Annotated in this window: 106 protein-coding genes, 2 tRNA genes and 1 pseudogene (2 of these 109 cut by a window edge); 66 read left to right on the top strand and 43 right to left on the bottom strand. The window is 72.4% G+C overall.

All coding sequences use genetic code 11. The features are described from left to right. The 3 genes in view from ACXJKB_RS05840 to ACXJKB_RS05850 are tightly spaced (each overlapping or abutting the next) and all read right to left on the bottom strand, a layout consistent with a single transcriptional unit that may run on beyond the window. On the bottom strand, positions 1-238 hold the beginning of the coding sequence (locus tag ACXJKB_RS05840) for a PP2C family protein-serine/threonine phosphatase (RefSeq protein WP_457186565.1). Its footprint begins 1,004 nt before the window's first position; only the first 238 of its 1,242 coding nucleotides appear in the window; its start codon is at positions 236-238; its stop codon lies beyond the left edge, outside the window. Continuing rightward, complete coding sequence (locus ACXJKB_RS05845) at positions 238-720, bottom strand: FHA domain-containing protein FhaB/FipA (RefSeq protein ID WP_457186307.1); 483 nt, start codon at positions 718-720, stop codon at positions 238-240. The genes ACXJKB_RS05840 and ACXJKB_RS05845 overlap by 1 nt, the downstream gene beginning before the upstream one ends. Continuing rightward, entirely contained in the window at positions 713-1,429 is a 717-nt protein-coding gene (locus ACXJKB_RS05850; protein WP_457186309.1) for an FhaA domain-containing protein, read from the bottom strand. The genes ACXJKB_RS05845 and ACXJKB_RS05850 overlap by 8 nt, the downstream gene beginning before the upstream one ends. Before the next feature lie 165 nt (positions 1,430-1,594). Between ACXJKB_RS05850 and ACXJKB_RS05855 the strand changes: the two genes are divergently transcribed. Then, positions 1,595-1,677: transfer RNA gene (locus tag ACXJKB_RS05855), tRNA-Leu, on the top strand. A gap of 262 nt (positions 1,678-1,939) precedes the next feature. Here the strand turns inward: ACXJKB_RS05855 and ACXJKB_RS05860 are convergent. Further along, on the bottom strand, positions 1,940-3,574 hold the full coding sequence (locus ACXJKB_RS05860; RefSeq protein WP_457186311.1) for a DUF4082 domain-containing protein: 1,635 nt from the start codon (positions 3,572-3,574) through the stop codon (positions 1,940-1,942). Between the two features lie 714 nt (positions 3,575-4,288). Between ACXJKB_RS05860 and ACXJKB_RS05865 the strand changes: the two genes are divergently transcribed. The 5 genes from ACXJKB_RS05865 to ACXJKB_RS05885 all read left to right on the top strand — a co-directional run bounded on the left by ACXJKB_RS05865 (position 4,289) and on the right by ACXJKB_RS05885 (position 9,542). Continuing rightward, a complete protein-coding gene (locus ACXJKB_RS05865; protein WP_457186313.1) occupies positions 4,289-7,054 on the top strand; it encodes a cation-translocating P-type ATPase in 2,766 nt (921 codons plus the stop codon). A 62-nt stretch (positions 7,055-7,116) separates the two neighbouring features. After that, entirely contained in the window at positions 7,117-7,752 is a 636-nt protein-coding gene (locus tag ACXJKB_RS05870) for a nitroreductase family protein (RefSeq protein WP_457186315.1), read from the top strand. Next, positions 7,749-8,225, top strand: coding sequence for a glutathione peroxidase (locus tag ACXJKB_RS05875; RefSeq protein ID WP_457186317.1), 477 nt, complete (start codon positions 7,749-7,751; stop codon positions 8,223-8,225). Before ACXJKB_RS05870 ends, ACXJKB_RS05875 begins: the two co-directional genes overlap by 4 nt. Beyond that, positions 8,222-9,235 (top strand): right-handed parallel beta-helix repeat-containing protein, encoded by a 1,014-nt coding sequence (locus tag ACXJKB_RS05880; protein WP_457186319.1) that lies wholly within the window; start codon positions 8,222-8,224, stop codon positions 9,233-9,235. Before ACXJKB_RS05875 ends, ACXJKB_RS05880 begins: the two co-directional genes overlap by 4 nt. A gap of 7 nt (positions 9,236-9,242) precedes the next feature. Further along, positions 9,243-9,542 (top strand): hypothetical protein, encoded by a 300-nt coding sequence (locus ACXJKB_RS05885; protein ID WP_457186321.1) that lies wholly within the window; start codon positions 9,243-9,245, stop codon positions 9,540-9,542. Here the strand turns inward: ACXJKB_RS05885 and ACXJKB_RS05890 are convergent. The 4 genes from ACXJKB_RS05890 to ACXJKB_RS05905 all read right to left on the bottom strand — a co-directional run bounded on the left by ACXJKB_RS05890 (position 9,539) and on the right by ACXJKB_RS05905 (position 12,083). Then, positions 9,539-10,804 carry a glutathionylspermidine synthase family protein gene (locus ACXJKB_RS05890; RefSeq protein ID WP_457186323.1) on the bottom strand — a complete coding sequence of 422 codons (1,266 nt, stop codon included), beginning with the start codon at positions 10,802-10,804 and terminating at the stop codon, positions 9,539-9,541. The two genes, ACXJKB_RS05885 and ACXJKB_RS05890, sit on opposite strands and share 4 nt — an antisense overlap. Before the next feature lie 19 nt (positions 10,805-10,823). After that, positions 10,824-11,282, bottom strand: coding sequence for a DUF350 domain-containing protein (locus tag ACXJKB_RS05895; RefSeq protein WP_457186325.1), 459 nt, complete (start codon positions 11,280-11,282; stop codon positions 10,824-10,826). A gap of 71 nt (positions 11,283-11,353) precedes the next feature. Next, entirely contained in the window at positions 11,354-11,740 is a 387-nt protein-coding gene (locus ACXJKB_RS05900; protein ID WP_457186327.1) for a hypothetical protein, read from the bottom strand. A 61-nt stretch (positions 11,741-11,801) separates the two neighbouring features. Then, positions 11,802-12,083, bottom strand: coding sequence for a GNAT family N-acetyltransferase (locus ACXJKB_RS05905; protein ID WP_457186329.1), 282 nt, complete (start codon positions 12,081-12,083; stop codon positions 11,802-11,804). A gap of 60 nt (positions 12,084-12,143) precedes the next feature. On the opposite strand from ACXJKB_RS05905, the gene ACXJKB_RS05910 reads away from it, so the two are divergent. Continuing rightward, positions 12,144-13,523, top strand: coding sequence for a malic enzyme-like NAD(P)-binding protein (locus ACXJKB_RS05910; protein ID WP_457186332.1), 1,380 nt, complete (start codon positions 12,144-12,146; stop codon positions 13,521-13,523). 61 nt (positions 13,524-13,584) lie between these two features. Here the strand turns inward: ACXJKB_RS05910 and ACXJKB_RS05915 are convergent, their stop codons facing one another. Next, entirely contained in the window at positions 13,585-15,750 is a 2,166-nt protein-coding gene (locus ACXJKB_RS05915; RefSeq protein WP_457186334.1) for an MMPL family transporter, read from the bottom strand. A gap of 113 nt (positions 15,751-15,863) precedes the next feature. Here ACXJKB_RS05915 and ACXJKB_RS05920 point away from each other — a divergent pair, with 113 nt between their 5' ends. Next, the gene (locus ACXJKB_RS05920; protein WP_457186336.1) at positions 15,864-16,352 is read left to right on the top strand and encodes a MarR family winged helix-turn-helix transcriptional regulator; all 489 of its coding nucleotides are present in this window, start codon (positions 15,864-15,866) and stop codon (positions 16,350-16,352) included. 163 nt (positions 16,353-16,515) lie between these two features. Here the strand turns inward: ACXJKB_RS05920 and ppgK are convergent, their stop codons facing one another. Continuing rightward, positions 16,516-17,271 (bottom strand): polyphosphate--glucose phosphotransferase, encoded by a 756-nt coding sequence (gene ppgK, locus ACXJKB_RS05925; protein WP_457186338.1) that lies wholly within the window; start codon positions 17,269-17,271, stop codon positions 16,516-16,518. 152 nt (positions 17,272-17,423) lie between these two features. On the opposite strand from ppgK, the gene ACXJKB_RS05930 reads away from it, so the two are divergent. Then, a complete protein-coding gene (locus ACXJKB_RS05930) occupies positions 17,424-18,890 on the top strand; it encodes a fatty acid desaturase (protein WP_457186340.1) in 1,467 nt (488 codons plus the stop codon). 3 nt (positions 18,891-18,893) lie between these two features. Here ACXJKB_RS05930 and ACXJKB_RS05935 read toward each other — a convergent pair whose 3' ends face one another. From ACXJKB_RS05935 to ACXJKB_RS05950, 4 genes are all read right to left on the bottom strand, one after another. Further along, positions 18,894-20,666, bottom strand: coding sequence for a SelB domain-containing protein (locus ACXJKB_RS05935; protein ID WP_457186342.1), 1,773 nt, complete (start codon positions 20,664-20,666; stop codon positions 18,894-18,896). Next, on the bottom strand, positions 20,666-22,006 hold the full coding sequence (gene selA, locus ACXJKB_RS05940; protein ID WP_457186344.1) for an L-seryl-tRNA(Sec) selenium transferase: 1,341 nt from the start codon (positions 22,004-22,006) through the stop codon (positions 20,666-20,668). Before selA ends, ACXJKB_RS05935 begins: the two co-directional genes overlap by 1 nt. A 66-nt stretch (positions 22,007-22,072) precedes the next feature. Continuing rightward, positions 22,073-22,167: transfer RNA gene (locus ACXJKB_RS05945), tRNA-Sec, on the bottom strand. Positions 22,168-22,177: 10 nt separating this feature from the next. Further along, a complete protein-coding gene (locus tag ACXJKB_RS05950; protein WP_457186346.1) occupies positions 22,178-22,603 on the bottom strand; it encodes a rhodanese-like domain-containing protein in 426 nt (141 codons plus the stop codon). An 84-nt stretch (positions 22,604-22,687) separates the two neighbouring features. Here ACXJKB_RS05950 and selD point away from each other — a divergent pair, with 84 nt between their 5' ends. From selD to ACXJKB_RS06015, 13 genes are all read left to right on the top strand, one after another. Beyond that, positions 22,688-23,710 carry a selenide, water dikinase SelD gene (gene selD, locus ACXJKB_RS05955; protein WP_457186348.1) on the top strand — a complete coding sequence of 341 codons (1,023 nt, stop codon included), beginning with the start codon at positions 22,688-22,690 and terminating at the stop codon, positions 23,708-23,710. Positions 23,711-23,790: 80 nt separating this feature from the next. Beyond that, positions 23,791-27,162: a formate dehydrogenase gene (fdh, locus tag ACXJKB_RS05960; protein ID WP_457186350.1), complete on the top strand. Its 3,372-nt coding sequence runs from the start codon at positions 23,791-23,793 to the stop codon at positions 27,160-27,162. Beyond that, complete coding sequence (locus tag ACXJKB_RS05965; RefSeq protein WP_457186352.1) at positions 27,159-28,070, top strand: 4Fe-4S dicluster domain-containing protein; 912 nt, start codon at positions 27,159-27,161, stop codon at positions 28,068-28,070. Before fdh ends, ACXJKB_RS05965 begins: the two co-directional genes overlap by 4 nt. Then, entirely contained in the window at positions 28,067-29,110 is a 1,044-nt protein-coding gene (gene nrfD, locus ACXJKB_RS05970; protein ID WP_457186354.1) for an NrfD/PsrC family molybdoenzyme membrane anchor subunit, read from the top strand. Before ACXJKB_RS05965 ends, nrfD begins: the two co-directional genes overlap by 4 nt. 84 nt (positions 29,111-29,194) lie before the next feature. After that, the gene (locus ACXJKB_RS05975) at positions 29,195-29,758 is read left to right on the top strand and encodes a TetR family transcriptional regulator (RefSeq protein ID WP_457186356.1); all 564 of its coding nucleotides are present in this window, start codon (positions 29,195-29,197) and stop codon (positions 29,756-29,758) included. Between the two features lie 36 nt (positions 29,759-29,794). Beyond that, a complete protein-coding gene (locus ACXJKB_RS05980) occupies positions 29,795-31,183 on the top strand; it encodes an MFS transporter (protein ID WP_457186358.1) in 1,389 nt (462 codons plus the stop codon). A gap of 9 nt (positions 31,184-31,192) precedes the next feature. After that, a complete protein-coding gene (locus tag ACXJKB_RS05985; RefSeq protein WP_457186360.1) occupies positions 31,193-32,401 on the top strand; it encodes a M15 family metallopeptidase in 1,209 nt (402 codons plus the stop codon). A gap of 106 nt (positions 32,402-32,507) precedes the next feature. Then, positions 32,508-33,485 carry an NADPH:quinone oxidoreductase family protein gene (locus ACXJKB_RS05990; protein WP_457186362.1) on the top strand — a complete coding sequence of 326 codons (978 nt, stop codon included), beginning with the start codon at positions 32,508-32,510 and terminating at the stop codon, positions 33,483-33,485. A 30-nt stretch (positions 33,486-33,515) separates the two neighbouring features. Further along, positions 33,516-35,471, top strand: coding sequence for a M13 family metallopeptidase (locus tag ACXJKB_RS05995; protein ID WP_457186364.1), 1,956 nt, complete (start codon positions 33,516-33,518; stop codon positions 35,469-35,471). Between the two features lie 70 nt (positions 35,472-35,541). Then, entirely contained in the window at positions 35,542-36,000 is a 459-nt protein-coding gene (locus ACXJKB_RS06000; protein ID WP_457186366.1) for a universal stress protein, read from the top strand. A 50-nt stretch (positions 36,001-36,050) separates the two neighbouring features. After that, a complete protein-coding gene (locus tag ACXJKB_RS06005; RefSeq protein ID WP_457186368.1) occupies positions 36,051-36,851 on the top strand; it encodes a 2-phosphosulfolactate phosphatase in 801 nt (266 codons plus the stop codon). Between the two features lie 104 nt (positions 36,852-36,955). Next, entirely contained in the window at positions 36,956-37,963 is a 1,008-nt protein-coding gene (locus ACXJKB_RS06010) for an SGNH/GDSL hydrolase family protein (RefSeq protein ID WP_457186370.1), read from the top strand. A 205-nt stretch (positions 37,964-38,168) separates the two neighbouring features. Beyond that, positions 38,169-40,328 (top strand): RecQ family ATP-dependent DNA helicase, encoded by a 2,160-nt coding sequence (locus ACXJKB_RS06015; RefSeq protein ID WP_457186372.1) that lies wholly within the window; start codon positions 38,169-38,171, stop codon positions 40,326-40,328. 109 nt (positions 40,329-40,437) lie between these two features. Here the strand turns inward: ACXJKB_RS06015 and ACXJKB_RS06020 are convergent, their stop codons facing one another. The 4 genes from ACXJKB_RS06020 to ACXJKB_RS06035 form a co-directional block, all read right to left on the bottom strand. Beyond that, the gene (locus ACXJKB_RS06020; protein ID WP_457186374.1) at positions 40,438-41,670 is read right to left on the bottom strand and encodes an RNA polymerase sigma factor; all 1,233 of its coding nucleotides are present in this window, start codon (positions 41,668-41,670) and stop codon (positions 40,438-40,440) included. Beyond that, positions 41,667-42,035: a YciI family protein gene (locus ACXJKB_RS06025; RefSeq protein ID WP_457186376.1), complete on the bottom strand. Its 369-nt coding sequence runs from the start codon at positions 42,033-42,035 to the stop codon at positions 41,667-41,669. The genes ACXJKB_RS06020 and ACXJKB_RS06025 overlap by 4 nt, the downstream gene beginning before the upstream one ends. Positions 42,036-42,213: 178 nt before the next feature. After that, positions 42,214-43,788 carry a DHA2 family efflux MFS transporter permease subunit gene (locus ACXJKB_RS06030; protein WP_457186378.1) on the bottom strand — a complete coding sequence of 525 codons (1,575 nt, stop codon included), beginning with the start codon at positions 43,786-43,788 and terminating at the stop codon, positions 42,214-42,216. 64 nt (positions 43,789-43,852) lie between these two features. Then, positions 43,853-45,085: a dipeptidase gene (locus tag ACXJKB_RS06035; protein ID WP_457186380.1), complete on the bottom strand. Its 1,233-nt coding sequence runs from the start codon at positions 45,083-45,085 to the stop codon at positions 43,853-43,855. 171 nt (positions 45,086-45,256) lie between these two features. Here ACXJKB_RS06035 and ACXJKB_RS06040 point away from each other — a divergent pair, with 171 nt between their 5' ends. Together ACXJKB_RS06040 and ACXJKB_RS06045 are read left to right on the top strand one after the other, a co-directional pair. Further along, positions 45,257-47,950 (top strand): DEAD/DEAH box helicase, encoded by a 2,694-nt coding sequence (locus tag ACXJKB_RS06040; RefSeq protein ID WP_457186382.1) that lies wholly within the window; start codon positions 45,257-45,259, stop codon positions 47,948-47,950. After that, positions 47,947-48,666 carry an SWIM zinc finger family protein gene (locus tag ACXJKB_RS06045; protein WP_457186384.1) on the top strand — a complete coding sequence of 240 codons (720 nt, stop codon included), beginning with the start codon at positions 47,947-47,949 and terminating at the stop codon, positions 48,664-48,666. The genes ACXJKB_RS06040 and ACXJKB_RS06045 overlap by 4 nt, the downstream gene beginning before the upstream one ends. 10 nt (positions 48,667-48,676) lie before the next feature. Here ACXJKB_RS06045 and ACXJKB_RS06050 read toward each other — a convergent pair whose 3' ends face one another. Further along, positions 48,677-49,228 (bottom strand): SACE_7040 family transcriptional regulator, encoded by a 552-nt coding sequence (locus tag ACXJKB_RS06050; protein ID WP_457186386.1) that lies wholly within the window; start codon positions 49,226-49,228, stop codon positions 48,677-48,679. Positions 49,229-49,589: 361 nt separating this feature from the next. On the opposite strand from ACXJKB_RS06050, the gene ACXJKB_RS06055 reads away from it, so the two are divergent. The 8 genes from ACXJKB_RS06055 (at position 49,590) to ACXJKB_RS06090 (ending at position 59,661) form a co-directional block, all read left to right on the top strand. After that, positions 49,590-50,291 carry a response regulator transcription factor gene (locus tag ACXJKB_RS06055; protein WP_457186388.1) on the top strand — a complete coding sequence of 234 codons (702 nt, stop codon included), beginning with the start codon at positions 49,590-49,592 and terminating at the stop codon, positions 50,289-50,291. A 48-nt stretch (positions 50,292-50,339) separates the two neighbouring features. Continuing rightward, a complete protein-coding gene (locus ACXJKB_RS06060) occupies positions 50,340-51,512 on the top strand; it encodes a sensor histidine kinase (protein ID WP_457186390.1) in 1,173 nt (390 codons plus the stop codon). 43 nt (positions 51,513-51,555) lie between these two features. Next, on the top strand, positions 51,556-53,145 hold the full coding sequence (locus ACXJKB_RS06065) for a carboxyl transferase domain-containing protein (protein ID WP_457186392.1): 1,590 nt from the start codon (positions 51,556-51,558) through the stop codon (positions 53,143-53,145). A gap of 121 nt (positions 53,146-53,266) precedes the next feature. After that, entirely contained in the window at positions 53,267-55,195 is a 1,929-nt protein-coding gene (locus tag ACXJKB_RS06070; RefSeq protein ID WP_457186394.1) for an ATP-binding protein, read from the top strand. Next, positions 55,192-56,124 carry a hydroxymethylglutaryl-CoA lyase gene (locus ACXJKB_RS06075; protein WP_457186396.1) on the top strand — a complete coding sequence of 311 codons (933 nt, stop codon included), beginning with the start codon at positions 55,192-55,194 and terminating at the stop codon, positions 56,122-56,124. Before ACXJKB_RS06070 ends, ACXJKB_RS06075 begins: the two co-directional genes overlap by 4 nt. Before the next feature lie 80 nt (positions 56,125-56,204). Next, positions 56,205-57,293 carry a hypothetical protein gene (locus ACXJKB_RS06080; protein ID WP_457186398.1) on the top strand — a complete coding sequence of 363 codons (1,089 nt, stop codon included), beginning with the start codon at positions 56,205-56,207 and terminating at the stop codon, positions 57,291-57,293. Then, entirely contained in the window at positions 57,290-58,471 is a 1,182-nt protein-coding gene (locus ACXJKB_RS06085; RefSeq protein WP_457186400.1) for a hypothetical protein, read from the top strand. The genes ACXJKB_RS06080 and ACXJKB_RS06085 overlap by 4 nt, the downstream gene beginning before the upstream one ends. After that, positions 58,468-59,661, top strand: coding sequence for a hypothetical protein (locus tag ACXJKB_RS06090; protein ID WP_457186402.1), 1,194 nt, complete (start codon positions 58,468-58,470; stop codon positions 59,659-59,661). The genes ACXJKB_RS06085 and ACXJKB_RS06090 overlap by 4 nt, the downstream gene beginning before the upstream one ends. A 34-nt stretch (positions 59,662-59,695) precedes the next feature. Here the strand turns inward: ACXJKB_RS06090 and ACXJKB_RS06095 are convergent, their stop codons facing one another. Continuing rightward, entirely contained in the window at positions 59,696-60,373 is a 678-nt protein-coding gene (locus ACXJKB_RS06095) for an EcsC family protein (protein WP_457186404.1), read from the bottom strand. Between the two features lie 110 nt (positions 60,374-60,483). Here ACXJKB_RS06095 and aat point away from each other — a divergent pair, with 110 nt between their 5' ends. The 3 genes from aat (at position 60,484) to ACXJKB_RS06110 (ending at position 62,206) form a co-directional block, all read left to right on the top strand. Continuing rightward, the gene (gene aat / locus ACXJKB_RS06100; protein WP_457186406.1) at positions 60,484-61,170 is read left to right on the top strand and encodes a leucyl/phenylalanyl-tRNA--protein transferase; all 687 of its coding nucleotides are present in this window, start codon (positions 60,484-60,486) and stop codon (positions 61,168-61,170) included. A gap of 75 nt (positions 61,171-61,245) precedes the next feature. After that, a complete protein-coding gene (locus ACXJKB_RS06105; protein WP_457186408.1) occupies positions 61,246-61,734 on the top strand; it encodes a hypothetical protein in 489 nt (162 codons plus the stop codon). 79 nt (positions 61,735-61,813) lie between these two features. Continuing rightward, positions 61,814-62,206, top strand: a complete 393-nt coding sequence (locus ACXJKB_RS06110; protein WP_300053908.1) for a ClpX C4-type zinc finger protein — start codon at positions 61,814-61,816, stop codon at positions 62,204-62,206. 105 nt (positions 62,207-62,311) lie between these two features. On the opposite strand, the gene ACXJKB_RS06115 is transcribed toward ACXJKB_RS06110, so the two are convergent. Continuing rightward, entirely contained in the window at positions 62,312-63,193 is an 882-nt protein-coding gene (locus ACXJKB_RS06115; RefSeq protein WP_457186410.1) for an Fpg/Nei family DNA glycosylase, read from the bottom strand. 46 nt (positions 63,194-63,239) lie between these two features. Here ACXJKB_RS06115 and ACXJKB_RS06120 point away from each other — a divergent pair, with 46 nt between their 5' ends. Continuing rightward, positions 63,240-63,503 (top strand): hypothetical protein, encoded by a 264-nt coding sequence (locus ACXJKB_RS06120; protein WP_457186412.1) that lies wholly within the window; start codon positions 63,240-63,242, stop codon positions 63,501-63,503. A 15-nt stretch (positions 63,504-63,518) separates the two neighbouring features. On the opposite strand, the gene zwf is transcribed toward ACXJKB_RS06120, so the two are convergent. Then, on the bottom strand, positions 63,519-65,024 hold the full coding sequence (gene zwf, locus ACXJKB_RS06125; protein ID WP_457186414.1) for a glucose-6-phosphate dehydrogenase: 1,506 nt from the start codon (positions 65,022-65,024) through the stop codon (positions 63,519-63,521). A gap of 85 nt (positions 65,025-65,109) precedes the next feature. Between zwf and ACXJKB_RS06130 the strand changes: the two genes are divergently transcribed. After that, entirely contained in the window at positions 65,110-66,312 is a 1,203-nt protein-coding gene (locus tag ACXJKB_RS06130; protein ID WP_457186416.1) for an ATP-binding protein, read from the top strand. A 4-nt stretch (positions 66,313-66,316) separates the two neighbouring features. Here ACXJKB_RS06130 and ACXJKB_RS06135 read toward each other — a convergent pair whose 3' ends face one another. Continuing rightward, a complete protein-coding gene (locus ACXJKB_RS06135) occupies positions 66,317-67,732 on the bottom strand; it encodes a dihydrolipoyl dehydrogenase family protein (RefSeq protein ID WP_457186418.1) in 1,416 nt (471 codons plus the stop codon). 191 nt (positions 67,733-67,923) lie between these two features. Between ACXJKB_RS06135 and ACXJKB_RS06140 the strand changes: the two genes are divergently transcribed. After that, positions 67,924-68,901, top strand: coding sequence for a TerC family protein (locus tag ACXJKB_RS06140; protein WP_457186420.1), 978 nt, complete (start codon positions 67,924-67,926; stop codon positions 68,899-68,901). A gap of 30 nt (positions 68,902-68,931) precedes the next feature. Here ACXJKB_RS06140 and ACXJKB_RS06145 read toward each other — a convergent pair whose 3' ends face one another. Then, entirely contained in the window at positions 68,932-69,555 is a 624-nt protein-coding gene (locus ACXJKB_RS06145; RefSeq protein ID WP_457186422.1) for a LysE family translocator, read from the bottom strand. Between the two features lie 230 nt (positions 69,556-69,785). On the opposite strand from ACXJKB_RS06145, the gene ACXJKB_RS06150 reads away from it, so the two are divergent. From ACXJKB_RS06150 to ACXJKB_RS06165, 4 genes are all read left to right on the top strand, one after another. Continuing rightward, positions 69,786-70,250, top strand: coding sequence for a DUF2087 domain-containing protein (locus ACXJKB_RS06150; protein WP_457186424.1), 465 nt, complete (start codon positions 69,786-69,788; stop codon positions 70,248-70,250). Positions 70,251-70,267: 17 nt separating this feature from the next. Next, positions 70,268-70,609 carry a UBP-type zinc finger domain-containing protein gene (locus tag ACXJKB_RS06155; RefSeq protein WP_457186426.1) on the top strand — a complete coding sequence of 114 codons (342 nt, stop codon included), beginning with the start codon at positions 70,268-70,270 and terminating at the stop codon, positions 70,607-70,609. Positions 70,610-70,705: 96 nt separating this feature from the next. Then, a complete protein-coding gene (locus ACXJKB_RS06160) occupies positions 70,706-71,488 on the top strand; it encodes a glycerophosphodiester phosphodiesterase family protein (RefSeq protein WP_457186428.1) in 783 nt (260 codons plus the stop codon). Between the two features lie 53 nt (positions 71,489-71,541). Continuing rightward, positions 71,542-72,471, top strand: coding sequence for a DUF5926 family protein (locus ACXJKB_RS06165; RefSeq protein WP_457186430.1), 930 nt, complete (start codon positions 71,542-71,544; stop codon positions 72,469-72,471). A gap of 141 nt (positions 72,472-72,612) precedes the next feature. Here ACXJKB_RS06165 and ACXJKB_RS06170 read toward each other — a convergent pair whose 3' ends face one another. The 7 genes from ACXJKB_RS06170 to ACXJKB_RS06200 all read right to left on the bottom strand — a co-directional run bounded on the left by ACXJKB_RS06170 (position 72,613) and on the right by ACXJKB_RS06200 (position 78,764). Further along, positions 72,613-73,353 carry a hypothetical protein gene (locus ACXJKB_RS06170; RefSeq protein ID WP_457186432.1) on the bottom strand — a complete coding sequence of 247 codons (741 nt, stop codon included), beginning with the start codon at positions 73,351-73,353 and terminating at the stop codon, positions 72,613-72,615. Positions 73,354-73,369: 16 nt separating this feature from the next. Next, a complete protein-coding gene (locus ACXJKB_RS06175) occupies positions 73,370-74,404 on the bottom strand; it encodes an adenylate/guanylate cyclase domain-containing protein (protein ID WP_457186434.1) in 1,035 nt (344 codons plus the stop codon). A gap of 4 nt (positions 74,405-74,408) precedes the next feature. Continuing rightward, positions 74,409-74,783, bottom strand: coding sequence for a cyclic nucleotide-binding domain-containing protein (locus tag ACXJKB_RS06180; RefSeq protein ID WP_457186436.1), 375 nt, complete (start codon positions 74,781-74,783; stop codon positions 74,409-74,411). An 89-nt stretch (positions 74,784-74,872) separates the two neighbouring features. Next, positions 74,873-76,099: an arginine deiminase gene (locus ACXJKB_RS06185; RefSeq protein ID WP_457186438.1), complete on the bottom strand. Its 1,227-nt coding sequence runs from the start codon at positions 76,097-76,099 to the stop codon at positions 74,873-74,875. Positions 76,100-76,161: 62 nt separating this feature from the next. Then, positions 76,162-77,277: a GNAT family N-acetyltransferase gene (locus ACXJKB_RS06190; RefSeq protein ID WP_457186440.1), complete on the bottom strand. Its 1,116-nt coding sequence runs from the start codon at positions 77,275-77,277 to the stop codon at positions 76,162-76,164. A gap of 11 nt (positions 77,278-77,288) precedes the next feature. Then, entirely contained in the window at positions 77,289-77,894 is a 606-nt protein-coding gene (locus ACXJKB_RS06195) for a TMEM165/GDT1 family protein (protein ID WP_457186442.1), read from the bottom strand. 33 nt (positions 77,895-77,927) lie between these two features. Then, positions 77,928-78,764, bottom strand: a complete 837-nt coding sequence (locus tag ACXJKB_RS06200) for a prephenate dehydratase (protein ID WP_457186444.1) — start codon at positions 78,762-78,764, stop codon at positions 77,928-77,930. A 69-nt stretch (positions 78,765-78,833) separates the two neighbouring features. Between ACXJKB_RS06200 and ACXJKB_RS06205 the strand changes: the two genes are divergently transcribed. From ACXJKB_RS06205 to ACXJKB_RS06235, 7 genes are all read left to right on the top strand, one after another. Beyond that, on the top strand, positions 78,834-79,226 hold the full coding sequence (locus ACXJKB_RS06205; protein ID WP_299930552.1) for a DUF4446 family protein: 393 nt from the start codon (positions 78,834-78,836) through the stop codon (positions 79,224-79,226). 94 nt (positions 79,227-79,320) lie between these two features. Beyond that, a complete protein-coding gene (locus ACXJKB_RS06210) occupies positions 79,321-79,413 on the top strand; it encodes a potassium-transporting ATPase subunit F (RefSeq protein WP_457186446.1) in 93 nt (30 codons plus the stop codon). Then, positions 79,410-81,068: a potassium-transporting ATPase subunit KdpA gene (gene kdpA, locus ACXJKB_RS06215; RefSeq protein WP_457186448.1), complete on the top strand. Its 1,659-nt coding sequence runs from the start codon at positions 79,410-79,412 to the stop codon at positions 81,066-81,068. The genes ACXJKB_RS06210 and kdpA overlap by 4 nt, the downstream gene beginning before the upstream one ends. Continuing rightward, positions 81,065-83,137 carry a potassium-transporting ATPase subunit KdpB gene (gene kdpB / locus ACXJKB_RS06220; RefSeq protein WP_457186450.1) on the top strand — a complete coding sequence of 691 codons (2,073 nt, stop codon included), beginning with the start codon at positions 81,065-81,067 and terminating at the stop codon, positions 83,135-83,137. Before kdpA ends, kdpB begins: the two co-directional genes overlap by 4 nt. A gap of 14 nt (positions 83,138-83,151) precedes the next feature. After that, positions 83,152-83,739, top strand: coding sequence for a potassium-transporting ATPase subunit KdpC (kdpC, locus tag ACXJKB_RS06225; protein ID WP_457186452.1), 588 nt, complete (start codon positions 83,152-83,154; stop codon positions 83,737-83,739). A gap of 4 nt (positions 83,740-83,743) precedes the next feature. Next, positions 83,744-86,248 (top strand): DUF4118 domain-containing protein, encoded by a 2,505-nt coding sequence (locus ACXJKB_RS06230; protein WP_457186454.1) that lies wholly within the window; start codon positions 83,744-83,746, stop codon positions 86,246-86,248. Beyond that, complete coding sequence (locus tag ACXJKB_RS06235) at positions 86,248-86,928, top strand: response regulator (RefSeq protein WP_457186456.1); 681 nt, start codon at positions 86,248-86,250, stop codon at positions 86,926-86,928. Before ACXJKB_RS06230 ends, ACXJKB_RS06235 begins: the two co-directional genes overlap by 1 nt. A gap of 4 nt (positions 86,929-86,932) precedes the next feature. On the opposite strand, the gene ACXJKB_RS06240 is transcribed toward ACXJKB_RS06235, so the two are convergent. After that, on the bottom strand, positions 86,933-88,507 hold the full coding sequence (locus ACXJKB_RS06240; protein ID WP_457186458.1) for a YegS/Rv2252/BmrU family lipid kinase: 1,575 nt from the start codon (positions 88,505-88,507) through the stop codon (positions 86,933-86,935). A gap of 59 nt (positions 88,508-88,566) precedes the next feature. Between ACXJKB_RS06240 and serS the strand changes: the two genes are divergently transcribed. The 6 genes from serS to ACXJKB_RS06270 are packed head-to-tail and all read left to right on the top strand — an operon-like array spanning position 88,567 to position 92,941. After that, positions 88,567-89,835, top strand: coding sequence for a serine--tRNA ligase (serS, locus tag ACXJKB_RS06245; RefSeq protein WP_457186460.1), 1,269 nt, complete (start codon positions 88,567-88,569; stop codon positions 89,833-89,835). Then, complete coding sequence (locus ACXJKB_RS06250) at positions 89,828-90,664, top strand: HAD family hydrolase (RefSeq protein ID WP_457186462.1); 837 nt, start codon at positions 89,828-89,830, stop codon at positions 90,662-90,664. Before serS ends, ACXJKB_RS06250 begins: the two co-directional genes overlap by 8 nt. Before the next feature lie 2 nt (positions 90,665-90,666). Continuing rightward, on the top strand, positions 90,667-90,987 hold the full coding sequence (locus ACXJKB_RS06255) for a DUF1905 domain-containing protein (RefSeq protein ID WP_457186464.1): 321 nt from the start codon (positions 90,667-90,669) through the stop codon (positions 90,985-90,987). Beyond that, entirely contained in the window at positions 90,984-91,790 is an 807-nt protein-coding gene (locus ACXJKB_RS06260) for an HAD family hydrolase (RefSeq protein WP_457186466.1), read from the top strand. Before ACXJKB_RS06255 ends, ACXJKB_RS06260 begins: the two co-directional genes overlap by 4 nt. 10 nt (positions 91,791-91,800) lie before the next feature. Beyond that, positions 91,801-92,376 carry a hypothetical protein gene (locus tag ACXJKB_RS06265; RefSeq protein ID WP_457186468.1) on the top strand — a complete coding sequence of 192 codons (576 nt, stop codon included), beginning with the start codon at positions 91,801-91,803 and terminating at the stop codon, positions 92,374-92,376. Between the two features lies 1 nt (position 92,377). Further along, positions 92,378-92,941, top strand: a complete 564-nt coding sequence (locus ACXJKB_RS06270; RefSeq protein WP_457186470.1) for a hypothetical protein — start codon at positions 92,378-92,380, stop codon at positions 92,939-92,941. A 4-nt stretch (positions 92,942-92,945) separates the two neighbouring features. On the opposite strand, the gene ACXJKB_RS06275 is transcribed toward ACXJKB_RS06270, so the two are convergent. The 4 genes from ACXJKB_RS06275 to mobA form a co-directional block, all read right to left on the bottom strand. Continuing rightward, the gene (locus ACXJKB_RS06275; RefSeq protein WP_457186472.1) at positions 92,946-93,599 is read right to left on the bottom strand and encodes a bacterial proteasome activator family protein; all 654 of its coding nucleotides are present in this window, start codon (positions 93,597-93,599) and stop codon (positions 92,946-92,948) included. A gap of 186 nt (positions 93,600-93,785) precedes the next feature. Next, a complete protein-coding gene (locus ACXJKB_RS06280; RefSeq protein ID WP_457186474.1) occupies positions 93,786-94,754 on the bottom strand; it encodes an NAD(P)H-quinone oxidoreductase in 969 nt (322 codons plus the stop codon). 4 nt (positions 94,755-94,758) lie between these two features. After that, entirely contained in the window at positions 94,759-95,082 is a 324-nt protein-coding gene (locus ACXJKB_RS06285; protein WP_191193917.1) for a DUF6457 domain-containing protein, read from the bottom strand. A 47-nt stretch (positions 95,083-95,129) separates the two neighbouring features. Continuing rightward, positions 95,130-95,708: a molybdenum cofactor guanylyltransferase gene (gene mobA / locus ACXJKB_RS06290; protein ID WP_457186476.1), complete on the bottom strand. Its 579-nt coding sequence runs from the start codon at positions 95,706-95,708 to the stop codon at positions 95,130-95,132. A 67-nt stretch (positions 95,709-95,775) separates the two neighbouring features. Here mobA and ACXJKB_RS06295 point away from each other — a divergent pair, with 67 nt between their 5' ends. The 5 genes from ACXJKB_RS06295 (at position 95,776) to ACXJKB_RS06315 (ending at position 99,932) form a co-directional block, all read left to right on the top strand. Next, positions 95,776-96,558 (top strand): carbon-nitrogen hydrolase family protein, encoded by a 783-nt coding sequence (locus ACXJKB_RS06295; RefSeq protein WP_457186478.1) that lies wholly within the window; start codon positions 95,776-95,778, stop codon positions 96,556-96,558. Between the two features lie 11 nt (positions 96,559-96,569). Further along, positions 96,570-97,940, top strand: a complete 1,371-nt coding sequence (locus ACXJKB_RS06300) for a hypothetical protein (protein ID WP_457186480.1) — start codon at positions 96,570-96,572, stop codon at positions 97,938-97,940. Between the two features lie 62 nt (positions 97,941-98,002). Continuing rightward, positions 98,003-98,230 carry a biotin/lipoyl-binding carrier protein gene (locus ACXJKB_RS06305; RefSeq protein ID WP_457186482.1) on the top strand — a complete coding sequence of 76 codons (228 nt, stop codon included), beginning with the start codon at positions 98,003-98,005 and terminating at the stop codon, positions 98,228-98,230. Between the two features lie 36 nt (positions 98,231-98,266). Then, on the top strand, positions 98,267-98,911 hold the full coding sequence (locus ACXJKB_RS06310) for a Pr6Pr family membrane protein (RefSeq protein WP_457186484.1): 645 nt from the start codon (positions 98,267-98,269) through the stop codon (positions 98,909-98,911). A gap of 10 nt (positions 98,912-98,921) precedes the next feature. Further along, positions 98,922-99,932 carry an aldo/keto reductase family protein gene (locus tag ACXJKB_RS06315; RefSeq protein ID WP_457186486.1) on the top strand — a complete coding sequence of 337 codons (1,011 nt, stop codon included), beginning with the start codon at positions 98,922-98,924 and terminating at the stop codon, positions 99,930-99,932. A 145-nt stretch (positions 99,933-100,077) separates the two neighbouring features. Here the strand turns inward: ACXJKB_RS06315 and ACXJKB_RS06320 are convergent, their stop codons facing one another. Continuing rightward, positions 100,078-101,346, bottom strand: coding sequence for an MFS transporter (locus tag ACXJKB_RS06320; protein WP_457186488.1), 1,269 nt, complete (start codon positions 101,344-101,346; stop codon positions 100,078-100,080). Positions 101,347-101,395: 49 nt separating this feature from the next. After that, entirely contained in the window at positions 101,396-101,887 is a 492-nt protein-coding gene (locus tag ACXJKB_RS06325) for a DUF2231 domain-containing protein (protein ID WP_457186490.1), read from the bottom strand. A gap of 128 nt (positions 101,888-102,015) precedes the next feature. Between ACXJKB_RS06325 and ACXJKB_RS06330 the strand changes: the two genes are divergently transcribed. Both ACXJKB_RS06330 and ACXJKB_RS06335 read left to right on the top strand, forming a co-directional pair. Then, on the top strand, positions 102,016-102,681 hold the full coding sequence (locus ACXJKB_RS06330; RefSeq protein WP_457186492.1) for a response regulator transcription factor: 666 nt from the start codon (positions 102,016-102,018) through the stop codon (positions 102,679-102,681). Beyond that, positions 102,681-104,120 carry a sensor histidine kinase gene (locus tag ACXJKB_RS06335; protein WP_457186494.1) on the top strand — a complete coding sequence of 480 codons (1,440 nt, stop codon included), beginning with the start codon at positions 102,681-102,683 and terminating at the stop codon, positions 104,118-104,120. The genes ACXJKB_RS06330 and ACXJKB_RS06335 overlap by 1 nt, the downstream gene beginning before the upstream one ends. Positions 104,121-104,122: 2 nt before the next feature. Here the strand turns inward: ACXJKB_RS06335 and ACXJKB_RS06340 are convergent, their stop codons facing one another. Beyond that, positions 104,123-104,875 carry an ABC transporter permease gene (locus tag ACXJKB_RS06340; RefSeq protein ID WP_457186496.1) on the bottom strand — a complete coding sequence of 251 codons (753 nt, stop codon included), beginning with the start codon at positions 104,873-104,875 and terminating at the stop codon, positions 104,123-104,125. 54 nt (positions 104,876-104,929) lie between these two features. Between ACXJKB_RS06340 and ACXJKB_RS06345 the strand changes: the two genes are divergently transcribed. Further along, entirely contained in the window at positions 104,930-105,262 is a 333-nt protein-coding gene (locus ACXJKB_RS06345; protein ID WP_457186567.1) for an ArsR/SmtB family transcription factor, read from the top strand. A 27-nt stretch (positions 105,263-105,289) separates the two neighbouring features. Here ACXJKB_RS06345 and ACXJKB_RS06350 read toward each other — a convergent pair whose 3' ends face one another. Beyond that, positions 105,290-105,916, bottom strand: coding sequence for a vitamin K epoxide reductase family protein (locus tag ACXJKB_RS06350; protein WP_457186498.1), 627 nt, complete (start codon positions 105,914-105,916; stop codon positions 105,290-105,292). 130 nt (positions 105,917-106,046) lie between these two features. Here ACXJKB_RS06350 and ACXJKB_RS06355 point away from each other — a divergent pair, with 130 nt between their 5' ends. From ACXJKB_RS06355 to chrA, 3 genes are all read left to right on the top strand, one after another. After that, positions 106,047-106,946, top strand: a complete 900-nt coding sequence (locus ACXJKB_RS06355; RefSeq protein ID WP_457186500.1) for a cation diffusion facilitator family transporter — start codon at positions 106,047-106,049, stop codon at positions 106,944-106,946. Positions 106,947-107,016: 70 nt separating this feature from the next. Next, entirely contained in the window at positions 107,017-107,673 is a 657-nt protein-coding gene (locus ACXJKB_RS06360) for a hypothetical protein (RefSeq protein ID WP_457186502.1), read from the top strand. Positions 107,674-107,729: 56 nt separating this feature from the next. After that, positions 107,730-109,094 carry a chromate efflux transporter gene (gene chrA, locus ACXJKB_RS06365; RefSeq protein ID WP_457186504.1) on the top strand — a complete coding sequence of 455 codons (1,365 nt, stop codon included), beginning with the start codon at positions 107,730-107,732 and terminating at the stop codon, positions 109,092-109,094. A 6-nt stretch (positions 109,095-109,100) separates the two neighbouring features. Here the strand turns inward: chrA and ACXJKB_RS06370 are convergent, their stop codons facing one another. The 3 genes and pseudogenes from ACXJKB_RS06370 to ACXJKB_RS06380 form a co-directional block, all read right to left on the bottom strand. Continuing rightward, positions 109,101-109,871: an HAD-IIA family hydrolase gene (locus ACXJKB_RS06370; protein ID WP_457186569.1), complete on the bottom strand. Its 771-nt coding sequence runs from the start codon at positions 109,869-109,871 to the stop codon at positions 109,101-109,103. A gap of 113 nt (positions 109,872-109,984) precedes the next feature. Continuing rightward, complete coding sequence (locus tag ACXJKB_RS06375) at positions 109,985-112,498, bottom strand: MMPL family transporter (protein ID WP_457186506.1); 2,514 nt, start codon at positions 112,496-112,498, stop codon at positions 109,985-109,987. Positions 112,499-113,039: 541 nt separating this feature from the next. Continuing rightward, positions 113,040-113,050: pseudogene (locus tag ACXJKB_RS06380) on the bottom strand (helix-turn-helix domain-containing protein) (its annotated part continues 139 nt past the right edge of the window); the annotation flags it as partial.

Below are 113,050 nucleotides of genomic sequence, written 5' to 3' on the forward strand. Positions count from 1 at the left end.
CGGCGATCCGGTCGTCGGCACGGTGCACGGCACCGGCCACCTGGCCGAGGATGTCGTCGTCCGGCTCCTGGTCGAGCTTGCGCAGCGCCTGCACGGCGGTGCTCGAGGCGAGGTCGCCACGGACCGCGCCGCCGACGCCGTCGCAGACCGTCAGCAGCCACGGACCGGCGTAGCCGCTGTCCTGGTTCTCGCGGCGCACCCGGCCGACGTCGGAGATCGCGGAGTAGTGGAGGTACATCACTTCCGCAGCTCCAGGATCGTCTTGCCGACGCGGACCTGGACACCGAGGCCGATGGTGGTGGGCTGGGTGATGCGGACGGGACCGACGTAGGTGCCGTTGGTCGAGCCGAGGTCCTCGACGAACCACTCGTCGCCGCTCACCGCGACGCGCGCGTGGCGGGTGGAGACGTAGTCGTCGTCGAGCTTGATCGCCGCGTCGCTGCCGCGGCCGATGAGGAGCGGGGCGTCGGCGAGCTCGGCACGGGTGCCGGGGTTCTCACCCTCGACGACGAGGAGATGGGTGGGCGCACCGCGGCGCGGCTTCCTGCTGGCCTTCGCGGCCTTGCCCTTGCGGGCAGGAGCGGGCGCGCCGTTGCGCGCCGTCTCGGGGACCCGCGCGCCGAACATGTCGGAGCGGATCACCGAGATCGCGGACAGCACGAAGATCCACAGGATGGCCAGGAACGCCATGCGAATCAGGAAGAGGGTCAGCTCAGACATTCCAGCCCCCGGCCTCGTCGCGTCCGCCGTCGATGCGGACCGTCATCTCGGTGTGTCCGATGCGGATCGTCGACCCGTCGCGCAGGCGGGCGCGAGCCACCTTCGACCCGTCGACGAGGATCCCGTTGGTCGAACCGAGGTCGACCGCCTCGACGCCGTCGATGCTCACCTCGAGCTCGAGGTGGCGCCGGCTCACGCCGGGGTCGTTGATCCGCAGGTCGGCCTCGGTGCCCCGGCCGACCACCAGGCCGGGCGGGCGCAGCGGGTGGCGGGTGCCGTTGACCTCGAGGGTGGCGTGGGAGGAGCGGGTGCGGGTCCGCGAGTCGTTGTCGGTGACGCTCGCCTGCGCCTTGGACCTGATCCGGAAGCGGCCGGTGGTCAGGTCGTCGGCGGACTCGAAGGCGATGCTGATGGGCCCCGTGAAGACGTAGCCCTGCGCGTCGGCGTGGTCCTGCAGCTGGTCGACGAGGTCCTGCTCGAGCGCGCGGCCGAGGCCGACGATGCGCTCGAGGTCGGTGGCGGACAGCTCGACGTGGAAGTCGTTGGGCACCAGTCGGCGCTGCCGGCTCAGCACCTGCGCGTTGTTGTCGCACTCGCGCTGCAGCGCAGCGGCGATCTCGACGGGCTGCACGGCACTGCGGAAGGCCCGCGCGAAGACGCCGGAGATCACGGTCTCGAGCCGCTGCTCGAAGCGCTGCAGGGGGTTCATCGTCAGGCCTCCTCTCGTCGAACCGTCGTGGTGGGCAGGCATCAACGACCGCCCGACCGGTGCGGCCGAGCGTACCGGCCGGGTGCTGCTCCGCCACGGTGGCGCCCCGGCGTCCGGCCGATTGGGAGGGCCTGTCGGGGGTGGGGTAGCCTGAGCCCGCTTCTTGCGCGAGTGGCGGAACGGCAGACGCGCTGCGTTCAGGTCGCAGTGTCCGAAAGGGCGTGGGGGTTCAAATCCCCCCTCGCGCACACAGCGATCAGGGCCCCCGACCAGACGGTCGGGGGCCTTGTGCGTTTCGGCGGACCGTCAGACTCACTGGCGATGTCGTGACTTTCGACGGCGGCGCCCAGCGGTCGGATCGATGAACGCGCTGACGTCTTCATGGCGCCGTGGTTGGGGGTCCTCTCCTCGCTCGAACATGGCGCATGACGAACGGCCCCCACGCCGAAGCGTGGGGGCCGCTCATCGCGAGCTTCCGTGGACCTAGGTCACGGACACGGCACGCGGGGACTACTGGTAGGTGATTGTTGCGGGAGAGCCGGTGGCCGTGACGTTGCCCGTGACCGCAGAGCCTCGGGGCGCCAGGATGTGCCCGGCCTGGAACTCGCCTGCAAAGGTGTTGTTCCGGACGGTGGGCAATTCGGCGATCCCCTTGTTCTCGAAGAACACGCCGTAGGACGAGAGCTGACCGTTCTTCCGAACGCCGACGAAGTAGTTGTCCTCGATCAGGTAGGCGCTGATCCGCACGTTGCCGGTCTGCCACTGCACGAAGAACGGGGCGGTGTTACCGGTCTCGAAGCGGTTGTGCCGGATGGTGACGTTCGCCCCGGCGGTCGCCATGATCCCGTCAGTGTGGGCGGCCTCCCAGCCGGGGTCGCCCATCGGGAAGTCGTGAAGGTAGGAGTCAACAACCGTGGTGTCACCGTCCACGCGCATCCCGTGGACGGTGTGGTGGATGTTGACGCGCTGCACGAGGTTGCGAGCCTGGCCTGACTGATAGAAGCCGGAGAGCACCCCGATGCTCGGCTGGAAGGTTGTTCCTCCCGCTCCGCCGCCGATCTCGGTGTCGGTAAGGGTCGAACCGGTGCCCAGCTCCACGCACCAGTCCCGCTCGCCCGTGCAGCGGATCCGCGAGTTCTTGATGGTCACACCGTTGTAGCTGTTGTGCACGGCGCCGTTGATGTCCAGACCGTCCAGGACGGCATTGTTCTGAGTGACCACGACCCTCACGCCATCCCAACGCCACCCGGTCCCCTGCGTGCGCTGACCGGGAACCGTGACCATCGTGGTTCCTGCTGGCACGCCTGTGTTCGACGCGGTCGGCCATCCGGTGGGGGCAGGTGTCGGCGTCGGCGTCGGCGTCGGCGTCGGGGTCGGCGTCGGCGTCGGGGTGGGCGTCGGCGTCGGGGTGGGTGTCGGCGTCGGTGTCGGCGTCGGGGTGGGTGTCGGGGTGGGTGTCGGGGTGGGTGTCGGCGTGGGTGTCGGCGTGGGCGTCGGCGTGGGCGTCGGCGTGGGCGTCGGGGTGGCCGTTGCGCTCGTGGGAGCGAAGAGGACGTCGATGAAGTAGTGCGAGCCTCGCCACGTCTGAGTCGGTCGACCCGTGCCGGACGTGAAGGTGCCGCGGAGGGCGGTCAGGCCGCGGGCGGACAGCGTCTTGCCGTTGTCGAAGACGTTCGTCTCCGTCGCGTAGTGCCCGTTGGCAGCTCGATACGAGACGGTGTACCTCTCGCCGGCTCGGATTCGAGCGGGCGTGCTCAGCGTCGCGGTCTTCCAGCCGTCAGTCGACGTTGCCGGGAAGGCCACCGAAGCGATTCGACGCCCGGCGGCGTTCCACACGGCGCCGGTGGTGGCCGGGCGATTGGCTCCGGCGGCGTAGTACTGGACCCCGCGCAAGCGGCCGGCAGTGGCACTGCGGAACTCCAGGCCGAGGGTGACGCTCTGCGCGTCCTCGGAAGACGGCACCACGGGAACCGTCGAGTCGGACCAGATGCCGTACGAAGACGCGGGGGCCTGGTCATCCGAGGCTGGGGCCGCGTAGGCAAGGACGTGGGGCAAGACAGCGAACGACGCGGCCAAGATGCCGGACAGTAGCGCTAGCGCCATCACGGGACGCGTTAAGCGCGCGTCAGTGAGGTGGGACTTCATGGGGGTGATCTCCAGATGCTCTCGGGGTGTCTAGGGGGTCCTTTTTCGACTGCCCCCCAGGACGAGACGCTGCGAAAGCGCATCACCTCGTCCTCAGAACTCGAGCCCGGCAGGGCCACGAGTTCCGGCTGTCACCCCTCCCAGAACGACGGCGCACAAGCACTCGTATCGCTTTGGGGGTCTAGACAGGTACCGGTGGAACCTAACACCACACTCCGGGAATCCTTGACCAGATCTAGGGAAATGCGACCGATATACCCTATTTGTGTCGTGTTTGGCATGCACGGCCGATGGGTTGCTTCCGGCCGCTGCCCCAATCGGAGAGCTCGCCGGGATAGGAGCTGCGCCGTCCACGTGGGCTCCGAATGAAGGCGCTGCGTGCCGGACTGCAACCGCGTTCCACTCGTTGCTTACATCGCAGCCGCGGTGCGCTGCTCGGGTCGGTGGCGGTCGGCGAATGCCTTGTCTCGCATCGGGGCCGAATCAATGCCCACCGCGACGGGTAGCTGCACAGCCGGCAGACCGTCGAGCCTCAGATGGTGACTTCGGATCAGATCAGGGCCCCCGACCAGACGGTCGGGGGCCCTGTGCGTTCCCCGGACCACCGACGGAAACTACTCCGCTCTGGGTGAGGCGCCCCTCCCTGTCGACGCCTACGTTCGAGCCACGGAATCGGCGCGGCAACGTCCGACGTAGACGACAGGAGAGTCGCTGATGACGACGGAGCATGCAGTCCCTGGTGCCGCGAGCCCGACGGTCGATCCGGTCAGCGCCGACGCGGCACAGGTCGCCCAGGCGTTCGGAGTCGCGCCCGAGACCGGCCTGTCCGCGCAGGAGGCGAAGGCGCGGCTGGAGTCGATGGGCGCCAACCGTCTCTCGGAGACCGCCAAGGAGTCCGGCCTGAAGGCCTTCCTGCGGCAGTACCAGGACTTCATGCAGGTGATCCTCCTGGTGGCGGCCGTCGTCAACCAGCTCGTCACGCAGGAGACCGGGACCACGGTGCTGCTGGCCGGCCTGACCGTGTTCAACGCCGTGATCGGGCTGCGCCAGGAGTCCAAGGCGGAGGAGAGCGTCAAGGCGCTGGCCCAGATGATGAAGACGATCGCGCGGGTGCGCCGCGACGGCCAGGCCGTCGAGATCGACGCCCAGGAGCTGGTGCCCGGCGACGTCGTGCTGGTCGAGGCGGGCAACCTGATCCCCGCCGACGGCCGCGTCTACCTCGCGGCGACGCTGGAGATCGAGGAGGCGGCGCTGACCGGCGAGAGCCTGCCGGTCGGGAAGTCGGTCGAGCCCGTGATGGGCGAGGACGTGCCGCTCGGAGACCGGACCTGCATGGCGTACATGAACACCTCCGTCACCCGCGGCCGCGGCGAGATGATCGTGACGGCCACCGGCATGAAGACCGAGATCGGCCACATCGCCAACATGCTCGCCAGCGCCGAGACCAGCAAGACGCCGCTGCAGAAGCAGCTCGACTCGCTGTCCAAGATCATCGCGAGCATCGCCGGCGTGGCGCTGCTCCTGGTCCTCATGCTCGGCCTCGCCCGCGGCGAGTCCTTCGACACCCTCTTCGTCACCGGCGTCGCGCTCGCGGTGGCCGCCATCCCGACCGGGCTGCCGGCCGTGGTGACCGCCCTGCTGTCGATGGGCACCCGGGAGATCGCCAACCGCCACGCCATCGTCAAGCGGCTGCCGGCGGTGGAGACGCTGGGCTCGACGTCCGCGATCTGCTCGGACAAGACCGGCACCCTGACCCTCAACAAGATGACCGCCCGGCAGCTGCTCATCCCCGGTCAGAACCGTTACACGGTCTCGGGCGAGGGCTACAGCACGGCCGGCGACATCACCCATGTTGGCGGGCAGAACCACGACCTCGACCCCTACCTCCTGCCGATGGTGCTGTGCGCGGACGCCGTGCTCGACGGGGAGAGCCTGATCGGTGACCCCACCGAGGGCGCGCTGATCGTGCTGGGCGCGAAGGGCGGGCTGGACATCGCCGGCACCCGGTCCGCGCTGCCACGGGTCGCCGAGGTGCCGTTCGACTCCGACTACAAGTTCATGGCGACGTTCCACGAGATGACGGCGGACGACGGCCGCCCCGTCGTCCGCTGCTACGTCAAGGGCGCACCCGACGTGCTGATCGCGCGAGCGACCACCTTCCGGAGCCCCGACGGGACCCTGGTGCCGATCACCCCGGACAACCAGCACCTGGCCCTCGAGGCGAACGACAACATCGCGAACGCCGGCGAGCGCGTCATGGTCGTCGCCCAGCGCGACCTCGACCCGCAGGTCATCCAGGCCGGGGGCGACCTGATCGACCACGTCCGCGACCTCACCCTGCTCGCCATGGTCGGCATCGTCGACCCGCCGCGGGCGGAGGCGAAGGCGGCGATCGCGGAGTGTCGGGACGCCGGGATCCGGGTCCGGATGATCACCGGCGACCACGCCAGCACCGCGGCGGCCATCGCAACCGAGCTGGGCATCCCCGGTCGGGCGGTGACGGGACACGAGTTCGCCTCGATGACCGATGAGGAGCTGCTGGGGCAGCTGGACGACATCGGCGTCATCGCCCGGGTGGCGCCGGAGGACAAGGTTCGGCTCGTGACCCTGCTCAAGCGCATGGGCAACGTGGTCGCGATGACCGGTGACGGCGTCAACGACGCGCCGGCGCTGAAGACCGCGGACATCGGTGTCGCCATGGGCATCACCGGCACCGAGGTCTCCAAGCAGGCCGCCGTGATGATCCTGACCGACGACAACTTCGCCACCATCGTCGGAGCGGTGTCCTACGGCCGGACCCTCTACGACAACCTGCTGAAGTACCTGCGGTTCCAGATGTCGACCCTGGTGGCCTACATCGCCGTCTTCCTCGCTGCCGGTGTCCTCGACATCGCCAACGGTTCGCCCCTGAACCCGCTGCAGATCCTGTGGCTCAACATGGTGGTGGACATCCCCCTCGCGATCGCCCTCGGCTTCGACCAGCCGGCGCGCGGCCTGATGGCCCGCCCTCCGCGCCCCATGAGTGCGCCGGTCCTCTCGCGCGCCAACTGGATCCGCCTGTGCATCCAGGGTGCCGTGATGACCGTCGGGGCGCTGGTGGCCTACCAGATCGGCGACGCCCAGGAGGGCGCCGTGGTCGCTGCGACGATGCTGCTCACGACGCTGTCGCTGTTCCACCTGGCGGGGGCGCTGCTGTGCCGCGACCAGGTGAACACGATCTTCGACCGGGACGCACTCCCGGCCGTGACCCAGCTGCGACGCTACGGGCTCGCACTCCTGGCCATCATCCTCATCACCAGCATCGACTTCCTGCAACGCATCTTCGGCACCACCGGCCTGACCTTTGCCCAGTGGTGCATCTGCACCGGCCTCGCCGCCACGCTGATCGTCGTCGACGAGCTGATCAAGCTCATCGGCCGACGCCGCCAGCCGGCGTCCGACGTCGTGGCGCTTCCGACGCTGGTCCCCGCCCGCGCGTGAGGCACGGCACCACCGACGCCCTCGAGCACTGAGGCGTCCGGACGGTCGGCATACTCGGCCGCATGACCGACCGCGCACCCCACCCCACCGCCGACGGCCTGGCCGAGCCGCTGCGGTCGCGCTGGAGCCCGAGCGTGTACGACGACGCGCACCGGTTGAGCAGCACCGAGGTCGAGACCCTGCTGCGCGCGGCCCAGTGGGCGCCGAGCAAGGGCAACACCCAGCCCTGGGCGTTCTTCGTCTGCGTCCCGGGCACCCCCCAGCACGACACGCTCGTCGCGACCCTGAGCCGCGGCAACGCCGGCTGGGTGCCGCGCGCCTCGGTCGTCTTCGTCACCACTGCCCAGGTGCGAGAGAGCACCGAGCCGGACGCGGCGTCGTACAGCGACCACGCCCTCTACGACGTCGGCCAGGCCGCGGCCCACCTGACCCTGCAGGCCGGGGCGATGGGCCTGCACACCCACCAGTTCGCCGGCTTCGACCACGACGCGCTCGCCGAGGCGCTCGGCGTCCCCGCCACCCACCGGGTGCTCACCGGCATCGCGGTCGGGGTGCCGGGCGACCCCGCCGAGGTCGACGAGCGCACCGCCGCGCGCGACCGGCGCGACCGCGCACGCAGGCCGCTGGACGAGTGGGCGTTCGGTGAGCGGTTCGGCGAACCGTTCGTGCCGGCGTCGCTGGCAGACTCTGGGGCATGACCTCTCTCTCCGACTTCTCGGCCGCCGCGATCGACGGCACCGACACCGACCTCGCGCAGTACGACGGCAAGGTCGTGCTGGTGGTCAACACCGCCTCGCAGTGCGGGTTCACCGGCCAGTACAAGGGCCTGCAGCAGCTCCAGGACAGCTACGCCGACCAGGGCCTGGTCGTCCTCGGCTTCCCGTGCGACCAGTTCGGCAACCAGGAGCCGGGCGACGAGGCGGAGATCTCCGACTTCTGCGAGCGCAACTTCGGCGTGACGTTCCCGCTGTTCTCCAAGGTCGACGTGAACGGCGACGACGCGCACCCGCTCTTCGAGTGGCTCAAGGACTCCAAGGGCGGCCTGCTCGGCAGCAAGATCAAGTGGAACTTCACCAAGTTCCTCGTCGGCCGCGACGGCCAGGTCATCGACCGCTACGCACCGCAGACCGAGCCGGAGAAGCTGTCCGTCGACATCGAGAAGGCGCTGTGACCCGGGCCGGCGTCCTCGCCGCGGCGGTCGTCGCCGCGGTGGTGGCGTCGGCGGCGCCCGCGGGAGCGGGTCTCGTGACGGTCGCAGAGCGACCTCCTCGACCGGCGATGAGGACCGCCGACGTGGTCGTCGGCACCGGCACTCCCGCGTCGTGCACCTCACGCGCGGTCGTGCGCGCCGTGGCCAAGGGCGGCGTGATCGGCTTCGACTGCGGTCCCGACCCCGTGACCATCGCGATGACGAAGACTGCCAAGGTGGTCAACACCTCCGCGCGCGTCGTCCTCGACGGCGGCGGCAAGGTGACCCTGAGCGGCGAGGGCCGGCGGCGGATCCTCTACATGAACACCTGTGACAAGGCCCAGGTCTGGACGACGTCGCACTGCAACGACCAGGCGGAGCCGCGGCTCGTGCTGAAGCGGATGCGCCTCGTCCGCGGCAACAGCACGGGGGAGACGACGGACGGCGGCGGTGGTGGCGCGGTCTTCGTGCGCGGCGGCCGGCTCACGATCGTCGACTCGACCTTCGCCGACAACCGCTGCGACCGCACCGGCCCCGACGTGGGCGGGGCAGCCGTCCGGGTGCTCGACCAGCACCGCGACCGGCCGGTCGTCGTACGCCGCTCCACCTTCACCGGCGGCCGGTGCAGCAACGGCGCGGCGCTGAGCAGCATCGGCGTCTCGTGGCGCATCAGCGGGTCGACGTTCACGGGCAACCGCGCGATCGGGCGCGGCGCCAACCCGGCGCGACCCGGCAGCCCCGGCGGCGGGTCGGGCGGCGCGATCTACCTGGACGGCGACGACATCCACCTGACCGTGGAGGACTCCACGATCACCGGCAACCGCGCCCGCGAGGGCGGCGGCGCGATCTTCTTCGTCTCCAACGACCGCACCGGCACCCTCACCATCGACGGCTCACGGCTGACCGACAACCCGAGCGACGGCTTCGAGACGATCCCGGGGATCTTCTTCCTCGGGGCGAGCCGGACGATCACCGACTCCGTGGTGCGCTAGCGCGCAGGTGGAGCCGACCGAGGACGAGAAGTGGCTGGTCGTCGACGGCCGGCGCTGGCGGCGTACGGACCCGGCGATCCCGGCGGACGCCCTCGCGCGACTGACGTCGCACCTGGGCCGCGGCCGGTCGGGCGTGCGCACGGCGTCGTCCGAGGCCGAGCTCGAGGCCACCCGGCACCGGACGCAGCTCGCCAAGGTCGGGCTCGGCGAGCGGGGCACGCCGTGGTGGGAGCAGACCGAGTCCGAGCGCAGTGAGCGCTGGGAGTCGGCTTTGGCGGAGCTGGACGCGCTGGACGACCAGAGCTAGCCGAGCGAGGGCGCGTCGGGGCCGACGCGCTCGGCCAGCCACTGCGCCACCTGCTCCTCCGACGGCGCGAGCCCGTCGCTGATGACGTGGGGCGCGACGCGGGAGAAGTAGTCGGTGACGAGGTTGTCGGACTCCCGCACGAGCATCCCGGCGGCCTCGCCGTCGACGATCCACGACCCGAGCACCACGCGGTTGCCCTCGAAGCTCGGCAGGTCGGTGTAGGCCTGGTAGACCCAGCCCTCGGCGCCGTACCCACCGGGCATCACGACGTCCTCGAGGGTGTCGTCGAGGTGGATGCGGATGTTGTCGCCCTCGCGCCCGTGCAGCGGCTTGGCGACCCAGCGCTCGAGGTCGCGCGGCTCGTCGAAGTACGCCGGCAGCAGCAGGCGGTGGCGCGGGAACAGCTCCCACAGCACCGGCAGCAGCGCCTTGGTGCTGAGCAGCGCCTTCCACGCCGGCTCGATCCACCGCGTCGGGCGCGACTCCTGCTGCTCGACGACGTGGCGGCCGAACGGCTCGGCCAGCATCTCCTCCCAGGCGTAGAGCTTGAAGGCGTTGCGCAGCGGCTCGTCGTGGACGTCGCGGTAGTCGCGGGTCTCGGGGTTCCAGCCGACCTCGGCCATCGGGTGCGCCATCGTGATCCAGCCGGCCTGCACGGCGGCGTCCATCAGGTAGTGGACGGTCATCTCCATCTCGCCGCCGTCGTAGGAGTCCTCCTCGCCCAGGTCGTAGAGGAAGTGCATCCGGTCGCCGTCGAAGTGCCCGGACCGCCGCAGCTTGCGCCACCCGGTGACCAGCCGGTCGTGGACGGAGTTCCACTGGTCCATCTCCGGCATCACGTCCTCCATCCAGTTCCACTGGACGATCCCGGTCTCCACGAGGCCGGTGGGGGTGTCGCCGTTGATCTCGAGCATCTTGATCGACCCGTCGGCGCCGTACGCCAGGTCGAAGCGGGCGTAGAGCGCCGGGTCGTCGGCCTCGATCGAGCGTCGTACGACACCCAGCGAGCCGGGCGGGAGGCCGAGCCGCTCGTCGGTCATCGTCGTCGCCATGTGGGTGACGGCCTGCAGGCACATCGCCCACAGCTCCTCGGTGGCGGCCTCGAGCGCCTCCACCTCCTCCATGGTCACCTCGTACCAGGCGTCCTCGTTCCAGTAGGGCAGCTCGGAGCCGTCGGGCATCTTCGTGGTCGGGAAGACCAGTCCCTGCTCGACGACGGTGTCGCGCCAGCCCTCACGCGCCCGCGACCGGTGCCGCCACATCTCCTCGACCCCTGCCCGGTCAGGCGATGCTGGCGCACACGATGGCGCCGACCGAGAGGGCGACCGCCGCGGCGACCTGGGCGAGGGGGCGCACGGGCCCCGGGGCGGTGACGATCTGGCGCAGGTCGCCCGGGGTGATCGCCTCGACGGCGAAGAACATGAGGGTGTTGAGGGCGATGCCGACCGCGCCGAAGGCGACGGTCCACACCAGCGCAGAGCCGAGCGAGGTCTCGCCGTTGGTCCAGATGGCGGTGAAGAGCACCGCCGCGTTGGAGACCAGCCACGCGGAGGTGACCACGCCCGCGCCCTTGGAGTGGGCGTGCACCGACTCGTTGCCGTTCTCGTCGACGCCGCGGAGGTGGGTGCCGAGGTGGCCGGGCGTGGCGAGGTCGAGCACGTAGTAGGCCACCACGAGCATCGCGCCCCCGACGAGGGCGTAGGCGACGGCGTGGAGGAGGGCGTCGAGCAGGTCGGTCACGGAAGTCTCCTGGGAGTGGTGCCTGAGCGGTGCGGTGCAGTGCTGGGTGGTCGGGTGCGGGACGGTCCGGCTCAGCCGAAGCCGCGCGAGCTGCCGCCGAAGCCACCCTTGGTGGTCGCGGACTTCACGGTCGAGCCGCCGGTGGTGGGCAGGCCGCCGCGCTGCACCGTGCCGTTGAGGGTGCGGCCGTTGAAGGTGCCGCCGGTCACGGTCGAGCCGACGCCGGGGACGACCGACCTCGCGGCGAGGTAGTACCAGAAGAAGCCGGCGCCGCTCCCGTTGTAGTCGGAGTCGTCGTCGCACTGGTCGTCGGCGACGCGCTCCTCGGTGTCCGGGTCGACGCACACGGCGGCGTAGTCGGCACTGGAGGCGCACCCGGTCAGGCTGCTGGCCATCAGCGCGGTGATGCCCAGCGAGATGCTGGTCGAGCGCATGCGGCGGCGGGTGGGCGTGGTCATCGGGGTCCTCCCGGACGGTCCTGGTGGGTCGAGTTCGTCGGCGTGCGCGTGCGCGTGCCGGCTAGGCGGCGACGAGGTCGGCGTACTCGGGGTGCTTCTCGATGTAGGACGCCACGTAGGGGCAGTCGGGTCGCACCGTCAGCCCGCGTGAGCGGGCGTCGTCGAGCGCCGAGCGGGCGAGCGTCGAGGCGTGGCCCTGCCCGCTGAAGGCGGGCGGCACCTCGGTGTGGATCAGCCGGATCACGTCGCCGTTGAGGCGGTAGACGAGGAAGCCGACGAGCTGGTCGCCGGATCGCAGCTCGTAGCGGTGGCTGTCGGGAACGTCCACGAACTCTGTGTCCACAACCTGAGCCTAGTCGCAGGTGACTTGCCCGTAACCCCGCCCGGGGGAGAGGGTGCGGGCATGGCAGCAACCGCATCGTCGTACTCGATCACCATGCGGTTGTACACCGCGGCCGACCACAGCGTCGTCGGCGCTGTCGCGACCACCATCGCGAAGAACGGGGGCGTCGTCACCGCGATCGACGTCGCCGAGTCGCGCCACGACCGCCTCACCGTCGACGTGACCTGCTCGGCCGCCGACGCCACCCACTCGCAGGAGCTCGTCGCGGCCGTGTCGGGCGTCGAGGGCGTGAAGGTGCACAAGGTCAGCGACCGCACGTTCCTGCTCCACCTCGGCGGCAAGATCAGCGTCCAGTCCAAGGTGCCGCTGCGCACCCGCGACGACCTCTCGATGGCCTACACGCCCGGCGTCGGCCGCGTGTCGATGGCGATCCACGACAACCCCGAGGACGTCCGCAAGCTCACCATCAAGGGCAACTCGGTCGCCGTCGTCACCGACGGCTCGGCAGTCCTCGGTCTCGGCAACATCGGTCCCGGCGCGGCGATGCCGGTGATGGAGGGCAAGGCCGCGCTGTTCAAGCGCTTCGCCGACATCGACGCCTGGCCGATCTGCCTTGCCAGCCAGGACACCGACGAGATCGTCAAGGCCGTCGAGATGATCGCCCCCGGCTTCGGCGGCATCAACCTCGAGGACATTGCCGCCCCGCGCTGCTTCGAGATCGAGGCCAGGCTGCGTGAGTCGCTCGACATCCCGGTCTTCCACGACGACCAGCACGGCACCGCGATCGTGGTGCTCGCCGCGCTGACCAACGCGCTGCGCTGCGTGGAGAAGCAGCTCGCCGAGGTGCGGATCGTCGTCTCCGGTGCCGGCGCTGCCGGCACCGCCATCGTCACGCTGCTCCTCGCCGCGGGCGCGAAGGACGTCGTCGTCGTCGACCGCGAGGGCGCCCTCGCCGCCGGGGACGAGTCGCTGTCCACCGCCCACGCCGAGCTGGCCGCCGCGACCAACCCGCGCCTGGCGACCGGGTCGCTGCGCGAGGTGCTCGTCGACGCCGACGTCTTCGTCGGCGTGTCCGCGCCGGGCATCCTCGACCCCGAGTGGATCCCGACCATGGCGCCCAAGCCGGTCGTCTTCGCCCTCGCCAACCCCGACCCGGAGGTCGACCCGGCCGAGGCCGACAAGTACGCCGCCGTGGTGGCCTCGGGTCGCTCCGACTACCCCAACCAGATCAACAACGTGCTCGCCTTCCCCGGCGTCTTCCGCGGCCTCCTCGACGCCGGCGCCTCCGAGGTGACCGTCGACATGCTGCTGCGCGCCGCCCAGGCGATCGCCGACACCGTGAGCGCCGAGGAGCTGCACGCGGCGTTCATCATCCCGAGCGTGTTCCACCCCGACGTGACCAAGCGCGTGGCGTCGGCGATCAGCGGCCGCGAGGGCTGAGCCTGGTGTCGGAGTCCCCGCTCGAGCGGGGACCCCGACAGGCGCGGCGACGCGGCCGGGCTCAGGTGGGCCCGACCTTCCGCGGCCACCAGAACGTGTCGCCGAGGGTGAGGGCGAGCGCCGGGACCAGCACCGTGCGGACCACGAGCGTGTCGAGCAGCACGCCGACGAAGATGATCGCGCCGAGCTGGGCGAGCACCACGAGCGGCAGCACGCCGAGCACCGCGAAGACGGCGGCGAGCAGGATGCCGGCGCTGGTGATCACGCCGCCGGTGGCGGTCAGCGCGCGGAGCATGCCGGTGCGGGTGCCGTGCTCGCGCGCCTCCTCGCGCGCCCGGGTGACGAGGAAGATGTTGTAGTCGACGCCGAGCGCGACGAGGAACAGGAACGCCAGCAACGGCACCCCGGTGTCCATCGCCTCGAAGCCGAACACCGTCTGGAAGAGCCACCACGACGCACCCATGGCCGCGGCGTACGTCGCCACGACCGTCGCGACGAGCAGCAGCGGCGCCACGATCGAGCGCAGCAGCAGGAGCAGCGCGCCGAGGACGAGCAGCAGGATGAGCGGCAGGATCACCTGCCGGTCGCTCGCGGCGTACTCCTCCGCGTCGATCGACTCGGCGTCACCGCCGCCGACGTGGGTGTCGTCGAAGTCGGCGACCGCCGTGCGGACGTCGAGCACCACCTGCTTGGCCTCGTCGCTGCCCGGGGTCGCGTCGGGCACGGCGTCGATGCGCGCGATGCCGTCACCGGTGCTGGTGATGCGCGCCGAGTCGACGCCGTCCACCTTCTCCACCGTGGTGAGGACCGTCTTCGGCTCGTCCTTGGTGAGGACCTGGACGGGGTCGCTCGTGCCTGCCGGGAACGACTCGCCCAGCCGCTCCGCGGCCGCGATGGCCTCCGGCTGCTGCAGGAACTGGTCGGCCGGGTCGAGGCCGGTCGTGATGGACGTCGCGCCGATGGACAGGACCGCCAGCCCGGCCACCGTCCCCGCGACGAAGGTCCGCGGACGGCGGGAGACGGCGTCGCCGACCCGGCGCCACACGCCGCGGGAGTCCACGAGGACGGCGTCCCCGACGTGGGGGACGCGCGGCCAGAACACCCACCGGCCGAACAGCACCAGCGCCGCCGGCAGCACGACGAGGGCGAACGTCGCGGCGATCACCACGCCGACGGCACACGCGAGGCCCAGACCCCGGGTGGTCGGGATCGCCGAGAGCAGCAGGGTGAGCAGGCCGAGCACGACCGTCGTGGAGCTCGAGAGCACCGCCTCGAAGGTCCGGCTGAGCGCGTGCGCCATCGCCTCGTGCCGTGACTCGGTGGTCTTGAGCTCGTCGCGGTAGCGCGATATCAGCAACAGGGCGTAGTCGGTGCCGGCGCCGAAGACGAGCACGCTGAGGATGCCGACGGTCGACTCGTCCCACGCCACGTTGACGGACTCGAGCACGTTGGTCGACACGATCGCGGCGAAGCGGTCGGCGACACCGACGACCGTCAGCGGCACCAGCCACAGCACGGGGCTCCGGTAGGTGATGATCAGCAGGATCGCCACGACCGCGGCGGTCGCGGCGAGCAGCCGGATGTCGGCCCCGTCGAAGACCTGCCCGATGTCGGCCTGGATGGCCGCAGGACCGGTCACCTGGACCTCCACGCCGTCGGGCGCGTCCTCGCGCAGCTGGTTGCGCAGCTCCTCGACCTTGTCGATGTTGTCGGTGTTGGAGGCGGAGACCACCGGTACGGCGACGATCGCCGCGGTCTTGTCCTCGGACACCACGACGGGGGGCTGCTGCCCCTCGCCACCACCGGGCGGTCCGCCCTGGGACCCGCCCTCAGGCCCGCCCTGGGACCCGCCCGGCTGGCCGGACGCGCCGTCCGGTGCCCCCTCCGGTGTTCCCTGTCCATCGGCCCGCTCGGCGGACTGCGACAGCAGGGCGGTCCCCTGCTTCGTCAGCTCGTCCTGGGTCGCCTGGTCGAGCTCGCCGGAGTCGGCGGTCCACAGCACGATGGCGACCTGGCCCTCGTCGTCGGGCAGCTGTTCCTCGAGCTCGACCGCCAAGGTGCTGTCGGCGCCCACGGGGAGCGTGTCCAGGGCCGAGCTCTCACGCTCGCCCTCCGGCACGAACGCGATGACGAAGATCGCGAAGAAGATCGGCACGATCGCGAAGAACCAGGCCAGCCGGCGTCCGGCGATCGCCCGAGCGGGCGCGGGGGTGTGGTGGGAGGGCACGACGTCTCCTCGAGGAGATAGCTAGGGAAGGTGATTGCTAACTAAGTTACTTATCAAGTTATCCGTAGTATCATCCGGGGGCAAGCCGAGACGACGACGGAGGTGGGGCGCCCGTGACGGACGACCAGCACGCTGTCGCGCCCCCGCCCTGGGTGGGCCTGGGAGAGGAACGGCCAGCGCAACCGCCGACGCTGCTCGCGCTGCGCGACCTCGTGGCCGCCGGCAGCCGGGTCAATCACGTCGTGTCGCGACGAGCCGGGCTCAGCGAGTCGGAGCTGGTGACGCTCGAGCACCTCAGTCGCGAGCAGATCGGCCCCGCGGAGGTCGCCCGACGGCTCGAGGTCTCGACCGCCGCCGCGACCGGCATCGTCGACCGCCTCGTCGCGCGCGGCCACGTCGAGCGCCGCCCCCACGAGCTCGACCGCAGGCGCACCGAGCTGCACATCACCGGCTCCGGGCGTGCGGAGATCATCGGTCACCTGATGCCGATGTTCCGCGCCCTCGACCAGCACGACGCGACCTTCACCGAGGAGGAGAAGGCCGTCGTCCAGCGCTACCTCCGCGGCGCGACGGCGGCGTTCGAGCGGGTGCTGGACGACTGAGGGCAGCGGTGCCTGAGCCACCTTCCACGGCACCTGGAGGTGGCTGGCTCACCGCTCGTCGGCGCGTGGCCGTACGCCACGCCCGGGGGCGGTGCGCCACCCACGTTCGCCGAGCCAGGAAGGTGGCTGGGGCACCGCCCGCCGGCTCGGTCGTCGTCCGGGGTCAGTCCTCGATGCCGGCCATGCGGTGCGCCACGAGCGCGGCGCCGACGATGCCGGCGCGGTTCTGCAGCGTCGCGGGGACCATCTCGGTCTCGGCCTTGATCAGGTGGCCGAACTTGTCCCAGGACTTGCTGACGCCGCCGCCGATCACGAACAGGTCGGGGGAGAACAGCCGCTCGAGGTGGCGGAAGTAGGCCGTCAGGCGCTCCGACCACTCCTCCCAGGACAGGCCCTCGCGCTCGCGGGCGCTGGTCGCCGTGGTCGCCTCCGCGACGGCGCCGTCGAGCTCGAGGTGACCCATCTCGGAGTTGGGGACGAGCTGGCCGTCCCAGATCATCGCCGAGCCGATGCCGGTGCCGAGCGTGATGACCATGACCAGTCCGCCGCGGCCCTTCGCGGCGCCGTACTCCGCCTCGGCGAGGCCCGCGGCGTCGGCGTCGTTGACCACGTGCACCTCACGCCCGAGGGCGGCGGTGAAGATCGCGTCGGCGTCCTCGCCGATCCACGACTTGTCGATGTTGGCCGCCGAGTGCACCACGCCCCGGCGGACGATGCCGGGCACGGTGACGCCGACGGGCAGCGTGGAGGCCGGGAAGCTGTCGATGATCTGGCCGAAGACACCGGCGACCGCCTGCGGTGTCGCGGGGCGCGGGGTGTCGATCCGGATCCGGTCGTGCGCGAAGTCGCCGACCTCGAGGTCGACAGGGGCGCCCTTGATGCCGGTGCCGCCGAAGTCGATGCCGAAGGGGTGTTCCATGGCGACCAACCTATCGCCAGCCGCTCGCGGGTGTGACGGGGGCAACACCCGGCGAGACGAGCCGGCGCACCGGCTTGACAGAAAGACGGGTCTTGTCAACTGAGTTTACACATCCTATGGTCGTGTAAACCCGACGGCAGGAGGTCACGACGATGGCCGGCTACCCCACCCGACCAGCCCCCAGCGGCACCGTCCCCGACGGCACCACCGAGCTCTGGACCGACAGCAAGCGCTACCTCTGGCTCATCGGCCTGGTCGTGCCGAGCCTGGCGTTCGTCGCCTTCGGCGGCTACGTCGCGACCGGCTGGAGCGTGTGGTTCTGGGTAGGACCGATCGTCATCCTCGGCATCGTGCCGGCGATCGACCTCGTCGCCGGCCTCGACCGCTCGAACCCCCCGGACGACGTGATCGAGGCGCTCGAGCAGGACCGCTACTACCGGTGGATCACCTACCTCTTCCTGCCCATCCAGTACGCCGGCTTCCTGGGCGCGATGGCGGTGGTCGGCGGCTGGGACGTCCTCGGCGTGCTCGCCGACCAGCCGCTGTCGACGATCGACCGGGTCGGCCTGGCGATCTCGATCGGCTGCATCGGCGGCATCGGCATCAACACCGCCCACGAGCTCGGCCACAAGAAGGAGGCCAACGAGCGCTGGCTGTCCAAGATCGCGCTGGCCCAGGTCTGCTACGGCCACTTCTACATCGAGCACAACCGCGGCCACCACGTCCGGGTCGCCACCCCCGAGGACCCTGCGAGCGCCCGGCTGGGGGAGAGCTTCTACGCGTTCTGGCCGCGCACGGTCGGCGGATCACTGAGGTCCGCGTGGCGGCTGGAGAAGCGGCGACTCGCACGACGCAAGCAGTCCCCGTGGCGCGTCGACAACGACGTCCTCAACGCGTGGCTGATGACCCTCGTCCTCTGGACGGCGGTGCTGGTCGCCTTCGGCATCGAGGTGCTGCCGTTCCTCCTCATCCAGGCGGTCGTCGGCTTCTCGCTGCTCGAGGTCGTCAACTACATGGAGCACTACGGGATGCTGCGGCAGAAGGTCGGCGAGGGGGACCGCGAGCGCTACGAGCGCGTCCTGCCCGGCCACAGCTGGAACTCCAACAACATCGCGACCAACGTCCTGCTCTACCACCTGCAGCGCCACAGCGACCACCACGCCAACCCGACCCGGCGCTACCAGACGCTGCGCGACTTCGAGGAGAGCCCGGTGCTGCCGACGGGCTACGCCGGGATGATCGTGCTCGCGGCCGTGCCGGCCGTCTGGCGGCGGGTGATGGACCAGCGGGTCGTCGACCACTTCGGCGGCGACGTGTCGCTCGCCAACATCAGCCCGCGCAAGCGCGTGGCGTACCTCGAGCGCTACGGCGCCACGAGTCGAGTGCGCAGCCCCGAGGGGACCACGACCGCCTCCGCACTCGACCCGGGCACGGAGGTGCTGGCAGCGCGCTGCCCGGGCTGCGAGTACGTCTACGAGGTCGCGGCCGGTGACGAGCACGAGGGCTTCGCGGCCGGTACGGCCTGGGCGGACGTCCCCGAGGACTGGTCCTGTCCCGACTGCGGGGTGCGCGAGAAGGTCGACTTCGTCCCCTGCCCGCCCGAGCGCTCGGTGGTGTGAGCCTCAGCCCACGACCTCGCGCCGGTCGTCGGCGAGGCGCCGGGTGAGCCCGGCCCGGTCGAGCCGGTCGAGCAGCGGCAGCACCAGCCGGCGCGAGGTGCCGAGGTCCTGACGGGCCGCGCTGGTGGTGAAGGGCTGCTCGAGCAGCGCGAGGCGGGCCGCCGCTGCCTCCGCCGCCCCCGGCAGCAGGACGAGTCCCGGGGCGACGCGCCACAGCAGCCCGGCGCGCTCGGCCGCCCCGAGGGCGCGGTCATCGAGGCCGAGATCGCGGAGCCGGTCGGCGGTGGGAGCGGCGAACGGCGCGGCCTCCAGCTCACGTCGTACGACGTCGACGGCGGCAGCCACGGCCGTCGGGAGGCCCGCGCCGGGCGACCGCACCCGTCCGCCGACGACCTGCAGCGGCGCGCGGACCAGTGGCACGACGAGGTCGGGGCTCGGCAGGCGGAGCCGGTCGGCCAGCACGGTCAGCGGCACGTCGGGGTCGAGCGGATGGGTGCGGGCGTGCTCCTCGACGAGGGGCAGCAGTCGCTCTGCCATCGCCCCGACCAGCGCCGGGCTGACCAGCCAGGGTCCGGCCTCGAGGTGGTCGCCGGACGTCACCGGCACACCGATGCGGCGCAACCGGTCGCGGTGCGCGAGTCCTCGGCGGGCGAGCTCGTCGGCCAGTCGCGGGGTGCCGTCGGCGCCGGCGAGCTGCGCGGCACGCCGCTCGGCCGCACCCCGTCGACGCAGCCGCGGTGGGTCGGGGTCGAGGACGTCGACGCGCCAGAGCCGGCGGTCGCCCGGGTCCCGCAGCAGCATCCGGTCGCCCACCCGCAGCGGCAGGGCGCGCTCGAGCGTGAGCCTGGCGATGCCGCCGCGTGGGTCGCCGAGCGGGCGGTACCGGACCGCGACGTCCGCGGCCCCGACGTGCAGCTGCGGGGCGAGCGGAGGACCGGCGTCACCGGTGCCGGGTCCGGGTCGCAGCCGCACGTCGACCACCTCGGTGTGGTGCCACGCGTCGGGGGTGGTCAGCACCGTCTCGCGCGCGATCCCGTCGACCTCCCCGGTGAGGTTGAGCGCGACGCGGGCGGTGCCGCTCACCGCGTCGGTGTCCTGCCCGAGCGCCTGCAGTCCGCGCACGCGCACCAGCCGGTCGCCGTCGGCGAGGGTGTCGCCGACCCGGACGGTGCCGGCGGGCAGGGTGCCTGTGACCACGGTGCCCGCGCCCCGCACGGTGAAGCGGCGGTCCACCCAGAGGCGTACGTCGGCGTCCGCGTCGGGTGGTGGCAGCGCGGCAAGCACGTCGGCGAGGGCGGCGCGGAGCTCGTCGAGCCCGGCGCCCGTGCGGCCGCTGACGGCGACGACTGGTGCCCCCGCCAGGCTGGTGCGGGCCACCTCGGCCGTCGCCCGTGCCACGGCGGGCCCGGGGTCGGCGAGGTCGCTGCGCGTCACGGCGACGACCCCGTGGCCGACGCCGAGGGCGTCGAGCGCGGCGAGGTGCTCGGCCGCCTGCGGCATCCACGGGTCGTCGGCCGCGACGACCAACAGGGCCGCCGGCACCGGACCGATGCCCGCGAGCATCGTGGTGAGGAACCGCTCGTGGCCCGGGACGTCGACGAAGGCCACCTGATCGAGCTCGCCCAGGCCGGGCCACGACGTCCAGGCGTAGCCGAGCTCGATCGTCAGCCCGCGCCGCCGCTCCTCCTCGAGCCGGTCGGGGTCGGTGCCGGTGAGGGCGCGGACCAGGGTGGACTTGCCGTGGTCGACGTGACCCGCGGTCGCGACGACGTGCATCAGGCCCGGCCCGCCCCCGCAGCGCGGCGTACGGCGTCGGAGATGGCGTCGTCCTCGACGGGGTCGACCGCCAGCAGGTCGAGCAGCAGCCGGCCGCGCACCGTGCGACCCAGCACGGGCGGATCGCCCTCGCGCAGCGGTGCGGCAAGGCGTTCGGGCAGCGAGACGGCCGCGCTCGCCAGCTCCACGCCGGGTGCGCCGCCGCCGCCGACCGCGCCCGCGGAGTCGACGACCTCGGCCCCGAGGGCCGCGACCAGGTCGACGGGCCACGCCCCGACGATCGCGCGCGCCCGCGTCCGGAGGTCGTCGACCGACCGACCGAGCGCGGCCCGCACCGGGGGCACGGGGCCGACGAGGGTCGCCTCGAGGGCGGCCAGGGTGAGCTTGTCGACGCGCAGGGCGCGGGCGAAGGGGTCGCGCCGCAGCCGCTCGACGAGGCCGGCCTCGCCGAGCAGCAGGCCGGCCTGCGGACCACCGAGGAGCTTGTCGCCGGAGGCGGTGACGAGGTCGGCGCCGTCGCGGAGGGCGCGCCCGGCGTCGGGCTCGTCGGGGAGGCGCGGGTGCTGCTCGAGCAGCCCGGAGCCGATGTCGACCACGAGCGGGACCCGTCGCCCCGCGTGCTCGAGGCCGGCGAGCTCGCGGGCCGGCACCGAGGAGGTGAAGCCGGTGACGGCGAAGTTGGAGGGGTGGACCTTGAGCACGAACGCGGTCGAGTCGTCGACCGCCGAGTGGTAGTCGGCGAGGCGCACCCGGTTGGTCGTGCCGACCTCGCGGAGCCGGGCGCCCACGGACTCCATCAGCTCGGGGATGCGGAAGCCGTCGCCGATCTCGACCAGCTCGCCGCGGGCGATGACCACGGTGTCGCGCCCGTCGTCGCCGCGCGCCAGCACCCGCGTGACGAGGGCGAGGGCGGCCGCGCCGTTGTTGACGACGTGGACCCCGCCGGCGTCAGGGACGGCGGCGGCCAGGGCGTCCAGCGCGCCGCGGCCCCGTCGCCCGCGCTGCCCGGTCGCGAGGTCCAGCTCGACGTCGGTGGCCCCGGCCGCCGTGCGGACGGCCTCGACGGCGGCGCCGGACAGGGGGGCGCGGCCCAGGTTGGTGTGGACCACCACCCCGGTCGCGTTGACCACCCGCCGGAGCGTGGTGGCCGACGCCGGGAGTGCCGCGACTGCGGCGTCGGCCACCGCAGCCGGGTCGAGCTCGCCGGCCCGGCACCGCTCCAGCGCCGCGGTGACAGCGCGCTTGACGAGGACCGGGCCCAGCCGGGTCGCGGCGGCCTGCAGGCGTTCGTCGGCGAGGACGTGGTCGGTGCGGGGCGTGGCCCGGCGCGGATCTGGCACCCACCCTCCTCGTCCGACGCCCCGGCTCACGGGTGGATCACGACTGGCTCACGACTGGCTCACGACTGGCGGAGGCGGACGGGAATCGAACCCGCCCGACCCAGCTGCTGGGTCGCAACGGTTTTGAGGACCGCGTCCGTCACCAGACGAGAACCGCCTCCACGAGCCAGCCTAGTGCGTCGCGACCCGTCTCGCGGTCGCGATCTCGTCCGCCTGCACCTCCGCGACGTACGCCGACCACGCGGTGAAGCCACCCGCCAGGTCGGTCGCCCGGGGCAGGCCCAGCTGCTGCAGGGTGATGGCCGCGAGGCTCGAGCTGTAGCCCTCGTTGCAGACCAGGACGATGTGCCGGTCGGGGTCGTCGGAGACGGCCAGGCGGTACGGGCTGGTCGGGTCGAGGCGCCACTCGAGCACGTTGCGGTCGACGACGAGCGCGCCCGGCAGCTCACCGTCGCGGAGGCGCTGCTGCACCGGCCGCATGTCGACGACCAGTGCCCCGGCTGCCGCGACGGCCGCGAGGTCCGCGGGCTCGACGCGGTCGAGCGCCTGCTGGCACCGGTCCAGCATGCGAGCGATCGCGGAGTTGTCGCTGTACACGTCTCGACACTAGGCGCGCGTCACGCGCGCCGCCACGGGCAACGGGGTGAGACTGGACGCCCGTTGGCTGCCTACATTGGGCGGGTGAGCACCCGCGCGAGCACGACCGACCAGTCGATCCGCCTCACCCAGTACGCCGCCGGCGGCGGGTGCGCGTGCAAGGTGCCGCCCGGTGAGCTCGAACGCGTGCTGAGCGGGCTCGGCCGGGGACGGGCGTCCGGCGACCTGCTGGTCGGTCTCGACCACGGCGACGACGCGGCCGCCGTACGGATCCATCCGGCCCCCGACGGCACCGGCCGGGCCGTGATCGCCACCGCCGACTTCTTCACCCCGGTCGTCGACGACGCCTACGCCTTCGGGCGTATCGCCGCCACGAACGCGATGTCGGACGTGTGGGCGATGGGCGGCACCCCGGTGGTCGCGGTCAACCTGCTCGGCTGGCCGCGCGACCGGATCCCCTTCGACGTGGCGGCCGAGGTGCTGCGCGGCGGCGACGACGCGTGCACCGAGGCGGGGGCGTTCCTCGCCGGCGGGCACAGCATCGACGACCCCGAGCCGAAGTACGGCCTCGCCGTCACCGGCCTCGCCGACCCCGAGAAGCTGCTGCGCAACGACGCGGCGCAGGTCGGGATGCCGCTGACGCTGACCAAGCCGCTCGGCCTCGGCGTGCTCAACAACCGCCACAAGGCGACCGGCGAGTGGTTCGAGGAGGCGGTCGCGGTGATGACCGAGCTCAACCGCGACGCCAGCCGCGCGGCCGTCGACGCCGGGCTCCGCGCGGCGACCGACGTCACCGGCTTCGGCCTGCTCGGCCACCTGATGAAGATGATGCGAGCGAGCGGGACGACGGCCGTGGTCGACGCGGCAGCAGTGCCCTACGTCGCCGGCGCGCGCACCTCGCTGGCCGACGGCTTCGTGCCGGGCGGCAGTCGCCGCAACCTCGACTGGGTGCGCCCGCACCTCGACGCGTCCGTCGACGAGGACGAGCTCGTGCTGCTCGCCGACGCCCAGACCTCCGGCGGCCTGCTGGTGGTCGGCGAGCTGCCCGGCCACCCGGTGGTGGGCGAGGTCGTGGCGGCCGGCGAGCACGCGATCGTCGTCCGCTGACACGCCCACCCCACGGGCGGTGGACGCACGTCGTACGGCGTCCGTAGTCTCATCAGCCACACACACGCGGAGGTGACGGCATGGCGGAGTCGAGGTCCCTTCTCCCGTGGCCCGTGCTCCGCCAGCTGACGAGTGGTGACCTCCTCGGACGCGGCAAGGCCGTGCGCTCGCGCCGCACCGACGAGGTCGAGCCGCGCACCACGACCGCCGACCGCGTCGCCCGCAGCGTGTGCCCCTACTGCGCCGTCGGGTGCGGGCAGAAGATCTTCGTCAAGGACGAGAAGATCGTGCAGATCGAGGGCGACCCCGACAGCCCGGTCAACCGCGGCCGGCTGTGCCCCAAGGGCTCGGCCAGCAAGAACCTCGTCACGAGTAGCCTGCGCGAGACCACGGTCAAGTACCGCCGCCCCCACGGCACCGAGTGGGAGGAGCTCGACCTCACGACCGCCATGGAGATGGTGGCCGACCGGGTCGTGAAGTCGCGGCGCGACGCGTGGCAGGAGCTCGACGAGAAGGACCGTCGGGTGCGCCGCACCATGGGCATCGCCAGCCTGGGTGGGGCGACGCTCGACAACGAGGAGAACTACCTCATCAAGAAGCTGTTCACCGCGATGGGCGCCATCCAGATCGAGAACCAGGCGCGTATTTGACACTCCGCCACCGTCCCCGGTCTGGGGACCAGCTTCGGACGCGGCGGCGCCACCGGCTACACGGCTGACCTCGCCAACGCGGACTGCATCATCATCCAGGGCTCCAACATGGCCGAGGCCCACCCGGTGGGCTTCCAGTGGGTGGTGGAGGCGCAGCAGCGCGGCGCCAAGGTGATCCACGTCGACCCGCGGTTCACCCGCACCAGCGCGGTCGCGGACAAGCACGTCCCGATCCGCGTCGGCAGCGACATCGCGTTCCTCGGCGGCATCATCAGCCACGTCCTGGAGAACGGCCTCGACTTCCGCGACTACGTCGTGAACTACACCAACGCCGCGACGCTGGTCAGCGACAGGTTCGAGGACACCGACGACCTCGACGGGCTCTTCAGCGGCTTCGACCCCGACAAGCGCACCTACGACCCCAGCAGCTGGCAGTACGACGTCGAGGACGGCCCGGGCGAGCAGAGCGCGGCGCAGGCCGACGACTCCGAGGAGACCCACGGACAGCGCGAGTCCGCGGCGGGCCTGCAGCACGAGGCCCACGGCATGCAGGTGGAGGGCAAGCCCCGGCGCGACGAGACGCTGCAGCACCCGCGCTGCGTCTACCAGGTGCTGCGTCGCCACTTCGCCCGCTACACGCCCGAGATGGTGGAGCAGACCTGCGGCGTCAGCCAGGCGGACTTCCTCGAGGTGTGCCGGGCGTGGACGGAGAACTCCGGACGCGAGCGCACCACGGCGCTGGTCTACAGCGTGGGCTGGACCCAGCACAGCGTCGGCGTGCAGTACATCCGCACCGGCGCGATCCTGCAGCTCCTGCTCGGCAACATGGGGCGCCCGGGCGGCGGGGTGATGGCGCTGCGCGGCCACGCGAGCATCCAGGGCTCGACCGACATCCCCACCCTGTTCAACATCCTCCCGGGCTACCTGCCGATGCCCAACCCCGACCAGCACCCGACGCTGACCGACTACGTCGACAGCATCCGCCACCCCGGCAGCAAGGGCTTCTGGTCCAAGGCCGACGCCTACACGGTGAGCCTGCTCAAGGCCTACTGGGGCGACGCGGCGACCCCCGACAACGACTTCTGCTTCGACTACCTGCCCAGGATCACCGGCGACCACGGCACCTACCGCACCGTGCTCGACATGATCGACGGCAAGGTCTCCGGCTACTTCCTGCTCGGGCAGAACCCCGCGGTCGGCTCGGCCCACGGCCGGGCCCAGCGGCTCGGCATGGCCAACCTCGACTGGCTCGTCGTGCGCGACCTCTTCGAGATCGAGAGCGCGTCGTTCTGGAAGGACTCGCCCGAGGTCGCGACCGGCGAGATCGTGCCGGAGGAGTGCCGCACGGAGGTGTTCCTCTTCCCGGCGGCGTCCTACGCCGAGAAGGAGGGCACGTTCACCCAGACCCAGCGGATGCTGCAGTGGCGCGAGAAGGCGGTCGACCCGCCGGGCGACTGCCGCTCGGAGCTGTGGTTCTTCTACCACCTGGGCCGGATGGTGCGTGAGCGCCTGGCCGGCTCCACCGACGAGCGCGACCGGCCCGTGCTCGACCTGGCGTGGGACTACCCCGTGCACGACGAGGGCGTGCTCGGCACCGAGGGCGCGCAGGCCTGGGGCGAGCCCAGCGCCGAGGCGGTGCTGAAGGAGATCAACGGCTTCGAGGTCGCGACCGGCCGCCCGCTGTCGTCGTTCGTGGAGATGAAGGCGGACGGCTCGACGGCCGGCGGCTGCTGGATCTACACCGGCGTCTTCGCCGACGGCGTCAACCAGGCCAACCGCCGCAAGTCGCGCCACGACCAGTCGTTCGTCGCGCCCGAGTGGGGCTGGGCGTGGCCGCTGAACCGCCGCATCCTCTACAACCGCGCGTCGGCCGACCCCGAGGGCAAGCCGTGGAGCGAGCGCAAGGCCTTCGTCTGGTGGGACCCGGAGAAGGGGGAGGCGGGGGAGTGGACCGGGCAGGACGTCCCCGACTTCGAGAAGACGAAGCCGCCGTCCTACCGGGCGCCCGAGGGGTCCGAGGGTGTCGAGGCCATCGAGGGCGTCGACCCGTTCATCATGCAGGGCGACGGGAAGGGTGCGCTCTACGTGCCGCAGGGCCTCATCGACGGACCGATGCCCACCCACTACGAGCCGGTCGAGTCGCCGTTCCGCAACCCGCTCTACGGGCAGCAGGCCAACCCGACGCGCAAGCAGTACCGCCGCAACGACAACCAGCTGAACCCGGCGCCCCCGGAGGAGCACAGCGACGTCTTCCCCTTCGTCTTCACCACCAGCCGGCTCACCGAGCACCACACGGCCGGTGGCATGAGCCGCTACCTCGAGCACCTCGCCGAGCTTCAGCCCGAGATGTTCGTCGAGGTGTCGCCGGCGCTGGCGCAGGAGCGCGGCCTCGAGCACATGGGGTGGTGCCACGTCGTGACCGCACGCTCGGCCGTCGAGGGCCGCGTGATGGTGACGGAGCGGCTGCGGCCGCTGCGGATCGAGGGTCGTACGGTTCACCAGGTGTGGATGCCCTACCACTGGGGCGGCGGTGGCCTCGTCACCGGCGACTCGGCCAACGACCTGTTCGGCATCTCGCTCGACCCCAACGTCCTCATCCAGGAGAGCAAGGTCGGCACCTGCGACGTACGTCCGGGGCGGCGGCCCACCGGTGCCGCGCTGCGCGAGCTCGTCACCGACTACGCCCGACGGGCCGGGATCAGGGACGACGTCCACCCCCGGGTCGTCACCGCGTCGGCAGACGCCCAGGCGCGGTCGCTCGCGGCCGCCGAGACCAGCGACGACGACCAGGAGGGCCAGTGATCGGCCGCAACAGCCTCTTCGGGCCGCTCGACCCGGCGCTCGACGCCGGCTACACCGACGCGCCCAAGCGCAAGGGCTTCTTCACCGACACCAGCGTCTGCATCGGCTGCAAGGCCTGCGAGGTGGCGTGCAAGGAGTGGAACGACGTCCCGGAGAACCTCTTCGAGATGCTCGGCACGTCCTACGACAACAGCCACTCGCTCAACGCCAACCAGTGGCGCCACGTCGCGTTCATCGAGAAGCCCGCGTCCAAGCCCGCCGTCGACCTGGGGATGCCCTCGGTCGGTGCGCCGGTGAGCGACGTGCACGAGGACGACAAGCCCGACTTCCAGTGGCTGATGTCGTCCGACGTGTGCAAGCACTGCACGCACGCCGCCTGCCTCGACGTGTGCCCGACGGGGTCGCTCTTCCGCAGCGAGTTCGGCACCGTCGTGGTGCAGGACGACATCTGCAACGGGTGCGGCTACTGCGTCGCCGCCTGCCCCTACGGCGTGATCGACCGCCGCCGCGGGCCCGAGGGCGACCCCAAGGTGGGCATCGCCCAGAAGTGCACGCTCTGCTACGACCGGCTCACCGACGGCCAGAGTCCCGCCTGCGCGGCGGCGTGCCCGACCGAGTCCATCCAGTACGGCGACGTCGAGGAGCTGCGCGAGCGCGCCACCGCGCGGGTGGAGCTGCTCCACGAGCGCGGTGTGATGGACGCCCGGCTCTACGGCAACGACCCCGAGGACGGTGTCGGCGGCACCGGGGCGATGTTCCTGCTGCTCGACGAGCCGGAGGTCTACGGCCTGCCGCCCGACCCCGTCGTGACGACCAAGGACCTGCCCCGGATGTTCACCCGGGCCGGGATGGCGGGCACCGCGCTGCTGGTCGGCGCGGCCCTGTCCTTCGTGAGGAGGCGACCGTGAGCGAGTCGACGGACCGCCACGGCTCCGGAGCCGAGGTCCAGCACGGCGGCAGCCCCGGCCGCTCGCGGGGCAGCTCGCGCGGCGGCGACCGGGTGATGGTGCCCGAGGCCGACTTCACCTCCTACTACGGCCGGCCGATCGTCAAGGCCGCCCCGTGGGAGCGCGACATCGCCTACTACCTCTTCACCGGCGGCGTCGCCGCCGGCTCCTCGCTCCTCGCGGGCGGGGCCGACCTGACCGACCGACCCGGGCTGCGACGTGCGGGCCGGATCGGCTCGCTCATCGCGCTGCTGCTCAGCGTCGTCGCCCTGGTGCACGACCTCGGCAAGCCCAGCCGGTTCCTCAACATGCTGCGCGTGGTCAAGCTGACCTCGCCGATGTCGGTCGGCACCTGGATCCTGTCCCTGCACGCACCCTTCGCCGGCCTGGCCTCCGCGGCCGAGCTCGCGGGGATGCTGCCCACCCGCTGGCAGCGCGGGCCGGTGCGCCTGTTGCTGCGCGTCGGACGTCCGGCCGGCCTGATCGGGGCCGTGACCGCCCCGCCGGTGGCGGCGTACACCGCGGTGCTGCTCTCCGACACCGCCACCCCGGCGTGGCACTCGGCCTACGAGGAGCTCCCCTTCGTCTTCTGCGGGTCCGCCGCTGCGGCGTCGGGCGGGTGGGCGATGGCCACCGCGCCCGTCGCCGAGGCCGGACCGGCCCGCGCCTTCGCCGTGGGCGGTGCCGCCGTCGAGCTGGTGATGGCCCACCGGATGGAGTCCTCGATGGGCCTGTCCGCCGAGCTGCTGCACACCGGAAAGGCCGGCACGCTGATGCGCGCCAGCAAGGTGCTGACCGCGGCCGGTGCCGCCGGCGCCCTCCTCGGCGGCCGCAGTCGGCTGCTCTCCGTCGTCTCGGGCACTGCCCTGATGGCCGGCTCGCTCTGCACCCGCCTGGGCGTCTACGAGGCCGGGATGGCCTCGGCCAGGGACCCGAAGTACACGGTGGTGCCGCAGCGCGAGCGGGTCGAGCGCGGCGAACAGGTGCGCTACCAGGGCTGAACCGCAGGTCGTCCCGGGCAGGCGGCCGCCAGGATGTCGGCCGGGCCGGGACGGCGTCCACACCTGACCTGCGAGACTTCCGGCATGCCGACCACGACCCGCGAGCGCATCGTCGCCGCGGCCGTGGAGATGACGACCTCGTCGGGCTGGGCGGCGGTGACGATGGGCCGGCTCGCCGACGCGGCCGGGGTGAGCCGGCAGACCGTCTACAACGAGGTCGGCTCCAAGCCGGCGCTGGCCGAGACGATGATCCTCGAGGAGCTGACGCGCTTCCTGCAGGTCGTCGAGCAGGCCTTCGACGCCGAGCCCGACGACCTCACCCGCGCCATCGAGCGCGCGGTCACCGACGTGCTGACCTACGCCAGCGCCAACAAGCTGCTGCACGCCGTCGTCAGCGCGACCCACGGCGCCGACACCGAGCTGCTGCCCCTGCTGACGACCAACGCCGGCTCGCTGCTCGGCGCGGCCAAGGAGGTCGTCACCGCACGCGTGGCGCCGTACGCCCCCGGGATCGACGCCGAGCGCCTCGACCCGGCCATCGACATGGTCGTACGCGTCGTGCTGAGCCACGTCATGCAGCCGTCCGGATCGCCCGAGCGCACGGGCGCCGACATCGCCTGGCTGGCCGGTCAGGTCCTGCGCGGCTGAGCGCTCCGCGACGTCGCCGAGCCCTAGGGTGGGCGCGTGAGCGGAGTCGTCTGGGGTACGCCGACCGCGCGGGGGATCGTGGCTGCGGCCACCCTCGGATCGGGGCTGACGCTGCTCGACGGCACGGTGGTCAACGTGGCGCTGCGGTCGATCGGCGCCGACCTCGACGCGTCGCTGGCGCAGCTGCAGTGGATCACCAACGGCTACTTCCTCTCGATGGCCTCGCTGATCCTGATCGGGGGGTCGCTCGGCGACCGGCTCGGCCGGCGGCGGGTCTTCGTCATCGGCACGATCTGGTTCGCGCTGGCGTCCCTGCTGTGCGGCCTGGCGCCGAACGCCGAGGTGCTGATCGCGGCCCGGGTGCTGCAGGGCATCGGCGGCGCGCTCCTCACGCCCGGCAGCCTGGCGATGATCCAGGGAGCGTTCCGCTCGGAGGACCGGAGCCGGGCCATCGGCGCCTGGTCGGGCCTCGGCGGCATCGCCGCGGCGCTCGGACCGCTGGTCGGCGGGCTGCTCGTCGACCACGCGTCGTGGCGGTGGATCTTCCTGATCAACCTCCCACTCGCGGTCCTGACCGTGTGGCTGGCGCACCAGTGGGTACCCGAGACGCGCGACCCACGCACGCAGGGGCGCTTCGACATCCCCGGGGCGACGCTCGCCTCGCTCTCGCTCGCCTGCCTCACGTGGGCGCTGACCGATGCCGGAGGGCCGGTGACGCTGTGGGCGGCCGGCGGGGCGCTGGTCTCGGCGGTCGCGTTCGTCGTGGTCGAGCGCCGCTCGCGCGGGCCGATGGTGCCGCTCGGCCTCTTCCACGACCGCACCTTCAGCGCGGCCAACCTGATGACGCTGCTCGTCTACGCCGCGCTCGGCGCCATCTTGTTCTTCCTCGTGCTGCAGCTGCAGACCGTCGGTGGCTACAACGCCCTCGAGGCCGGGCTGGCCACCCTGCCGATCACCATCTGCATGCTCCTCCTCGCCTCGCGCGGCGGCGCCCTCGGCGAGCGGATCGGACCTCGGATCCCGATGACGTTCGGTCCGCTGGTGATGGCGGTCGGGACGCTGTGGCTGCTCCGCGTCGGTCCCGACGTCTCGTGGTGGCGCGACGTCGCTCCGGGGCTCACCGTCTTCGGGCTCGGCCTCGCGCTCATGGTCGCCCCGCTCACCGCGACCGTCCTGGCCGCCGCACCCGACGAGGAGGCCGGCATCGCCAGCGGCATCAACAACGCCGTCGCCCGCGCCGGCTCCCTGCTCGCGGTCGCGGCGCTGCCGACGGCGGTCGGCCTCGCGGGCGACGACTACCGCGACCCGGCGGCGTTCGACACGGCGTACGCCACCGCGATGATCGCCTGCGCGGCGCTCCTCACCCTGGGCGGGCTGATCTCGTGGTTCACGATCCCCAGCCGCGTCCAGACACCGGTTGCCTAGGGTCGGGGCGTGGGCGTACGACGAGGGGCGGGGGTGGCGGCGACAGCCGTCCTGCTCGTGCTGCTCGCCGCGTGCAGCGAGCCGGCCGCGCGCGAGGAGCCGGACCCGGTGCCGAGCCCGACCGCCACGCCGACCGGGAAGGCCTCGACGGTGCCCGTGGCCGACCCCGCCCACGCGGTCGACCCTCCCGGTGAGCGCGACGGGCGGCTGTGGAGCGCCGACATCCTCGTGCAGTGGGACAAGACGATCGACGACGAGCTGCTCGAGAAGATCGAGGGGCTCGAGGGCGTGGCCCACACGGAGCGCATCGGGCTGGGCCAGGTCAGCCTGGAGAACCGCGTGCTCACCGTCGCCTCGGTCGACCCGGGCCGCTACCGCAACTTCACCCAGGCGCAGGTCGCCGACTTCCAGGAGGCGTGGGACCGCGTCGCCGGCGGCGAGCTGGCCATCGACCGCACCGTGGCCAAGCGGCTGGCCGACAAGGCGGGGATGATTCGGCTCGGGCCCGAGGACGACGCGCCGGAGCTGCACGTGGGTGCGTACACACCGCAGGTCCCGACCATCGACATGGTGGTCAACACCGCGTGGGCCGACGACATCGAGATGGCCACCGACAACGGGCTGCTGATCTCCACCGACCGCAAGACGCCGGCGAGCATCCGCAAGCCGCTCGAGCGGCTGGTCGGCAAGGACGCGTCGGTGCAGATGCTCGACGTCGCCTCCCGCATCGGCCTCGACCCCGACGCGAAGCTCACCGCCGTCCCGACCGGCGGCACGCTCGGCAGCGTCGTCGGGACCTTCCGCTACCGCGTCCTCGGCGGCGGCCGCATCGCCCCCGACCCGGCGTGGGTGTCGGCCAACATCCGCACCGAGGCGGTGCCGATCCTCGGCAGCGTCACCTGCCACAAGGACCTCTTCCCGCAGCTGCGCGCGGCGCTGCTCGAGGTGCAGCAGCGGGGGCTGGCCGACGCGATCGATCCCGGCCAGTACGCCGGCTGCTACTACCCGCGCTTCATCGCCGACACGACCACGCTCTCCAACCACTCCTTCGGCCTCGCCCTCGACCTCAACACCCGCGGCAACCAGCGCGGCACGGTCGGCGAGATCAACCGCGACGTGGTCGCGATCTTCAAGACCTGGGGCTTCGCCTGGGGCGGCGACTGGCGCTGGACCGACCCGATGCACTTCGAGCTGGCCGAGGTGAAGCGGGCCGGCTGAGCGGGACTTGTCGGCCGAAGCTCCCGCTTTGGTGCTGATGCTTCGGCCGACAAGCGGGAACTTCCCCGGATATCCGGGGATCGCAGCAATGGCTAGGGTCGGGCCCATGCGCGCAGTCCAGGTCGTCACGCTCACCGGTCCGTCCGACGTCGAGGTGCGCGAGGTCGACCCGCCCACGCAGGGCCACAACGACGTCCTGGTCGAGGTGCACAGCGTCGGTGTCGCGTTCCCCGACCTGCTGCTGAGCCGTGGCGAGTACCAGTTCAAGCCCGAGCCGCCCTTCACGCTCGGCGTCGACTTCGCCGGCGTCGTCCTCTACCCGGGCTCCCCGGAGTCGAGCGCGTTCACCGTCGGTCAGCGCGTGGCCGGGGTGAACCTCAGCGGCGGGGCGGCCGAGCAGGTCGCGAACCCGGCGATCTTCACGTTCGCGCTGCCCGACGCGATGTCGTACGACGAGGGGGCGGCGCTGCCGATGAACTACCTGACCGCCCTCTTCGCGCTCGAGGAGCGCGGGGGCGTGCGCGAGGGCGAGACGGTCCTCGTCCACGGCGCCGCCGGCGGGGTCGGTACCGCCACCCTGCAGGTGGCCAGGGGCCTCGGCGCGCGGACGATCGCGGTGGTCAGCACCGAGGAGAAGGCAGCGTTCGCGCGGGCCGCGGGCGCCGACGAGGCCGTGGTCGGGCCCGACTTCAAGGACGCCGTCAAGGAGCTCACCGGCGGCCGCGGGGTCGACGTCGTCCTCGACGTGGTGGGCGGCGACGCCTTCACCGACTCCCTGCGCTGCCTCGCCGAGCAGGGCCGGATCCTGGTCGTCGGCTTCGCCTCCGGGCAGGGCATCCCGGAGGTCAAGGTCAACCGGCTGCTGCTCGGCAACACCGACGTCCGCGGCGTCGGCTGGGGGGCGTACGCCATGACCCGGCCCGGCTACATGCAGCAGCAGTGGCACCGCCTCGTCCCGATGATCGAGTCGGGTGTCGTGAAGCCGCCGGTCGGCGCGACGTACGACCTGACCGGCTTCGGCCGGGCGCTGGTCGACATGGACGAGCGACGCACGCTCGGCAAGTCGGTCGTGCACGTGCGCTGAGGCTGGGGCCGCAGAGTTAGGGTCGACCGCGTGACGATCCTCGACGCCGCGCGCGACGGCATGAACCCGGACATCCGACCGCAGGACGACCTCTTCGGCCACGTCAACGGTCGCTGGCTCGACGAGACCGACATCCCGTCCGACAAGTCGAGCTGGGGCGCCTTCATCGCGCTCGCCGACGCCGCCGAGCAGCAGGTGCGCGACATCATCACCGAGCTGGCCGACCGTCCGGCCGACGAGCTCGCCAGCGATGGACAGAGTGACGCGCGCAAGGTCGGCGACCTCTACGCGTCCTTCATGGACACCGAGACCATCCAGGCCTTGGGCCTCGGCCCGGTCCAGGGGCGGCTCGACAGCGCCCACGGCGTCACCGACCTGACCGAGCTGGCCGCCTTCCTCGGCATCTTCGAGCGCATCGGCGGCCCCGGGCTGTTCGGCTCCTACATCACGCCCGACCGTGGCGACGCGTCGAAGAACATCGTCTACCTCGCGCAGGGCGGCCTCGGCCTGCCCGACGAGTCCTACTACCGAGAGGACAAGTTCGCCGAGATCCGCGAGAAGTACCTCACCTACCTGACGACGCTGCTCACCCTCAGCGAGCACGACGACCCGGCGGGCGCCGCGGCGCGCGTCCTGGCGTACGAGTCCCGGCTGGCCGAGGGTCACTGGGAGGCCGCCGAGACCCGCGACGTCCAGAAGACGACCAACCACCTGAGCCTCGAGGAGCTGCGCGAGCTCTGCCCGGCCTTCGACTGGATCACCTACGTCACCGGCCTCGGCGGCACCGAGGAGACGCTGCGGCGCTCGATCGTCATGCAGCCCGACTTCTTCTCCCACCTGTCGACGGTGCTGGAGGAGACGCCGATCGAGACCTGGCGCGAGATCCTGCACGTCCGCATCGTGCGGAGCTCCGCGCCCTACCTGCCCGACCCGTTCGTCGAGGCCAACTTCGACTTCTACGGCCGCACCCTCAACGGCACCCCGGAGCTCCGGGCCCGCTGGAAGCGTGGCGTCGACTTCGTCGAGGGCGCCATCGGCGAGGCCGTCGGCAAGGTCTACGTCGAGCGGCACTTCCCGCCGACGTCGAAGCAGATGATGGACGAGCTCGTCGCCAACCTGGTCACGGCCTACCGGCGCTCGATCGAGGCGCTCGACTGGATGGGCGAGGACACCAAGCAGAAGGCGTACGACAAGCTCGACCGCTTCTACCCCAAGATCGGCTACCCGACGGAGTTCCGCGACTACTCCTCGCTGACCGTCTCGGCCGACGACCTGATGGGCAACGTCGCGTCGGCCTCGGCGTTCGAGACCGACCGCCAGCTCGAGAAGGTCGGGCAGCCGGTCGACCGCGACGAGTGGCTGATGCTCCCGCAGACCGTCAATGCCTACTACCACCCGGGCACCAACGAGATCTGCTTCCCGGCCGCCATCCTCCAGCCGCCCTTCTTCAGCCCCGACGCGGACGACGCCGAGAACTACGGCGGCATCGGCGCGGTCATCGGCCACGAGATCGGCCACGGCTTCGACGACCAGGGCGCGCAGTACGACGGCGACGGCAACCTCCAGGACTGGTGGACCGCCGACGACAAGGCCGCCTTCGAGGGCAAGTCGCAGGCGCTCATCGCGCAGTACGACGCCTTCGAGCCGCGCAACCTGCCGGGCGAGCACGTCAACGGCAGCCTCACCGTCGGCGAGAACATCGGCGACCTCGGCGGGCTGACCATCGCCCACAAGGCCTACGTCATCAGCCAGGGCGGCGAGGCCTCCCTCGACGACCGACGCACGCTGTTCCTCAACTGGAGCCACGTCTGGCGCACCAAGCGCCGCAAGGAGCAGGAGCTCCAGTACCTCACCATCGACCCGCACAGCCCCGCCGAGTTCCGCGCCAACATCGTGCGCAACCTCGACGAGTTCCACGAGGTCTTCGAGACCCAGCCGGGCGACGGCCTGTGGCTCGAGCCCGAGGGGCGCGTCCGGATCTGGTGACCGCGGTGGGGCCGGGTGATCGGGACCTTCGACCCCTGTCGCCCGGCACGCCGGCTTCCTACGATGGAGCATGGTCCGGAAAGAAGCCAACATCACCGGTGGGATCGTCGTCGGGCACGACGGCTCGCGCGCATCGGGCGCCGTCGTACGTCGCGCGGGTGATCTCGCCAAGCGCCTCGGAGTGACGCTCCACGTCATCCGCGTGTGGAACCTCGCGACCGCACCGAGGCCCGACTCGATGGTCGGCGGCTACGTCCCGCCGTTCGCGGAGTTCGAGCAGGCGGTCATCGCCGACCTCAAGGACGACTGCGCGGCGGCCGGGCTGGGTGACGACGTCGAGATCCAGCTGTACGCGCTGCGCGGGCAGGCCACGGAGTGCCTCGTCGCAGCGGCGTCGAAGGCCGAGATGCTCGTGGTCGGCGCCCGGGGCGCCGGCGGGTTCAAGGGTCTCCGCTTCGGCTCGACGGCCACCCAGGTCGTGCGCCACTCACCCGTCCCGGTGCTCGTGGTGCCCAACATCCCGGACTGACCGGCCTCCGTGTTGGGCGAGCGCCCCACCGGGGCTGTTGAATGGCTCGCGTGACGCTGCCCGGACACGACCAGTCGACCTACCGGCTCCGCATGGAGTGGGGGCCGACCGGCGCCGAGGCGGTGCCGGCGGACTTCGCCGTCGTGGTCGACGTCCTGTCGTTCACGACGACGCTCAGCGTCGCGCTCGAGCGCGGCATCGAGGTCTTCCCGTTCCGCTGGAAGGATTCCCGCGCCGCCGAGCACGCCGTGCGCCACGGCGCGACGCTCGCCGTCGGCCGGTTCGAGGCCCTCTCGCGCGGCGACGCCCGCCACGTCTCCCTCTCGCCCGCCAGCCTCGCGGAGGTCGACGGTGTCGAGCGCCTCGTCCTGCCCTCGCCCAACGGGTCGACCATCGCCTTCGCGCTCGCCGAGTCCGGCGCCCAGGTCGTCGGCGCGTGCCTGCGCAACGCCGGCGCGGTCGCCCGGTGGCTGGGGCCGCGGGTCGCGGACGGCGCCAGCGTGGTCGTCGTACCCGCGGGGGAGCGGTGGCACGACGACACGCTCCGGCCGGCCGTCGAGGACCTCTGGGGCGCCGGGGCGGTGCTTGCCGCACTCGACGCCGAGGCCGAGGCCGGAGCGAGCCCCGAGGCGCGGATGGCGATCGCCGCCTGGCACGCGGCGGTGCTGCCCCACGACCTGCTCCACTGTGCCGGCGGCCGCGAGCTCACCGAGGCCGGCTTCGTGGCCGACGTGGAGATCGCGGCGCAGCGCGACGTCAGCGAGGTCGTGCCGGTGCTGGTGGGGGAGTCGTTCCGCGACGCCGCCTCGCTGCCGCCGGCCGGCGCCCGCCTGCGGCGCGTCGGCGACTGACCGCCGGCCAGAAACTGACCGATCGGTCTGGTGGAGCGGTCCGACCTGTCCCTAGTGTGATCGAGGCCACACTCGGGTGGCTCTTCTCGGACAGGACCGATCAGATGAATCGAACGACCCGCCTCGCCGTGCTCGGCACCGCCCTCGCCGGACTGCTCACCCCGTTGCTGCTGCAGCCGGCCCAGGCCGCCGCCCCGGCCTACGTCGCCCTCGGCGACTCGTACGCCTCGGGCACCGGCACCCGCTCCTACATCGCGGACGGCACCAGCTGCCAGCGCTCGACCTCGGCCTACCCGAGCCTGATCGCCGCGGCCCGCGGCTACGCGCTCAACTTCCGCGCCTGCTCCGGCGCGACCGTCGCCGACGTGACCAACACCCAGCTGTCCGCGCTGACCTCCGCGACGACCTACGTGTCGATCTCGGTCGGCGGCAACGACGCCGGGTTCGCCGAGGTGCTGACCGAGTGCGCTCAGCCGGGCTGGATGAGCAGCTGCGACGGCGCGATCAACACCGCCCAGTCCTTCATCAACGCCACCCTGCCCTCGCGTCTCGCCACCCTCTACTCCGGCATCCGCAGCCGCGCGCCCTACGCCAAGGTCGTCGTCGTCGGCTACCCGCGCATCTTCAACGGCGAGGACTGCAACGCCTTCACCTGGTTCTCCCCGGCCGAGGAGTCGCGCCTCAACCAGACCGCCGACCTGCTCAATTCGCGGCTGGCCACCGCCGCGTCGGGCGCCGGCTTCTCCTTCGCCAACCCCACCAGCCGCTTCGTCGGCCACGCCGTCTGCGACTCCGACGAGTGGATCAACGGCCTGTCCAACCCGATCAGCGAGAGCTACCACCCCAAGGCCACCGGGCACGCGGGCGGCTACACGCCCACCGTGAGCCCGCTGCTGACCGGCGCCACCGTGGCCGTCACCGCCGACGTCGTCGCCGCCTCGTCCGCGAGCGCCGGTGAGCAGGCCGCGCTCCAGCAGCAGTACGTCGACGCCGACCGCACGATCGAGCAGGAGACCTTCGTCGCCCCCGACCTCACCACCCCCGCGGCGCGCCAGGCCGCGCGGAAGGCCGGCGTCGACATCGACCGCTTCATCGCCCGCAGCAACCGCTGACCCGCCGCCCCTCCTGGGGTAGTCCACCGGGAAACGGTCGTGCCCGTGGCGTCGGGACGACCGCAAGCCGGTGGACCACCAGGGCGGGTGCCTGTGGATGCGGCCGTGCAGCCGTCGGTGCCGGTTGGTAGACAGGGGCCATGAACACCCCACGACTTTCGTCTCCTCCGCTGCGCTCCCCCGAGGAACGCCGCGGGGACCCCGTATGAGCACTGCCACTGGCGCGACCGACGCCGTACGCCTCTCCGCCCGGGAGGCCGCGGAGCGGCACCTGCGTGCGCTGGTCGGGCGCGACGACGCGCGACTCCGCGAGGACCAGTGGGCGGCCATCGAGGCGCTGGCCGTCGACCACCGGCGCGCGCTGGTCGTGCAGCGCACCGGGTGGGGCAAGTCGGCCGTCTACTTCGTGGCCACCAAGCTGCTGCGTGAGGCCGGCGCCGGGCCGACGGTGATCGTCAGCCCGCTCCTCGCGCTGATGCGCAACCAGATCGCCGCGGCCGAGCGGGCCGGCATCCGGGCGGTGACGATCAACTCCACCAACATCGACCAGTGGCAGCCGATCCACGACCAGATCCACGCCGGTGAGGTCGACGTGCTGCTCGTCAGCCCCGAGCGGCTCAACAACCCCGGCTTCCGCGACGAGGTGCTCCCGCGCCTGGCAGCGACCTGCGGCCTGCTCGTCGTCGACGAGGCCCACTGCATCTCCGACTGGGGCCACGACTTCCGCCCCGACTACCGGCGCCTGCGCACGTTGCTCGCCGAGCTGCCGTCGGGCATCCCGGTCCTCGCGACCACCGCCACCGCCAACGCCCGGGTGACCGACGACGTCGCCGAGCAGCTGGGGGTGCACGCGCCCTCCTCGGTCGAACAGGACTCCTCGACCGACGAGGGTGTCCTCGTCCAGCGCGGCACGCTCGACCGCGAGTCGCTCCGGCTGGGCGTGGTCCAGATGAAGACCCCCGAGCAGCGGCTGGCCTGGCTGGCCGACCACCTCGCCGAGCAGCCCGGCTCCGGCATCGTCTACTGCCTCACCGTCGCCGCCACCCAGGAGGTCGCCGGCTACCTCCGCGACCGTGGCCTCGAGGTCGCCGCCTACTCCGGCCAGACCGAGGCCGACGAGCGGCACGCCCTGGAGCAGGCGCTCGTCGACGGTCGGGTCAAGGCGCTGATCGCCACGAGCGCCCTCGGCATGGGCTTCGACGCCAGCCTCGGCTTCGTCATCAACCTCGGTGCGCCGGCGTCGCCCGTCGCCTACTACCAGCAGGTCGGTCGTGCCGGCCGCGGCACCGACGAGGCCACGGTGGTGCTGCTGCCCCAGATCGAGGACCGCGACATCTGGGCCTACTTCGCCTCGCTCGGCTTCCCCCGCGAGGAGCAGGTGCGCGAGACCCTGGCCGCCCTCGCCGATTCGGAGCGTCCGCTCTCGACGGCCACCCTCGAGACCCGCGTCGAGCTCGGGCGCAACCGGCTCGAGTCGATGCTCAAGGTCCTCGACGTCGACGGCGCCGTCCAGCGGGTGCAGGGCGGCTGGGTCGCGACCGGGCGCCCCTGGTCCTACGACGCCGATCGCTACGCCCGCGTCGCCGAGGCCCGCGAGCGCGAGCAGCAGGCGATGCTCGGCTACCTGCGCACCACCGAGTGCCGGATGCGCTACCTCCGCGAGCAGCTCGACGACCCCGAGGCGACCGACTGCGGCCGCTGCGACAACTGCGGCGGCCTGACCCTGTCGGCGTCGGTCAGCGAGGCGGCTGTCGCCGAGGCCGGCCAGCGGCTGTCCCGCCCCGGCGTCGTGCTCGAGCCGCGGCGCATGTGGCCGACGGCGCTGTCCAACCTCGGCCTCGACCTCAAGGGCAAGATCTCCGCCGGCGCCGAGCCCGGCCGGACGGTCGCCCGCCTCACCGACCTCGGCCACGGCCAGGCGCTGCGCGCGCTGTTCCGGGAGGACACCCCCGACGGGCCCGTGCCGCCGGGCCTCGCGCAGGCCGTGATGGACGTGATGAAGGACTGGTCGCCGGAGTGGACCTCGCGTCCCGACGTGATCGTCGTCGTCGAGTCGGCCACCCGCCCCACCCTGGTGCGCGACCTGGCCGACGGCCTGTCCCGCGTCATGCAGGTCCCGGTGGTCGGCACCTGGGCGATCCGCGACGCCTCCGTCCCGCCGCGTGCCGGCCAGTCCAACTCCGCGCAGCGCGTCGCCGCCGTACGTCGTCGCGGCGGGCTCGACGCCGACATACCCGCCGGGGCGACCGTCCTGCTCGTCGACGACCAGGTGGCGACCGGCTGGACGCTCACCGTCGCCGCGACCGCGATCCGCGCGGCCGGCGCGTCCGCGGTGCTGCCCCTCGCCCTCGCCGCCCAGGGCTGACCTGCCAGCAGCTTCCAGCCTGACTCCGCCTGGACGAGATATCTGAGGACGTGACGGACGTGGACCGGCGCGAGGTCGGTCCGCCACCTCCTCAGATGTCGCGCGGTCGTCAGGATCCGTCGTCGAGCGGGCGTCGGTGGAGTCGCGTGGCCAGCAGCCGCCGTTCGGCGTCGTTCGTCGTCAGCTCGAGCGCGCGCCGGTTCGCCACCGCTGCCTCGTCATCGCGACCGACGGCGGTGAGGAGCTCGGCGCGAGTGGCGTGGAAGAGGTGGTACTCCCCGAGCGGTTCGGCGAGCCCCTCGAGGCGGGAGAGGGCGTCGACGGGGCCGACGACCTGCGCGTGCGCGACGACCTGGTTGAGGCGTACGACGGGCGACGGGTCGTGGCGAGCGAGCTCGTCGTAGAGCAGGGAGATCTGGAGCCAGTCGGTAGCGGCCCAGCTCGCGCCGGTCGCGTGCACTGCGGCGATCGCGGCTTGCAGCTGGTAGCGCCCGGTCCGCCGGAGCGAGGCGGCGCGCTCGATCAGCCGCTCACCCGCGGCGATCGCGTCGTGGTCCCACAGGCTCCGGTCCTGGTCGCGGAGCAGCACCAGGTCACCCTCGGCGAACCGCGCCCGGCTGCGGGCGTGCTGGATGGTGAGCAGGCCGGCGAGCCCCCACGCCTCGGCCTCGTCCGGTAGCGACGCGGCGATGACGTCCGCGAGCCAGACCGCGTCGGCCGCGAGGTCCCGGTCCTGTGTTGGCCCGGTCGACGAGACGAAGCCCTCGTTGAACATGACGTAGACCACCGCCAGCACGTCGTCGAGCCGCGACGTGAGGTCCGCCTGCGTGGGGACGGTCAGGGCGATGCCGACGGAGACGATCTTCCGCTTCGCGCGGACGATGCGCTGGGCGAGCGTCGACTCGTGGACGACGAACGCGCGCGCGATCTGCGGGGTGGTGAGGCCCACGACCGCACGCAGGGTGAGCGCCAGCCGGGCGTCGGGTGAGAGCGCGGGGTGGCAGCAGGCGAAGAGCAGCGCGAGCCGGTCGTCGGTCCCCTCGCCGGCCTCGTCGGTGGTCGGTACGTCGGCCCGCGCGGCGAGCGCCCGCTGGCGGTCGCGGTACCGCATGCCGTCCATCGCGTTGCGGGTCGCGGCGACCTGGAGCCAGGCGCCGGGTCGCTGCGGGGGACCGTCGCGACGCCACGACGTCAGTGCCTCGACGACCGCTCCCTGCACCGACTCCTCGGCCAGGTCGAAGTCGCCGAACCGGCGTGAGAGCCGGGCCACCAGCGGGCCGGCCTCCTCGCGCAGGGTCCGCGCGAGGAGGTCGTCCGTGGTGGTCGGCCGCCGGCTCGTCATCCCTCCATGTGGGAGTAGTCCTCGACCATCGGCCGGATCTCCACCGCCACGCCCGGCAGGTCGAGCATCGGCCAGCTCTTCACCACCGCGATCGCGGCGTCCATGTCGGCCACGTCGATGACGCTGAACCCGCCGATGACCTCCTTGGCCTCGTTGAACGGGCCGTCGACGACGACCGCGCCGTCCGCGCCGTGCTTGACGGTGGTGGCGGTCTCGACGCCGAGCAGCTCCGCGCCGGAGTCGGCCATCACGCCGGCGTTCTCGCCGAACCACTCGTAGACCCGCTTGTAGATCGCCTGCGCGGCCTCGGTGTCGGTCTCCCCGGCCAGGTCGGGGCGGGAGGTGTACATCAGGACGTACTTCATGGTCGTGCCTCTCTGTCTCGGCCCCGCCTCTCGGGGCTCGGTCACCACCTCGTCGCCGCCGACCCCGCGAGATCGACAGCCTCCACGAATCTCCTCGACACCATTCTGACCCGCCGGGTACGACAGCGGCCCGCCCTCCGAGCAGGAGGACGGGCCGCGGACGACGTAGGACGTCGGGTCAGTGAACCATCATCGCGGTCGGGTCGACCGGGGCGACCTTCTTGCGGGGCAGGAAGGCGGCCGGGATGAGGCAGCAGGCAACCAGGATCGTGGCGACGATGAAGACCGTGCCGAACGCGTCGGCGAGAGCTACCTGGCCCGAGGCGAGCACCGCCTGGAACTGGTCGAGCGGCAGTCCGAACTTCGCCGCCAGCGCGGTGAGGGCCGAGGGATCGCCATCGGCCGACTGGGCCGCCAGGTAGGCCTGGGCGGACTTGCTGCCCGTGATCTCGTTGGTCAGGATCACCGAGAAGAGCGCGGTGCCGATGGAGGCCGCCACCTGCTGGGTGATGTTGAGCAGCGTCGAGCCGCGGGCCACGTTGTGCGCGGTCAGCGTCGCGAGCGCGGCGGTCATGATCGGCATCATCGTGCCGCCCATGCCGAGACCCATGATGAAGAGCGCGCCGAGGATGTAGACGTAGGACGTGTCGGCGCCGATCTGGGTGAACATCGCCATGCCGACGGTGATCACGGTGATGCCGACGAGGACGATCTTGCCGGGGCCGATCTTGTCGGCCAGGATGCCGGCGATCGGCATGGTGATCATCGCGCCGACGCCCTGCGGGGCCAGCAGCCAGCCGGTGGCGAGCGTGCCCTCGCCGCGCACCTGGATGAAGTAGAGCGGGAACAGCAGCGAGGCGCCGAAGAACGCGATCGCGAAGAGCGTCATCGCGATGATCGCGACCGTCAGGTTGCGGTTCTGGAACAGCCGCAGCTCCACCAGCGGGTGGATGTTGCGCTTGGCCAGCGCCCACGGCACGAACGCGGCGATCAGGACGGCACCCAGGATCATCGGGACCAGCACCTTGGGGGCCATCGCGGTGCCCTCCTCGGGGATGGAGCTGACGCCGAAGAGGAACGCGGCGAGACCCGGGGAGAGCAGCAGCATGCCCAGCCAGTCGAAGGTCTCCGACGGCTCGACGTTGTCCTTGGGCAGCACGATCCAGGCGTAGACGATCGCGGCGATGCCGATCGGCAGGTTGATCAGGAAGATCCAGTGCCACGAGGCGCTCTCGATCAGCGCGCCACCGAGGATGGGGCCGAAGATCGGGCCGAGGAGCATCGGGATGCCGAGCACGGCCATCACACGACCGACCCGCTCCGGACCGGCGGCCCGGGTCAGGATCGTCATGCCGAGCGGCATCAGCATGCCGCCGCCGAGACCCTGCAGGACCCGGAAGAGGACCAGCATCTCGAGCGAGGTCGCCGCCGCGCAGAGCACGGAGCCGGCGGTGAAGAGCGCGACCGCGAGGAGGTAGAGGCGCTTCGTGCCGAAGCGGTCCGCGGCCCAGCCGGTCAGCGGGATCACGCTGGCGAGAGCCAGCGTGTAGGCGGTCATCGTCCAGGCGACCTCGGCGGCCGTGGCGTTGAACTCTTCCTGGAAGGTGTTGAGCGCGACGGAGACGACGGTGATGTCGAGGATCGACATGATCGCCCCCAGGACGACCACGCCGGCCACCATCAGGACGCCCTTGTCGAGCTTGTCGGAGTGCTCCGGCTGGGTGGCGCTGGGCTGGGTCTGGGTGTCGGTCACCCGCCAACGGTATTGGTTGCGTCCGACAACGGAGTAATCGTTTTCGCGGTGGCCTGCGTCACCCTCACGGGTGGAGGGGCCTCGGGACAGCGGGTACGCCGTCCAGGTCCTCGATCCGGGCCAGGCTGGGGCCGCGCACGGACTGCAGGTCCGCGGCCACCGCCTCGACGTCGCGCAGCACGCGCAGGGTGTTGCGGCAGGTGAGCCGGGCGAGGTCGTCGGCCGACCACCCGCGCCCGGCCAGCACCCCCAGCAGGGCGGGATAGGTCGAGACGTCCTCGAGCCCGTCAGGGAGGGTCTCGACCCCGTCGTAGTCGCCGCCGAGGCCGATGTGGTCGATCCCGGCGACCTCGCGCACGTGCTCGCAGTGCGCCACCACGTCGGCGAGCGTGGCCCGCGGCTGGGGATGGTCGAGCGACCAGGTCCGCTCGAAGGCCCCGAACCGTACGCCGTCCGCCTCGGCGATGCCCTCCTGCGCCGCTGCCGCCACGAGCTCGCGGTGGGCGTCGGCGCAGGCGGCGTTCACGAACTTGGGCACAAAGGTCACCATGCACACGCCCCCGCCGCGAGCCATCGCCTCCAGCACGTCGTCGGGGGCGTTGCGCGGGCTGTCGGTCACCGCCCGTGCCGAGCTGTGGCTGAAGATCACCGGCGCCTCGGCGACCGTGAGCGCGTCGCGCATCGTGTCGGCCGAGACGTGGGACAGGTCGACCATCATCCCGACCCGGTTCATCTCCCGCACGACCTCGCGGCCGAACGCCGTCAGCCCGCCCGCGACCAGCCGGTCGGTGGCCGAGTCGGCCCAGGGAGTGTTCGCGTTGTGGGTCAGCGTCAGGTAGCGCACCCCGAGCGCGTGCAGCTGGCGGAGCGTGCCGAGGGAGCTGTTGATCGAGTGCCCGCCCTCCGCGCCGGCGAGCGAGGCGATCCGGTCCGCGGCCCAGGCCTCCTCGACCTCGTCGGCGGTCGTCGCCCACGCCAGCTGGCCGGCGTACCGCTCGGTGAGCAGGCGCGCGGCGTCGACCTGCTCGAGGGTGGCGCTGACCGCGTCGTCCCCGGTCAGCCGGGTCGGCACGTAGACCGACCAGAACTGGGCGCCCATCCCGCCCGCGCGCATGCGCGGCAGGTCGGTGTGGGTCGCGGTGCCGCCCGCACCGACGTCGAGGCGGGCGAAGTCGTACGCCGCCTGCTCGCGCGCCTCCCACAGGAGGTCGTTGTGGCCGTCGATCACGGGGTGCGCGGCGAGCAGCGCGGGGACGTCGACCGGGAGGTCGGCGGGGGTGTCGGCGGGGGTGTCCATGACGCACGACCGTAGTCGCCCGGGAACTCCGTGTCGGTCCGAGGCGTTACCGTCCCTGTGCCCGCTGCCGAGCGAGCCAGGAGGGGTGCGCATGAGCGAGCGGAGCGAGCGAATCATTCAGCGCCGTGCGACTCGTGCCTCATGCGCGCACGGAGCGAAGCGAGTACGTGCATGAGTTTTGTCCCGGTCACCGGTCCCGCCAGGTTGCTGGTGGGGGAGCCGCCCCGGGAGGGCTCGGTCGAGTTCACCGACGAGCGCCGCACCATCGTGATGCCGATCCGCGGCGCGTTGCCGGTGCTCGGCAAGGTCCGCGACCAGGCCGACGTGCATCCCTCGGTCGCGCTGCTCGCCGGGGCTGCGCTGATGGGCCTCCAGCTGGTCGCCTCGGGCCGCTTCGCCCCCGACCCCGAGGGTCGGCACTGGCAGGTCGCGGGGCTCGACGCCGCCGACGAGCGCCGCATCGCCGAGCTGGCGCGCTCCCGGGCCTGGGACGGCTTCGACGAAGCGACCGCCGAGGGCATGGTCCGCGGGCTGCTCGACGCCGTGGTCGACACCATGCCCCGCACCACCCCGGGGCGTTCGCGCCACCGCGGCCCGACGCCCGTCGCTTTCCCGCCGTCGGAGCCGCGCAGCCCCGACGCGTTCAGCGACCAGCTGCAGCAGCGGATCGCCCGCATCCGTGCGCGCGGACGCGACGACCGACCGCACCTGGTGTCCATCTCGTTCCGCGTCGAGGCCGACGAGGAGGAGCTGGTCGCCGGCGACGTACGCCTGGTGCTGCAGGTCCACGCCGTCGACAACCCCGCCCACCTCGCCGACGCCTCCGAGCTGTGGGCCGAGTCCGGTCCGGAGGCGGGCCACGGCTTCGGCGAGCGGGCGCGCACCCACGCCGCCATCGCGCTGCGCTCCGCGGCCGACGCCTGGCCGGTCCTCGACCGGCTGCTCGACCTGCGGGTCCCCGACGAGATCACCCTCGACTCCGACGAGATCCTCTCGCTCCTCGACGGTGGCGCCGCGGCGCTGACCGAGGCGGGCCATCCGGTCATGTGGCCGAAGTACCTCGACCGCGAGGTCACCCAGCGGGTCGAGCTGGGCCGACGTTCCCCGGCCGGCACCCGCGAGGAGCCCCTGCAGGACGGCCTCTTCGGGCCGCAGGCGCTGTTCGGCTTCGAGTGGCAGCTCTCGTTGCACGGCGAGGAGCTGAGCGACGAGGAGATGGACGAGCTGGCCCGCACCACCAGCCCGATCATCAAGCTGCGCGACAACTGGGTCGCGGTCGACTCCGCGGTGATCAAGCGCGCCCGCAAGCGGCTGATCCGCACCGTCACCCCGGTCCAGGCGCTGGCAGCGACGCTCACCGGGGTCGTCGACATCGAGGACTCTCCCTACGAGGCGGTCGTCGGGGCGAGCCTCCTGACGGTGCGCGACCGCGTGCGCGAGGCCGCGTCGGGCGAGCTCGTCGAGGTCCCGACCGCGTTGCGGGCCGAGCTCCGCGACTACCAGCGCCGCGGGCTGTCCTGGCTGGCCGAGCTCACGGGGCTCGGCCTCGGCGCCTGCCTGGCCGACGACATGGGGCTCGGCAAGACGATCACGCTGATAGCTCTCCACCTGCACCGCGGTGGCGGGCCGACCCTCGTCGTCTGCCCGGCGTCGCTGCTCGGCAACTGGGAGGCCGAGATCCGTCGCTTCGCGCCGGGCGTCGCCGTACGCCGTCACCACGGCAGCGCGCGCGACCTCGACGGCGTCACCGGCGGCTTCGTGCTCACGACCTACGGCACGATGCGCAACGACGCGGCCCTCCTCGGCGAGGTGTCGTGGGACCTGGTCGTCGCCGACGAGGCCCAGCACATCAAGAACTCGCGATCGGCCGCGGCCCGGGCGCTGCGCACCATCCCGGGCACCGCCCGCGTGGCGCTGACCGGCACCCCGGTGGAGAACGACCTCACCGAGCTCTGGTCGATCCTCGACTGGGCCGTGCCCGGTCTGCTCGGCAGCCGCAACGCCTTCCGCAAGGTCTGGGCCGGCCCCATCGAGTCGGGGCTCGAGCCCACCAAGGCCCGGCAGTTCGCCGACCTCATCGGCCCGTTCCTGCTGCGGCGGCGCAAGTCCGATCCCGGGGTCGCTCCGGAGCTGCCGCCCAAGACCGAGACCGACCACCTCCTCGGCCTGACCCGCGAGCAGGTCGTCCTCTACGAGACGCTCGTGCGCGAGTCGATGCGTCGCATCGAGGAGGCCGACGAGGAGACCCGCCGCGGCCTGGTGCTCAAGCTGCTCACCGGCCTCAAGCAGATCTGCAACCACCCCGCCCACTTCCTCCGCCAGCCCAACCCCAAGCTCCGCGGGCGCTCGGAGAAGATCGAGCTCCTCGACGAGCTCGTCGGCACGGTCATGGCCGAGGACGGTGCCGTCCTCGTGTTCACCCAGTACGTCGCCATGGCTCGGCTCCTCGAGCGCCACCTCGCCGCCGCGGGGGTCCCGCACCAGTTCCTGCACGGCGGCACCCCGGTGCGCGAGCGCGACGCCATGGTCGCCCGCTTCCAGGCGGGCGAGACCCCGGTCTTCCTGCTCTCGCTCAAGGCCGGCGGCACCGGGCTCAACCTGACCCGCGCCGACCACGTGATCCACCTCGACCGCTGGTGGAACCCCGCCGTCGAGGACCAGGCGACCGACCGGGCCTACCGGATCGGCCAGACCCGGCCGGTGCAGGTCCACCGGTTCATCACCCAGGGGACGATCGAGGAGAAGATCGCCGAGCTGCTCGCCCGCAAGCGCTCGCTGGCCGACTCCGTGCTGTCGCGCGGCGAGACGGCGCTCACCGAGCTGTCCGACAGCGAGCTCCGCGACCTTGTCGAGCTGCGACGATGATCACCCCCGAGGCATCGGCGACCACCCACCCACGGCTCCCTGCCCGCCGCGGCGGTGGGTCCGGCACCTGGTGGAGCAAGGCGGTGCTCCGGGCGGTCGAGGAGGCCGCCTTCGGGGAGAAGGACCTCCGCGTCGGCCGGCGGCTCGCCCGGGCAGGGGCGGTCGGCGCGATCACGGTCAGCGAGGGCGGCGCGGTGGCGGCCGTCAGCGACGGTCAGGACGCCTTCACCGTCGAGGTCACCGTCCCGGTGCTCGACGCGGCCGACGCCGCGGCGTTCGTCGAGCTGGTCGCGGCCGAGTCGGGGCGGATCGGCGCGCTGCTCGCCGGCCAGCTGCCGCACTCGTTCGTCGAGGCGGTGGAGGAGGCGGGCGTCGAGCTGTTGCCCTACGGGGGCGAGCTGGGCTCGGCCTGCTCGTGCGACGCCTGGCTCGACCCGTGCCCGCACGCGCTGGCGGTGCTCACCCAGCTGGCCTGGCTCATCCAGGCCGATCCGTTCGTCCTGATCCACCTGCGCGGGCTCGCGCGAGAGCGGGTGCTGCGCGACCTCCACCGGCTGGTCCGGCCGCCGGCGGGCGAGGCGCCGCTGGACGCTGAGTCTCCGGGAGACTCAACCCCCAGCGGGCCCGACGACGTCGACGACCTGGTCGTCGCCGAGGACGCCGCCGTGCGCGCCGCCCGGCTCCTGCGTCTGGAGAGCCCGTTCGACGCCTGGTGACCGGCGCGGCTCAGGAGAGCCCGAGGGCTCCGTGGGCCATGTCGCGCAGCACGTCGTGCATCTGCGGGTCGGGCAGCCGGCCGCTGTGCGGCGTGGAGTTGAGCAGGCCGAAGAGGACGTGGGCGCGGGTGCGCGAGGCCTCCGGGCTGAGGGTGGCGTCGTGGCGGCGGATCTGCGCGGCCCACTCGTCGACGTAGGCGCGCTGCAGGGCGCGGACCCGTTCGCGGGCCTCGTCGGGCAGGCTGCTCCAGTCACGGTCCTGGACCACGATCAGCGCCTGGTGCTCGAGGGCGAACTCGATGTGCCACTCGACGAGCGCCTCGAGCGCCTCGCGCGGGCCGTCGGCGGCCGCGACCCGCGAGCGTCCCTCGGCGAGGAGCGTCTCGCTGATGGTCACGAGCATCTCGGCGAGCATCGCGTCCTTGGACTGGAAGTGCTTGTAGAGCGCGGGGCCGGAGACGCCGCACGCCGCGCCGAGCTCGGCGACCGAGACACCGTGGAACCCCCGCGAGGCGAAGAGGTCGGCCGCGATGTCGAGGATCTGCTGGCGGCGGGGAGTCACGACGCCGAGGTTAGTGCCTGCTAACCCCCACGCAGCCCGTGGCCCGGGGAGCGGCATGAGGCGCTCTGGCGCCTCCGAGACTGCCAGCGGAATCATTCGTGCCTCCCCGTACGTCTGGTGCTGCAGTGGGCCGCACCCCGGCAGCGGCCCACTGATCCCCCGATCCGTGCACCCGACTTTCATCGTAGATCGTATGCGCTACACCCCTGGGAGTGAGTGGTGCCAGCACCACCATCCAGCAAAGGAACCGTCGTGACGGCGTGTCACGACGACGGATTCATGGGCCGAAGGTGTACGGCGCCACGCGTCGGGTGGTGCCAGCCCTACCGACGCCCGGCAAGGTCGTGGTTACAGTGCGCGCATGTCCCGCATCCGCGTCGTCCTCGCCGAGGACGGCGACCTGCTCCGGGCGGGCGTGATGGCGTTGCTCGACGGCGACGGCGACGACGACATCGAGGTCGTGGCGACGGCGACGAACCTGCCCGAGCTGCTCGCCGCGGTCGAGGAGCACCGTCCCGACGTGGTGCTGACCGACATCCGGATGCCTCCCGACTTCACCGACGAGGGCATCCGGGCGGCCGGTGAGCTGCGGCGCACCCACCCGGGGATCGGGGTGGTGGCGCTCACGCAGTACACCGACGTCGAGTACGCCCTGGACCTGGTGCGCGAGGGCAGCGACGGCCGCGGCTACCTGCTCAAGGAGCGGGTGGCCGACGTCGACGAGCTCGTGGCCGCCCTGCGCACGGTGGCCGCCGGGGGCTCGGTCATCGACCAGATCGTGGTCGACGCGCTCGTCGCGACCGGCACCCGCCGCCACGACTCGGTGCTCGACCGGCTGACCCCGCGCGAGCTCGAGGTGCTGGGCATGGTCGCGCGCGGGATGACCAACGCCGCCATCGCGGGCGAGCTCGTCGTCACCGACCGCGCCGTCGAGAAGCACATCAACTCGATCCTGACCAAGCTCGACCTGCCCTCCGACGCACCGGTGCACCGCCGGGTCGCGGCCACGCTGGTCTTCCTCAGCGAGGCTGGTGTCGGTGGCGGCGTCTCGCCCCTCCGATGACGGGCCGACGAGGCGGGGGCGGATGGACGAGTCGATGAGCTCCACCCGGTGAGGGGGATCCTGGCGGGCTGGGACGCCCTGGATCCCGCGCTGCGCTGGCTGATGCGGATCAACCTGATCGCGCTGACCACCGCCACGCTGCTGCTCGCATCGGCGTACGTCCTCGGCTTCCGGCACACCTCGGTGGAGGTCGACCTCGGCGTGATGGCCGTGTCGATCGTGCTGATGCTCGTCACCCCGCCGCTGTGCCGGCGCTACGGCGCGCCGGCGGCGATCGTGGGACTCACGCTGTCCGCCCTCCTCTTCGCCGTCGGGGGCACGTGGGCCACGCCCAACCTCAGCCCGCTGACCGCGCTGCTGACGATGGTGCCGCTGCTGGTGGGCTTCGCCTACCTGGGGCGGCGGTGGATCCAGGTGCTCAGTGTCGTCGCGGTGGCCGGCAGCGCGGGCGTGGCCGCCCTCGCCGAGTGGCGTCGTACGGAGGCGGTCGACGAGGAGTGGTGGGTGAACGCCGTGGTGATCGCCGCGTCCCTGCCTGCCGGCGTGCTGGTCGTGGTGTTCCTGGTGCGCAGCGCCTACGCCCGCCTCCAGGGCCAGTCGGCCGAGCTCGTCGAGTCGCGGCGCCGGGTCGTCGAGGTGGCCGACGCCGCCCGGCGCAGCCTGGAGCGCGACCTGCACGACGGCGCCCAGCAGCGGCTGCTGGCCTCGAGCGTGACCATCGAGCGGGCCCGCAAGGAGCTGAAGGCCGGGCGGCACGAGTCGGCGGCCGACCTGCTCGACCAGCTGGCCGCCGACAACCGGGAGATCGTCACCGAGCTGCGCGAGCTGGCCCGCGGCATCTACCCGCCGCTGCTCACCGAGCGCGGTCTGGTCGCCGCCCTGCAGTCGACGGCACGACGCTCGGCGGTGCCGGTGACGCTGGACGTCGCCGACGTCGAGCGGACGGACCCGCAGGTCGAGGCCGCGGCGTACTTCTGCATCCTCGAGGCGCTGACCAACGCCGCCAAGCACTCCGGGGCCACCGAGGTGCACGTGACCCTGCGCGGTCGCCCGCACCTGTCGTTCACTGTCAGTGACGACGGCCGCGGGTTCGACCGCGACGCGGTGGACGCTGGGGGACTCCTGGGGATGGAGGCGCGGGTCGCCGCGGCCGGCGGCCGGCTCACCCTCGACACCAGCCCGGGACGCGGGACGGTCCTGCGCGGGGAGTTCGCGCCGTAGTCGTCGATGGACACCGCAGGTTAACGATCGCTAACCTGACGGGGTGTCCGAGCACCAGACCCCGACGGCAGGGGCGACCCCCACCATGCGCGACCTCGTCGACGACCTGCGTTCCCGGCTGGCCCGGGTCCGCCAGGGCGGGTCGGAGAGCGCGCGGAAGAAGCACACCGACCGCGGCAAGCTGCTGGTCCGCGACCGCGTGGACAGGCTGCTCGACCCGGGGAGCCCGTTCCTCGAGCTCGCGCCGCTGGCGGCGTACGGCATGTACGGCAGCGGGTCCGCCGACGGGGACGACTACGCGGTCCCGTCCGCCGGCGTCGTGGCCGGCATCGGGCGCGTGTCGGGTCGTGAGTGCGTGATCGTGGCCAACGACGCGACGGTCAAGGGCGGCACCTACTACCCGATGACGGTCAAGAAGCACCTGCGCGCGCAGACCATCGCTGCGGAGAACCACCTGCCGTGCCTCTACCTCGTGGACTCCGGCGGCGCGTTCCTGCCGCTGCAGGACGAGGTGTTCCCCGACCGCGAGCACTTCGGCCGGATCTTCTTCAACCAGGCCAACCTGTCCGCGGCCGGGATCCCGCAGATCGCGAGCGTGATGGGCTCGTGCACGGCCGGCGGCGCCTACGTGCCGGCGATGTCCGACGAGACGGTCATCGTGCGCAACCAGGGCACGATCTTCCTCGGCGGCCCGCCGCTGGTGAAGGCCGCGACCGGTGAGGTCGTCACGGCCGAGGACCTCGGCGGCGGTGACGTGCACGCCCGCACCTCGGGGGTGGTCGACCACCTCGCCGAGGACGACGCGCATGCGCTGGCGATCGTCCGCTCGATCGTCGACACCCTGCCTGCCGCGACCCCGGCCCGGGCGCCGCGCGCGGAGGTCGAGGAGCCGCACGAGCCGGCGGAGTCGCTCTACGACGTGGTGCCCACCGACACCCGCACGCCGTACGACGTGCGCGAGGTGATCCGCCGCCTCGTCGACGGCAGCCGGTTCCACGAGTTCAAGAAGCTCTACGGCGACACGTTGGTGTGCGGGTTCGCGCGGATCGACGGTTACGAGGTCGGGATCGTCGCCAACAACGGCATCCTGTTCAGCGAGTCGGCGCTCAAGGGCGCCCACTTCATCGAGCTGTGCAACCAGCGCGGGATCCCGCTGGTGTTCCTGCAGAACATCACCGGCTTCATGGTTGGTCGCGAGTACGAGAACAAGGGCATCGCCCGCGACGGCGCCAAGCTCGTCACCGCGGTCGCGTGCAGTGTCGTGCCGAAGTTCACCGTCGTCATCGGCGGCTCCTTCGGGGCCGGCAACTACGGCATGTGCGGGCGTGCCTACGACCCGCGCTTCCTGTGGATGTGGCCCAACGCGCGCATCTCCGTGATGGGTGGCGAGCAGGCCGCCTCGGTGCTCGCCACCGTCCGCACCGACCTCGAGGACGACGCCGCGGTCGAGGCGTTCAAGGCCCCGATCCGCGAGCAGTACGAGACCCAGGGCTCGCCCTACTACGCCAGCGCCCGGCTGTGGGACGACGGCGTCATCGACCCCGCCGACACCCGGCGGGTGCTGGGCATGGCCCTCGCTGCAACGTCGTACACCCCCATCCCCGAGCCGTCCTACGGCATCTTCCGGATGTGAGGCGCGCAGTGACGAGCGAGGAACGAGCGCGTCGCGTGGGCGCGACCAGGTTGAGCAAGCCCTGCGGCCGAGGCACGAGGTCGCAGCGGGCGCGTCGAAACCCCTTGATGGGAAAGAACTCATGAGAACGCTACTGATAGCCAATCGCGGCGAGATCGCCCTGCGGGTCATGCGCACGGCGCAGCGCCTGGGGTGGCGGACCGTCGCGATCCACACCGACCTCGACGCCGGTGCCCCGCACACCCGTGGGGCGGACCGGGTGGTGCGGGTGGAGTCCTACCTCGACGTCGCCGCCGTCGTCGCGGCCGCTCGCGAGTCGGGCGCGGGCTACGTGCACCCGGGCTACGGCTTCCTGTCCGAGCGGGCGCCGTTCGCGCGCGCGCTCGCCGAGGCGGGCATCACGCTGGTCGGGCCGTCGGGCGACGTGATGGACGCGATGGGGCGCAAGGACGCTGCCCGGGAGGTCGCGGTGGCGGCCGGGGTGCCGGTCGTGCCGTCGTACTCCCTCACCGGTTCCGACGCCGTCGACCCGGCCACCTTCTCCTACCCCGTGCTGGTCAAGGCTGCCGCCGGTGGCGGCGGCAAGGGGATGCGCGTCGTGCGGAGCGCGGGCGACTACGACGAGGCCTTCGCCGCGGCGCAGCGCGAGGCGCGGTCCTCGTTCGGCGACGACACGATCCTGGTCGAGAAGTACGTCGAGTCCGGCCGCCACATCGAGGTGCAGGTCATGGGCGACACCCACGGCACGGTGCTCCACTTCTTCGAGCGCGACTGCTCCACCCAGCGCCGTCACCAGAAGGTGCTGGAGGAGGCGCCCGCCCCGACGATCAGCGAGGAGCAGCGCGCGGCGATCACGTCGTCGGCCGTGGCGCTGGCCGAGCAGTGCGGCTACACCGGCGCCGGCACGGTCGAGTTCCTGCTCGACAACGCAACCGGGGAGTTCTTCTTCCTCGAGATGAACACCCGCCTCCAGGTCGAGCACCCGGTCACCGAGGAGGTCGTGCGGGTCCGCGACGAGCGGGTCGACCTCGTCGAGCTCCAGCTCCGCGTCGCGACCGGCGAGCCGCTCGGCATCGCTCAGGGAGACATCACGCTCGAGGGCCACGCGATCGAGGCCCGCGTCTACGCCGAGGACTCCTTCAACGGCTTCCTGCCCCAGGCCGGCCGCACGTCCATCGTGAGGTGGGCGTCCGGTGACGGCGTCCGTGTCGACCACGCCCTGGAGCCCGAGCAGGAGGTCAGCACCTCCTACGACCCGATGCTCGGCAAGGTCATCGCCTGGGCGGCGACCCGCGACGAGGCGATCGACGTCCTGGCCGGCGCCCTCGGTGAGACCGCCATCCTGGGCATCACCACCAACACGGGCTTCCTGCGCGCGCTGGTGTCGTCCGACGACTTCCGCGGGGCGACGATCGACACCGCCTGGCTGGACCGCAACGAGGTGCCGGCGCCCGACCCGGCCCTGTCGCGCGTGTTCGCCGCCTGGACCGAGGTGCTGCTCGACACCATGCCCGCCCCGGCGAGCAGCCCCGGCCCGTGGCGGGCCGACGGCTGGCGGATGGGAGCCGACCCGGCCCCGGACACGGTGGTCCTCGGCGACGACCTGGTGGTGGTCGACCGGCACCGCGGGCAGGTCACCCACGCCGGCGCCACGCACGACGTACGCCTGGTCTCCGCCGCCGACCACACCGTCCACCTCCTCGTCGACGGGCGTCCCGAGCACGCGGTGCTCAACGTCCAGCGCGGCGCCGTCGACGTCGTGCACCGCGGCCAGCGGTGGGCGTGGGAACGGCCCGACCCGTTCGGCGACCACGCGGTGGCAGCCGGCGACGGCACCCTGCTCGCGCCGATGCCCGGCACGGTGCTGGCGGTCAACGTCACCGAGGGCCAGGACGTGGCAGAGGGTGAGACGCTGGGGGTGATGGAGGCGATGAAGATGGAGCTCGCGCTCAAGGCGCCCTTCGCCGGCACGGTCACCACGGTCGGTGCGACCACCGGCGACCTCGTCAAGCTCGGCGCCGTGCTGTTCACGGTGGAGGAGTCCACATGAACGACCTGCCGATGACCGTCCGCGCGGACGGCCTTCCCGAGCGCGTGATGATCTACGAGGTGGGTCCCCGCGACGGCCTGCAGAACGAGCAGGCGATCGTCCCGGTGGCGGTCAAGGCCGAGTTCGTACGACGCCTCGTCGCGGCCGGCCTCCCGATCGTGGAGGCGACCAGCTTCGTGCACCCCCGCTGGGTGCCGCAGCTCGCCGACGCCGCCGAGCTGATGACCGAGCTCGGCGACGAGGGGCGCGACCTCCCGGTGCTCGTGCCCAACGAGCGTGGCCTCGACCGGGCCCTCGAGCTGGGCCTGCGGCACGTGGCGATCTTCGGCAGCGCGACGGAGACCTTCGCCGGCAAGAACCTCAACCGCACCTTCGACGAGCAGTTCACGATGTTCGAGCCGACCGTGGCGCGCGCCCGGGAGGCCGGTCTCGACGTGCGGGCCTACGTCTCGATGTGCTTCGGCGACCCCTGGGAGGGCGCCGTCCCGATCGAGCAGGTCGTCACCGCCGGGACCCGGCTGCTCGACCTCGGCGCGAGCCAGCTCAGCCTCGGCGACACGATCGGCGTCGCGACCGCGGGCCACGTCACGGCGCTCGTCGCGGCGTTCGCCGACGCGGGCGTCGGCACCGACCGGCTCGCCATGCACTTCCACGACACCTACGGGCAGGCGCTCGCCAACACCTTCTCGTCGCTGCAGGCAGGCATCACCACCTTCGACGCCAGCGCCGGCGGGCTCGGCGGCTGCCCCTACGCGAAGTCGGCCACCGGCAACCTCGCCACCGAGGACCTGGTGTGGATGCTGACCGGCCTCGGGATCGAGCACGGCGTCGACCTCGACGCCATGGTGGCGACCAGCACGTGGATGGCCGCGCAGCTCGGCCGCCCCAGCCCCAGCGCCGTCGTACGCGCCCTCGGGACCCCCGGCTAGTCCACCGCGATGCGGTCGTCCGGCGGGTCGCGAGCCATCCGTTTCCCGGTGGACCACCCGGCTCGGGCACAATCAGCGACATGAGCCGCGTCGTCCACCTGCACATCGGCGCCCCGAAGACCGGCACCACCTACATGCAGGACCGGCTGCGGCTCAACACCGCCGCGCTGGGCCGCCACGGGGTCACCGTCCCGGCGACGCGTTCGGGACGCTCGGACATGTTCCACTTCCGGGCCGCGCTCGACCTGCTCGACCAGGACTGGGGCGGCCGACCCGGGCACGCCAAGGGCGCCTGGGACGCGATGGTCCGACGCGTCGACCGCGCGCAGGACAACGTGGTGATCAGCCACGAGATCCTCGCCGGCGCCAAGCCCGACAAGATCGCCAAGGCGCTCAACGACCTCGCCGGCAACGAGGTGCACATCGTCTACTCCGCGCGCGACCTCGGCCGCCAGCTGCCCGCGGCGTGGCAGGAGTCGATCAAGCAAGGCCGCAAGTGGCCCTTCCGTCGCTTCCTCGACCGCTACGAGTCGGGCACGTCGTTCTTCTTCCGGCAGGCGTTCGACCTGCCCGCCGTCCTGGGCGCGTGGGGCGCCAAGCTCCCGCCCGAGCGGCTCCACGTGGTCACGGTGCCGCACGACCGGGGGCCCAACGGCGACGAGCTGTGGCTGCGTTTCTGCCGGGCGTTCCGGATCGACCCGGCGTGGGCGCCGCTCGACTCCGAGCGCGACAACCGGTCGCTGGGGATCGCGGAGACCTCGCTGCTGCGCAAGCTCAACCGGCGCCTCGAGCTGGGCGTGTGGCGTGACCCCGTGTACGACGCCCTCATCCGCGAGCTGCTCGCCCAGGAGGTGCTGGTCGCCCGCGACGCCGTGCCCGTCCGCCTCCCACCCCACCGCTTCGACTTCGCCGAGCAGGAGGGCGAGGTCTGGATCGACTGGATCAAGAGCAGCGGCATCGACGTGGTCGGTGACGTGGACGACCTCCGCCCGCGCCGCCCCGCCGAGGACGAGAAGTGGAAGGACCCGGACCGGGTGCGCGCCAAGCTCGAGCTCGGAGCCGCCCTCGACGCGTTGTCCGAGATGACGCAGGAGGCCGCCAGCCGGGCCTCGACCGACACGGTCGCCGGCCGGCTCCGCGGCACCGCCCGTCGGCTGCGGGACCGGTGACCGCCCCCTCGAGCGCCACCCGACCGGCGGCATCGGTGCACGGCTGGGTCGCCCACCTCCGTTCCGGGGGTACGACGCCGTGGCTGGAGTGGACCGACCCCGGTGCCGGCGACGAGCCGGCGGGTCGCGCGCTGCCCGGGGCCCAGCAGCTCGAGCTCCTGCGCCGCATCAACCTCGCCCGGCCGTCGAGTGCGCGGCCCCGCGGCGATGACGACCGCGAGCGCACTCGACTCGCGGACCGGGTGCTCGCCGCGCCCGCCGCCGGTCGTGGCAAGGCCGACCTCCCCCTGATCGGCGCCGGGACCACCGGTTTCGGCGCGCGGCCCGTCGACCCCTCCTCGGTCGACGCCCACGAGCTGCTCCGGGTCGCGAGCACGCTGCTCGCCGACGRCCTCGTCGCGCTCGGACCGGACCCGGTGCGCCGGGGGATGCCGCGGCCGTGGCGGCGACGCTTCCGGCTCGTCGGCGACCCGGTCGTCGCCACCGCCGCCCGCGAGCACCTGCTGGGCCGCGGTCGTCCCGAGGGCGGCCCGCGCCCCTTCGTCGTGGCGGTCGGCGGCCCGCTCGACGACCTGCTCGCCCACACCTGGACGCAGCGCTGCTTCGAGCACGGCAGCCGGCCGTGGGGCGACTGGCTGCGCTTCTGGCGCGAGCGCGACCAGCTGCCGGCCCGTGTGGACCTCGACGACTCCGTACGCCGCTGGGGCGGGCGTCGGCCGTTCGTCCGGATCGTCACCGACCTCGACCGGCTGCCCGAGCACCTCGGGGTCCGCCGGCTGCCGCCGGTGCAGGTGCCCGGCGCCGACCAGGCCGAGCTGGCCAGACGGATCTCGGCCGTCGTCGGCATCCGGGTCCCGGTCGCCGAGCGGCCCGCGCTGATGCGGACGCTGCAGACCCGGATGCCCGACAGCGGCGTCGCGCCCGTCGTCGTACCCGCAGCGGAGCACGAGTGGGTCGCGACGTCCGCGGCACGCATGGAGCGGCGACTGACCCGCGCTGGCTACCCTGTCGTCGGCGACCTCGCCGACCTCGCGCCGCGCGCCGCGGCGGACCGACCCGGCCCGTCCCGGCCGGCCGGGCAGGCGGGGGTGGACGGCCAGCAGGTGCTGGACCTGGCGATCCGGATGATCGTCGACCCGGGCTGGCGCACGGGCCGGGAGAGGAGGGCGGAGCAGTGAGCAGACGAGTGCTGCTGCACGTGGGCTGCCCGAAGACGGGCACGTCCTACCTCCAGGACGTCCTCTTCCGCAACCAGCCCGTGCTGCGCGAGCACGACATCCTCTACCCCGCCGACCGGTTCGACGCGCACTTCCTCGCCGCGCTCGACCTGATGACGCTGCCGTGGGGCGGCATCGAGACCGAGGCCGTAGGTGCCTGGGACCGGCTCGCCGCCGAGGTGCGGGACTGGCACGGCACCTCGATCGTGAGCCACGAGATCTTCGCCCGGGCCACGCCGACGCAGGTCGAGCGGGCACTCGCCTCCCTCGGCGACGCCGAGGTGCACCTCGTGCTGTCGGTGCGCGACCTGGTGCGCCAGATCCCCGCCGAGTGGCAGGAGAACGTCAAGCACCGCAGCCACATCACGTACGCCAAGTTCCTGCGCACCATCCGCGACCCGGCCCGCGACTCCCGCATCGGCTCGTGGTTCTGGGCGGTGCAGGAGATCCCCGACATCCTCGAGCGGTGGGGCTCCTCGCTGCCGCCCGAGCGCGTGCACCTGGTGACGCTGCCCCCGCCCGGCGCCGACCGCGGCGAGCTGTGGCGCCGGTTCTCCCGGACCTTCGGGCTCGACGGGCTGCCCCTCGACCTGACCGCCGAGCGCGAGAACCCGTCCCTCGGCGTCCCGGAGACCTCGCTCCTGCGCACCATCAACGAGCGGGTGACCTCGATCATCGCGCCCCCCGACTACCGACCCCTGGTCCGCGAGACGCTGGCCCACCAGACGCTGTCGCGCAGCGTGGCGTCCGCACGGCTCGGCCTCGCGCCCGAGGACCACGCCTGGGCACGCGAGCTGTCGGAGCGCTGGATCGAGGTGCTCGCCGCGCGGGGGTACGACGTCGCCGGCTCGCTCGACGACCTGCTCGGGCCCGACGCCGGCACCTTCGCCGACCCGGACTCCGCGACGGCGGACGAGCTGCTGCCGCCCGCCCTCGACGCGATCAGCGCGCTGCTCGTGGAGGCTGCGCGGCTGCGGGCGGTGGAGGATCGGCTGCACGGCGAGGTGCGCGAGGCTCGCGAGGAGCTCGACCGGGCGCGTGCGACCCCGGCCTACCGCGCCCGGCGCAAGGTGGTCACGACCCTCGAGAACAGCCCCGCCGGCAGGGGCTCGCTCGACGCCTACCGGCGACTGCGCGGGCACAAGGACTGACCCCGGGCCTCCCGGTGACGGGTCGAGGCCAGGACTACCGCCGACGCGGCAGCATCTCGCGGTCGGCGAAGCGACCGACGCGCCAGGTCGCGTAGCCGTCGGCACCCATGCCGACCACGCCGCCCACCACGGGGATCTTCCGGCCGAGGGTGGTCGCCAGCCGCTTGCCGGCGACCCGCGCGACGATGTCGGTCGCGACGACCGCAGAGATCACCCGGTCGATGGTCGGGTCGTGGACCGGGGCCGTGGCGATCGCCATCGGCGTGCTGGGCAGCTTGCGCTTCTTGACGAGCTCGTGCACCTGCTCCTCGCCCAGCAGGAGGGAGAGGATGGCGTTGCGGACGCGCGGGTCGGCGAGGTCGTGACCGCGGAGGTGGGCGATGCCGGCGACCATCCGGCACTGGATGATCGCGAGGCCGGTGACGTTGGCTGGGATCATCACCGCCATGGTGATCATGCCGCCGACGTTGGTGGCGAAGCCCTGCGCGCCGGCGATCCGGACGTTGTTCTCGATCACCTCGTGGATCGCCCGCTCGACGTTGCCGCGCTGCTCGTGCAGCTGCTTGTCGGCCGCCTGCGCGGCCGGGGCGAGCGGGCCCACGCCGTCGATCGCACGGTTGAGCGCCTCGCGCACGAACCCGCCGGTCAGGGTGGGTGCGATCTCGGTGATCCGCGGGGCGAGCTGTCGCTCGACGGTCTCCTTCAGGCCCATGCCACCGATCGTACGGGCGCCCGGGCGAGATCCCCCGCCCTTGGATCCGAGGAAGGTCGGACCGGAGACGGCGGTCCCGGGCGGTTGGGTTGTTCGCTAGCGTGCGAAGGGTGCCCATCGCCCCCGCTCCGACGCCCTGGGCCTTCCCGGCGTGCTCGACGTGGGACCCCGACGACGACCTCGTCGCGCTGGGCGCCGACCTGGAGCCGGGCACGCTGGTCACCGCCTACGGGCTGGGCCTGTTCCCGATGCCGGTGACCCTCGACGGCGAGGAGCACCTCGGCTGGTTCTCCCCCGTGGAGCGGGGCGTGCTGCCGCTCGACGGGCTGCGGGTGTCCCGGTCGCTGCGGCGTTCCGCGCGCGAGTTCGAGATCCGCATCGACACCGTCTTCGACGAGGTCGTCGGCGCGTGCGGCAGCCCGGACCGGGCCGACGGCTGGATCACGCCGGAGTTCCGGCACGCCTACGGCCGCCTGCACCGCCTCGGGTGGGCCCACTCCGTCGAGGCCTGGCGCGACGACCGGCTCGCGGGCGGGCTCTACGGCGTGAGCGTCGGCGGGCTCTTCGCTGGGGAGTCGATGTTCCACCGCGAGCGCGACGCCTCGAAGGTCGCGCTGCTGGCGCTCGTCGATCTCCTCAACGACCGGTACGCCGACCGGAGGCTGCTCGACGTGCAGTGGCAGACCCCCCACCTCGAGTCGCTGGGTGTCGTACGACGTCCGCGCGCGGACTACCTCGACTCGCTCAGGCGCAGCCTCGACGTGCCGCTGCCGGATCCCTTCCGAGTGGACGACTAGGGACGCCTCACGGGAGGGTAGGCGCGATCGCGACGTGGTCCCGACGGGGGACGCGTCCCACCAGAGGGGGATCCCATGACCATCCGTGCCCGCTTGACCCTGACCAGCGCCGTGCTGCTGGTCGGCACCGTCACCTCGGCCTGCGGAGGAGGCGGCGGCGCCCCGAGCGACGCGAGCAAGGACGGCTTCTGCGATGCGGCCAACAGCCTGATGTCCGACCTGATGCCCGAGGACCTGAGCACCGCCGAGCTGCCCAGCGACCAGGACATGGCCAAGGCGGTCAAGGACTGGGGGTCGCGGATGGAGGAGGTCGGCACGCCCGAGGACATCTCCGACGACGCGCGCAAGGGATTCGAGTCGGTCGTCGACCAGGCCAAGGAGATCGACGCCTCGGACTTCTCGATGGACAACCTCGAGGACCTCGAGAAGGGCGGCGCCGACGCGTCGGCGGAGGAGAAGAAGCAGGCCGAGGCCTTCGGCACCTACCTCACCGACACCTGTGGCAACCCGATGGACGACATGGAGATGCCGGAGCTGCCGGAGATCCCCGAGTCGACCAACTGACGGAGCGCCGCGCCTCCCCGGCGCGGCGCCAGTCGGCGACGTACGATGGCGGGCGGTGCTGCAGAGGGAGGACGCGCCAATGGCGATCACGCGCGAGGGCAGGATCTGCTCCTTCTGTGGCGAACCCGGAGGACCGGGCACCGAGCTGCGCCTGATCGGCGGCCTGGGCGCCCAGGTGTGCGAGCGGTGCGTCGACGACTTCCACGGCATCCTCCACGACGAGGCCACCTACGCGGCGGTCCGCGGGCCGTTCCCGTGGGAGCGGATGGACGACGCCGAGCTGCTGGCGACGCTGCCGCAGATCCTCGCGTCTGCGGAGCAGAACACCGCGTTCGCCCACGAGTGGGTCGACCTGCTCCGCAGCCGCAACATCTCGTGGGCGGAGATCGGGCGCGCGCTCGGGGTCTCGCGCCAGGCGGCGTGGGAGCGGTTCTCGCGCCGGTCGTCGGGCGACAAGGGCGCCACTGCGTGAAATCAGCCGCGTTGTCAGGGTAGGCTTGACGTACGAGGCGCTGGCCGGGCTGTCACGGGGGTGAGCCCAGCCGGCGCCTCCGTCGTGTCCGGCTCGGGTCGGCAGCTACTTCAGCAGCTTGGACATCCGCCGGTCGGCCAGCGGCTTCCCGCCCGTCTGGCACGTCGCGCAGTACTGCAGGCTGGAGTCCGCGAACGACACCTCGCGCACCACGTCGCCGCACACCGGGCACTTCTGGCCGGTGCGCCCGTGCACGGCGAGGTTGCTCTTCTTCTCGCCCTTCAGCTCGCTGGCGGCGAGCCCGCTCGAGCGCTGGACCGCGTCGCCCAGCGTCGTGCGCACGGCGTCGTACAGCGTCTGCAGGTCGGCCTCGTCGAGGCTGTTGGAGGGCTTGAACGGCGACATCCGCGCGGCGTGGAGGATCTCGTCTGAGTAGGCGTTGCCGATGCCGGCGACGATCGACTGCATCCGCAGCACGCCCTTGATCTGCTTGCGCCCCTCGCGCTCGAGGATCTGCTGGAGCACCTCGCGCGTGAAGTCGTCGGAGAGCGGGTCGGGGCCGAGCCGGGCGATGCCCTCGACCTCCTGCGGGTCGCGGACGACGTAGATCGCGAGGCCCTTGCGGGTGCCGGCCTCGGTGACGTCGAGGCCGGGTCGGGTCTCGAGGTCGGGGTCGTCGATGACGATGCGGGCGGCGAGGGGGTTCTTGGTGCTGGGCTTGGCCGGCAGCGCCGGCACCTCGTCCCGCCACCGGATCCAGCCGGCCCGGGCGAGGTGGATGACGAGGTGCACCCCGCTCGCGTCGATGTCCAGGAACTTGCCGTGCCGGGTGACGTTGTCGACGAGCGTCCCGTGGAGGGCGTGCAGCGGCGGGTCGAAGGTCTTGAGCGCGCTGAAGGCGGCCAGGTCGATGCGGCTGATCGCCCGACCCACCAGGCGACCGCGCAGGTCCTGGGCGAGGGCTTCGACCTCGGGCAGCTCGGGCACGGATCAGAGTCTAGGCAGGAACTTGTGGGGCGGGTCACAATAGGACATGGCCCGTCAGCACCTTCCTCGCACCGGAGCGGTCTTCCTCGACCCCCGCGGTGAGGACCGGTCGCTGCGCGTGACCTGGCACCACGACCAGCAGCTGGTGGTGCTGTCGCTGTGGCGCGACAACGTCTGCGCCGGCACCTTCCGGCTCGGTGCCGACGAGGTGCCCGACCTCATCGCACTGCTGCGGCGTGGGCTCGACGAGGCCTACGACGCCGCCCGCGAGCGCGTCGAGCGGCTCGACCGGCCGAGCGAAGCCGGCTAGGCAACAGGCCGGGCCTCACTTCTTCGCCCGCCACTCCCGCTCGAATGGCAGCCGCCAGGCGTGGGGCGCCACGAGCTGGTGGATGGCGTTGGGTCCCCACGTGCCGGGGGCGTACGGCTTCACCGGCGGCGGGTCGTCGAGCAGCGCCCGGGACCGGTCCCACAACGACTCGATGCCCTCGGCGGTCGTGAACAGCGTGTGGTCGCCGCGCATCGCGTCGAGGATGAGTCGCTCGTAGGCCTCCAGGACGTCGCCCCTGGCCTCGGTCTCCTCGGTGGAGAACTGCATCGACAGCTTCTGCAGGCGCATCCCCGGCCCGGGCCGCTTGCCGTAGAAGGACAGCGACACCTTCGACTCGTCCGCGAGGTCGAACGTGAGGTGGTCGGGACCGGCCGAGCCGACGCCGGAGTTCGGCGGGAACATCGAGCGCGGCGCCTCGCGGAACGCGACCGAGATGATCCTCTTGCCCTCGGCCATCTGCTTGCCGGTACGCAGGTAGAACGGCACGCCCGCCCAGCGCCAGTTGTCGAGGCGCGCCTCCAGCGCGATGAAGGTCTCGGTGTCGGAGTCGGGTGAGACGCCAGGGGATGAGGTGTAGCCGGTGAACTGGCCGCGCACCACGTGGCGGGGCTCGATGGGCAGGAGCGAGCGGAAGACCTTGTTCTTCTCCTCCGAGATCGCCCGCGGCTCGAGCGCGGTGGGTGGCTCCATGGCGACGAACGCGAGCACTTGGAACAGATGGGTGACGACCATGTCCTTGTAGGCACCGGTCGACTCGTAGAAGTTGGCGCGCTGGTCTAGCCCGAGCGTCTCGGGGATGTCGATCTGCACGTGGTCGATGAAGTTGCGGTTCCAGATCGGCTCGAAGAGCCCGTTGGCGAAGCGGAAGGCGAGGATGTTCTGCGCCGCCTCCTTGCCGAGGAAGTGGTCGATGCGGAAGACCTGCGACTCGTGGAAGGTCTCGTGCACCTTGGCGTTGAGGTCGATCGCGCTTCCGAGGTCGGTGCCGAACGGCTTCTCCATCACCACCCGCGAGCGGCTGACGAGGTCGGCGTCGCCGAGCATCTCGATGACAGGCAGCGCGGCCTTCGGCGGCACCGACAGGTAGTGCAGGCGGCGTACGCCCGCACCGAGCGCGTCCTCCGCGCGCGCGACCGCGGTGGCCAGCGCCTCGGGGCCGGCGGACTGCGGGACGTAGGACAGGTTGCCGTCGAAGGTGTCCCACTGCTCGGGGGTGAGCTCGTGGAGGCCGAACTGCTCGACCGCCTCGCAGGCGAAGGCCCGGAACGCGGCGTCGTCCATCTCCTCCAGCGAGGTGCCGACGATGCGGATGTCGGGGGCGAGGTCGGAGAGCACCAGGTGGGCCATGCCCGGGAGGAGCTTGCGCCGGGCGAGGTCACCCGTGGCACCGAACAGGACGATGACGTGCGGGTCCACCCGCTCCTGCGCGTAGCGGGAGGAGCTCCGCGGCTCGGCGGGGTAGGAGATCGTCTGGGCGGGCGGCAACGACGAGTCGGTCACGACTCCGATGTTTCCACCGTTGCGGTGACTCGCCGACTATCCGGCAATCTAGGATGCCGTCTAGATTGCTGAATAGGGTCTGATCGTGGACCCGATCCGGAACCCCTATGCCCCCGGCGCCGGGCAGCGCCCGCCCGAGCTCGCCGGCCGCGACGAGCAGCTCGCCGCGTTCGGCGTCGTCCTGGAGCGGGTCGCCAACGGCCGTCCCGAGCGCAGCCTCGTGCTCACCGGGCTGCGTGGCGTCGGCAAGACCGTCCTGCTCAACGCGCTGCGGGGTGCGGCCGTGCGCAAGGGCTGGGGGACCGGCAAGCTCGAGGCCCGACCCGGCCAGGGGCTCCGCCGTCCGTTGAGCAGCGCGCTGCACCAGGCGGTGCGCGAGCTCGGGCACCGCGACGAGGACTCGGTCGACCACGTCCTCGGTGTCATCAAGTCCTTCGCGCACCGCGACTCCGGCGCGGGGGCCAAGCTCAAGGACCAGTGGAGCCCCGGCATCGACGCCGCCGCCGTCCGCGGTCGCGCCGACTCCGGCGACATCGAGATCGACCTCGTCGAGCTGTTCACCGACCTCGGCGGACTCGCCGCCGACGTCGGCAAGGGCATCGGCATCTTCATCGACGAGATGCAGGACCTCGGCCCCGACGACGTGTCCGCGCTGTGCGCCGCCTGCCACGAGCTCAGCCAGTCGGGCCTGCCCGTCATCGTCGTCGGCGCCGGCCTCCCGCACCTGCCCGCCGTGCTGAGCGCGAGCAAGTCCTACAGCGAGCGGCTCTTCCGCTACCAGCGCATCGACCGGCTCTCCCGCGAGGCCGCCGACCGCGCGCTGGAGGCGCCCGCCGCGGACGAGGACGCCGCGTACGAGGCCGACGCACTCGCCGCGATGTACGACGCCACCGGCGGCTACCCCTACTTCATCCAGGCCTACGGCAAGGCCGTGTGGGACCTCGCGCCCCGCTCGCCGATCACCGCCGCCGACTTCGCCGTCGCCGCGCCCGAGGCCGAGTCCGAGCTCGCCGTCGGCTTCTTCGGCTCACGCTACGAGCGCGCGACGCCGGGGGAGCGCGACTACCTGATGGCGATGGCCGACGTCGCGCTGACCCAGGCGGGTGCCGGCGGCGACGAGGACTCCGTCCCCAGCTCCGACGTGGCCGCGTCCCTCGGCAAGAAGCCCCAGTCGCTCTCCCCGGCCCGCGACTCGCTGCTGAAGAAGGGCCTCGTCTACTCCGGGGAGAGGGGCCGGATCGCCTTCACCGTCCCCCACTTCGGGCGCTACCTCCGCGAGCGCGGCTGAGCGGTCAGGCGGGCGGGGGAGTCCGGAAGGACGGCGGCAGCTCCTCGAGGAGCCGGAGCCAGAGCTCCGAGGCGGTGGGGTACGACGGCACGGCGTGGCGCAGCACGTGCACCGGCACGCCGCCGGTGATCGCAACGGTCGCCGCGTGGAGCATCTCCCCGGCACCGGGGCCGACGAAGGTGGCGCCGAGCAGCAGGCGGGTGTGGGCGTCGACGACCAGCTGGGACTCGCCGGCGACGTGGTCGCGCAGCAGGCTGGTTCCGGCGGCCGAGCTGGTCGGGACCCGGGTCACCACCACCTCGTGACCCTCGTCGCGGGCCTGGGCCTCGGTGAGCCCGACGCTGGCGACCTCGGGCTCGGCGAAGACGACCTGGGGCACCGGCGCCTCGCGGTCGGGCTCCCACGCGACCTCGCCCGCGGCGCGGGCCGCGATCCGGGCCCCGACCACCCGGGCCTGGTGCTTGCCCCAGTGGGTGAGCGGCGGGCCGCCGGTGGCGTCGCCAACGGCGTAGAGCCACTCGGGCAGCCGGCCCCCGGTGACGTGGTCGGCCGTCAGGTCGACCGACGACAGGCCCAGGTCGTCGAGCCGCGGGCTCCGGCCGATGGCGAGCAGCACCTCGTCGGCCTCCAGCTCGCCGTGGGTGGTGGTCAGTGTGACGGGGCCGCCGTGGATGCGCCCGGTGCCGGTGGCCTCGGGGTCCGAGCGGCGTACGTCCTCGACGGAGGTCCCGAGCAGGACGGTCACGCCGCGCTCGCGCAGCCCGGCGAGCACGGCCTCGCCGGCGAAGGGCTCGGTCCGGCTCAGCAGCTGGTGGCCGCGCACGACCAGGGTCACCGACGATCCGAGCGCGGCCATCCAGGTCGCCGCCTCGCAGGCCACGACTCCGCCGCCGACGACGACCAGGCGCTCGGGCACGTCGACGACACCGGTGGCGTCGCGCGAGTCCCACGGCAGCGCGTCGGCGTACGCCTCGGGGACGTGCGCCGCGCTGCCGGTGGCGATCACCACGGCCCGCCGCGCCCGGACGACGACGTCGCCGTCGGCCGAGGAGACCCGCACCGTCCGCTCACCGGTGATCCGGGCGTCGCCGCGCAGCACCGCGAGACCTGCACCCTTCGCCCAGTCGGCCTGGCCGGAGTCGTCGTAGTGGGAGACCCACGTGTCGCGGCGCTCGAGCAGCGCCTTGGGTGCGACGTGCGCCGTCGAGACGCCCGGCAGGTCGGCCGTCACGTCGGCCACCGCGATCGGGCGCAGCAGCGCCTTGCTGGGGATGCACGCCCAGTAGCTGCACTCGCCGCCGAGCAGCTCGCGCTCGATCAGGACCGCCGTCATGCCGGTGCCCGCCACGGCGTACTGCGCGGCGTTCTCCCCGGCGGGGCCGGCACCGATGACCACGACGTCGTACTCGAAGGTCTCCATGCCGGGACCCTACGGGTGCGCGACACCGATGCGGGCTCCGCTTGCCCGTTCAACTAAACTCTGCCGCGAGGGGAGTACCCCACCAACCTCCGTCGGTCACTACGGCGCCTCAGCAGGCGCCCCGGCGGGGACCGGCACCAGCACGCGGAGCCGGCGGGAGAGACCTCAGGAATTCACACCTGAGGAGATCCATGTCGTCCATCGCGTCCCCCACCCTGTGGTTCGTCACCATCGGAGTGGTGCTCGCCCTGCTCGTCGTCGACTTCATCGCCACCCGCCGTCCGCACGAGGTCTCGATGAAGGAGGCCATCGGCTGGTCGGCGTTCTACGTCGCGCTGCCGTTGACCTTCGGCCTCTACGTCTGGAACGTCCACGGCGGCGACCGCGGGTTGGAGTACTACACCGGCTACCTCGTCGAGAAGACGTTGAGCGTCGACAACCTGTTCGTCTTCATGCTGCTCCTCGCTGCCTTCGCGGTGCCCGAGGTGCTCAAGCAGCGGGTGCTGCTCTACGGCATCATCGGCGCGCTCGTGCTGCGCGGCATCTTCATCGCCCTCGGCGCCGCCGCCCTGTCCCGCTTCGACTGGGTGTTCCTGATCTTCGGCGCGGTCCTGCTGCTCACCGGCGTCAAGCTGCTGCGTGACGCGATCCGCGGCCAGGAGCACGACGTCGACGTGGCCGAGATGCGCATCGTCAAGCTGCTGCGCCGCTTCATGCCGGTCAGCGACGAGTACGACGGCGCGAAGCTCACCGTCGTCAGGAAGGGCGTGCGGATGCTGACGCCCTTCGCGCTCGTGACCGCCGCCGTGTTCGCCACCGACATCGTGTTCGCCGTCGACTCGGTGCCGGCGGTCTACGGCATCACCGGCGACCCCTACCTCGTCTTCGTCACCAACGCGTTCGCCCTGCTCGGCCTCCGGGCGCTCTACTTCGTGCTCGAGGGCGCACTCAGCGCCCTGGTGCACCTGAGCTACGGCCTGGCCGCGATCCTGGGCTTCATCGGGTTCAAGCTGGTGCTGCACTGGGCGCACCTGGTGTGGCCGTCGGTCCCCGACGTGCCGACCCTCGCCTCGCTGTTCGTGATCGTCGGCATCCTGGCCGTCACGGTCACCACGAGCCTGGTCGCCAGCCGCCGGCAGCAGGCGCGCGAGCTGGAGTCCGTGGGCTGACCTCGTCGCGACCCGGCCTCAGCACCAGGGCTACTCGACGGCGAGCATGGTCGCGCCGAGGCCGACCATCATCGTGCCGCCGGTGGCGCTGAGGGTGTCGAGCCGGGTGGGACGGCGCGCGAACCACGAGCGTGCCGTCCCCGCGGCGATCGCCCACGTGCTGTCGGACACGGCGGCCAGGACGCCGAAGACGAGGCCGAGCAGCATCGTCTGGAGCGCCACCGGCCCGCTCGGGTCGGTGAACTGCGGGAGGAAGGCCACGAAGAACACGATGGTCTTCGGGTTGGTCGCCCCGACGGTGAAGCCGATCCGCACCGGGTGCCCGCGCCGGACCGGCGCCTCGGCGGCCATCGCGAGCCGGGCGTCGCTGCGGTGCCGGATCGCCTGCACGCCGAGCCACACGACGTACGCCGCGCCGAGGACCTTCACCGCGGTGTACGCCGTCGCGCTCGCGGCCACGACGGCACCGAGCCCGACGGCGACCAGGACGACCTGGGCCACCAGCCCGAGGGCGTTGCCGACCACCGAGAGCAGCGCCTCGCGCCGGCCGACGGTCAGCGCGCGGCCGATGGTGAAGAGCAGGCTCGGGCCCGGCACCTGGATGAACAGGATCGAGGCGACGAGGAAGGCGGCCCACTGGCTCGACGACGGCATGGCCACAGTGTGGGGCCGCGACGGTGCGAGGGGAAAGTGCTTTGCCGTGGCCGCTGAGTCTCTGGGAGACTCAGGGCACAGGGCGCCGTCCACCGCCCAGCCCGACGCGCCGGCCCCAGTCCGCGTACACGGCGAAGGGGAGCAGATCCTCGGGCATCCATGAGTCAGGTTCGTCGACGCCCGCTGCAGCGGCGTACTGGGGGCGCAGCGCAGTCGAAGGTGATCGACCCATGACCAGGAACAGTGACTTCAAGCAGGTCGTCCGCGCCCGCATGGCCGCGACCGGCGAGGGCTACACAGCCGCGCGTGCGGCGCTCGAGCAGGAGGCGTACGACGCCGCCCGCGCCGAGCAGGAGCGACTCGTCGGCCGGCTCTTCACCGACGGGCGCATCGAGCGGGTGCCGGCCAAGCGCAAGGTGCGCGCGGCCGTGCTGCTCGAGGTGCTCAGCCGCTTCGAGCCCGGCCGCGACTACTCCGAGCCCGAGGTCAACGAGGTGCTGCTCGGGGTGCACGAGGACTTCGCCTACCTGCGCCGCGAGCTGGTGAACTACCGCTACCTCGAGCGGGCGGACGGTCGCTACCGGACCGTCGCGCAGGCATCGGCGCGCTCGGTGATCGAGCGGCAGGAGATCCCGGCCTGGGAGGCGCACTGGCTCCCCGGCTTCCTCGCGGGGGACTTCCGCCGCGAGGGGTGACGCGGCAGGCTGGGGCCATGACGGCAGGCATCGATCCAGAGGCAGGCCCCTCGGGCACCGGGTGCAAGGAGTGCGACAACGCCGGTGGCTGGTGGGTGCACCTGCGCCGGTGCGCCCAGTGCGGGCACATCGGGTGCTGCGACTCCAGCCCCTCCCAGCACGCGACCGCGCACTACGAGGCGACCGGTCACCCGGTGATGCAGAGCTTCGAGCCGGGCGAGGACTGGTTCTGGGACTTCAGCCGCTCCGTGGGCGTGTCCGGCCCCCGGCTGGCCGACCCCCAGAGCCGGCCCGACGACCAGACCGTGCCGGGTCCGGTCGACCGGGTGCCGGACGACTGGCGGGACCACGTCCACTAGGTTTTTCCGTCCCCCGGGGTGCCGTGTCGCGCGCCCCGCGCATGTCAAGGTGTGCCCATGCGACGTACGCCGCGCGCCCGCCGCGACCGTCCGGTCGTGGACCGACCGCAGGTCGTGGCCCACCGCGGCAGCAGCCACGAGACCGCCGAGCACACGCTCGGCGCCTACGTGAAGGCGCTCGACGAGGGTGCCGAGGCCCTGGAGTGCGACGTCCGGCTGACCGCCGACGGGCACCTCGTGTGCATGCACGACCGCAGCTTGAGGCGTACGACGGCCACGCCCGGGATCGTGTCGACGATGAACCTCGCGGAGCTCGACGAGCTCGACTTCGCCTCGTGGAAGAACCCGTGGGCCGAGCTCGACGACGACGCCCCCGCCCGCGACCCGGAGGCCGGGAAGGTGCTCACGCTGCGCAAGCTGCTGGAGACGGTGGCCGACTACGACCGCCGCGTCGAGCTGGCCGTGGAGACCAAGCACCCCACCCGCTACGGCGGGCTGGTCGAGCGGCGCCTCGTCGAGGTGCTCGGCGACTTCGGGTGGGACCGGGCCGGGTCGCCGGCGCGGGTGATGAGCTTCTCCCTCAGTGCCGTGAACCGGGTGCGCCGGCTCGCGCCGGAGCTCGACGTCGTGATGCTGGTCGAGAAGGCGCACCACTGGCCCGTGCTGCGCCCGGTCGTCGGTGACGACTGGGTCATCGGCCCCGGGATCAAGGAGCTGCGCGAGCACCCCGGGCTGGGGCGGCACCTGGTCAGGGAGGGCCGCGAGATCCACGTGTGGACGGTCAACACCGCCGAGGACCTCGACCTCTGCCTCGACCTCGGCGTCACCGCGGTCATCAGCGACCGGCCCGGCTACATGCTGGAGCTGCTGGGGAGCTGATGCCTCGCTGGCCGCCCTCGGCGGCCCGAGGGGCGGACAACTAGGGTTCGGCCATGGCCAAGAAGTCCCGCAACCGCACCCAGTCCGCACCCGCCGCCGGCGAGGTCGGCCCCCGCCAGCCCTGTCCGTGCGGCTCGGGCAAGCGCTACAAGGCCTGCCACGGTGCGGCCGGCGGCGCAGCCCCCACCTTCGTCGCCCGTCCCTTCGAGGGCATGCCGAGCGAGTGCGACGTGATCGCGCTGCGCGAGCTGGTCCCGGCCGCCACGGCCCCCCTCACGCTGAAGGAGGGCGACCGGACCGTCCGCCTCGCCACCCTGCTGCCCGGCGCCGCGCCGGCGATGGTGCGTGAGTCGGGCGACATCTGGCTCGGCCTGCAGGTCCAGCACTCCTACGGCAACCCGGCCCGCGACCTGGGCGCCGTCCTCGAGGCCGCGCTGGCCACCGAGGAGCCGGGCATCGTCGGCCTGATGACCGCGCCCGGCGACGGCCCCAGCATCCAGGACCTGATCAGCGACTCCAGCCTCGACATCACCGTGCACGACGGCTTCGAGTACTGGATCGACGACATCCCCGATCGTGACGCGACCATGGAGGCGGCGCTCGAGCAGGCCAACGACGGCGTGATGCCGACCAGCCGGTTGACGTCGGTCGAGGCGGCGTACTGGACCAACGTCGGCACCAAGGAGCACCTGCGCTGGGTGATGCCGCACCCCGAGGACGAGCTGCTCGACGCGCTCGCCCGCCTGCACGCCGCCGGTCAGGATTCCGTGGCCGAGGACTCCCGGTTCGTCGGGATGTTCCGCGCGCACGGTCTCCTCGCGCCCGTCTGGGACCTCCCGGTCGGCACCGGCGCCGAGGTGCTGGAGGGGCCGGCCGCGACGTTCGCCGCGGACCTGGACGAGGCGCTGAAGGGCGGGGAGCTGAGCGCAGCCGAGCGGTCTGCGCGGGCAGGACTCGCCAACCGTCAGGTGACGATCCGGTAAGTCCCGGTCCACCATCTGACCACGGCTCGAACACAACGGATTCAACGGTTGTGCCCGCCCTTCCGGGCGGAGTAGATTCGCCACTGCCCGGTCGTTGTTGTTTCCCCCGTCAACAACGACCGGGCTTTCTATTTCTCGGGGTCACCAGGCCGCATGTCGGCCGGCCCCGCTCAGGCGCCGGGTGATCGCCGAGCCCCACCAGACGATCGCTGCGAGCAGGGCGGCGAGCACCCACGCCCGGATGTCGTACGTCGCCAGGACGAAGGCGACGATCGCTCCGAAGCCCCCCACGAGCATCAGCGCATCGGTCGGTCGCCTGCGCGCGGCGACGGTGAGCGGCATGCGGTCCGACCAGCCGAGCCCGGCCCGGCGGCTCTCGCGAACCGTGCCGTAGGCGCGCGCGAGCAGTCCCGTCAGGGTGAGGAGGTAGAGCCCGTCGACGAGCACGGCGTGCGTGCCGGTCAGCGCCGGGTGCACGTGGTCCCCGCCGGTGGTGTCCGACAGCGCCACGATGGTGCCGTCGACCCGGTGGGCGACAGCCCGCTCGCCGAGGTCGACCACCCGCCCGTGGTCGGCGGGCAGCACGTCGACGAGGTCGCTGTCGCCGGGCGGGGCATCGATGTCGCTGACGTACCAGGCCACCATGCGGGTGCGGACGGCGTCGTTGCTCGGACCCAGCTCGACGGGCCCCTGTGCGAGGCAGTCGGCGCGGATCTGCTCGGTGCAGCTGACCCCGGCGCTGAGCACGCGCGCCTCGTGGACCGACGTTCGCAGGTCGACCAGGAGGAAGAGGACCACCACGACGAAGATCGCGCTGCAACCGGCCACCACCCAGAGGACGGCCCCCCGCAGGACGTGCTCGCTGGCCGCCTCCGGGTGCATGGGCCGAGACTAGGCCTCAGTCCGCCGAGCGAGCCCGGACGCGCCAGGCCTCGAGGTGGGTGAACCCCTTGGCCGTGATCCGGCGGGCGCGGCGGAAACGCCACGGCGCCTCGCCGTCGTGCTCCCCGATGCCCTCGCTGCCGTTCTTGCTGTCGAGCGCCTCGTGGACGCCCGCGTCGACCAGCACGCTGCCCGGCCGGGCGGCCGACGTCAGGCGGGAGGCGGCGTTGACCGTCGAGCCGAACACGTCGCCGAGGCGTCGTACGACGGCCCCGTGGGCGATGCCGGCCCGCACCGCCGGGAAGGGGTCGTCCGCGTCGGCTCCCCGGGAGGCGAGCTCGAGCGCGACCGCCACGGCGGCGGCCGGGTCGGCGACGGTGAACAGGACCTCGTCGCCGATCGTCTTGATGACCTGACCGCCGTGGTCGACGACGAGCGCGGTGGTCCCCTGCTCGAAGCCGTCCACCCACTGCACGAGCGCGGCGCCGTCGAGGCTGCGGCTCTGGGTGGTGTAGCCGACGATGTCGACGAAGCAGACCGACAGCTGCGACTCGGTGGCGGTCAGGGTGCTGGCGTCGTCGAGCAGGTGCTCCGCAGCGCTGGCGAGGTGCCGGCGCCAGACGTAGCTCTGCAGTGCCTCGACGCGGGGGAGCACGTCGCCGGCGAGGTCGGCCAGTCCGCCTGCCGGGTCGGCCGGGTCGCTGCCGTCGGCGACCAGCCCGGCGAGCAGGCTGGTCTGCCACTCGGCGAGCCGGGCGTAGCTGCGACCCCAGGTGCGGACGAGCGCGGCCTGCGAATCCGGCGGCAGGATCCCGATCCGGACGAGCTCGGCCGACAGCCGCAGCGCCTCCACGTCAGCCTCGACGAACGCGACGTCGTCGTCGGCGCGGTGCGGGAAGCCGAGCTGGTGCCAGAGCGTGATCGCGAGGTCGAGCGGCACGCCGGCGCGCTCGGCCACCTCGACGCGGGTCAGGCTCGGCTCCTCGCCGAGCAGGAACGCGCCCAGCGCTCGTGCGGTGTCGGGCCCGGCGTCTGGATCGGCTTCGCCCACCCGGTCAGCCTCCCTCGAGGCGCCCCGCCGCGGCGGCGCGGAGCGCGGTGCCGAAGGACGGGACCTGCTCGACGAGGTCCTCGATCGTGTCGCGGGTGAAGTGGACGACCTTGAGCGGCGTCAGCGCGACGACGCTGGCCGACCGGAGGGTGCGGTTGACGATCGCGCCCTCGCCCACGACGGACCCGGGGCCGAGGATGGCGATCTCGACGCCGCCCTTGCGGACCGACACCTCGCCCTCGGTGATGAGGTACGCCTTGTCGGCGGGGGTGCTCTCGGCGATGGGCGACCAGCCCTGCGGGAGCGTCAGCGCGCGACCCGCTGCGAGCACCCGCCGGGCGTCGGCGGGGTCGAGGGCGTCCAGGATCGATTCGGTCATGCCCCCTCAACGAGCCAGGGGCGTGAACGTGATGCCTCCGCGGACGATCGGGTCAACGGGTGTGCACCGAGCGCACACCCCGGCCCGGGTCAGTCCTCGTGCAGCGGCTCGCGCGAGACCGGGCAGCTCATGCAGCGCGGGCCACCGCGACCCGACCCGAGCTCCGAGCCGGCGATCCTGACGACCTCGATGCCGGCGTCCTCGAGCCGGTCGTTGGTCTCGTCGTTCCGCTCGTAGGCGACCGCCACCCGCGGCGCCAGGGCCAGGGTGTTGTTGCCGTCGTCCCACTGCTCACGCTCGGCGGTGACCGGGTCGAGGCCGGTGTCGATCTGGTGGAGGGTGTCGATCTGCATCGCCTTGGCCGCAGCGACGAGGAAGGGCTCGGAGTCGCTGACGCTCAGGGTGAGGTCGGACTCGCCCGAGCCCGGGTCGTCGAGCGTCACCGTCACGGCGCGGAGGTTGTCGGCGACGTTGGGGTACATCACGACCTTGTCGACGTCGACCATCGTGCAGACGGTGTCGAGGTGCATCGTCGCCCGCTCCTGGGCGATCGGCACCGCGAGCACCGTGTGGGCGAGGTCGGCGTGGAAGACCTGGCGGGCGAGCCGCTCGACGCCGGCGGGCGTCGTACGCTCCCCGACGCCGACGGCGATCACGCCCGGCGCCAGGAGCAGGACGTCGCCGCCCTCGACGTGCTCGTTGTGCCAGCCGTGGATCTTGCGGGTGCCGGCGAAGCGCGGGTGCTCGGTGTAGATCAGCTCGGTCAGCTGGGTCTCGCGCTTGCGCGCGGGCATCGCGAGGCTGGTGACGGCCACGCGGTCGCGCACCCACACGCTGGAGTCGCGGGTGAAGAGCAGGTTGGGCAGCGGGTCGATGAGGAAGTCGTGCGGGTCGAGCAGGCTGGTGACCAGGCCGTGCCCGCCCTTGACCTCGTCGTTGCGGATGCCCGCGGTCAGCACGTCGGTCAGCTCGGCCGGCGAGAGCTCGCGCAGCGCCTGTGCGAGGTAGCGCCGCATGGTGTCACCGAGGTGCAGCCCCGACAGCGCGCTCGTGATCGCGTGGTTGCGGGCCATCTCGCTCTCGAGCGTCTCGGTGAGCAGCTCGGTCAGGTAGAGCACCTCCACGCCACGGGTGCGCAGCGTCTCCGCGAACGCGTCGTGCTCCTCCTGCGCCCGGCTGACCCACGGGATGCCGTCGAAGAGCAGGCGGTCGTTGTTGCGGGGCGTGAGCCGCTTCAGCTCGTTGCCGGGGCGGTGGAGCATGACGGTGGCCAGGCGGCCGACCTCGCTGTCGGCTCCGTGCGGGGTGGTGACCATAGGCGGGACTCTAGCGCTCGCCCGGGGCTCCGACGTACGCGGAAGCAGCGGCCGCAGGCGGGTCAGGACTGCCCCCGCCACTCCTCGCGGAGGAGGGCGTACTCGTAGGAGTCGGTCCACCGGCCCTTGGACCAGAAGTCCCCGAGCCGATGGGTCTCTCGGCGCATGCCGAGGCGCTCGCAGAGGGCGGCGGAGCGGTCGTTGCGGGCGTCGAGGTTGGCGACGATGCGACGCAGGCCGTAGTGCTCGAAGCCGAGGCGGAGCACGGCCCGCGCGGCCTCGGTGGCGTAGCCGCGACCGGCGTGCTGGGGGAGGATCGTCCAGCCGATCTCGCCCTCGCTGAGGCCGGTGCCCTGGAGGATGAGGATCGAGTCGCCGACGACCTCGCCGTCGTGCTCGACGACCAGCCCGACGAAGTGCCCGTCGCCCGGCTGGGTGCGGCGGCGCACCATCTCGCGCACCTCGGACGCGTTCATGGTGCCGCTGAGCAGCATGCTGGCGTAGCCCTCGTCGGCCCACGCGTCGATGAAGGCGTCGCCGTCGCGCGGCTCGAAGGGGCGCAGCAGCAGCCGCTCGGTGCGCAACGGCCAGACGGGCGCGACGGGCGTGAGGAACTCCGCGCGCGGCGCGTCGACCCAGGTCTCGCGCACCGTCGACCCGCCGAAGCGCAGCCGGTCGTACGCCGTCATCGGCAGCAGGAGGGACTCGAGGCCCGGCACGGCCAGCACCCCGTCGACGGCCTGGCCGAGCAGGCCGCGCCCGATCGGGTCGTGCGGGTCGCGGCCCAGGATCTCCACCGCGGCCGACGCCTCGGCGACGCGCGCGGTCTTCATCCGGATCCGGATCGGCGTGACCTCCTTGAGGCAGACGTACTGCCCGGAGAGGTAGTGGCCCCACTCGGCCTCGGCGGTGGCGGGGTCGTCCGGCCAGAACGCGACGAACCACCTCCGCAGCCGGTCGACCCCGCCGGCGACCTCGGCCAGCTCGCCGTGCGCGGCGGGCACCATCGGCGTGCCGTCGGAGAGGACGTACGACGGCAGCGGCAGGCGGCCGGCCAGCATCTGCTCCATCGCGGCGGGCGTGGCCTCGACGAAGTGCTCGCGCACGTAGGCGTCGTCCTCGGCGGTCATCGGGTGGTCACCGTTGACGGCGACGAAACGGTCCCGGACAGCCGCCACCAGAGGGCCGCTCAGCGCGTCATCTCCCACACGGTCAAGGCTGCCATGAACACGCACACGGCCGCACCCACGTAGTGCAGGACCGAGAGCCTGATCCGCTGGAGGAGCAGCCGGCCGACGATGACCGCCAGGCCGGAGACGGCGAGCAGTGCGCCCCAGGCGCCGAGGAACACCGACACCGGGTCGTCGTACTTGGCGACGAGGGAGATGGTCAGCAGCTGCGACAGGTCGCCCCACTCGGCGGCGAAGAGGACCAGGAACGAGGTCACCACGACCTTGAGGCCGTGGGCGGCGGAGTCGGACTTGGCGGCGAACTCGTCCTCCTGGGCGTTCTCGTCGGCGTCGGCGGTGCGCGCGGCGCGGAAGAGGATGATCGCGCCGATCACGAACATCACGGCGGCGACCGTGTGGATCAGCTGCTCGGGCAGGAACGAGGCGGCCTTGCCGATGCCGACCGCCACGGCCGTCTGGACCAGGAAGGCCAGCCCGACGCCGATCCAGACGAAGAGCGGCCGCATCTTCGTCGACATCACCAGGGTGGCGATGAAGGTCTTGTCGGGGAGCTCGACGACGAAGATGGCGCCGAAGGCGAGGGCCACGACGAGGGGATCGATCACCGGCTGAGTGTCGCAGTCACCCGGCGCGAGCTCTCAGTCGGCCCGGAAGGCGTCGGCGGGGTAGACGCCGAGGACCTTCACCTCGGTGGTGAAGAACGCCAGCTCCTCCAGCGCGTTGCGCACACCCGGGTCGTCGGGGTGGCCGTCCACCTCCGCGAGGAACTGGGTGGCGGTGAAGTGCCCGCCGACCATGTAGCTCTCCAGCTTGGTCATGTTGACGCCGTTGGTCGCGAAGCCGCCGAGCGCCTTGTAGAGCGCGGCGGGAAGGTTGCGCACGTTGAAGATGAACGTCGTCACGACCGGGCCGTTGCCGGCGGGCGCCTGCTCGAAGTCGCGGGACAGCACCACGAAGCGGGTGGTGTTGTGGTCCTCGTCCTCGATCTCCTCGCGCAGCACCTGCAGGCCGTAGATCCCGGCGGCCAGCGGCGGGGCGATCGCCGCCTGGGTCGGGTCCCCGGACTCCGCGACCTCGCGGGCGGCCCCCGCGGTGTCGCCCGCCACGACGGGCGTCAGACCGAGCTCGCGGATCACGCCGCGACACTGGCCGAGGGCGTGGACGTGGCTGTGCACCGTGCGGAGCGAGTCCAGGCTCGCCTCCGGCAGCGCCATGAGGGAGAACTGGATGCGCAGGAACCGCTCGCCCACGATGTGCAGGTCGGAGGTCGGGAGGAAGTGGTGGATGTCGGCCACCCGCCCGGCGATCGAGTTGTCGATCGGGATCATCGCCAGGTCGGCCTCGCCGCCCTCGACGGCCGCGAAGGCGTCCTCGAACGACGCGCACGGCAGCGGCTCCCAGTCGGGGTAGGCCTGCTGGCACACCAGGTGGGAGTTGGCTCCGGGCTCTCCCTGGTAGGCGATGCGTCGAGTCACGTCGGCGAGTGTGTCACCTCCGGCCGTGTCCGCCGGGCCGTGACCAGTCGCCGAACATAGGGTCAGCCCATGCTCGATGTGGTCGCCGTCGTCCTTGCTGCCGTCGCCTGCGCGCTCGCCGCGCTCGCCCTCCGTCGTACGACGACACGCACCGGCGGCGAGGGGGTCGACGCGCTGCCCGAGGACGTGCACGGCCTGCGGCAGGAGGTCGCGGCCCTCAAGGCGGAGAGCGCCGACGCGCTGAGGCACCTCTCGGTCGTTCGCTACGACGCGTTCGGCGACGTCGGCGGGCACCTGAGCTGGAGCCTCGCGGTGCTCGACGACGCAGGTCACGGGGTCGTCCTGACGTCGATCCATGGACGGAGCGAGGCCCGCACCTACGCCAAGTCCATCTCCTCCTGGTCGTGCGAGCAGCAGCTCTCGCCCGAGGAGGAGGAGGCGATCGAGCACGCCCGCCCCTGACGGGTCAGCGAGGGCGCGACAAGTGGGCGTCAAGGACCGCTAAGACGGCGTCAAGACCGGCCCGGGGAGCCCGGCACGGGCTGAGGCTGGAGGCATGTCCTTCTCCAGCAGCCTGCTCGTGGTCGCGGTGGTCCTCATCGCGCTCTACGTCCTCGCGGCCCTGATCTTCCCGGAGCGCTTCGAGTGAGCGACACCGCCTCCGGCCTCCTGACCGTCGCGGCCCTGGTCGCACTCCTCGCCGCGGCCTACGTCCCGGTGGGCGACTTCATGGCGCGCGTGTGGACCAGCACACACCACCTCCGCGTCGAGCGCGCCGTCTACCGCCTCACCGGTGTCGACCCCGACGCCGAGCAGGGCGCCCGGTCCTACGCCACCAGCGTGGTCGGCTTCAGCCTCGTGGGGGTCGTGGTGCTGATGGCCGTCCAGCTCGGCCAGGCCGCGCTGCCGATGGATCGGGGGCTGCCGGGCGTGCCGTTCTGGATGTCGTTCAACACGGCCGTCTCCTTCGTCACCAACACCAACTGGCAGTCCTACGCGGGCGAGTCGACGCTCGGCTTCACCACCCAGATGGCCGGCCTCGCCGTGCAGAACTTCCTCTCCGCCGCGGTCGGGATGGCCGTCGCCGTGGCTCTGATCCGGGGGTTCGTCCGCTCGCGCAGCGCCACGCTGGGCAACTTCTGGGTGGACCTGACCCGGGGCACGATCCGGGTCCTGCTGCCGCTGTCGTTCGTCGCGGCGGTCCTGCTGGTCGCCGGTGGGGTGGTGCAGAGCTTCGCCGACTCCACGATGACCACGCTCGCGGGCCACTCGCAGGTCCTCACCGGCGGACCGGTGGCCAGCCAGGAGGCGATCAAGGAGCTCGGCAACAACGGCGGCGGCTTCTTCAACGCCAACTCCGCCCACCCCTTCGAGAACCCGACCGGGCTCACCAGCTTCTTCGAGGTCTTCCTCATCCTGCTGCTCCCGGTCGCGCTGACCCGCACCCTCGGCACGATGCTCGGCAACCGCCGGCAGGGCCTGGCGGTCCTCGGAGTGATGGGMGTGCTCTGGTCGGTGGCGCTGGCCGTCACGACCTGGGCCGAGGTCGGCGCCCACTCGGCCGCCGCGCAGGCGGCCGGCGCCGCGATGGAGGGCAAGGAGACCCGCTTCGGCGAGTGGGCCTCGGCCCTCTTCGCGGTGGCCACGACGGGTACGTCGACGGGTGCGGTCAACGCGTCCCACGACTCGCTCACCCCGGCCGGCGGCGGCACGGTGCTGGTCAACATGATGCTCGGCGAGATCGTGCCGGGCGGCGTCGGCGCCGGCATCTACGGGATCCTGGTGATGGCGATCCTGGCCGTGTTCGTCGCCGGCCTCATGGTCGGCCGCACGCCGGAGCTGCTCGGCAAGAAGATCAGCGCCCGGCAGATGACCTACGTCGCCCTCTACACGCTGACCACCCCGGCCCTCGTCCTCGTCGGCACCGGCGTCGCCATCGGCCGCGGCGAGACCGCCGATGCGATGGGCAACGCCGGGGCCCACGGCTTCAGCGAGGTGCTCTACGCCTACACCTCCGCGGCCAACAACAACGGCAGCGCCTTCGGCGGCCTCACGGTGACCTCGGACTTCTTCCAGGTCACCCTCGCCCTGGCGATGCTGCTCGGCCGCCTGCTGCCCATCGTGCTGGTCCTGCTGCTCGCCGGGTCGCTGGCCCGTCAGGGAACGGTGCCCGTCACCGCGGGCACGCTGCCCACCCACACACCCCTGTTCGTCGGGATGCTCGTCGGCGTCATCGTGGTGATGACCGGCCTCACCTACTTCCCGGCGCTCGCCCTCGGACCGATCGCAGAGGCACTCGCATGAACACCCCACGACGTTCGTCTCCTCCGCTGCGCTCCCCCGGACAGCGCCGCGGGGACCCCGCAGGACACGCGCTCGTCACCCAGGCCGGGCAGCAGCTGCCCCAGGCCCTCCGCAAGCTCGACCCGCGTCATCTGTGGCGCTCGCCGGTGATGTTCCTGGTGCTCCTCGGCTCGGTCGCGACGACGGTGGCCGCGGTCGCCGATCCGAGCGTCTTCACTGCCTCGATCGCCGTCTGGCTGTGGCTGACCGTGCTCTTCGGCAACCTCGCCGAGGCCGTCGCCGAGGGCCGCGGCAAGGCCCAGGCCGCCTCGTTGAGGGCCACCCGCACCGACACCGTCGCCCGCCTCGTGACCGGCGACGGCGAGACCCCGGTGCCGGCCACCCGGCTCCGCGTCGGCAACCTCGTGGTCGTCGAGGCCGGCGAGGTCGTCCCCGGCGACGGTGACGTGGTCGAGGGCATCGCCTCGGTCGACGAGTCGGCGATCACGGGCGAGTCCGCGCCGGTGATCCGCGAGGCCGGCGGCGACCGCAGCGCCGTCACCGGTGGCACGCGCGTGCTGTCCGACCGCATCGTCGTACGCATCACCGCCGCGGCGGGCGACACCTTCCTCGACAAGATGATCGGGCTCGTCGAGGGCACCTCACGGCGCAAGACCCCCAACGAGATCGCCCTGTCGATCCTGCTCGCCAGCCTCACCCTGGTCTTCCTCGCCGCCGTCGCGACCCTGGCCCCGATGGCGACGTACGCCGGCGCGCCGCAGGACCTCGTCGTCCTGGTCGCGCTGCTCGTCTGCCTGATCCCCACCACGATCGGCGCCCTGCTGTCGGCGATCGGCATCGCCGGCATGGACCGGTTGGTCCGCGTCAACGTGCTCGCCATGTCGGGACGCGCGGTCGAGGCGGCCGGGGACGTCAGCACGCTGCTGCTCGACAAGACCGGCACCATCACGTACGGCAACCGGCAGGCCAGCCGGTTCGTCCCGGCGCCGGGCGTCGCGCAAGACCTGCTGCGAGACAACGCCCGACTGTCCAGCCTCGCGGACCAGACGCCGGAGGGCCGCTCCATCGTGGCCCTGGCCCTCCAGCAGGGCGCTGACGACCACGACCTTCCCAGAGGGGCGACCTTCGTGGAGTTCACCGCCCAGACCCGGATGTCGGGCGTCGACCTCGCCGACGGCACCCGGGTCCGCAAGGGCGCGGGCTCGGCGATCGGCGCCTGGCTGGGCATCGAGCAGCCGCCGGAGGTGCGCGACACCGTCGACGCGATCGCCCGCGACGGAGGTACGCCGCTCGTCATCGGCCGCAAGGACGCCGCGGGCTGCGGCAGCGTGCTCGGCGTCGTCCACCTCAAGGACGTCGTCAAGGAGGGCATGGCCGAGCGGTTCGCCGAGCTGCGGTCGATGGGCATCCGCACGGTGATGATCACCGGCGACAACGCCCTCACCGCCCAGGCCATCGCCGCGGAGGCGGGGGTTGACGACTTCCTCGCCGAGGCCACGCCCGAGGACAAGATGGCCTACATCCGGCGGGAGCAGGAGGGCGGCCGGCTCGTCGCGATGACCGGCGACGGCACCAACGACGCGCCGGCACTGGCCGCCGCCGACGTCGGCGTCGCGATGAACAGCGGCACGGCCGCCGCCAAGGAGGCCGGCAACATGGTCGACCTCGACTCCGACCCGACGAAGCTCATCGACATCGTCGAGATCGGCAAGCAGCTGCTCATCACCCGCGGCGCCCTGACGACCTTCTCCATCGCCAACGACGTCGCGAAGTACTTCGCGATCATCCCGGCGATGTTCGTCGCGGCCTACCCTTCGCTGGACCGGCTCAACGTGATGGGGCTGTCCTCGCCGCAGTCCGCGATCCTCTCGGCGGTCGTCTTCAACGCCCTGGTGATCGTGGCCCTCATCCCGCTGGCCCTGCGCGGCGTGCGGTTCCGCGCCGCGTCGGCGACGTCGGTGCTGCGCCGCAACATCCTCGTCTTCGGCCTCGGCGGCCTCGTCGTGCCGTTCGTCGGCATCAAGCTCATCGACCTGCTCGTCTCGACCGTCCCGGGCCTGAGCTCCTAGAAAGGGGAGGCGCCATGACCCACCTGCTCACCGACCTCTACCGCCAGTCCCTCGCCGGGCTCCGGCTCCTGCTCGTGATGACCGTCCTGCTGGGCGTCGGCTACCCGGCCGCCGTCTGGGCCGCCGGCCAGTCCTTCGGCGACCGCGCCGACGGTCAGCCCGTGCGGCTCGACGGCCGCATCGTCGGGTCCCGGCTGATCGGCCAGGACTTCGGCGGCGACCAGTGGTTCCACTCCCGGCCCTCGCCCCACGGGTACGACACCCTGGCCTCGGCCCCCAGCAACCTCGGGCCCAGCAGCCCCTACCTCCTCGCCGCCATCGCCGACCGGCGGGCCGAGGTCGCGGCGCGAGAGGGCGTCGACCCCGCCGACGTACCCCCCGACGCGCTCACCGCGTCCGGCTCCGGCCTCGACCCGCACATCTCACCCGCCTACGCCGAGCTGCAGGTGGCCCGCGTCGCGGCGGCCAACGGGCTGTCGGCGAAGGCGGTCGAGCGGTTGGTCGCGGAGCACACCGACGGCCGCAGCCTCGGGTTCCTCGGCGAGCCGGGTGTCGACGTGCTCGAGCTCAACCTCGCGGTCGCGACCGCTGGTGGAGACTGACGCCATGCCCCTGCCCACGGATCGCGGACGGCTGCGCGTCTACCTTGGCGCGGCGCCCGGCGTCGGCAAGACGTTCGCCATGCTCGACGAGGGGCACCGGCGTCTGGAGCGCGGCACCGACCTCGTCGTGGGGTACGTCGAGACGCACGGCCGCGCGAAGACCGAGCGCGAGCTGGAGGGACTTGAGGTCGTGCCGCGCGCGAAGGTCGCCTACCGCGGCACCGTCCAGGAGGAGATGGACCTCGAGGCGGTCCTGGCGCGCAGCCCCGAGGTGGTGCTGGTCGACGAGCTCGCGCACACCAACGTGCCGGGCAGCACCCACGCGAAGCGGTGGCAGGACGTCGAGGCGCTGCGCGACGCGGGCATCGAGGTCGTCACGACGGTCAACATCCAGCACCTCGAGTCGCTCAACGACGTGACCGAGTCGATCACCGGGGTCCGGCAGCGGGAGACCGTGCCCGACCACGTCGTCCGTTCCGCCGACCAGATCGAGCTGGTCGACATGAGCCCGCAGGCCCTCCGTCGACGGATGGCGCACGGCAACGTCTACGCCGCCGACAAGATCGACGCGGCCCTCTCGCGCTACTTCCGCGAGGGCAACCTCACCGCGCTGCGCGAGCTCGCCCTGCTCTGGCTGGCCGACCGGGTCGACGAGGGGCTCGAGCGCTACCGGGCGCAGCACGACATCGAGGCGACCTGGGCGACGCGCGAGCGGGTCGTCGTACCCGTCAGCGGTGGCCCCGAGGCAGCGACCCTGATGCGGCGGGCCGCGCGGATCGCGAGCCGGCGGTCCGGGGGCGAGTGGCAGGCGTTGTACGTCACCCGGCAGGACGGGCTGCGCAGCACGTCACCCGACGGTCTCGCCGCCATGGCGACCAAGGCCGAGGAGCTCGGCGGCACCTTCCACACCGTGGTCGGCGACGACCCGGCCGACGCGATCCTCGCCTTCGCGCGTGCCGAGAACGCGAGCCAGGTCGTCATCGGCGCCAGCCGCCGCGGCCGTGTCTCGACAGTGCTCCGGCCGGGGGTGGGGGAGCGGGTCGTCGCCGGATCGGGTGACATCGACGTCCACATCGTCTCGCACGAGCACGCGCGCGGGCGGTCGGCGAGCCGCCGGCCGGTCACCCACGACCTCGGCCCGCGGCGCCGGCTCGCGGGCTTCGTCGTCGGGCTCGCGGTGCCGGCGGTCGTGAGCCTGCTGCTCTACGCGACGCAGGACCTGCACGGCCTGCCCATCGAGGCGATGTCCCTGATGATGGTCGTCGTCGCGACCGCGCTCGTGGGTGGGCTCGCGCCGGCGGTCCTGTCCGCGCTGGCGAGCGCGCTGCTGCTCAACTACCTCTTCACGCCGCCGCTCTACACGCTCACCGTCGCCGAGCCGGAGAACGTCGTCACCATCGCGATCTTCGTCGCGGTGGGCATCGCCGTCGCGTCGGTCGTCGACAACGCGGCCCGCCGCACGGCCGAGGCGCGGGCCGCGCGCGCCGAGGCCGACGCGCTGACGGTGCTCGCGCACAGCCTGCTCACCTCCGGCGACGACCTCGACGGCCTGCTGTCCTCGGCCTGCAGGCTCTTCCGGGCCGACGGCGCGGCCGTGCTCCGGCGCGAGGCGGTGGAGGAGGTCGTGGTGGCGAGCTGCGGCACCCCGCCCACGTCGGTCGAGGAGGCCGACATGTCCGCGGCGATCGACGAGCACAGCACGCTGGTCCTCGGCGGCGCGACCCTGCCGGCCACGCAGCGCGGCCTGCTCAACGCGTACGCCGCCTATGCCAAGGTGATGGAGGAGCGCCGCGTCGCGACCGTGGCCGAGCTCGAGCGCCTGCGGTTGACCGAGCTCGACCGCACCCGGACCGCCCTGCTGGCCGCGGTCTCCCACGACCTGCGCAACCCGCTCGCGGCGATGAAGGTGTCCGTCGACAGCCTGCGCAGCACGGACGTGACCTGGTCGCCCGAGGACGAGGACGAGCTGCTCGCCACCATCGAGGAGTCGACCGACCGGCTCACCGCGCTGGTCACCAACCTGCTCGACATGAGCCGGATCAGCACCGGTTCGGTGCGCGTGGTCCTGCGCGACGTCGGCCTGGCCGACGCCGTCCACACGAGCATCGCGCCGCTTCCCGGCGGCGAGCGGATCGAGGTCGACGTCGACCCCGAGCTGCTGGTGCTCGCGGACGCAGGGCTGCTCGACCGGGTGCTGGCCAACATCTGCGAGAACGCCCTCAAGTACACGCCCGTCGACGCCCGCGTGCGCATCGACGCGGCTGCGGACGGCGACGGGGTCGTCGTACGCATCGCCGACTCCGGGCCCGGCGTGGCCGACCAGGACCGGGACCGGCTGTTCGCGCCGTTCCAGCGGTTCGGCGACGTGCCGCAGCAGGACGGCGTCGGGCTCGGGCTGGCCGTGGCGCACGGGCTGACCGAGGCGATGAGTGGGACGATCGCCACCGAGGAGACCCCCGGCGGTGGGCTCACGTTCGTGCTGGAGCTGCAGAGGGGCAAGGGGGCCTGATGACGTTCGTCCTGGTCGTCGACGACGACCCCGCGATGCGGCGCACGCTCTCGATCAACCTCCGTGCCCGAGACTACGAGGTCGAGACGGCGGGCGACGGCCGGTCGGCCTTGCAGGTCGTCGACGAGCGGATGCCCGACCTGGTCCTGCTCGACCTGGGGCTGCCCGACCTCGACGGGGTCGCGGTGCTCACGCAGCTGCGGTCCTTCACGCAGGTCCCGGTGATCGTGGTCTCGGCCCGCACCGAGTCCGACGACAAGGTCGAGGCGCTCGACCTCGGCGCCGACGACTTCATCACCAAGCCGTTCTCGATCGAGGAGCTGCTGGCAAGGATCCGCGCCACCTCGCGCCGGGCGGGCCGCGAGGAGCCCGACCTGGTCGTCGAGGCCGGCGGGCTTCGCCTCGACGTCACCGACTCCCGCGCCACCCGCGACGGCGAGGAGGTCCACCTGACGCCGACCGAGTGGCGGATCGTCGACGTGCTCGTCCGCCGGCGCGGCCGGCTGGTCCGCCAGGCCGAGCTGCTGACCGCCGTGTGGGGACCGGCGTACGACACCCAGACCAACTACCTCCGGGTCCACATGGCCGGCATCCGGCGCAAGCTCGAGGCCGACCCGGGTCGCCCGGTGCTCTTCCTCACCGAGCCGGGGATGGGCTACCGGTTCACAGCCGGGGGCTGACCGCTCAGCGCGGGACGCGGACCAGCAGCCGCCCGTGGATGCACTCCATCCGCAGCTCTCGGCCCTCGCCGATGGAGTCGCCGTCGAGCTGGCGGGGGGTGTCGGTGGCAGCCTTGATCCGGACCCGTGACCCGGTGCGGCGGTCGATGAGCTCGTCGACGGTCTGGCTCTTGGCCAGCACGCGCACGGCGAGCGGGATCCACGACAGGAACTTGCGGGGGTGCAGGATCACCACGTCGAGGACGCCGTCGTCGATGGTGGCGTCGGGCAGCAGCGGCATGCCGGCCTGCAGGAAGCCGACGTTGCCGACCAGGACCGTGCGCGCCCGGTGGACCGTGGGCTCGTCGTCGTCGATCTGGATCTCGACCCTGACCGCGGGGAACATCAGCGACTTCAGCCCCGAGATGACGTAGGCCACCCAGCCGATCTTCTTCTTGATGTCCTCGTTGACGCCCTCCATGATCGCGGCGTCGAAGCCCATGCCGGCCATCACCATGAAGTGGGTGTCCTCGATGCCGTCGCCACCAACCTCGACCATGTCGATGGCCCGGTCCTGGCCGTTGAGGGCGATGTCGATCGCCGAGCGGATGTAGAGCGGGATGCCGAGGTTGCGGGCGAGCAGGTTGCCGGTGCCTGCCGGGATGATGCCGACCGGGATGCCGGTGCCGGCGAGCTCGGCGCACACCTCGCGCACGGTGCCGTCACCACCGCAGACCATGACCAGGTCGGCACCGGAGACGGCGGCGCGCTCGGCCATGCCGGTGCCGGGGTCCTCCACGGTCGTGTACTGCCACGTCGGCTCGGACCAACCGGACTCCATGGCCATCGAGGCGACGAGCGAGCGGAACTGGCCGACGTCCTCGACCTTGATCGGGTTGAGGATCACCGCGAGCCGCTTCTCCGAGGCGTACACCTCCGGGAGCGGCTCCGTCCTGGCCGCGATCGAGCGCGGCCGGGGGTCGATGAAGGCGAGGGCGAGGAAGAACACCGCGAGGCCCAGCAGCGAGCCGGCGATCACGTCGGTGGGGAAGTGCCGGCCCAGGAGCACCCGGTCGAGGCAGACCAGCAGCCACCACCCGACGACGACCGCGATGCCGAGGCGGCGCAGGCTCGTACGACGGACGAACAGGACGAGCAGCATGACGAGGAGGGACGCGTACGCCGCCGAGGACGAGGCGTGCCCGGACGGGAAGCTGAAGGAGTTGAGCAGGCCGAGGTTGTCCTGCCACTCGGGGCGGTCCCGTCCGAGCCAGATCTTCAGGGCCGACGTGGCCACCGAGGTCACGACCATCACCACGACCACGAGCAGCGCTGCCCAGCGGTGGCGTCGCAGGAGCAACCCCAGCGCGAGGACGACGGTGAGGATCGTCATGCCGATGGTCCCGAAGGCGACCTCGACCACCCGGAGGAAGTCGATGAAGAGTGACGAGTCGTCCGCCCAGTCCTCGAGCTGCTTGCCACCCACGTCGAAGCTGTCGAGCGGAGCCCGGTCCTGGGTCACCAGGAAGCCAAGGACGGCGAACAGCGCCGCGGCCAGGAGGCCCAGGGCGACCGTGCGGTTGCGGGAGGCGGGAGTCACCTGCGCAGTATGCCCACACCGGAACTGGCCCCCCACGCCCGGACGGATAGCCTTGCGTCGTGATAGATCCGCGCCTGCTCCGTGACGACCCCGACCGCGTCCGCGCCGCCCAGGCGAAGCGTGGTCTGTCCGACGACGTGGTGGACAGGGCGCTGGCCGCGGACTCCGCTCGCCGGCAGTCGATCGCCGACTTCGAGACCAAGCGGTCCGAGCAGAAGGCCAGCGGCGCGCTCGTCGCCAAGGCGCAGGGCGAGGAGAAGCAGGCCCTGCTCGCGCAGGTCAAGGAGCTGGCCGCGAGCGTGAAGGAGGCCGAGGCCGCCCGCAACGCCGCCGAGGCCGAGTGGGACGAGGCGATCAAGGCCATCCCCAACATCGCCGCCGACGAGGCACCCGCCGGTGGCGAGGACGACTTCGTCACCCTCGAGCACGTCGGCACGCCGCGCGAGTTCGACTTCGAGCCCCGCGACCACATCGAGCTCGGCAGGATGCTCGGGGCCATCGACCTCGAGCGCGGCGCCAAGGTCAGCGGATCGCGCTTCTACTTCCTCACCGGCGTCGGCGCGCAGCTCGAGTTCGCGCTCGTCAACCTGGCGATGGACCAGGCCCGCAACGCCGGCTTCACCCAGGTGATCGCCCCGTCGCTGGTCAAGCCGCGCGCCATGGAGGGCACCGGCTTCCTCGGCCAGGCCGCCGACGACGTCTACCGGATCGAGGGCGAGGACCTCTACCTCGTCGGCACGAGCGAGGTCGCGATGGCGGCCTACCACTCCGACGAGATCCTCGACGCCGGCACGCTGCCGCGCCGCTACGCCGCCTTCAGCCCGTGCTTCCGCAAGGAGGCCGGCAGCCACGGCAAGGACACCAAGGGCATCATCCGGGTGCACTGGTTCGACAAGGTCGAGATGTTCGTCCACACGACCGTCGAGGAGTCGTACGCCGAGCACCAGCGGCTGCTGGCATGGGAGAAGGAGTTCCTCGACAAGCTCGAGCTCGCCTACCGCGTGATCGACACCGCCGCGGGCGACCTCGGCCTCAGCGCCCAGCGCAAGTTCGACTGCGAGGCGTGGATCCCGACGCAGGGCAAGTACCGCGAGCTCACCTCGACCTCCAACTGCACCGACTTCCAGGCCCGCCGCCTCGACATCCGCACCCGCGACGGGAAGGGCCAGACCGTGCCGGTCGCGACCCTCAACGGCACGCTCACGGCGATCCCGCGGGCCATCGTCGCGATCCTCGAGACCCACCAGAACGAGGACGGCTCGGTCACCGTGCCGCAGGCGCTCCGCCCCTACATGGGCGGACTGGAAGTGCTGAAGCGCGTTGGCTGACTGGACTCCCCGGGTCGTCGCGCTGGACATCGACGGCACGCTGCTCAAGTGGGTCGACGGGCAGACCGAGGACTACGAGACCATCACCGAGCCGGTGCACGACGCCGTGCACCGTGCGCTCGACGCCGGCGCCCACGTCGTGCTGGCGAGCGGTCGCTCGCCGCACGGGATGACGACCATCGCCGACCTCCTCCACATCCCGCGTGAGAACGCCGACCGGCTCTGGGTGGTGGCGTCCAACGGAGCCGTGGTCTTCCGCTACCCGCCGATGGAGGTCGTCCACGAGGAGACCTTCGACGCCGCCCCCGCGGTCGCCGCGGTGCTGGAGCACCACCCGCGCGCGCTGGTCGCGGTCGAGGAGCGCGAGGTCGGCGGCTACCGCGTCAACCGCGTCTTCCCCGACGGCGAGCTCTCCGGTGAGCAGCTGATCACCCACGTCGACGACATCGTGGGCGAGCCCGTGAGCCGCGTGATCGTCCGCGATCCCGAGGCCACCGCCGACGACTTCATCGAGCTCGCGGCCAACCTCGGCCTGCACGGCACCGACTACGTCGTCGGCTGGACCGCCTGGCTGGACCTCTCCCCGGTGGGCGTCTCGAAGGCGTCGGGCCTCCAGCACGTCTGCGACAAGCTCGGTCTCACCGCCGCCGACGTGCTCGCGATCGGCGACGGCCGCAACGACATCGAGATGCTGCGCTGGGCCGGGCGCGGCGTGGCGATGGGGCAGGCCGTCGAGGAGGTCATCGCCGCCGCCGACGACGTGACCGCCACCGTCACCGACGAGGGCGCCGCCGTCGAGATCTCGCGCTGGTTCCCGCAGGACTCCTGATCGTGGACGAGGGCGTCACCTTCACCGCCGAGCTGTGGCGGTGGACGGCGCGCAAGGAGTCCACCGACGCGGGCGCGTGGTGCTTCGTGACCCTGCCGGTCGACCTCGCCGACGAGGTCCGCGAGCGCGCCGGCGAACCGCGGGGCTTCGGCTCGGTGCGGGTGCGTGCCCGTGTCGGATCCACCACCTGGGACACCAGCGTCTTCCCCGACGCCGGCTCCGGCAGCTTCGTGCTCCCGGTCAAGAAGGCGGTGCGCACGGCCGCGGGTGTGACCGAGGGTGACCTGCTGACCGTCACCGTGTCTGTCCGGGATTCCTCGTGAGCGCGCCACGGCTGGTGGCGACCGACCTCGACGGCACGCTGCTCGACTCGGAGGGGCGGGTCTCGGCGCGCACCCGCGCGGTGCTCGACGAGCTCGACGCCGCCGGCGTACCCGTCGTCTTCACCACCGGTCGCCCCATCCGCTGGATGGAGGAGCTGTGGGAGGCGGTCGGCGGGCACGGCCTCGCGATCTGCAGCAACGGCGGGATCGTGTACGACGTCGCGCGCCGGGAGGTGCGCACCGCCCGGACCATCCCGGCCGACGTGCTCCTGGCGGTCGCGGCGCGGCTGCGCGCGGACCTGCCGGGCACCGTCTTCGCGCTCGAGAAGACCACCGGCTTCGCCAGGGAGCCCGACTTCATGCCGCGCCTCGCGGTCAACCTCGCCCCCGACGTCCCGACGGCCCCCCTCGAGGAGCTCGTCGACGACGACGTCGTCAAGCTGCTCGCCCGCCACGAGGACCACGAGCCCGAGCCCTACTGGGAGCTCGTGGCCGGACTCCTCGGCGAGCAGGTCGTCACGACCTGGTCGTCGGTCGGCACGCTCGTGGAGATCAGCGCGGCAGGCGTCACGAAGGCGTCGACGCTGGCCACCGTCGCGGCCGGGATGGGCCTCGGCCCCGACGACGTCGTGGCCTTCGGCGACATGCCCAACGACCTGCCGATGCTCGAGTGGGCGGGCACCTCCTACGCCATGGCCAACGCCCACCCGACCGTGCGCGAGCTCGCCGACCACCTCGCGCCCCACCACGACGAGGACGGGGTGGCCACGGTGCTCACCGAGCTCTTCGACCTCTCTCGCTAGGCTTCCCGCCATGATTCGCGCCGTCCAGCTCGCCGCCGCACTGCTCCTCGGGTGCCTCGGCCTCGTGACGACGGTCCAGGCCCCGGCCGCCGCGGCCGACTGCACCTGCAAGCAGAGCGGTCAGCTCGAGCAGCAGGTGAAGCGCGCCGACGCCGTCTTCATCGGCACGGTCGACAACGTGGAGGTCGCCGACAACGACCACACCTACGACGTGACCGCGTCGCGGGCCTACCAGGGCTCGCCCGAGCGTTCCACGCAGGTCTTCTCGGCCGGTGGCAAGAACGCCTGCGGCCTCGGCGAGCTGGCCGTCGGCACCTCCTACCTCTTCCTCGCCACCGGCACCGAGGCGCCCTTCGAGGCCGACACGTGCGGTGGCACCAGCGTGGCCAACCCGACCAAGGTCGCCAAGATCGAGGGCCTCCTCGGCGAGGGCACCTCCGTCGAGCCGCCCCCGCCGCCGACCGCCCAGCGCACGCTGGTCGAGGAGTCGCCGCCCGCCGGCTTCGCCCGCGCGGCGGCCCCCGGTGCGGCCGTCGCGATCATCAGCCTCCTCGGGCTCGTCGTCGTACGACGCCTCGCGCGCTGACGTGGTGGCCGCCCGCCTGCTCGCCGTCCCGGCGGTGCTGGCGGTGCTGGCCGGTGGCCTGGTGCTCGGGCCGGTGGCCCCGGCCGCGGCCTGCAGCTGCGTGACCAGCGACCCCGTCGAGCTCGCCGACCACGCCGACGTCGCCTTCGTGGGCGTGCTGACCAGCCAGCGCTCGGACGCCGAGGTCGTCGCCCACCTCTTCACGGTCGTGGACGTCCTCGCCGGCGACGTACGCCGCGGCCAGGACGTCGTCACGCCCAACGCCGGCCAGGCGTCCTGCGGCGTCGAGTGGGCGACCGGGACGACGATGGTGGTGCTGGGGCGGTTCGACGAGCGCGGCAGGGTCGCCTCCGACCTGTGCAGCGGCTCGGTGCCTGCCGGCGCTGCGGCGTACGACGCCACGGTGGAGGCGCTGGGCGAGCCCCGGGACCCGCTGCCCGGACGGTCGATGGTCGCCCTCGACCCGACGGACGCTCAGGACGTGCTGTGGGCGGCCGCGCTGGTCGGTGTCGTCGGCGCGCTCGGGATGGTCGTCGTACGACGCCTCGCGCGGCGCGCCGGCTGAGGCGTCAGAGGTACATGCCGCCGCGGGTGCCGGCCGTGTCGTCCTCGCCGCCCCCGGGGGTCGGCATGTTGGGCATGCCGGTCGGCGGCTGCGGGGCGTGGCCGCCGTGGCCGGCCGGGAGCGCCCGCCGCATCTGCTCGAGCTGGGCGCGCGAGGCCATCTGCTGGGCGTAGATCGCGGTCTGGATACCGTGGAAGAGGCCCTCGAGCCAGCCCACGAGCTGGGCCTGCGCGATCCGCAGCTCGCCCTCGGACGGCGTGCCCTCCTCGGTGAACGGCAGCGACAGCCGCTCGAGCTCCTCGACCAGCTCGGGAGCGAGACCGGTCTCCAGCTCCTTGATCGAGGCGGCGTGGATGTCCTTGAGGCGGTTGCGGCTGGCCTCGTCGAGGGGCGCGGCCTTCACCTCCTCCAGGAGCTGGCGGATCATGCTGCCGATCCGCATCACCTTGGCCGGCTGCTCGACCAGCTCGGTGATGTGGCGCTCACCGTCGCCGTCCTCGTCGTCACCGTCGCCCGCGGCCTGCGTCATCGCCGGCAGCGCGCTCGCCGGGATGGTGCCGATGGGCTGGCCGTCGGGACCGACGACCACGACCTGGTCCTCGACCTCCCCCTGGCTGCTGGGGCCGCCGGTGGGCTCGGGCTGCTGCTGGTCGGTCATGGCCCCAACCCTATGACGCGCCCGGTGGTGGTCCTGTGGCGAGCGGTGGCTGAGCCCCAATCGCCGCCTGCCGAATGTGGGTGGCGCACCACCCGCGGGCGTGCCGGCGGGGACGCGCCGTATGGGCGGTGGCTGAGCCACGTTCCGGGCGAGCGGAATGTGGGTGGCGCACCGCTCGCCGGAAGCTCAGAGGGTGAGGACGATCTTCCCCGCGCGCCCGCCGTCCTCCATCAGCTGGTGGGCGCGGGCGACGTCCTCGAGGGGGAGGGTGGTCTCGACGATGGGGCGGACCTGGCCGGAGGCGACGAGGGGCCAGACGTTCTCGACGACCCCGCAGCAGATCTGGGCCTTCTCGACGAGGGGCCGCGCCCGGAGCGAGGTCGCCGTCACCGACGACCGCTTGCGCAGGAGCGCGTTGATGTCGAGCTCGCCCTTGGAGCCGCCCTGCATGCCGATGATGACGAGGCGCCCGGCGGTGGCCAGGGCGGAGACGTTGCGGCCGAGGTAGGTCGCGCCCATGTTATCGAGGATCACGTCGGCACCGCCGGCCTCCTTGAGGACCTCGACGAAGTCCTCGTCGCGGTAGCTGATCGCCCGCGCCGCACCCAGCGACCGGCACAGCTCGAGGGTCTCCGGGGAGCCGGCGGTCGTGTAGACCTCGGCGCCGCGGGCGGCCGCGAGCTGGATCGCCATGGTGCCGATGCCGCCACCGCCGCCGTGCACGAGGAACCGCTCGCCCGTGTCGAGGTGGGCGGTCATGAAGACGTTGGACCAGACCGTCGCCGCGACCTCGGGCAGGCAGGCCGCCTCGAGGAGGGAGATGCCGGACGGCACCGGCATGACCTGCCCGACCGGCACGGCCACGCGGGCGGCGTACCCCCCACCGGCCAGCAGCGCGCACACCTCGTCGCCGACCTTCCAGCCCTCGACGCCCTCCCCGAGCTCGGCGATCCGGCCGCTGCACTCCAGCCCGAGGATCTCGGAGGCGCCGGGCGGGGGCGGGTAGAAGCCCTGCCGCTGCAGGGTGTCGGCCCGGTTGACGGCCGTGGCGACGACGTCGAGCAGCACCTCCCCGGCGGCCGGGCGCGGCTCGTCGACCTCGCCGACGGACAGGACGTCGGGTCCACCGGACCCGGTGGTGACGGCAGCGCGCACGTGATCAGTCCTCGTAGAGGTCGCTGGAGTGGTCGACCGACGAGTCGTCGGGCACCTCATCGTCCACGTCGTCGGGATCCTTCGCGTCGGCGGGCCGGTCCCAGCTCTCGGCCAGCTGCTGGGCGCGGGCAGCGAGCCGCTCGACCTGCTCGGGGTTCGCGTCCCCCGCGCCGACGGCGACACCGAGGAGGTAGGTGGTGATGGGCGCCGCGGTCTTCTGCACGTTCTGTGCGGCCACGCGGGCGAGGTCGAGGAGCAGGCCCTCGTCGACCTCGGTCTCGACGTCGAGCACGTCGGCGAGCTCGTCGATCCAGTCGTGGAGGTTCACGTAGCCAATGTCTCGCACCCCACCCGGGTGCGGCAAGAGAGCCGCCGTCAGGGGCGGAGGTCCCGCAGGTCGGCCCACGAGTCGACGTCGACGGCCTCCTCGCCGCTCGCCGGCACCTCGGCGAGGTCGAGGGGTGCGAGCAGGCGGTGCAGCGCCATCCCGTGCTGCCCCTCCAGGTCGGGTCGTACGACGTCGAGCCGGGCCGCGTCGAGCACCCCGGCCAGCTGCCGCCGGCCGTCGCCGTCGACCAGGAACGCCCCGTCCCGGCCCGCCGCCGCCTCGCGCAGGCGCCGCATCGTCGACGCGGTCACCCGCGGCATGTCCACCGCCAGCACGCCGACGAGGCGCGGCGCGCGCACGAGCGCGTCGACGCCGGTGAGCAGCCCGGCCACCGGTCCGCCGCGGGGCGGGTCCTCGACCACGAAGGTCACCGGCCGCGCGGTCCGCACCGTGTCCGGTCCGACGACCACGACCTCGTCGGCGTCGAGGAACGCGTCGACGGCGTACTCCAGCAGTGTCCGGCCGGCCAGCTCGACGGACGCCTTGTCGATCCCGTCCATCCGCGCGGCCGTGCCGCCGGCGAGGACCACGCCGCAGAAGCCACCGGCGGTGAGGTCGAGGTCCATGCCGGCATCCTCGCAGCCGCACTCATGCCGGACCGCGGCCGCCGCGTGGCCGCTCTACGCTGGTGGCATGGACTCCACCCCACGGCGGACCGACCGGCTGCGTGTGCGCGTCCACCAGTGGGCGAGCGGCCTCGACACCGACGACAACCGGGCCCGCCTCGCCGAGCTGCAGCCGGGGGCCGACCTGGTCGTCCTGCCGGAGGCCTTCGCCCGCGACTTCGGCCAGGCCGGTTCCGACGTCAGCCCCTTCGCCGAGCCGGTCGACGGTCCGTTCGCCCGCGAGGTGGCGCGCGTGGCCGACGCGACCTCGTCCACCGTGGTGGCGGGGATGTTCGAGGTCGCCGACGACCCCGCCCGGCCCTTCAACACCCTCGTCGCCGGCGGTCCCAGCTCGGCGACGTACCGCAAGATCCACCTCTACGACTCCTTCGGCTACCGCGAGTCCGACCGCCTGACCGGCGGCCCGGTCGAGCCGGTGGTCGTCGACGTGGCGGGCTGGCAGGTGGGACTGATGACCTGCTACGACCTGCGGTTCCCCGAGCTCGCGCGGCGTCTGGTCGACGCCGGGGCCGAGGTCCTCGTGGTGCCGGCGGCGTGGCTGCCCGGTGACCGCAAGGTCGCGCACTGGCGCACCCTGCTCGCCGCCCGGGCGATCGAGAACACCTGCTTCGTCGTCGGCGCCGGCCAGCCCGAGCCGCGCTACGTCGGGCACTCCGCGGTGATCGGTCCGCTCGGTGACGTCCTCGCCGAGGCCGACGGCGCCGAGCAGGTCATCGACGCCGTCCTGGACCGTGCCGACCTCGACGAGGCCCGCCGCACCAATCCGTCGCTGGCCAACCGTCGGCTGTAACCTCCTCCGTCGTGCCTTCCTCCTCCGACAGCCCCCGCGGGTCCTCCCGCGGCAAGCGGGCTGCCGAGCGCCCGCCCTCGCGGCTGAGGCTGAAGCGGAAGGCGCAGGGGCTCGACGCGGCCGCACCGCCGGAGCAGGACGAGAGCGCTGCCCCGAGCTCGGCCGCCCCGGTCGCTCCCGGGCCGCCCGCCACGACGCGTACGCCGGTCACGGAGCCGACTCCCGAGCGGGCTCCCGAGCCGACTCCCGAGCCGACTCCCGAGCCGATCGCCGCCCCCTCGGCATCCGAGCCGGCCCCCCGTCCCACCGAGCAGCCCGAGCAGCCCGAGCAGGTCGCGCGCCTCGCGCCTACCGAGCCGGACGAGACCGCCCCGGACGGCCCGCGCCCGTCGCTGCTCGCCTTCTGGTTCGGTGTCCTGCTCCTCGGCGCGGCAGCCCTGGGCTGGTCGGCACTGAGCGGCACGTTGAGCGACATCCCGGCCGTGGGCGACACCGGCACCGCGCCGGCGTGGCTCGACGGCGTCGGCGCTGCCGCCGTGGTCACCGCGCTCTCCTGGTTCCTGGCGACCCGGACCGCGGGCCGGGCGCTCGTCTCCGCCGGCCTCGCGCTGGTGCTGGCCGTGGCCAGCCTCCTCGTCGGCGGGCGGGTGCTCCCGACGGGCGCGGCCGTGATGACCTGCGTGGTCGGCAGCGTCTACGCCGTCATGGTGACCGTGCCGGCGGTCACCGGCTGGAAGGCGATGCGCGAGGCGCTGATCGCCGTGCTGGTCGCCGCGGTCACCGCCTTCGCTGCGGTGGGTTTCGAGCCCACGGTCGCGATCGAGCGCTTCGAGATCGTCACGCTCCTGCTCGCGCTCGGCCTCGTGCTCGCGATCGTCTACCGCCTCGGCGCCGGCCTGCACGGCCTCGGACGTCGCGGGATGATCGTCGTCGCCATCGGCCTCGGCGTCCTCTTCGCGACGCTGGCGTACGCCGAGCTGCTCCGGCGCTACGGCGCCCAGAGCTTCGTGTCGTCGGTCCTCGACTTCGCCGACTGGACCTCCGCCCGCATCGGCGCGTTCCCGCGGCCGCTCGTGGTCCTGCTCGGCATCCCGGCGCTGGTGTGGGGCACCCACGTGCGCGCCCGCCGGCGCCAGGGGTGGTGGTTCTGCGCCTTCGGCGTGGCCGCCACCGTGCCGCTCGCGACGGGCCTCGTCTCGCCGGACACCTCCTACCTCGAGGCCGGGCTGCGGGCGGCGTACTCCCTCGTCCTGGGCCTGCTCATCGGCTGGCTGGTGATCCGGGCCGACCTGGCCCTGACCGGGCCGAAGGGTCGTGGCGGTCGCCGTGCCGAGGAGGCCGGACCGCACCGGCCCGAGCCGCGGCGCTTCGCCGAGCTCTGAGGCGGCTGCGGGTCGGCGTCGCGATCAGCGGCTACGCCCGGGTAACCGATAGCGTCGGGGCCATGGCCCGCCCCACCTCCCTCGAGATCGTCTCCGAGCTGGTCGCCAACGTGCTCACCATCGAGGTCGCCGAGGGTGACTGCGTCGAGGCCGGCGACACCGTCGTGCTGCTCGAGTCGATGAAGATGGAGATCCCGATGCTCGCCGAGCGGGCCGGGACCGTCACCGCGATCAAGGTGACCGAGGGTGACGTCGTGCAGGACGGCGACGTCCTCGTCGTCCTGGACTGACCGGCCTCCGGTGGGCGGGAGCCCTACGCTCCTGCCATGACTCGCGAGCGCGCCCGGGCGGTGCACCTGGTGGTCGCCGCCGTTGCGTGGTTCGCGCTGGTCCTGCAGCTCATCCTGGTGCTCCAGGGCGGACGGGTCCTCGACGAGGTCGATCCTCCGGGGCTGGTGGCGCGGATCTACCGCTACTTCGCGTACTTCACGATCCAGAGCAACATCCTCGTCGCCGCCACCTCGACCATGCTGGCGCGCGACCCGGCCCGTGACGGTGCGGGCTTCAGGGTGGCGCGCCTGGCCGCGCTCGTCGGCATCACGGTCACCGGCCTCGTCCACTTCGTCCTGCTGCGGCCGCTGCTGGACCTGCAGGGCGCGGACTGGATCTGCGACAAGCTGCTGCACATGGTCGTGCCTGTGGCGGCCGTCGCTGCCTGGGCCCTGGTCGGTCCCCGCCCGCGCGCCGGCCTCCGCGTGGCGGCGTACGCCCTCGCCTGGCCGGTGGCGTGGCTGGGCTGGACGCTCGTGGTCGGCCAGGTGGACGGCTGGGTGCCCTACCCGTTCCTCGACGCCGGCGAGGAGGGCTGGGGAGCGGTCGGGATCGCCTGTGCCGGGATCACCATTCTCTTCCTCCTGCTCTTCGCGCTCTACGCGTGGCTCGACCGGAGGCTGCGCCCGGCGCCTCGCTAGTGTCGGAGGAATGGAATTCCGATACCTCGGCAACAGCGGACTGAAGATCTCCGAGATCACCTACGGCAACTGGCTCACCCACGGCTCCCAGGTCGAGAACGACGTCGCCACGCAGTGCGTGCGCGCCGCGCTCGACGAGGGGATCTCGACGTTCGACACCGCGGACGTCTACGCCAACACCGCGGCGGAGACCGTGCTCGGCGAGGCGCTGAAGGGCGAGCGCCGTGAGTCGCTGGAGGTCTTCACGAAGGTCTACTGGCCGACCGGACCGAAGGGCAAGAACGACACCGGCCTGTCGCGCAAGCACATCATGGAGTCGATCAACGGCTCGCTGCAGCGGCTGCAGACCGACTACGTCGACCTCTACCAGGCGCACCGCTACGACGTGGAGACCCCGCTCGAGGAGACGATGCAGGCCTTCGCCGACATCGTCAGGCAGGGCAAGGCGCTCTACATCGGCGTCAGCGAGTGGACCGCCGACCAGATCCGCGACGGCGTCGCGCTGTCGAAGGAGCTCGGCTTCCAGCTGATCTCCAGCCAGCCGCAGTACTCCATGCTCTGGCGCGTCATCGAGGACGAGGTGGTGCCGACGTCGAAGGAGCTCGGCGTCTCGCAGATCGTGTGGAGCCCGATCGCGCAGGGCGTGCTGTCCGGCAAGTACAAGCCCGGCCAGGCCCCGCCGGAAGGATCGCGCGCCACCGACACCAAGGGCGGCGCCAACATGATCTCGCGCTTCATGCGCGACGAGGTGCTCACCGCCGTGCAGGACCTCGAGCCGGTCGCCAAGGACTGCGGCCTCACGATGGCCCAGCTCGCGATCGCCTGGGTGCTGCAGAACGACAACGTCGCCGCCGCCCTCGTCGGCGCCTCCCGCCCCGAGCAGGTCGCCGACAACGTCAAGGCCGCCGGCGTGAAGCTCGACGCGGACGTGATGTCCCGCATCGACGACGCCCTCGGCTCCGTCGTCGTACGCGACCCGGGGAAGACCGCCGAAGGCACGCCGAAGACCCGCGCCGTCTGAGGCGACCGCCGCACGTGCGGCGGATGGTGCCCTCGATCCGTCGATCCGAGGGCCACATCCGCCGCACGTGCGCACGTGTCCGTGAGATCGCCCTCGCAACCCGCGATCAGGGGCCGTTTCCCGGACACGTGTCCGAGCAGAGGGCTCAGACCGCGACCCGGGTCACCCGGTAGCGCACGAAGGCGGGCACGGCGAGCGCGGCGAGGACGGTGCCGATGATCACGAGCACCCCGCCACCGGCGGCTGCGACGGCGGCGCCGGTCACCGCGGCAGTCGCGCCGTGGAGGACGTCGGCGACGCGGGGGCCGCCGGCGACCACGACGATGAAGATCCCCTGCAGCCGCCCGCGCACGGAGTCGTCGGCCGCGGCCTGGAGCATCGACGTACGGAAGGCGGCGGACGCCATGTCGGCGGCGCCGCCGATCGCGAGCATCAGCACCGCGATACCGAGGAACAGGGTCGGTGCGAGCGGCGCGAGCATGGCGGCGACCCCGAAGCCGACCATCGCCACGCCCCACACGAGGATCGCCACGATCACTGCCAGGCCCTGCCGCTCGACCCGCGAGACCCAGCCGGACAGGACGCCACCCACGACGGCGCCGGCCGGGATCGCCGCGAAGAGCAGCGCGAACGCGACGCCGCCCTCGTTGGGACCGCTGAAGGCGACGTCGGCGAGCTCGGGGAACAGCGCCCGCGGCATGCCGAAGACCATGGCGATGATGTCGACGACGAACGACATCATCAGCACCGGTTGCGTACGCAGGTAGCGGAAGCCGTCGATGACCGCCCCGATCCCCGGCGTCACGGTGACGCCCAGGATCGGCAGGGGTGGGAGGCGTACAACGGCGCCGAGGGTCGCGAAGAGCGTGATCGTGTCGAGCAGGTAGAGCCACGAGAAGCCCATGAGCGGGATCAGCGCGCCGCCCACCAGCGGCCCCGCGATGCCGCCGGCCTGCATGACGGTCATGTTGAGCGAGTTCGCCGCGGGCAGGAGCTCCTCGTCGAGGAGGCGTGGCAGCAGCGCCGACCGGGTGGGCTGGTTGACCGCGAAGAACGCCTGCTGGACCGCGAACAGGGACAGCAGCAGCCACACGTCCTCGGCGCCGAGCGCGGCCTGGAGCCAGAAGCCGGCGCTCGTCGCGATGAGGCCGCACGTGGTGATCAGCAGCAGGGTCCGGCGGTCGAAGACGTCGGCCAGCGCGCCGCCCCACAGCCCGAAGACGACCAGCGGGACGAGGCCGAAGATGCCGGTGAGCCCGACGTACGCCGACGAGCCGGTCATCGCGTAGATCTGGGCGGGCACCGCCACGACGGTCAGCTGCGCTCCGACGACCGTGACGATGTTGGCGCGCCACAGCCGCTTGAAGTGCGGGTTGGCGAGGGGGCGGGTGTCCGCCAGCAGTCGCCTGTCCACCCGCGCAGGCTAGGTCAGGTGGGTCGGGTCCCCCTCCGGGTGGTGTCCGTCAGTCGGACGAGGAGCTGGAGGACACCTGGTCGCCCCAGGCCGCGCGGGCCCCGGAGTCACCCACCCGGTAGACCTGCACGGTCGCTGCCAGCCCCGCGACGAGCGCGAGGGCGGCCACCGTCCGGAGCAGTCCGGGAGAGGTGGCCCGACGCGACGAGGTGGTCCCGTCGGCGGTCCGCCGGCGGTCGAGCCAGACGAGCGCCGCGGACAGGACGAGGAGCGGGATCGCGAACCAGATGAGCTGGTCGCCGAGCTCGGCGTGCACTCCCGGGTCGCCGACGTGCTCCTCCAGCGCCTCGCCGCTCGACGTCGCGACCGGGGTGAGGATGGTCGCGACGGCGGCGCACCCGACCACGATGACGCCGTACGGGCGTCGCCATGCCGGACGTACGGCCAGGGCAATGGTGCCGAGGGCGGCGAGGGGGAGCAGGACGACGACGGCGTGCACGACCAGCGGGTGGACGGGGAGGCCGTTGATGAGGTCGAACATGGTCCGGACGCTAGGGCGGCGAACCTGCACGTCACCTGACCAGGTCTGCGGGTCACGTTCAGGTTGTGTGCAGGCACGATGGTGGACGCTGGGAGCGTGACCCGTCCGACCGCACGGAGGAACCGTCGATGGCCCGAGTAGGACTCTGCGAGGACGACGCGGCGATCCGTCGCGTGGTCGTCGACGCCATGCGCCTCGCGGACCACGAGGTGGTCGCCGCGCACGACGGTGGCGAGGCCCTGCGGCTCTTCGCCACCGACGACGACCTCGACGTGGTCATCCTCGACATCGGGCTGCCCGACGCCGACGGGCGCGACGTGTGCCAGGCGCTGCGGTCTGCCGGCCAGTCCGCGCCGGTCCTCTTCCTCACCGCCCTTGGTGCCGTCCACGAGCGGCTCGCCGGTTTCAGCGCCGGCGCCGACGACTACCTGCCGAAGCCGTTCGACGTGCTGGAGCTCATCGCCCGGGTGGAGGTCCTGGCCCGGCGCGGCCGGCTCGTCGTCGCCACTGCCCCGACCGACCTCGTCCTCGACCCGGCCCGCCACTCGGTCTCCTGCAATGGCAGGGAGGCCATGCTGACGCCGACCGAGTTCCGCATGCTCGCCGCGATCACGTCGCGCCCCGGTGAGGTCGTACGACGCCGTGCGGTCGTCGCCGCTGCGTGGCCGCAGGGCGGGATGGTCAGCGACAACACGGTCGACTCCTACGTGCGGCGGATCCGGGTCAAGCTCGCGGAGGTCGACTCGCCCCTCAAGCTCACGACGGTGCGGGGCGTCGGCTACACACTGAGGTGATGGGCGAGGACGGGACGGACGTGACGGCGGCGGCGCCCTCGGGGCTGCTTCGGCTGGCGCCGCGCTCGTTCCGGGCCTCGATCGTCGCCTCGACCGTCGGTGTCATGACGGTCGCGATGATCGTGGTGGTGCTCGGTACCTACCTGGTCCTGGAGCGCACCGCGAGCCGCGACATCCAGCAGGTGCTGGACGACCGGTCGCGCGCCGTGCTCGCGGTCCTCGAGCAGTCCACGGACCCCGTGGTCGCGTCGGAGGACACGTTGCAGCCGGGGATGGTCGTCTACGACGCGTCCGGCAGGCGGGTGATGGGCTCGGTGGCGACGCCCCTCCGCAGCTCGGCCGACGACCTGGCCCGGGTCCGGGAGGCGCGTTCGGTCCGCGCCGGCGAGGACGAGGACCGGCTCCTCGCCACACCGTTCACCACGCGAGCCGGTGAGAGCGGCGTGCTCGTGGTCAGCCAGGAGGCCGCGCCCTACGAGCGCTCCGAGCTGTACGCCTTCCTGGCCGCCGTCGTCCTCGGCGTCCTGGTCGTGGCGGGCACCGCCTTGATGGCCTGGCGCGTCACCGCACAGGCGCTCCGGCCGGTGACCGTCATGGCCGAGCGGGCCGCGGACTGGAGCGAGCACGACCTCGGGCACCGCTTCGCTCTGGGGCCTCCGACCAACGAGCTCGCCGCGCTCGGCGAGACGCTCGACCACCTGCTGGACCGCGTCGCGTCGGCCATCCGGTCCGAGCAGCGGCTCACCTCCGAGCTCGCCCACGAGCTCCGCACGCCGCTCACCGCGATCCAGGGCTCGGCAGACCTCGCCCTCCTCCGCGGCGTCGACGACCCGGACGTGCGCGAGGACCTCCGCCAGATCTCCCTCTCCGCCCGCGAGATGTCCGCGGTGATCACGACCCTGCTCGACCTCGCGCGGGACCGTACGACGCCCGGGCAGGAGGGGTGCCACGTCGCCGACCTCGTGCCCGGGCTGGTCGCGGCGGCCGCCGGTCGGGTCGAGGTGCTGGACCGCACCCAGGGGTCGACCGCCCGCATCGCGGCGCCGGCAGGGCTCGTGCTGCGCGCGGTGGCCCCGCTGGCGGACAACGCCGCGCGGCACGCCCGGAGCCGTGTGGTGATCGAGGCGGTCGACCACCCCGACCGCGTCGAGCTGGTGGTGAGCGACGACGGCGAGGGGATCGCGCCCGACGTCGCCGCGAGGCTCTTCGAGCCGGGGGTGTCCCGCGCCGGTGGCGCCGGCCTCGGCCTCGGGATCGCGCTGCGGGTGGCGCGGTCGTTCGGTGCGGACGTGCTCGTGCGACGCGAGCTCCGGCGCCCGATTCCGGGTCGTGCTCCCGAGGCGCTGACCGACAGTCAGGTTGTCGGCAGGTCCGGTGCTCCACGCTGGTGCGGAGCAGGTCCGCCTCCCCCGTGGCGGGCCTGCTCGCCACGTAGGTGAGGTCAGGACGGGACAGCGGGCAGGTACGGCGATCGGCTCAGGAGCCGGGTGACGATGACGCCGGTGATGGTCATCGCCAGTGCGATGCCGGCGAGCACGACGAGCTGGAACTGCGCCGCGACCGCGGGGCTGGCGCCACCGAACAGTGCGCCGACGAAGGCGCCGGGCAGCGTGACGAGACCGGTCGAGCGGGTCTGGTCGAGGTTCGGCAGCAGCGACTCGCGCACGGCCTCCTGCCCGATCTCGAGGTGCGCGCGGGACGGCGACGCGCCCAGGGACAGCCACGCCTCGACCTCGTCGCGGCGGTGCCGGACACCCCGCAGGAAGTTGCGCCCCGACAGCGTCGCCGCGCTCATGGCGTTGCCGATGATGATGCCGGCGACCGCCACGAGGTAGCGCGGCTCGAGGGCGACCAGCTGCAGGACGAACACCAGCGACAGGGCGACGCCCGCGCCCACCACCACGCCGATGATCGCCGCCCGGCGGCCGTGCCAGAGCTCGCTGAGCCGTCCGGACGCGGTGACGGACGCCGTCGTGAGCATCAGTGCGAGGAAGGCGACCACCGTCCACGGGACGGCCAGGATCCCGCGGAGCAGGAGGGCGACGATGCTGAGCTGGACGACCGCGCGGGCCAGCGACGTCAACGGCGTCCAGCCGAGGCCGATCCCTGATCGCCAGGCGAGCAGCACCGTCGCGAGCACGACGACCAGCAGGCCGGCGCCGAAACGGGCGTAGTCGAGGACGTCGTGCACCACGCGGCCGACGGTAGCCGCCCGGGGGCCGCCTACGGCTAGCATCGTCGGGTGGCGATGAGATCGGAGGCGACCGGGCTGGCGGCCGAGGCGGCCCTGTTCCATGCCCTGTCCGACCCGTCGCGGCTGCTGATCGTGCGGCACCTGTCGCTGGGCGAGCACCGCGTCGTCGACCTCACCGCGCACCTCGGGCTGGCGCAGAGCACGGTGTCGAAGCACCTGGCCTGCCTCAAGGACTGCGGCCTGGTGGCCTCGCGCCCCGAGGGCCGGGCGTCGGTGTGGTCGCTGACCCGCCGCGAGGAGCTGCTCGAGGTGGTCGCGACCGCCGAGCGCCTGCTGGCGCGCACGGGCGTGGGCCCGGAGCACCACTACGAGGAGCGGCACCCCTGAGCCTGGATCCAGGCTGACCCGCGGTTCTCAGAGCAGCGTCGACCAGTAGGACCAGAAGCGCTCGAGGACCAGCAGCAGGACCACCAGGTAGGTGCCGAACACCAGCGGTCCGCGCCAGTCGCGCAGGCCGTCCGCGAGCCGTCCGTCCGGACCGGCCCCGAGCGCCCCCGCGGCGACGTTGCGCGCCGTGACGTACCAGAAGAGCGGGATGACGACGGCCCACACGACCATGCAGTAGGGGCACAGGGCGCCGATGCGGTAGAGGCTCTGGAACACCAGCCAGCAGATGAACGCGAAGGCCGCGGTCACCCCGGCCTGCAGCCCGAGCCAGTACCACCGCGCCAGCCGGCCGCCGGCGAGCAGCGCCGCGCCCGTCGTGACGATCACCGGGAAGGCGGCGACACCGATGATCGGGTTGGGGAAGCCGAGCAGGGCCGCCTGCGCCGACTCCATCACGTTGCCGCAGCTGAGGACCGGGTTGATGCTGCAGGTCGGCACGTAGTCGCTGTCCTCCGCGAGCCGGATCCGCTCGACGAGCAGCACGGCCGAGGCCACGAAGCCGATGAGTCCGCCCACCAGCAGTCCGAACGCGAGCAGACGCTCCTGCGGCTCGGCGACGCCGGCAGGGTCGTCGACGGTGGAAGGGGTGCTCATGGCGGGTGTCTCCTGGGGACGGGGCAGGTCGGGCCCATCCTCCGGCATCACCCAACCGTCCCGGGAGGCCGGGTTTGACCCGGCATCGCCAATTGGCGATGATGTGGACGGACGACGATGGAGGTACCTCATGGGTGCGGGACACGGGCACGGCCACGCAGGCGCCCGGCACAGGTGGCGGCTCGCCGTCGCCTTCGGCCTCGTCGCCGGCTTCTTCGGCGTCGAGCTGTCGGTCGGCCTGGCGACCGGATCGCTCGCGCTGATCTCCGACGCGGGCCACATGGCCGCGGACGTGGTCGCGCTCGGCGCCGCGCTCGTCGCCACGAAGATCGCCACCCGCCCCGACGGCGCGGGCCGGCGCACCTACGGCTCCTACCGCGCCGAGGTGTTCGCCTCGGGCCTGACCGTCCTGATCATGCTGGGGGTCTCGGCCTACGTCGTCGTCGAGGCCGTACGCCGCATCGGCGAGACCGTCGAGGTCTCCTCGGGCCCGCTCCTGGTGGTCGGCGCGATCGGGCTGGTCGTCAACCTGGTCTGCCTGGTCCTGCTGCGCGGCGGCGCCTCGGAGTCGATCAACGTCAAGGGCGCCTACCTCGAGGTGATGGCCGACGCGGCCGGCAGCGTCGGCGTCCTGGCCGCCGGGCTGCTCGTCCACTTCACGGGCGACGGCTGGTGGGACACCGTCGTCGCCGTGGCGATCGGCGTCTTCGTGGCCGTCCGGGCGCTCGTGCTCGGCCGCGAGGTGCTGGCCGTGCTCGGCCAGCACGCGCCCCACGACGTCGACCTCGAGGCCGTCGTCCGCGACCTGGAGGCGGTCTCCGGCGTGGCCGAGGTCCACGACCTGCACGCCTGGACGCTGACGTCCGGGATGAACGTCGCCACCGCACACCTCGTCCTGCGGGTGGGTGCCGACGCCCAGGTCGTGCTCGCCGCGGCCGGCGCCGCGCTCCGTGAGGGCCACGGCATCGAGCACGCGACCCTGCAGGTCGAGGCACTGCCCGCCCAGGAGTGCCACGCGGCCACCTGGTGAGCGTGCCGGGCGCTGCTGACACACTGGCCCCGGCCGCCCGACCGTCGAGGCGCCGAGGATGGGGGACCGGGTGACCGAGGCAGCAACGATCGAGCACCCGGTGACGCCCCCGCTGGCCAAGACGGCCAACGTCCTCGCGAAGGGCGCGCTGGTCCTGCTGCTGGTCTTCGCAGTCATCTATCCCGACCAGGCCAACCTGCGCGACAAGGCCGCTGGCATGCGCGCCGTGGGCTACCCGCTGATCTCGTTCACCGTGCCGGTCCTGTGGTGGGCGCTGTGGCGCGACCGCATCTCGTTCCCGTGGCTGCCGGACCTGCTCATCACCCTCACCTGCTTCACCGACATCCTCGGCAACCGGATGGACCTCTACGACACGGTCGTGTGGTTCGACGACTGGATGCACTTCATGAACACCGGCCTCCTCGCGGCGGCGTTCATCCTGCTCACCCTGCCGCGTGACGTCGGGTTCGGACGCGTCCTGGAGCGGGCGCTCGCCTTCGGTGCGACCTCAGCGATCGCGTGGGAGGTCGCGGAGTACTTCGCCTTCATCAGCCGCTCGACCGAGCGCGAGTTCGCGTACGCCGACACGCTGGGCGACCTGTCGCTCGGCACCGCCGGGGCCGTGCTCGCGGCCGTCGTCCTCCACCGCGCGTGGCGGCACGGGTACCTCGTGCACCCGCGGCCGCTCACCTCGGAAGGTCGTCCGGCGGCGGCTGCGACCGCCTGAGGGCATGGTCGAGCGCGCCGCTTGACGCGGCGTCCGCGACGCGGTTCGGTGCTGCCATGTCCGCCTCCACCGGGACTTCGCGCGACGTCATCCCGCTGCGCGAGGCCGCCAAGGCCTGGTTCGCCATCTCGCTGCAGACCTTCGGCGGACCGGCGGGCCAGATCGCCGTCATGCAGCGCACCCTCGTGGAGGAGAAGCGCTGGATCGGCCAGCAGCGGTTCCTGTTCGCGCTGTCCTACTGCACGCTGTTGCCCGGGCCGGAGGCGCAGCAGCTCGCGACGTACGTCGGATGGCTCCTCAACGGCGTCAGGGGCGCGCTCGTCGCGGGCATCCTGTTCGTGCTGCCCGGCGTCGCCGCCCTCCTCGTCCTGTCGGCGGTCTACGTCGCCTACGGCGACACCACCCTCGTCGAGTCGCTGTTCCTCGGCCTCGCCCCCGCGGTCATCGCGATCGTGGTCCAGGCGGTCGTCCGCGTGGGCCGGAAGGGGCTGGGCCATCCCGCGCTGGTCGCGCTGGCCGTCACGTCGTTCGTCGCCCTGACCTTCTTCGGCGCACCGTTCCCGGCCGTCGTGCTCGTCGCGGCGCTCGCAGGGTGGGTGCTCGGCCGCCACCTCCCCGGCCTGACCAGGCCGCCGAGGTCGGCCGCCGACGACGGACCGCCACCGCTCATCAGCGACGACCAGCTCCACACCGAACGACCGTCCGGCCGTCGGGCCGCGCTCACCCTCGTCGTCGGTCTGGTCGTGTGGTTCGCCCCGGTCGCCGGCGCGGCGCTCCTGTTCGGCCGGTCGAGCACGTTCGTCGACCAGGGCCTGTTCTTCTCGGGCGCCGCCGTCGTCACCTTCGGCGGTGCGTACGCCGTCCTGGCCTACGTCGCCCAGCAGGCCGTGGAGGTCTACCACTGGCTGCTGCCGGGCGAGATGGTCCGCGGCCTCGCGCTCGCCGAGACCACCCCCGGGCCGCTGATCATGGTCGTCCAGTTCGTCGCCTTCGTCGGCGCCTACCGGGCTCCGGGCGACCTCGACCCCTGGGTTGCCGCCGTGGTCGCCGCGCTGCTGGTGACGTGGGTGACGTTCGTCCCCTGCTTCCTCTTCATCCTCCTCGGAGCGCCGTACGTCGAGCGCCTCCGCGGCAACCGCGACCTCGCCGCCGCGCTGGCCGGGATCACCGCCGCGGTCGTCGGGGTCATCGCGAGCCTCGCGGTGTTCTTCACGCTGCACACGCTCTTCGGCGAGACCGCGCGCCTCACGGCTGGGCCGCTCGACGTCCAGTACCCCCTGCCCGGGTCGCTCGACCTCGCGGCGCTGGCCATCACCGGGCTCGGCTTCGCCCTCGTCTTCTGGCGCAGGTGGTCGGTGCTGCGCACCCTCGGCGCCTGCGCGCTCGCCGGCGTCGTCATCGGCCTCGCGACGTCGTTCTGAGCCGGCCTACGTGTCCTCGGGCAGGCACTTCTGGGCGACGTAGGGCACGACGTCGGCGATCGAGTCGACGACCTTCGTCGGCCGGTAGGGGAAGTCCTGCACCTGGTGGCGCTCCGTGGCGCCGGTGGCCACGAGGACCGTGCGCATGCCGGCCTCGAGGCCGCTGATGATGTCGGTGTCCATCCGGTCGCCGATCATCACGGTGGTCTCGGAGTGGGCGTCGATGCGGTTGAGCGCGCTGCGCATCATCAGCGGGTTGGGCTTGCCGATGAAGTAGGGCTGGCGCCCCGTCGCGGTGCTGATGAGGGCCGCGACCGACCCGGTCGCCGGCAGCATGCCTTGGGCACTCGGCCCGCTGGGGTCGGGGTTGGTGGCGATGAAGCGCGCGCCGGCGTTGATCAGCCGGATCGCCCGGGTTATCGCCTCGAACGAGTAGGTGCGGGTCTCCCCGAGCACGACGTAGTCGGGGTCCTGGTCGGTCATGACGTAGCCGATGTCGTGCACCGCCGCGGTCAGCCCCGTCTCGCCGACGACGTACGCCGAACCGCCCGGACGCTGGTCGTCGAGGAACTGCGCGGTCGCGAGGGCCGACGTCCAGATCGACTCCTCCGGCACGTCGATCCCGCTGCTCCGGAGGAGGCGCACCCGCAGGTCGCGGGGGGTGAAGATCGAGTTGTTGGTGAGCACCAGGAACGGGACGCCCTGCTCGCGCAGCGCGCTGATGAACTCCTTCGCGCCGGGGATCGGGTCCTCCTCGCGCACGAGGACGCCGTCCATGTCGGTGAGCCAGGTGTGGACGGCGCGGGGTTCGGTCACGGGACCATTGTGGTCCACGACGGCGACGTCATGGGAACCTCCGGCCCGGACCGGAGGTTCCCATGACGTCCGCGTCACCGTGCGGCGTGGGCGCCGACCTGCTCCTCGGCCTGGTCGTCGTGCCCCGCGTGGCTGCGCTCGAGCTTGGCGCCCTCGACGTCGACGTCCGGCAGCATCCGGTCGAGCCAGCGCGGCAGCCACCACGCCGTCTCGCCGAGGAGGTGCATCGCGGCCGGGATGAGCAGCATCCGTACGACGAACGCGTCCAGCAGCACGCCGAAGGCCAGGCCGAAGCCGATCGGCTTGATCGTCGCGTCGTGGCTGAAGATGAAGCCGGCGAACACCGAGATCATGATGATCGCCGCAGCCGTGACCACCGAGCGCCCGGCGTGCAGGCCGTGCTGCACCGCGACCCGCGCCGACGCACCGTGGGCGTACGCCTCACGCATCCCGGACACCAGGAACAGCTGGTAGTCCATCGCCAGGCCGAAGAGGATGCCCGTCGCGATGATCGGCAGGAAGCTCAGCACCGGTCCCGGCGCGTGGACGCCGAACAGGTCGGAGAGGAAGCCGATCTGGAAGATCGCGGTGATGCCGCCGAAGGCCGCCAGCAGCGACAGCACGAACCCGAGCGTCGCCGTGAGCGGCACCAGGATCGAGCGGAACACCAGCACCAGGATCAGCAGAGACAGCCCGACGACCAGCGCCAGGTAGGTCGGCAGCACGTCGGAGAGCTGCTCGGAGATGTCGATCCCGGCACTCGCGTTGCCGGCCACGCCGAGGGTGGCGTCCGCTCCGGAGGCCGTCGTCGGGGTCAGTGTCCGAAGGTTCTGGACGAGCTCCGCGGTCGACTCACTGGACGGCGAATCCTTGGGGATGACCTGGAAGGCCAGTGCCGTGCGGTCGATCGACGCGCCGATCGGCACCACCGCCTCGACGTTCCAGACTCGGCCGATCTGCTCACCCACGGCAGCCTGCTCGGCGACGACGTCGGTCTCGGCCACCGGTCCGGGCAGGTCCGCGACGACCAGCAGCGGACCGTTCGCCCCCTCACCGAACTTCTCCGCCTGCACCTCGTGGGCCAGGTAGCCCGAAGACTCCGGTGGCTGGGTCGAGCCGTCCGGCAGGCCGAGGCGCATCTGCGTGGCCGGTGCGGCCACGACGAGCAGCCCGGCGACGCCCAGCCCGAGGACGGTCCACGCCCGGGTGGTGCTCATCGGCCGGTCGCGGTCGGTGATCTCCTCGTCGTGCGTACGCTCGCCCGCGGCCAGCCGCTCCCGCTCCCGGCGGCGCAGGATGCGGATGCCGACGAGCGAGAGGATCGCCGGGGTGAGCGTGACCGCCATCAGGATCGCGACGAGGACGGCCACGCCGCCGACGGTGCCCATCAGGCCGAGGAAGCCGACGCCCGTGACGTTGAGCGCCAGCAGCGCCACGATGACGGTGACGCCGGCGAAGACGACCGCGTTCCCCGACGTGCCGTTGGCGAGGCCGATGGACTCATGCAGCGTGGCGCCCTGCATCAGCTGGCGCCGGTGGCGGTTGATGATGAAGAGCGAGTAGTCGATGCCGACCGCGAGGCCGAGCATCACGCCGAGCACCGGGGTCACGGAGACGAACTCCACGAGTCCGGAGAACGACAGCGAAGCCAGTGATGCGACCCCGACCCCGAGGAGCGCGGTCACGAGCGGCAGGGCGGCGCCGAGCACGGTCCCGAGCATGACGAACAGGACGATCGCAGCGACCACCACGCCGGCGATCTCGCCCGGGCCGAGGATCGACGGGACCGTCTGCGCGATGTCCTGCGAGGGGTAGAGGGCGACCCCGTCGATGTCGGCGTCGGCGACGAGGTCCTCGATCTCGGTCTTCACCTCGGCGGTGACCTCGTTGGTCGAGACGTCGAAGGTCACGTTGGCGACCGCGGCGCTGCCGTCCACCGACACGGTGCGGAAGCCGGACGACAGCTCGGACAGGGTCTCGCCCTGCTCGAGCTGAGGCGCCTGCTCGTCGACCTTCGCCTGCTGCCGGTCCAGCTCGGCCTGGCCGTCGTCCAGCTGCTGCTCGGCAGCCTCGAGCTGCGGACGGATGGCGGCCAGGGTGCCGTCCTCGCGCGCCTGTGCGCGCTGCTGGGCCAGAGCCCGACGACCGGCGTCGATCTGCGCCTGGCCTGCGCTGAGCTGGGTCAGGCCGTCATTGAGCTGACGGCGGCCGTCGGCCACCTGCTCCGCGGACGAGTCCAGCTGGTCCTGAGTGGCGAAGGGATCGGACACGTCGGAGACGGACTCGACCTCCGCTACTCGGTCGAACAGAGTGGTCAGCTCGTCCTCCTGGTCGGAGGTGAACGCAGACCCGTCGGCGGTCTCGGCGACGATCGCCCCGTTGCCGCCGCCGGTCCCCTCGAAGTCCTCCTCGAGCTGCTGGGATACGCGCGTCGTGGGCGTGTCCGGCAGCGAGATCGACGACGACAGGGCGCCGGCGAAGGACAGGTAGGTCACCACGGTGACGGCCAGGACCGCCAGCCAGGCGCCGACGACGGCCCAGTGGCGGCGGGCCGCGAAGCGACCGATGCGGTAGAGGAGCTCAGCCATGGTGGCGGCTTGCCTTTCGTTGCAGAGGTGGAGGTCAGTGGTGAAGTCGGTGTGCGAGTCGGGCGGGTCGGCCGGCGTGGCCGATGCGGAGCCTCAGCAGGACGCGGTCGAGCAGCGCGTCCCAGTCGGCGCGCGCCTCGGGCGGCACGTCCGGAGCCAGGTCGGGGTGCTGCTCCAGCCAGAGGCCGGCGATGGTCACGATCCCGCTGAAGAGCAGCGCGAGACCGATCTCGAGGTCGACCGGGTCGAGGCCCGGTGCGCGGTGGACGAGCTGCTGGCGCAGGCGCCCGCCGACGTGGTCGAAGGCGGTCCGGGAGATGCCCTGCGCTCGCTCGTCCCCGATCTCGGGGGAGCCGAGGACGCGATGGATCGTCGCGATCGCCGTGGGCAGGTCGACGCCACGGGTGGCCTCGGCCACCGCGTCGAGCGCCGCCCGGCCGCCGGCCCCGCCTGCGGGGAGGTCGGCCGTACGCCGCTCGACCTCGCCGAGCAGGTCCACCGTCGCCTCGGCGAGGATCTGTTCGCAGACCGCCACCAGCAGCTGGTCGAGCC

The sequence above is a fragment of the Nocardioides sp. P5_E3 genome (assembly GCF_054049275.1).

Bases quoted from the DNA above. Each gene is read 5' to 3' on its own strand.
- ACXJKB_RS06150 (WP_457186424.1), top strand. From the start codon at position 69,786: ATGACCAGGAACAGTGACTTCAAGCAGGTCGTCCGCGCCCGCATGGCC.
- ACXJKB_RS06170 (WP_457186432.1), bottom strand. From the start codon at position 73,353: ATGCACCCGGAGGCGGCCAGCGAGCACGTCCTGCGGGGGGCCGTCCTC.
- ACXJKB_RS06305 (WP_457186482.1), top strand. From the start codon at position 98,003: ATGGCCCGCCCCACCTCCCTCGAGATCGTCTCCGAGCTGGTCGCCAAC.
- ACXJKB_RS05870 (WP_457186315.1), top strand. From the start codon at position 7,117: ATGACCGACCGCGCACCCCACCCCACCGCCGACGGCCTGGCCGAGCCG.
- ACXJKB_RS06110 (WP_300053908.1), top strand. From the start codon at position 61,814: ATGGCGATCACGCGCGAGGGCAGGATCTGCTCCTTCTGTGGCGAACCC.
- ACXJKB_RS06035 (WP_457186380.1), bottom strand. From the start codon at position 45,085: ATGGACACCCCCGCCGACACCCCCGCCGACCTCCCGGTCGACGTCCCC.
- ACXJKB_RS06210 (WP_457186446.1), top strand. From the start codon at position 79,321: ATGTCCTTCTCCAGCAGCCTGCTCGTGGTCGCGGTGGTCCTCATCGCG.
- ACXJKB_RS06315 (WP_457186486.1), top strand. From the start codon at position 98,922: ATGGAATTCCGATACCTCGGCAACAGCGGACTGAAGATCTCCGAGATC.
- ACXJKB_RS06265 (WP_457186468.1), top strand. From the start codon at position 91,801: ATGATTCGCGCCGTCCAGCTCGCCGCCGCACTGCTCCTCGGGTGCCTC.
- ACXJKB_RS05860 (WP_457186311.1), bottom strand. From the start codon at position 3,574: ATGAAGTCCCACCTCACTGACGCGCGCTTAACGCGTCCCGTGATGGCG.
- ACXJKB_RS06095 (WP_457186404.1), bottom strand. From the start codon at position 60,373: ATGGGCCTGAAGGAGACCGTCGAGCGACAGCTCGCCCCGCGGATCACC.
- ACXJKB_RS06040 (WP_457186382.1), top strand. From the start codon at position 45,257: ATGAGTTTTGTCCCGGTCACCGGTCCCGCCAGGTTGCTGGTGGGGGAG.
- ACXJKB_RS06295 (WP_457186478.1), top strand. From the start codon at position 95,776: ATGGACTCCACCCCACGGCGGACCGACCGGCTGCGTGTGCGCGTCCAC.
- ACXJKB_RS06080 (WP_457186398.1), top strand. From the start codon at position 56,205: ATGAGCCGCGTCGTCCACCTGCACATCGGCGCCCCGAAGACCGGCACC.
- ACXJKB_RS06335 (WP_457186494.1), top strand. From the start codon at position 102,681: ATGGGCGAGGACGGGACGGACGTGACGGCGGCGGCGCCCTCGGGGCTG.
- ACXJKB_RS05990 (WP_457186362.1), top strand. From the start codon at position 32,508: ATGCGCGCAGTCCAGGTCGTCACGCTCACCGGTCCGTCCGACGTCGAG.
- ACXJKB_RS05850 (WP_457186309.1), bottom strand. From the start codon at position 1,429: ATGAACCCCCTGCAGCGCTTCGAGCAGCGGCTCGAGACCGTGATCTCC.
- ACXJKB_RS06310 (WP_457186484.1), top strand. From the start codon at position 98,267: ATGACTCGCGAGCGCGCCCGGGCGGTGCACCTGGTGGTCGCCGCCGTT.
- ACXJKB_RS06135 (WP_457186418.1), bottom strand. From the start codon at position 67,732: ATGGAGACCTTCGAGTACGACGTCGTGGTCATCGGTGCCGGCCCCGCC.
- ACXJKB_RS05865 (WP_457186313.1), top strand. From the start codon at position 4,289: ATGACGACGGAGCATGCAGTCCCTGGTGCCGCGAGCCCGACGGTCGAT.
- kdpC (WP_457186452.1), top strand. From the start codon at position 83,152: ATGACCCACCTGCTCACCGACCTCTACCGCCAGTCCCTCGCCGGGCTC.
- ACXJKB_RS06165 (WP_457186430.1), top strand. From the start codon at position 71,542: ATGGCCAAGAAGTCCCGCAACCGCACCCAGTCCGCACCCGCCGCCGGC.
- ACXJKB_RS06145 (WP_457186422.1), bottom strand. From the start codon at position 69,555: ATGCCGTCGTCGAGCCAGTGGGCCGCCTTCCTCGTCGCCTCGATCCTG.
- ACXJKB_RS06375 (WP_457186506.1), bottom strand. From the start codon at position 112,498: ATGGCTGAGCTCCTCTACCGCATCGGTCGCTTCGCGGCCCGCCGCCAC.
- ACXJKB_RS05900 (WP_457186327.1), bottom strand. From the start codon at position 11,740: ATGACCACGCCCACCCGCCGCCGCATGCGCTCGACCAGCATCTCGCTG.
- ACXJKB_RS06185 (WP_457186438.1), bottom strand. From the start codon at position 76,099: ATGGTCACCACCCCGCACGGAGCCGACAGCGAGGTCGGCCGCCTGGCC.
- ACXJKB_RS05930 (WP_457186340.1), top strand. From the start codon at position 17,424: ATGGCCGGCTACCCCACCCGACCAGCCCCCAGCGGCACCGTCCCCGAC.
- ACXJKB_RS06275 (WP_457186472.1), bottom strand. From the start codon at position 93,599: ATGACCGACCAGCAGCAGCCCGAGCCCACCGGCGGCCCCAGCAGCCAG.
- ACXJKB_RS06325 (WP_457186490.1), bottom strand. From the start codon at position 101,887: ATGTTCGACCTCATCAACGGCCTCCCCGTCCACCCGCTGGTCGTGCAC.
- ACXJKB_RS06330 (WP_457186492.1), top strand. From the start codon at position 102,016: ATGGCCCGAGTAGGACTCTGCGAGGACGACGCGGCGATCCGTCGCGTG.
- ACXJKB_RS05975 (WP_457186356.1), top strand. From the start codon at position 29,195: ATGCCGACCACGACCCGCGAGCGCATCGTCGCCGCGGCCGTGGAGATG.
- ACXJKB_RS06235 (WP_457186456.1), top strand. From the start codon at position 86,248: ATGACGTTCGTCCTGGTCGTCGACGACGACCCCGCGATGCGGCGCACG.
- ACXJKB_RS05910 (WP_457186332.1), top strand. From the start codon at position 12,144: ATGGCAGCAACCGCATCGTCGTACTCGATCACCATGCGGTTGTACACC.
- ACXJKB_RS06055 (WP_457186388.1), top strand. From the start codon at position 49,590: ATGTCCCGCATCCGCGTCGTCCTCGCCGAGGACGGCGACCTGCTCCGG.
- ACXJKB_RS05890 (WP_457186323.1), bottom strand. From the start codon at position 10,804: ATGTGGCGGCACCGGTCGCGGGCGCGTGAGGGCTGGCGCGACACCGTC.
- ppgK (WP_457186338.1), bottom strand. From the start codon at position 17,271: ATGGAACACCCCTTCGGCATCGACTTCGGCGGCACCGGCATCAAGGGC.
- ACXJKB_RS06105 (WP_457186408.1), top strand. From the start codon at position 61,246: ATGACCATCCGTGCCCGCTTGACCCTGACCAGCGCCGTGCTGCTGGTC.
- kdpB (WP_457186450.1), top strand. From the start codon at position 81,065: ATGAACACCCCACGACGTTCGTCTCCTCCGCTGCGCTCCCCCGGACAG.
- ACXJKB_RS06000 (WP_457186366.1), top strand. From the start codon at position 35,542: ATGGTCCGGAAAGAAGCCAACATCACCGGTGGGATCGTCGTCGGGCAC.
- ACXJKB_RS06010 (WP_457186370.1), top strand. From the start codon at position 36,956: ATGAATCGAACGACCCGCCTCGCCGTGCTCGGCACCGCCCTCGCCGGA.
- ACXJKB_RS06015 (WP_457186372.1), top strand. From the start codon at position 38,169: ATGAGCACTGCCACTGGCGCGACCGACGCCGTACGCCTCTCCGCCCGG.
- ACXJKB_RS06345 (WP_457186567.1), top strand. From the start codon at position 104,930: ATGAGATCGGAGGCGACCGGGCTGGCGGCCGAGGCGGCCCTGTTCCAT.
- ACXJKB_RS06350 (WP_457186498.1), bottom strand. From the start codon at position 105,916: ATGAGCACCCCTTCCACCGTCGACGACCCTGCCGGCGTCGCCGAGCCG.
- ACXJKB_RS06075 (WP_457186396.1), top strand. From the start codon at position 55,192: ATGAACGACCTGCCGATGACCGTCCGCGCGGACGGCCTTCCCGAGCGC.
- ACXJKB_RS06140 (WP_457186420.1), top strand. From the start codon at position 67,924: ATGTCGTCCATCGCGTCCCCCACCCTGTGGTTCGTCACCATCGGAGTG.
- mobA (WP_457186476.1), bottom strand. From the start codon at position 95,708: ATGGACCTCGACCTCACCGCCGGTGGCTTCTGCGGCGTGGTCCTCGCC.
- ACXJKB_RS06205 (WP_299930552.1), top strand. From the start codon at position 78,834: ATGCTCGATGTGGTCGCCGTCGTCCTTGCTGCCGTCGCCTGCGCGCTC.
- ACXJKB_RS06025 (WP_457186376.1), bottom strand. From the start codon at position 42,035: ATGAAGTACGTCCTGATGTACACCTCCCGCCCCGACCTGGCCGGGGAG.
- ACXJKB_RS05935 (WP_457186342.1), bottom strand. From the start codon at position 20,666: ATGCACGTCGTCGCGACCGCGGGTCACGTCGACCACGGCAAGTCCACC.
- ACXJKB_RS06020 (WP_457186374.1), bottom strand. From the start codon at position 41,670: ATGACGAGCCGGCGGCCGACCACCACGGACGACCTCCTCGCGCGGACC.
- ACXJKB_RS06370 (WP_457186569.1), bottom strand. From the start codon at position 109,871: ATGGACGGCGTCCTCGTGCGCGAGGAGGACCCGATCCCCGGCGCGAAG.
- ACXJKB_RS06155 (WP_457186426.1), top strand. From the start codon at position 70,268: ATGACGGCAGGCATCGATCCAGAGGCAGGCCCCTCGGGCACCGGGTGC.
- ACXJKB_RS06180 (WP_457186436.1), bottom strand. From the start codon at position 74,783: ATGACCGAATCGATCCTGGACGCCCTCGACCCCGCCGACGCCCGGCGG.
- ACXJKB_RS06355 (WP_457186500.1), top strand. From the start codon at position 106,047: ATGGGTGCGGGACACGGGCACGGCCACGCAGGCGCCCGGCACAGGTGG.
- ACXJKB_RS05875 (WP_457186317.1), top strand. From the start codon at position 7,749: ATGACCTCTCTCTCCGACTTCTCGGCCGCCGCGATCGACGGCACCGAC.
- ACXJKB_RS06070 (WP_457186394.1), top strand. From the start codon at position 53,267: ATGAGAACGCTACTGATAGCCAATCGCGGCGAGATCGCCCTGCGGGTC.
- ACXJKB_RS05845 (WP_457186307.1), bottom strand. From the start codon at position 720: ATGTCTGAGCTGACCCTCTTCCTGATTCGCATGGCGTTCCTGGCCATC.
- ACXJKB_RS06120 (WP_457186412.1), top strand. From the start codon at position 63,240: ATGGCCCGTCAGCACCTTCCTCGCACCGGAGCGGTCTTCCTCGACCCC.
- chrA (WP_457186504.1), top strand. From the start codon at position 107,730: ATGTCCGCCTCCACCGGGACTTCGCGCGACGTCATCCCGCTGCGCGAG.
- ACXJKB_RS06230 (WP_457186454.1), top strand. From the start codon at position 83,744: ATGCCCCTGCCCACGGATCGCGGACGGCTGCGCGTCTACCTTGGCGCG.
- ACXJKB_RS06045 (WP_457186384.1), top strand. From the start codon at position 47,947: ATGATCACCCCCGAGGCATCGGCGACCACCCACCCACGGCTCCCTGCC.